The 99,803-nt window shown below is 69.5% G+C and carries 90 protein-coding genes and 12 pseudogenes; 51 read left to right on the top strand and 51 right to left on the bottom strand.

Features of this window, described 5'->3' with window-relative positions:
• Positions 1-616: 616 nt before the first annotated feature.
• Positions 617-1,150 (bottom strand): EF-hand domain-containing protein, encoded by a 534-nt coding sequence (locus ABZ877_RS32460; protein ID WP_361078621.1) that lies wholly within the window; start codon positions 1,148-1,150, stop codon positions 617-619.
• Positions 1,151-1,470: 320 nt separating this feature from the next.
• Here ABZ877_RS32460 and ABZ877_RS32455 point away from each other — a divergent pair, with 320 nt between their 5' ends.
• Entirely contained in the window at positions 1,471-1,635 is a 165-nt protein-coding gene (locus ABZ877_RS32455) for a hypothetical protein (RefSeq protein WP_361078619.1), read from the top strand.
• Between the two features lie 544 nt (positions 1,636-2,179).
• On the top strand, positions 2,180-2,422 hold the full coding sequence (locus tag ABZ877_RS32450) for a hypothetical protein (RefSeq protein WP_361078617.1): 243 nt from the start codon (positions 2,180-2,182) through the stop codon (positions 2,420-2,422).
• Positions 2,423-2,551: 129 nt separating this feature from the next.
• Here ABZ877_RS32450 and ABZ877_RS32445 read toward each other — a convergent pair whose 3' ends face one another.
• Complete coding sequence (locus tag ABZ877_RS32445) at positions 2,552-3,427, bottom strand: LysR family transcriptional regulator (RefSeq protein WP_361078614.1); 876 nt, start codon at positions 3,425-3,427, stop codon at positions 2,552-2,554.
• A gap of 128 nt (positions 3,428-3,555) precedes the next feature.
• Here ABZ877_RS32445 and ABZ877_RS32440 point away from each other — a divergent pair, with 128 nt between their 5' ends.
• A complete protein-coding gene (locus ABZ877_RS32440; RefSeq protein WP_361078611.1) occupies positions 3,556-4,554 on the top strand; it encodes an NADP-dependent oxidoreductase in 999 nt (332 codons plus the stop codon).
• 33 nt (positions 4,555-4,587) lie between these two features.
• Here ABZ877_RS32440 and ABZ877_RS32435 read toward each other — a convergent pair whose 3' ends face one another.
• Positions 4,588-4,962 (bottom strand): helix-turn-helix domain-containing protein, encoded by a 375-nt coding sequence (locus ABZ877_RS32435; protein WP_361078608.1) that lies wholly within the window; start codon positions 4,960-4,962, stop codon positions 4,588-4,590.
• An 82-nt stretch (positions 4,963-5,044) separates the two neighbouring features.
• On the opposite strand from ABZ877_RS32435, the gene ABZ877_RS32430 reads away from it, so the two are divergent.
• The 8 genes from ABZ877_RS32430 to ABZ877_RS32395 all read left to right on the top strand — a co-directional run bounded on the left by ABZ877_RS32430 (position 5,045) and on the right by ABZ877_RS32395 (position 14,103).
• Complete coding sequence (locus ABZ877_RS32430) at positions 5,045-5,455, top strand: RidA family protein (RefSeq protein ID WP_361078605.1); 411 nt, start codon at positions 5,045-5,047, stop codon at positions 5,453-5,455.
• A gap of 1,284 nt (positions 5,456-6,739) precedes the next feature.
• Positions 6,740-7,897 carry a serine hydrolase domain-containing protein gene (locus ABZ877_RS32425; protein ID WP_361078631.1) on the top strand — a complete coding sequence of 386 codons (1,158 nt, stop codon included), beginning with the start codon at positions 6,740-6,742 and terminating at the stop codon, positions 7,895-7,897.
• Between the two features lie 264 nt (positions 7,898-8,161).
• Positions 8,162-8,827 (top strand): maleylpyruvate isomerase family mycothiol-dependent enzyme, encoded by a 666-nt coding sequence (locus tag ABZ877_RS32420; protein ID WP_361078602.1) that lies wholly within the window; start codon positions 8,162-8,164, stop codon positions 8,825-8,827.
• A 182-nt stretch (positions 8,828-9,009) separates the two neighbouring features.
• Positions 9,010-9,411, top strand: coding sequence for a DUF3592 domain-containing protein (locus ABZ877_RS32415; protein ID WP_361078599.1), 402 nt, complete (start codon positions 9,010-9,012; stop codon positions 9,409-9,411).
• Between the two features lie 410 nt (positions 9,412-9,821).
• Complete coding sequence (locus ABZ877_RS32410) at positions 9,822-10,931, top strand: NAD(P)H-binding protein (protein ID WP_361078597.1); 1,110 nt, start codon at positions 9,822-9,824, stop codon at positions 10,929-10,931.
• Positions 10,932-11,357: 426 nt separating this feature from the next.
• Positions 11,358-11,768 (top strand): DUF1622 domain-containing protein, encoded by a 411-nt coding sequence (locus ABZ877_RS32405; RefSeq protein WP_361078594.1) that lies wholly within the window; start codon positions 11,358-11,360, stop codon positions 11,766-11,768.
• A gap of 626 nt (positions 11,769-12,394) precedes the next feature.
• Positions 12,395-13,138 (top strand): hypothetical protein, encoded by a 744-nt coding sequence (locus ABZ877_RS32400; RefSeq protein WP_361078591.1) that lies wholly within the window; start codon positions 12,395-12,397, stop codon positions 13,136-13,138.
• Between the two features lie 641 nt (positions 13,139-13,779).
• Entirely contained in the window at positions 13,780-14,103 is a 324-nt protein-coding gene (locus ABZ877_RS32395; RefSeq protein WP_361078589.1) for a hypothetical protein, read from the top strand.
• A 110-nt stretch (positions 14,104-14,213) separates the two neighbouring features.
• Here the strand turns inward: ABZ877_RS32395 and ABZ877_RS32390 are convergent, their stop codons facing one another.
• Positions 14,214-15,113: an SDR family NAD(P)-dependent oxidoreductase gene (locus ABZ877_RS32390; RefSeq protein ID WP_361078586.1), complete on the bottom strand. Its 900-nt coding sequence runs from the start codon at positions 15,111-15,113 to the stop codon at positions 14,214-14,216.
• Between the two features lie 279 nt (positions 15,114-15,392).
• Between ABZ877_RS32390 and ABZ877_RS32385 the strand changes: the two genes are divergently transcribed.
• The gene (locus ABZ877_RS32385; RefSeq protein ID WP_361078583.1) at positions 15,393-16,007 is read left to right on the top strand and encodes a TetR/AcrR family transcriptional regulator; all 615 of its coding nucleotides are present in this window, start codon (positions 15,393-15,395) and stop codon (positions 16,005-16,007) included.
• Between the two features lie 230 nt (positions 16,008-16,237).
• Here ABZ877_RS32385 and ABZ877_RS32380 read toward each other — a convergent pair whose 3' ends face one another.
• Together ABZ877_RS32380 and ABZ877_RS32375 are read right to left on the bottom strand one after the other, a co-directional pair.
• Entirely contained in the window at positions 16,238-16,921 is a 684-nt protein-coding gene (locus ABZ877_RS32380; RefSeq protein WP_361078580.1) for an ABC transporter ATP-binding protein, read from the bottom strand.
• Positions 16,918-18,006: an ABC transporter permease gene (locus tag ABZ877_RS32375; protein ID WP_361078578.1), complete on the bottom strand. Its 1,089-nt coding sequence runs from the start codon at positions 18,004-18,006 to the stop codon at positions 16,918-16,920. The genes ABZ877_RS32380 and ABZ877_RS32375 overlap by 4 nt, the downstream gene beginning before the upstream one ends.
• 174 nt (positions 18,007-18,180) lie before the next feature.
• Here ABZ877_RS32375 and ABZ877_RS32370 point away from each other — a divergent pair, with 174 nt between their 5' ends.
• Both ABZ877_RS32370 and ABZ877_RS32365 read left to right on the top strand, forming a co-directional pair.
• Positions 18,181-19,401, top strand: a complete 1,221-nt coding sequence (locus ABZ877_RS32370; RefSeq protein ID WP_361078575.1) for a sensor histidine kinase — start codon at positions 18,181-18,183, stop codon at positions 19,399-19,401.
• Positions 19,398-20,036, top strand: coding sequence for a response regulator transcription factor (locus ABZ877_RS32365; RefSeq protein WP_361078572.1), 639 nt, complete (start codon positions 19,398-19,400; stop codon positions 20,034-20,036). Before ABZ877_RS32370 ends, ABZ877_RS32365 begins: the two co-directional genes overlap by 4 nt.
• A 728-nt stretch (positions 20,037-20,764) precedes the next feature.
• Here the strand turns inward: ABZ877_RS32365 and ABZ877_RS32360 are convergent.
• Positions 20,765-21,204: pseudogene (locus tag ABZ877_RS32360) on the bottom strand (IS110 family transposase); the annotation flags it as partial.
• A 236-nt stretch (positions 21,205-21,440) separates the two neighbouring features.
• Here ABZ877_RS32360 and ABZ877_RS32355 point away from each other — a divergent pair.
• Together ABZ877_RS32355 and ABZ877_RS32350 are read left to right on the top strand one after the other, a co-directional pair.
• Positions 21,441-21,659, top strand: a pseudogene (locus ABZ877_RS32355) (flavin reductase family protein); the annotation flags it as partial.
• A gap of 52 nt (positions 21,660-21,711) precedes the next feature.
• Positions 21,712-22,089 carry a VOC family protein gene (locus tag ABZ877_RS32350; RefSeq protein ID WP_361078570.1) on the top strand — a complete coding sequence of 126 codons (378 nt, stop codon included), beginning with the start codon at positions 21,712-21,714 and terminating at the stop codon, positions 22,087-22,089.
• Positions 22,090-22,434: 345 nt separating this feature from the next.
• Here ABZ877_RS32350 and ABZ877_RS32345 read toward each other — a convergent pair whose 3' ends face one another.
• Positions 22,435-22,704 carry a GlsB/YeaQ/YmgE family stress response membrane protein gene (locus tag ABZ877_RS32345; protein WP_361078567.1) on the bottom strand — a complete coding sequence of 90 codons (270 nt, stop codon included), beginning with the start codon at positions 22,702-22,704 and terminating at the stop codon, positions 22,435-22,437.
• A 257-nt stretch (positions 22,705-22,961) separates the two neighbouring features.
• On the opposite strand from ABZ877_RS32345, the gene ABZ877_RS32340 reads away from it, so the two are divergent.
• Positions 22,962-23,231 (top strand): hypothetical protein, encoded by a 270-nt coding sequence (locus ABZ877_RS32340; protein WP_361078637.1) that lies wholly within the window; start codon positions 22,962-22,964, stop codon positions 23,229-23,231.
• A gap of 26 nt (positions 23,232-23,257) precedes the next feature.
• Here ABZ877_RS32340 and ABZ877_RS32335 read toward each other — a convergent pair.
• The 5 genes and pseudogenes from ABZ877_RS32335 to ABZ877_RS32315 all read right to left on the bottom strand — a co-directional run.
• Positions 23,258-23,371: pseudogene (locus ABZ877_RS32335) on the bottom strand (hypothetical protein); the annotation flags it as partial.
• A 620-nt stretch (positions 23,372-23,991) separates the two neighbouring features.
• Positions 23,992-24,789 (bottom strand): helix-turn-helix domain-containing protein, encoded by a 798-nt coding sequence (locus ABZ877_RS32330; RefSeq protein ID WP_361078565.1) that lies wholly within the window; start codon positions 24,787-24,789, stop codon positions 23,992-23,994.
• A 93-nt stretch (positions 24,790-24,882) separates the two neighbouring features.
• On the bottom strand, positions 24,883-25,716 hold the full coding sequence (locus ABZ877_RS32325) for an alpha/beta fold hydrolase (RefSeq protein WP_361078562.1): 834 nt from the start codon (positions 25,714-25,716) through the stop codon (positions 24,883-24,885).
• 48 nt (positions 25,717-25,764) lie between these two features.
• A complete protein-coding gene (locus tag ABZ877_RS32320) occupies positions 25,765-26,034 on the bottom strand; it encodes a hypothetical protein (protein WP_361078559.1) in 270 nt (89 codons plus the stop codon).
• Positions 26,035-26,210: 176 nt separating this feature from the next.
• Positions 26,211-29,990, bottom strand: coding sequence for a DNA-binding protein (locus ABZ877_RS32315; RefSeq protein WP_361078556.1), 3,780 nt, complete (start codon positions 29,988-29,990; stop codon positions 26,211-26,213).
• A 675-nt stretch (positions 29,991-30,665) separates the two neighbouring features.
• Here ABZ877_RS32315 and ABZ877_RS32310 point away from each other — a divergent pair.
• The 4 genes from ABZ877_RS32310 (at position 30,666) to ABZ877_RS32295 (ending at position 33,285) form a co-directional block, all read left to right on the top strand.
• A complete protein-coding gene (locus tag ABZ877_RS32310; RefSeq protein ID WP_361078629.1) occupies positions 30,666-31,265 on the top strand; it encodes a winged helix-turn-helix domain-containing protein in 600 nt (199 codons plus the stop codon).
• A gap of 105 nt (positions 31,266-31,370) precedes the next feature.
• Positions 31,371-31,622: a transposase gene (locus ABZ877_RS32305; RefSeq protein ID WP_361078554.1), complete on the top strand. Its 252-nt coding sequence runs from the start codon at positions 31,371-31,373 to the stop codon at positions 31,620-31,622.
• A 138-nt stretch (positions 31,623-31,760) separates the two neighbouring features.
• Positions 31,761-32,678, top strand: a complete 918-nt coding sequence (locus ABZ877_RS32300) for a hypothetical protein (protein ID WP_361078551.1) — start codon at positions 31,761-31,763, stop codon at positions 32,676-32,678.
• Between the two features lie 247 nt (positions 32,679-32,925).
• Entirely contained in the window at positions 32,926-33,285 is a 360-nt protein-coding gene (locus ABZ877_RS32295) for a hypothetical protein (protein ID WP_361078548.1), read from the top strand.
• A 137-nt stretch (positions 33,286-33,422) separates the two neighbouring features.
• On the opposite strand, the gene ABZ877_RS32290 is transcribed toward ABZ877_RS32295, so the two are convergent.
• Positions 33,423-33,995, bottom strand: a complete 573-nt coding sequence (locus ABZ877_RS32290; protein WP_361078545.1) for a CGNR zinc finger domain-containing protein — start codon at positions 33,993-33,995, stop codon at positions 33,423-33,425.
• A 151-nt stretch (positions 33,996-34,146) separates the two neighbouring features.
• Between ABZ877_RS32290 and ABZ877_RS32285 the strand changes: the two genes are divergently transcribed.
• Positions 34,147-35,043 carry an alpha/beta hydrolase gene (locus ABZ877_RS32285; protein WP_361078542.1) on the top strand — a complete coding sequence of 299 codons (897 nt, stop codon included), beginning with the start codon at positions 34,147-34,149 and terminating at the stop codon, positions 35,041-35,043.
• 193 nt (positions 35,044-35,236) lie between these two features.
• Here ABZ877_RS32285 and ABZ877_RS32280 read toward each other — a convergent pair whose 3' ends face one another.
• A complete protein-coding gene (locus tag ABZ877_RS32280; protein ID WP_361078539.1) occupies positions 35,237-35,773 on the bottom strand; it encodes a DUF4240 domain-containing protein in 537 nt (178 codons plus the stop codon).
• A 508-nt stretch (positions 35,774-36,281) separates the two neighbouring features.
• Positions 36,282-36,652: pseudogene (locus tag ABZ877_RS32275) on the bottom strand (DUF4158 domain-containing protein); the annotation flags it as partial.
• 489 nt (positions 36,653-37,141) lie between these two features.
• Between ABZ877_RS32275 and ABZ877_RS32270 the strand changes: the two are divergent.
• Positions 37,142-39,310 carry an MMPL family transporter gene (locus tag ABZ877_RS32270; RefSeq protein WP_361078536.1) on the top strand — a complete coding sequence of 723 codons (2,169 nt, stop codon included), beginning with the start codon at positions 37,142-37,144 and terminating at the stop codon, positions 39,308-39,310.
• 203 nt (positions 39,311-39,513) lie between these two features.
• Here ABZ877_RS32270 and ABZ877_RS32265 read toward each other — a convergent pair whose 3' ends face one another.
• The 5 genes and pseudogenes from ABZ877_RS32265 to ABZ877_RS32245 all read right to left on the bottom strand — a co-directional run bounded on the left by ABZ877_RS32265 (position 39,514) and on the right by ABZ877_RS32245 (position 44,387).
• The gene (locus ABZ877_RS32265) at positions 39,514-40,974 is read right to left on the bottom strand and encodes an ATP-binding protein (protein ID WP_361078532.1); all 1,461 of its coding nucleotides are present in this window, start codon (positions 40,972-40,974) and stop codon (positions 39,514-39,516) included.
• The gene (locus ABZ877_RS32260; protein WP_361078529.1) at positions 40,971-41,663 is read right to left on the bottom strand and encodes a response regulator transcription factor; all 693 of its coding nucleotides are present in this window, start codon (positions 41,661-41,663) and stop codon (positions 40,971-40,973) included. The genes ABZ877_RS32265 and ABZ877_RS32260 overlap by 4 nt, the downstream gene beginning before the upstream one ends.
• Before the next feature lie 133 nt (positions 41,664-41,796).
• A pseudogene (locus ABZ877_RS32255) lies at positions 41,797-42,193 on the bottom strand (transposase); the annotation flags it as partial.
• Positions 42,194-42,453: 260 nt separating this feature from the next.
• Complete coding sequence (locus tag ABZ877_RS32250; RefSeq protein ID WP_361078526.1) at positions 42,454-43,452, bottom strand: STM4015 family protein; 999 nt, start codon at positions 43,450-43,452, stop codon at positions 42,454-42,456.
• A gap of 224 nt (positions 43,453-43,676) precedes the next feature.
• On the bottom strand, positions 43,677-44,387 hold the full coding sequence (locus tag ABZ877_RS32245; RefSeq protein ID WP_361078523.1) for a TetR family transcriptional regulator: 711 nt from the start codon (positions 44,385-44,387) through the stop codon (positions 43,677-43,679).
• Positions 44,388-44,486: 99 nt separating this feature from the next.
• On the opposite strand from ABZ877_RS32245, the gene ABZ877_RS32240 reads away from it, so the two are divergent.
• Entirely contained in the window at positions 44,487-44,969 is a 483-nt protein-coding gene (locus tag ABZ877_RS32240) for an SRPBCC domain-containing protein (RefSeq protein WP_361078520.1), read from the top strand.
• Between the two features lie 90 nt (positions 44,970-45,059).
• On the opposite strand, the gene ABZ877_RS32235 is transcribed toward ABZ877_RS32240, so the two are convergent.
• Entirely contained in the window at positions 45,060-45,692 is a 633-nt protein-coding gene (locus tag ABZ877_RS32235) for an acyl-CoA dehydrogenase family protein (RefSeq protein ID WP_361078517.1), read from the bottom strand.
• Between the two features lie 920 nt (positions 45,693-46,612).
• A complete protein-coding gene (locus tag ABZ877_RS32230) occupies positions 46,613-47,590 on the bottom strand; it encodes an AraC family transcriptional regulator (protein WP_361078514.1) in 978 nt (325 codons plus the stop codon).
• Between the two features lie 207 nt (positions 47,591-47,797).
• Between ABZ877_RS32230 and ABZ877_RS32225 the strand changes: the two genes are divergently transcribed.
• Together ABZ877_RS32225 and ABZ877_RS32220 are read left to right on the top strand one after the other, a co-directional pair.
• Positions 47,798-49,225 (top strand): FAD-dependent monooxygenase, encoded by a 1,428-nt coding sequence (locus ABZ877_RS32225; protein ID WP_361078511.1) that lies wholly within the window; start codon positions 47,798-47,800, stop codon positions 49,223-49,225.
• A 455-nt stretch (positions 49,226-49,680) separates the two neighbouring features.
• Positions 49,681-49,761 (top strand): hypothetical protein, encoded by an 81-nt coding sequence (locus tag ABZ877_RS32220; RefSeq protein WP_361078627.1) that lies wholly within the window; start codon positions 49,681-49,683, stop codon positions 49,759-49,761.
• On the opposite strand, the pseudogene ABZ877_RS32215 reads toward ABZ877_RS32220, so the two are convergent.
• Positions 49,736-50,650, bottom strand: a pseudogene (locus ABZ877_RS32215) (aspartate-alanine antiporter); the annotation flags it as partial. The gene ABZ877_RS32220 and the pseudogene ABZ877_RS32215 overlap by 26 nt on opposite strands.
• Positions 50,651-51,023: 373 nt before the next feature.
• On the opposite strand from ABZ877_RS32215, the gene ABZ877_RS32210 reads away from it, so the two are divergent.
• Positions 51,024-53,396 (top strand): glycosyl hydrolase family 18 protein, encoded by a 2,373-nt coding sequence (locus ABZ877_RS32210; RefSeq protein ID WP_361078509.1) that lies wholly within the window; start codon positions 51,024-51,026, stop codon positions 53,394-53,396.
• Positions 53,397-53,517: 121 nt separating this feature from the next.
• Here the strand turns inward: ABZ877_RS32210 and ABZ877_RS32205 are convergent, their stop codons facing one another.
• The 3 genes and pseudogenes from ABZ877_RS32205 to ABZ877_RS32195 form a co-directional block, all read right to left on the bottom strand.
• A complete protein-coding gene (locus ABZ877_RS32205; protein WP_361078506.1) occupies positions 53,518-54,405 on the bottom strand; it encodes a neutral zinc metallopeptidase in 888 nt (295 codons plus the stop codon).
• Positions 54,406-54,541: 136 nt separating this feature from the next.
• A pseudogene (locus ABZ877_RS32200) lies at positions 54,542-54,802 on the bottom strand (ABC transporter); the annotation flags it as partial.
• Positions 54,803-54,822: 20 nt separating this feature from the next.
• Positions 54,823-55,445: pseudogene (locus ABZ877_RS32195) on the bottom strand (IS701 family transposase); the annotation flags it as partial.
• A gap of 496 nt (positions 55,446-55,941) precedes the next feature.
• On the opposite strand from ABZ877_RS32195, the gene ABZ877_RS32190 reads away from it, so the two are divergent.
• Positions 55,942-56,205, top strand: coding sequence for a hypothetical protein (locus ABZ877_RS32190; RefSeq protein ID WP_361078503.1), 264 nt, complete (start codon positions 55,942-55,944; stop codon positions 56,203-56,205).
• 70 nt (positions 56,206-56,275) lie between these two features.
• Here ABZ877_RS32190 and ABZ877_RS32185 read toward each other — a convergent pair whose 3' ends face one another.
• Together ABZ877_RS32185 and ABZ877_RS32180 are read right to left on the bottom strand one after the other, a co-directional pair.
• Positions 56,276-57,064 carry a hypothetical protein gene (locus ABZ877_RS32185; RefSeq protein ID WP_361078501.1) on the bottom strand — a complete coding sequence of 263 codons (789 nt, stop codon included), beginning with the start codon at positions 57,062-57,064 and terminating at the stop codon, positions 56,276-56,278.
• A gap of 542 nt (positions 57,065-57,606) precedes the next feature.
• Positions 57,607-58,071: a cupin domain-containing protein gene (locus tag ABZ877_RS32180; RefSeq protein ID WP_361078498.1), complete on the bottom strand. Its 465-nt coding sequence runs from the start codon at positions 58,069-58,071 to the stop codon at positions 57,607-57,609.
• Between the two features lie 463 nt (positions 58,072-58,534).
• On the opposite strand from ABZ877_RS32180, the gene ABZ877_RS32175 reads away from it, so the two are divergent.
• Together ABZ877_RS32175 and ABZ877_RS32170 are read left to right on the top strand one after the other, a co-directional pair.
• Entirely contained in the window at positions 58,535-58,885 is a 351-nt protein-coding gene (locus ABZ877_RS32175) for a DUF2207 domain-containing protein (RefSeq protein ID WP_361078496.1), read from the top strand.
• A gap of 8 nt (positions 58,886-58,893) precedes the next feature.
• The gene (locus ABZ877_RS32170) at positions 58,894-60,231 is read left to right on the top strand and encodes a hypothetical protein (RefSeq protein ID WP_361078493.1); all 1,338 of its coding nucleotides are present in this window, start codon (positions 58,894-58,896) and stop codon (positions 60,229-60,231) included.
• 320 nt (positions 60,232-60,551) lie between these two features.
• On the opposite strand, the gene ABZ877_RS32165 is transcribed toward ABZ877_RS32170, so the two are convergent.
• The 5 genes from ABZ877_RS32165 to ABZ877_RS32145 all read right to left on the bottom strand — a co-directional run bounded on the left by ABZ877_RS32165 (position 60,552) and on the right by ABZ877_RS32145 (position 64,123).
• Positions 60,552-62,300, bottom strand: a complete 1,749-nt coding sequence (locus tag ABZ877_RS32165) for a Helicase associated domain protein (protein WP_361078490.1) — start codon at positions 62,298-62,300, stop codon at positions 60,552-60,554.
• Complete coding sequence (locus ABZ877_RS32160) at positions 62,258-63,124, bottom strand: DEAD/DEAH box helicase family protein (RefSeq protein WP_361078487.1); 867 nt, start codon at positions 63,122-63,124, stop codon at positions 62,258-62,260. Before ABZ877_RS32160 ends, ABZ877_RS32165 begins: the two co-directional genes overlap by 43 nt.
• Entirely contained in the window at positions 63,124-63,486 is a 363-nt protein-coding gene (locus tag ABZ877_RS32155) for a hypothetical protein (protein WP_361078484.1), read from the bottom strand. Before ABZ877_RS32155 ends, ABZ877_RS32160 begins: the two co-directional genes overlap by 1 nt.
• A complete protein-coding gene (locus tag ABZ877_RS32150) occupies positions 63,479-63,898 on the bottom strand; it encodes a hypothetical protein (protein WP_361078481.1) in 420 nt (139 codons plus the stop codon). The genes ABZ877_RS32155 and ABZ877_RS32150 overlap by 8 nt, the downstream gene beginning before the upstream one ends.
• A 75-nt stretch (positions 63,899-63,973) precedes the next feature.
• Positions 63,974-64,123, bottom strand: a complete 150-nt coding sequence (locus ABZ877_RS32145; protein WP_361078634.1) for a hypothetical protein — start codon at positions 64,121-64,123, stop codon at positions 63,974-63,976.
• Here ABZ877_RS32145 and ABZ877_RS32140 point away from each other — a divergent pair.
• The 4 genes from ABZ877_RS32140 to ABZ877_RS32125 all read left to right on the top strand — a co-directional run bounded on the left by ABZ877_RS32140 (position 64,098) and on the right by ABZ877_RS32125 (position 66,241).
• Positions 64,098-64,523: an HIT domain-containing protein gene (locus ABZ877_RS32140; RefSeq protein WP_361078478.1), complete on the top strand. Its 426-nt coding sequence runs from the start codon at positions 64,098-64,100 to the stop codon at positions 64,521-64,523. The two genes, ABZ877_RS32145 and ABZ877_RS32140, sit on opposite strands and share 26 nt — an antisense overlap.
• Positions 64,524-64,997: 474 nt before the next feature.
• Positions 64,998-65,204, top strand: a complete 207-nt coding sequence (locus tag ABZ877_RS32135) for a hypothetical protein (protein WP_361078475.1) — start codon at positions 64,998-65,000, stop codon at positions 65,202-65,204.
• 114 nt (positions 65,205-65,318) lie between these two features.
• On the top strand, positions 65,319-65,633 hold the full coding sequence (locus tag ABZ877_RS32130) for a hypothetical protein (RefSeq protein ID WP_361078472.1): 315 nt from the start codon (positions 65,319-65,321) through the stop codon (positions 65,631-65,633).
• Positions 65,634-65,743: 110 nt separating this feature from the next.
• Positions 65,744-66,241, top strand: a complete 498-nt coding sequence (locus tag ABZ877_RS32125) for a hypothetical protein (protein ID WP_361078469.1) — start codon at positions 65,744-65,746, stop codon at positions 66,239-66,241.
• Positions 66,242-66,401: 160 nt separating this feature from the next.
• Here ABZ877_RS32125 and ABZ877_RS32120 read toward each other — a convergent pair.
• The 3 genes and pseudogenes from ABZ877_RS32120 to ABZ877_RS32110 form a co-directional block, all read right to left on the bottom strand.
• A pseudogene (locus ABZ877_RS32120) lies at positions 66,402-66,743 on the bottom strand (recombinase family protein); the annotation flags it as partial.
• A 495-nt stretch (positions 66,744-67,238) separates the two neighbouring features.
• Positions 67,239-67,916: a response regulator transcription factor gene (locus ABZ877_RS32115; RefSeq protein WP_361078466.1), complete on the bottom strand. Its 678-nt coding sequence runs from the start codon at positions 67,914-67,916 to the stop codon at positions 67,239-67,241.
• Positions 67,913-69,166, bottom strand: a complete 1,254-nt coding sequence (locus tag ABZ877_RS32110) for a HAMP domain-containing sensor histidine kinase (RefSeq protein WP_361078464.1) — start codon at positions 69,164-69,166, stop codon at positions 67,913-67,915. The genes ABZ877_RS32115 and ABZ877_RS32110 overlap by 4 nt, the downstream gene beginning before the upstream one ends.
• Before the next feature lie 158 nt (positions 69,167-69,324).
• On the opposite strand from ABZ877_RS32110, the gene ABZ877_RS32105 reads away from it, so the two are divergent.
• The 3 genes from ABZ877_RS32105 to ABZ877_RS32095 are packed head-to-tail and all read left to right on the top strand — an operon-like array spanning position 69,325 to position 72,676.
• Entirely contained in the window at positions 69,325-70,275 is a 951-nt protein-coding gene (locus tag ABZ877_RS32105) for an ATP-binding cassette domain-containing protein (protein WP_361078461.1), read from the top strand.
• Positions 70,272-71,843, top strand: a complete 1,572-nt coding sequence (locus ABZ877_RS32100; RefSeq protein ID WP_361078459.1) for a hypothetical protein — start codon at positions 70,272-70,274, stop codon at positions 71,841-71,843. The genes ABZ877_RS32105 and ABZ877_RS32100 overlap by 4 nt, the downstream gene beginning before the upstream one ends.
• Positions 71,840-72,676 carry an ABC transporter permease gene (locus ABZ877_RS32095; RefSeq protein ID WP_361078456.1) on the top strand — a complete coding sequence of 279 codons (837 nt, stop codon included), beginning with the start codon at positions 71,840-71,842 and terminating at the stop codon, positions 72,674-72,676. The genes ABZ877_RS32100 and ABZ877_RS32095 overlap by 4 nt, the downstream gene beginning before the upstream one ends.
• A 188-nt stretch (positions 72,677-72,864) precedes the next feature.
• On the opposite strand, the gene ABZ877_RS32090 is transcribed toward ABZ877_RS32095, so the two are convergent.
• Together ABZ877_RS32090 and ABZ877_RS32085 are read right to left on the bottom strand one after the other, a co-directional pair.
• Positions 72,865-73,056, bottom strand: a complete 192-nt coding sequence (locus tag ABZ877_RS32090) for a hypothetical protein (RefSeq protein WP_361078453.1) — start codon at positions 73,054-73,056, stop codon at positions 72,865-72,867.
• Between the two features lie 288 nt (positions 73,057-73,344).
• A complete protein-coding gene (locus tag ABZ877_RS32085) occupies positions 73,345-74,022 on the bottom strand; it encodes a TetR/AcrR family transcriptional regulator (RefSeq protein WP_361078450.1) in 678 nt (225 codons plus the stop codon).
• Between the two features lie 900 nt (positions 74,023-74,922).
• Here ABZ877_RS32085 and ABZ877_RS32080 point away from each other — a divergent pair.
• On the top strand, positions 74,923-76,065 hold the full coding sequence (locus ABZ877_RS32080) for an NAD(P)/FAD-dependent oxidoreductase (protein WP_361078624.1): 1,143 nt from the start codon (positions 74,923-74,925) through the stop codon (positions 76,063-76,065).
• A complete protein-coding gene (locus tag ABZ877_RS32075) occupies positions 76,062-76,901 on the top strand; it encodes an alpha/beta hydrolase (RefSeq protein WP_361078447.1) in 840 nt (279 codons plus the stop codon). Before ABZ877_RS32080 ends, ABZ877_RS32075 begins: the two co-directional genes overlap by 4 nt.
• A gap of 206 nt (positions 76,902-77,107) precedes the next feature.
• Here the strand turns inward: ABZ877_RS32075 and ABZ877_RS32070 are convergent, their stop codons facing one another.
• Positions 77,108-77,878, bottom strand: a complete 771-nt coding sequence (locus ABZ877_RS32070; protein WP_361078444.1) for an aminoglycoside adenylyltransferase family protein — start codon at positions 77,876-77,878, stop codon at positions 77,108-77,110.
• A 92-nt stretch (positions 77,879-77,970) separates the two neighbouring features.
• Entirely contained in the window at positions 77,971-78,618 is a 648-nt protein-coding gene (locus ABZ877_RS32065) for a hypothetical protein (protein ID WP_361078442.1), read from the bottom strand.
• Positions 78,619-78,705: 87 nt separating this feature from the next.
• Between ABZ877_RS32065 and ABZ877_RS32060 the strand changes: the two genes are divergently transcribed.
• Positions 78,706-78,903: a hypothetical protein gene (locus tag ABZ877_RS32060; RefSeq protein WP_361078439.1), complete on the top strand. Its 198-nt coding sequence runs from the start codon at positions 78,706-78,708 to the stop codon at positions 78,901-78,903.
• 437 nt (positions 78,904-79,340) lie between these two features.
• On the opposite strand, the gene ABZ877_RS32055 is transcribed toward ABZ877_RS32060, so the two are convergent.
• Together ABZ877_RS32055 and ABZ877_RS32050 are read right to left on the bottom strand one after the other, a co-directional pair.
• Positions 79,341-79,835 carry a DUF4396 domain-containing protein gene (locus ABZ877_RS32055; RefSeq protein WP_361078436.1) on the bottom strand — a complete coding sequence of 165 codons (495 nt, stop codon included), beginning with the start codon at positions 79,833-79,835 and terminating at the stop codon, positions 79,341-79,343.
• Positions 79,836-80,327: 492 nt separating this feature from the next.
• Positions 80,328-80,801, bottom strand: a complete 474-nt coding sequence (locus ABZ877_RS32050; protein ID WP_361078433.1) for an NUDIX domain-containing protein — start codon at positions 80,799-80,801, stop codon at positions 80,328-80,330.
• 336 nt (positions 80,802-81,137) lie between these two features.
• On the opposite strand from ABZ877_RS32050, the pseudogene ABZ877_RS32045 reads away from it, so the two are divergent.
• Positions 81,138-81,437 (top strand): annotated as a pseudogene (locus ABZ877_RS32045) (arsenical-resistance protein); the annotation flags it as partial.
• 64 nt (positions 81,438-81,501) lie between these two features.
• On the opposite strand, the gene ABZ877_RS32040 reads toward ABZ877_RS32045, so the two are convergent.
• On the bottom strand, positions 81,502-81,879 hold the full coding sequence (locus tag ABZ877_RS32040) for a metalloregulator ArsR/SmtB family transcription factor (RefSeq protein ID WP_361078430.1): 378 nt from the start codon (positions 81,877-81,879) through the stop codon (positions 81,502-81,504).
• A 105-nt stretch (positions 81,880-81,984) separates the two neighbouring features.
• Between ABZ877_RS32040 and ABZ877_RS32035 the strand changes: the two genes are divergently transcribed.
• From ABZ877_RS32035 to ABZ877_RS32025, 3 genes are all read left to right on the top strand, one after another.
• Complete coding sequence (locus ABZ877_RS32035; protein WP_361078427.1) at positions 81,985-83,370, top strand: NAD(P)-binding domain-containing protein; 1,386 nt, start codon at positions 81,985-81,987, stop codon at positions 83,368-83,370.
• 576 nt (positions 83,371-83,946) lie between these two features.
• A complete protein-coding gene (locus tag ABZ877_RS32030) occupies positions 83,947-84,138 on the top strand; it encodes a hypothetical protein (RefSeq protein ID WP_361078424.1) in 192 nt (63 codons plus the stop codon).
• Between the two features lie 328 nt (positions 84,139-84,466).
• Positions 84,467-85,132: a P-loop ATPase gene (locus tag ABZ877_RS32025; protein WP_361078421.1), complete on the top strand. Its 666-nt coding sequence runs from the start codon at positions 84,467-84,469 to the stop codon at positions 85,130-85,132.
• A 204-nt stretch (positions 85,133-85,336) separates the two neighbouring features.
• Here the strand turns inward: ABZ877_RS32025 and ABZ877_RS32020 are convergent, their stop codons facing one another.
• The 4 genes from ABZ877_RS32020 to ABZ877_RS32005 form a co-directional block, all read right to left on the bottom strand.
• Positions 85,337-85,843: a hypothetical protein gene (locus ABZ877_RS32020; RefSeq protein ID WP_361078418.1), complete on the bottom strand. Its 507-nt coding sequence runs from the start codon at positions 85,841-85,843 to the stop codon at positions 85,337-85,339.
• Between the two features lie 172 nt (positions 85,844-86,015).
• On the bottom strand, positions 86,016-87,440 hold the full coding sequence (locus ABZ877_RS32015) for an NAD(P)/FAD-dependent oxidoreductase (RefSeq protein ID WP_361078415.1): 1,425 nt from the start codon (positions 87,438-87,440) through the stop codon (positions 86,016-86,018).
• The gene (locus ABZ877_RS32010; protein ID WP_361078412.1) at positions 87,437-88,975 is read right to left on the bottom strand and encodes an AMP-binding protein; all 1,539 of its coding nucleotides are present in this window, start codon (positions 88,973-88,975) and stop codon (positions 87,437-87,439) included. Before ABZ877_RS32010 ends, ABZ877_RS32015 begins: the two co-directional genes overlap by 4 nt.
• A 38-nt stretch (positions 88,976-89,013) precedes the next feature.
• Positions 89,014-90,855 carry a DUF3556 domain-containing protein gene (locus ABZ877_RS32005; protein ID WP_361078409.1) on the bottom strand — a complete coding sequence of 614 codons (1,842 nt, stop codon included), beginning with the start codon at positions 90,853-90,855 and terminating at the stop codon, positions 89,014-89,016.
• 270 nt (positions 90,856-91,125) lie between these two features.
• Here ABZ877_RS32005 and ABZ877_RS32000 point away from each other — a divergent pair, with 270 nt between their 5' ends.
• Positions 91,126-92,412, top strand: a complete 1,287-nt coding sequence (locus ABZ877_RS32000; protein ID WP_361078406.1) for a helix-turn-helix domain-containing protein — start codon at positions 91,126-91,128, stop codon at positions 92,410-92,412.
• A 230-nt stretch (positions 92,413-92,642) separates the two neighbouring features.
• Positions 92,643-93,560: an alpha/beta hydrolase gene (locus ABZ877_RS31995; RefSeq protein ID WP_361078403.1), complete on the top strand. Its 918-nt coding sequence runs from the start codon at positions 92,643-92,645 to the stop codon at positions 93,558-93,560.
• 124 nt (positions 93,561-93,684) lie between these two features.
• Here the strand turns inward: ABZ877_RS31995 and ABZ877_RS31990 are convergent, their stop codons facing one another.
• Positions 93,685-94,512, bottom strand: a complete 828-nt coding sequence (locus ABZ877_RS31990; protein WP_361078401.1) for a hypothetical protein — start codon at positions 94,510-94,512, stop codon at positions 93,685-93,687.
• A gap of 524 nt (positions 94,513-95,036) precedes the next feature.
• Complete coding sequence (locus tag ABZ877_RS31985) at positions 95,037-95,663, bottom strand: helix-turn-helix domain-containing protein (protein WP_361078400.1); 627 nt, start codon at positions 95,661-95,663, stop codon at positions 95,037-95,039.
• A 45-nt stretch (positions 95,664-95,708) separates the two neighbouring features.
• Here ABZ877_RS31985 and ABZ877_RS31980 point away from each other — a divergent pair, with 45 nt between their 5' ends.
• Both ABZ877_RS31980 and ABZ877_RS31975 read left to right on the top strand, forming a co-directional pair.
• Positions 95,709-96,452 carry a 2-oxoglutarate/malate transporter gene (locus tag ABZ877_RS31980; protein WP_361078397.1) on the top strand — a complete coding sequence of 248 codons (744 nt, stop codon included), beginning with the start codon at positions 95,709-95,711 and terminating at the stop codon, positions 96,450-96,452.
• A 214-nt stretch (positions 96,453-96,666) separates the two neighbouring features.
• On the top strand, positions 96,667-97,332 hold the full coding sequence (locus ABZ877_RS31975; protein WP_361078394.1) for a maleylpyruvate isomerase family mycothiol-dependent enzyme: 666 nt from the start codon (positions 96,667-96,669) through the stop codon (positions 97,330-97,332).
• Between the two features lie 528 nt (positions 97,333-97,860).
• On the opposite strand, the pseudogene ABZ877_RS31970 reads toward ABZ877_RS31975, so the two are convergent.
• Positions 97,861-98,084, bottom strand: a pseudogene (locus ABZ877_RS31970) (helix-turn-helix domain-containing protein); the annotation flags it as partial.
• Here ABZ877_RS31970 and ABZ877_RS31965 point away from each other — a divergent pair.
• From ABZ877_RS31965 to ABZ877_RS31955, 3 genes and pseudogenes are all read left to right on the top strand, one after another.
• On the top strand, positions 98,071-98,964 hold the full coding sequence (locus tag ABZ877_RS31965; RefSeq protein WP_361078391.1) for an NADP-dependent oxidoreductase: 894 nt from the start codon (positions 98,071-98,073) through the stop codon (positions 98,962-98,964). The pseudogene ABZ877_RS31970 and the gene ABZ877_RS31965 overlap by 14 nt on opposite strands.
• 206 nt (positions 98,965-99,170) lie before the next feature.
• Positions 99,171-99,320 (top strand): hypothetical protein, encoded by a 150-nt coding sequence (locus ABZ877_RS31960; protein ID WP_361078389.1) that lies wholly within the window; start codon positions 99,171-99,173, stop codon positions 99,318-99,320.
• Positions 99,321-99,395: 75 nt separating this feature from the next.
• Positions 99,396-99,803 (top strand): annotated as a pseudogene (locus tag ABZ877_RS31955) (hypothetical protein); the annotation flags it as partial.

The raw sequence follows: 99,803 nt of genomic DNA, 5'->3' as shown, positions 1-99,803 counted from the left end.
ATCCGGGACGTGGACCGGCCCTTCGGCGGGATCACCTCGGTAGCCCCGAGTGCGATCACCGAGACGGGCCGGCAGGCCGAACGCGACTTCCTCAAACACAGCTCCGCGGCCGAGGTCCCGTGCGACGCGCACGGCAACCGCCGCGCCACCACTCCTGCGTGACCGAGCCGCAGCGCGCGCCCCGTCGTCCACCCGTATGCGGCCGCTGGGGGCAGTCGTTGTCGGCCGGGGTCTGCGAGACGGTTGGGGTCTGGTGGCTGTCGGCGGATGCAGGGGTGGCATGGGCAGGGCGGCAGCGGTCAGGGCTGCCGCTGCGAGAAATGGACGCGCAGGGAACTTCCGTGGGCGGGCAGGGAGGAGGACGACGGTGCCAGATTGTCCCCTGCACCCCGCACGGGCAGACGAAGCTGACGACGGACCACTCCAACGCTTCGACGGCGACCCCGAAGCCCAGGCTGCGTGCCGTGGTCCTGACCGACGCCGGTGGCTGCCTGCGCCGCGTGGGAGGGTTGGGAGATCACTGCCTTGGTGATGAGGACGGCGCCGTCCGTGCCGCTGCGCCACGTGCCGGACAGTTCTGTCTCCTTGAAAGGGCGTTGTCCCTGGCAGGGATGGGTCAGGGGGTCGAGAGGGTGCGGTAGGCGGCTGCCATGGGAGAGGAGCCAGTGGTGATGTAGTCGTGGATGCCGGCGAGGTAGTCGTCGCGGTCGATGAGACCGTCCCCGTCGGTGTCGAGGGCGTCGAAGGCTTGGCCGGCGTCCGACTCGGTGTTGCCGGACGCCATGCGCAGCCGGGCGAACTCCTGCCGGGTGAGCCGACCGTCGGTGTCGTGGTCGGCGACGTCGAAGAGTGAGCCGAGGGCCGTCCGGCAGGAGCGTTCGAAGGCGTCGTGTCCGGCCCAGGTGCGGTACTCCTCGAAGGTGACCCGTCCGTCGTGGTCGGTGTCCATGTCCGCGAAGACTTCCTCGTGCGCGGCGCGGGCCGTGTGCACCACGGGGTCGTCGGTGCCCCGGCCCATGGCGGCTGCCGCGCGGTCGACCCGCGCGAGGTATTCCGTGTGGGTGATGGCGCCGTCGCCGTCCCGGTCGAGCATGGCGAAGATGCGCTGCTTGGCCGCGTCGGTCGTGGTAGCAGTGGCTTGCTCGGGCATGGTCCTGTTCCTGTCTGCTGCGGGGGCGTGGGACGACACCGCCGAGATCATCACGTGCGTACGCCAGCCGGTCGCCGACCCACCCGCGGCTCACCCCAATTGCTTACGCGCCCCATGGCAGCCGCCGCAGTGCAGTGCGGGCGGAGCCACGTCATCACCTTCGAAACCACGGGAAGTGGGCAGGGACGGCGTCACCCTCGCCGCTGAGCTGAACTGGAGACGGTGCGGGCAGGCACGCTCCCGAGGTCGCTCCCGTCCGGGCCGTCCAGCAGGATCGGGCACGACTTATATGCATCGAGGAACGGGCAGCCGCGGCTGGGATGGAGGGAAACGAGTACGCCCGTCAGTTCCTGGCCGATGAGGCCAACGACCTCCCCCACGGCTTCCTGATCGCCGGCGAGTGGGCCGACCACTTCGACGACCGGTTCGGCGCTGACGGCCAGGGCGCCGCCCCGTCCACACGCAAGAGCGGCCGCGCCACGTGATCGTCCACATCGACCGGTCCCGGTTCCTTGCCCTGGCCCGCCGCACCCTGCGCGGCGACCCGAAAGGAACTTTCGCCGCCATGGTCGCCACCGCTTACCTGAGCGCTTCGGGACTGTTTGTCACGTCATCGCCAAGACCGCCGCCTTGGCGGAGTGCATCCACCGCGGTTGCGTTGGACGTGCGCGCCACCGCCGCACAGATCCGCATCTGCTCACGGAACTGAGCAAGCAACTGCCAATACGGATTCGCTCCGTGAAGGCGACACCGGACATCTCGACCACCGCGGAGAAGCTTCCCGTACCTCCCCCCTGTAAGGCCACCGGCACGAGTTCGCCAGGACACCAACGCTCCTGATCATGGGCTCTCCGGCCAGCGAATGGGCGCCGCACTCCGACCACGCCACTCCTAAAGGTTGTCCCGCAATCGTCTACGAGCTGAGAAGTCTCCGTGTGGCTGAGGTGACGCATGCCCCTTGACTGCTTGGTGAGCCATGACAAGGGTGTGGCGAAAAACCGGACAAGAGGCCAAGGAGAGGATGAGGGCGTGACCCATCTCGTCGCTGAAGTGGCCGAAATGCAGGTCTTGGCGAGGGCGGCGGGCATCGGTATGTCGGCCTTGGGTGTGATTCTCCTGATCGTGTCCCTCCTTGTGCCCAAGGTGGTTCGCGAGGAGCGGGCAAAGGGTGACTTGCAGGCAGCTTCCAAGGTTAGGAGAAACGGGCTGATTGTCGCGGGCCTCGGCTGCCTCCTGTGGGGCGGCGGCGTTGCCCTCTACTTCGGAAACTGAGGGGTGCTCAGAAAGGTTTAAGAGCTGGTGCAGGAGTTACGGGACAGCTCTTAGGTAACGGAACATCAGATCACACCGCGACGAGAATGGACGCAAGGTGAAAGCGGAGCCACCCGCGCGTGGTCCCAGTCAGGATGACGACGCGTTCAGAGCGGCCTTCGCGGCCAGATGGAGGTCTTCGATCAACGGGTTCAGGTCGCCTTTGCGGCTGACCAGGACGACCTGGCTGGCGGGAGCGTCACGGACCGGGACGGTGACGAGGCCGGGACGGAGTGAGCTGCGCCGGTCGCCGACCGGGAGCACGACGATCGCCTTGCCGCTCGCGACGAGTTCGAGTTTGTCCTCGTAGCTCTCGATGGCCGGCACACCGGCCCCGAGAACTTGGTAGGAACCCCCGTCAGCGGTCCCGAACGCGCACGGCGCCACCTCCTCGCCGGCCAGTTCCGCCGTACTCACCGATGTGCGGTCGGCCAGCCGGTGGCCGTGGGGGACCACGAGCACCCGGGGCTCCTCGTACAGCGGGGTGATGGTCACGTCGTCGGTGGCGAGCGGCAGCGGCGCCCGCGCGACCAGGGCGTCGACGCGCTTGTCGGACAGGGCCACGACATCGCGGCAGCTCAAGTACCGCGTGCTGATCTCGGTGCCGGGGCGGCGGCTGCGCAGCTCCCGTACAGCGGCGGTGATGACCAGATCCTCGACGTAGCCGATGGCAATCCGTTCGGTGCGCACATGGTCCCGTACGACCTGCTCGGCCCGGTGAGCGGCTTGCAGCAGGGCACGGGCCTCGGGGAGGAACGCCTGACCGGCCGGGGTGAGCCTGGCGCCCTGGGGCACGCGGTCCAGCAGCCGCGTGCCGAGGTGCTTCTCGAGCCGTTGGATCTGGCGGCTCAGCGCGGGCTGGGCCACGTGCAGCGCGGCGGCCGCCCGACCGAAGTGCTGGTGCTCCGCCACGACGGTGAAGTAGCGCACGAGCCGCAGTTCCAGGTCCTGCCCGAGGTCGTTCATGTCCTCAGCGTACGTGTGATGCCGTTTCGGAATGGCGTGGTTGCCGAACGGGTCTTGGACGGGCTCGGCGCCTCGGGCTTTGACTGGTCGAGCAACGTTTCCCGAGCGACGAAAAGGCGGCAGACGCGATGAAGGCGATCCAGATTCATGAGGCGGGCGGCCCCGAAGTACTTCACTACGACGAGGTGCCGACTCCCGACATCGGACCGGGGGAGGTGCTCGTACGAGTGCGCGCCGTGGGTCTCAACCCGCCGGACTGGTACCTGCGCGAGGGGATGAAGGTCATGCCGCCCGAGATGCGGCCGGCGCTCGACTTCCCCCTGATCCCGGGGACGGACATGTCGGGCGTGGTCGAGGCGGTCGCTCCGGACGTACGGGAGTTCGCCGCCGGTGACGAGGTCTTCGGCATGCTGCGCTTCCCCGGCTTCGACGGCCGGACCTACGCCGAGTACGTGGCCGCGCCCGCGTCGGACCTCGCCCACAAACCGGCAGGTGTCGACCACGTGCGGGCCGCCGGGGCGCCCATGGCCCTGCTCACCGCCTGGCAGTACCTCATCGACCTCGGCCACGACGTGCCCTCTCCGTTCACCGGGCGGGTGCACCAGCCGGCGCCCCTCACGCCGGGAATGACCGTGCTGGTCAACGGGGCCGCCGGGGGAGTGGGCCACTTCGCGGTGCAACTGGCCAAATGGAAGGGGGCCCGCGTCATCGCGGTGGCCTCGGGCCGGCACGAGGACTTCCTGCGTACGCTCGGCGCCGACGAGGTCATCGACTACACCAAGGCGCGGGCCGTGGACGTGGTCGACGACGTCGACCTGGTGATCGACGCCGTCGGCGGTCCGGACAGCTCAAGCTTGCTGACCGTGCTCAAGCACGGCGGCACCATGCTTCCGGTGTTCTTCGCGGAGTACGCCCCCGAGGAGACGACCAAACTGGGGGTCAGCGTCTCCAACATCCAGGTCCGTTCCAACGGCCCCCAACTCGCCGAGATCGGGCGCCTGCTCGACGACGGCACGCTCCAGGTCGGGGTCGACAGCACCTACCCGCTGTCCGAAGCGGCCGCCGCCCACGCGCGAGCCGCGCGGGGCCACATCCAGGGCAAGATCGTGCTGACCGTGGCCTCGTGATCGCCACGGCCGACCGGTCCTTCCGGCGCGATGTCAGCGATCGGCCTCTTCTTCACGCGCGTCGAAGTCCTCGCGTGCCCGGTTGATGGCGGGCATGTGCTGCGAGGCCCAGGCCAGCAGCACGTCGATGGGAGGGCGGAGGGTCTTGCCGAGCGGCGTGATCGCGTATCTGACCGCAACGGGACGGGTGGAGATCACCTCGCGCTCGATCACGCCGTTGCGCTCGAGACGCCGAAGGGTCGCGGTCAACGACTTCTGCGTGACCTGGGGAATGGCCCGCCGCAGTTCGTTGAAGCGGCACGGGCGCTCGCACAGCTCGTTGAGGACGCTGAGCGACCACTTGTCGAGGATCTGGTCTAGCAGTTCGCGGTGGGGGGCGTCGATGTGGAGTTCGTCGGCGGTATCCATGGCGAAACCTGGTCTCGTTGAAGTGTCTTTTCTGCACTAGGTAGCTTGAAGATACCGAACTGAACGCGGAGGAGAGCACCCCATGACTGTTCAGCACTTCACACCGGACGGCATGATGCAACCGGTTCCGTACCATCACGTCGCCGTGGGCACCGGGACCAAGCACGTGCACGTCAGCGGCCAGATCGCGCGCCAAGCCGACGGGACCCCGGTCGCGGTCGGCAATCTGGCCGGTCAGGTTGCCCAGGCGCTGCGCAACACCGCCGTCGGGCTGGCGGGCGCCGGTGCGACGTTCGCGGACGTGCTGCGCCTGACGTTCTACGTGACTCAGTGGTCCCCGGAGAAGGTCGGCGACTTCATGGCAGGGGTGGAGGCCGTCGCTGAGGAGACCGGCCTTTCGCTCCCCCTGCCTCCGGCCTCTCTCATCGGTGTCGACTATCTCTTCGAGCCGGACGTACTCGTCGAGGTCGAGGCGACAGCGCTCCTGGACTGAATCCCGCGCCTTGCCGGCTCGGCCGAGATCCACTGGTACGGCAGCTCGGCGGGCCTGAGGATCGACCTGGGGCGTATATCTCGGGGGCGGGACGCCGAGGTGGCGGGTCGGGTGGGAGTGCGGCGGGCGGCGGGTGGATGGACTGCGGAGCGCAGGCCGTCCTTCCGTGACTGGCGCCGGGGTCGGCGCAGCGCGGCCTCGCGTGAGAGACCTGATTCTTGGTTTCGAGCACCGCTCGGGCGGTGCGTCGAACGGGGGTCACCGGGCCGCCGGAGCCGCGGCATCTGCCCCTGCCCCAGTCTCGTTGGTTTTGGACGGATGCCGATGCGGGCCGGCGGCGGCCTGGGTTCGGGCGCGAGGCGTCCGGGTGGCGCATCGGCAACGGGGCCTCGGCGGCGCTGGGTCACAGCATTAAATGTTCGTCGCAACACCTTGATCGGAAGGTGGAGTAGTGGGCTCTGTGAAGCGGCCAAAGCGGCTTCGTGCCTATCAGGAGTTGATGCCGTCGCCGGGCCGGCCGTCGACGGTCTCCGGTGCGCTGCGGCGCAATGCCCCTGGCGGTGCGGCGCTTCGCCTGCGCCCGAAGGTCCGCCGCTATTTCCGGCCTGCCAAGAAGCCGCGTAGCCCCAGGCCGCCCAACTCGTTCACACCTGCGCCCGAGCCATGACCTGACCCGAGACCCCGACGCATCGTCCGCTGGATCATGTTCAGCTCTGCATGCCAGGCCGAGAGGGCGCCGAGCTCACCATATGCTGCTGCAGGACACCTGTGAACTGACGGAGGGATCGGACACGGTGAGCGAAGCGTTCTTGCTCGTCTGCGACGACCTGCCGCATACCGTGGTCCTGACTGACGCCGGCCCCCGGGCCATCGAGATCGTGCAGCTGCTGCACCGGCGAACCGGGCAGGGTTGTGGCGCTGCAAGTCCCTTCTCATCGTCACAGGACCCCGGATAAAGCCTGAAGTCCTCCACCTTCGCGACCACTTCAACGGCTTCCTGGATGAGTGCTCCGCGCGATCCGTGCACGGAACCGGGCGTGGACGACGCAAAGGGTCCGACCGCGCGGTCGTCAGCGGATCCCTGGGCGTGTCGGCGACGGTTGAAACGCCAGGACGTTCTGGTTCGCAGTGACGGGCCCCCTCTGCTTCACGCCCTTCACGATGCGTCTCCTGTCCACGGTGGTGCTGGCTACACCCCGTTTTCAGGTGGTACCCCCACTGATCTTCGCGCCGGATACAGACATCGTTTCAGGTATCGATCCGTACCGAAGAGCGAGAGGTCCCATGCCGAATATCCGCGCCCCGAAACTGCGCAGCAAGCTGCTCCTCCTTGCCGCAGTGGGCTTGATCAGTGCCACCACCCTGACGAGCGCGGCCGTGGCGGAGCCGCCGCAGGACCGGCCCCTTCAGGACAGCCTCAACTCTCTGGTGAAGCAGCAGAAGTTCCCGGCCGCGCTCGCCTGGACCAGCAAGGAGGGACGGCAGACTTCCCTGGTCGCCGGTTCCTCCCGCCTGGGCAAGCAGGTCCCGGTACCCCGTGACGGTCAGGTCCGGGCGGGCAGCAACACGAAGAGCTTCACCGCGGTCGTGGTCCTCCAACTCGTCGCTGAGGGCAAGGTCGACCTGGACGCCCCCATCGAGAAGTACCTGCCGAACGTCGTACGCGGCAAGGGCATCGACGCCAACAAGATCACCGTCCGGAACCTGTTGCAGCACACCAGCGGCTTGCCCAACTACACCGAGCACATCGGGCTCGAGACGTTCGAGAAGGTGCAGCACAAGTTCTTCCAGCCGCATGACCTGCTTGCCGCGGCTCTCGCTCATCCCGCGAAGTTCCCTCCCGGCGCCAAATGGGAGTACAGCAACACCAATTACCTGATCGCGGGCATGCTGATCGAGAAGATCACTGAGCGCCCTGTTCAGGAGCAGATAACCCAACGCGTCATCAAGAAGGCGGGGTTGCGGCACACCTACTGGCCTCAGCCGGGCGACCAGACGATCCGTGAAGATCACCCACACGGGTACGCGCTCGGCAACCCGGAGACAGGCAAGGTCATCGACGCGACCGAGATGGACCCGTCCTGGGGCGGAGCCGCCGGCCAGCTGATCTCCACGCCGAGCGACCTCGCGAAGTTCGCCCGCGTTCTGCTCGACGGGCGGCTGCTCCCGGCCGAGCAGTTGGCCGAGATGCGCAAGACGGTCAGCGCGCCCTTGCTTCCGGGGTGGCGGTACGGACTGGGGGTATTCAGCATCCCGCTGAGCTGCGGCGGCAGGTACTGGGGGCACGGCGGTGACATCGACGGGTTCGAGACCCGCGGCGGCGCCACCGACGACGGCCGCGCTGTCGGCCTCGCGGTCACCGCCCTGCCCGGAACGTTCGGCGACCCCGAGAAATCCGCCGATGCCGTCATGTCGGCCGTGGATACCGCCTTCTGCAAGTGATGTCGGGCAGCGCTTGGTGATCAGACGGCTCGATGATGTGGATGAGAGTCGGCAACGCTGAGAATGCGCTGCGGAACCTGTCACGCCAACCGCGGGAGCGACACCCGTGCGCTCCCCGGTTCGGGTGCTGGAGAGAGAAGGTCGCTCACTGGCGATGACTTTGCTCCGGCGCAGAGGTCTTGTTCGTGACCACCCGTGCCGGACGCTCACCTGTTCCGGCCCGGGAAGATGTAGACCGCCGACCGTGACAGGAGACCTGCCCGTATGACTGATCCGAAGCTGACAGCCGACCGCACCCGTAGATCCGGGATCTGGTCCTTGATCCACACCGAGCGGGCGGCGCTGGCGGCCGATGTCGCAGATCTGACGGGCGAGCAGTGGGCGACGCCTTCGTTGTGCTCCGGCCTGACGGTGCGTGAGGTACTCGCGCATCTCACTGCGGGCGCGAGCCTGAACACCGTGCGCTGGCTGGCGGGAGTGATCCGCTGCCGATTCGACTTCGACAAACAGGTAGCCATGCGGCTGGCCGAGCAGCTGGGCACGACCCCGACGGAGACCCTGGAGCGGTTCCGGCAGATCGTTCCGAGCGAGACCAAACCTCCCCTGCCTGCCATCGCCATGCTGGGCGAGACGATCGTGCACGGAGAGGACATCCGGCGCCCGCTGGGTATCTGTCGTGACTATCCGATCGAGGTCGTCACGCTGGTGGCCGACTATTACCAGGGCTCGGATCTCGTAGTGGTTGCCAAGAAACGTATCGGTGGACTGGAACTCGTCGCGACTGACGGCCCGTTCACGACCGGTTCCGGATTGCGGGTGTCCGGCCCCACCCTGGCTTTGGTGATGGCCATGACCGGACGCGGAACGTACTGCGACGACCTCGACGGCGACGGTGTGGAACTGCTGCGCAGCCGCTGCGGGCCTGCGTGAGCTGATGCCGTGGGCCTCCTGGCCAGTGGCTGCCCCGGAGGCTTACAACACCCCCTATGAGCAGCGGGCGGCACAGTGGTCGGAACGGGGCGATGACTCAGTAGCGGGGTGCGGACGGTCGAGACGCCGGCTCTTGATCGCTTGATAGCGCCGTGTTTCGATTGCTTGCTGCCGCTTGAGCCGTGAGGACAGAGACATTGGGTTGGGATCTGCTGAGGTTTGTGCCGGCCCTGGTGTTCTTCGCGGGTGCCGGGCTCTTCTACAACAGGCGACGTCTGCTTCGTCGCCGGGGCCTGACGGTGACGGGGCGCTGCGTCGACAGGCGGTGGCAGGGGCAGGGCGGGCCGTCGTACGTGCTCCACTACGTTGCGCAGGACGGCCGTCAGCGTGTGATCATCGCTGGGGCGAAGGAGGTTCCGCCGGGCACGCGGGAAGGCAGTGAGGTGATCGTGTGTTACGACCCCAAGTCGCCGGAGCGGGCGGAACCTTGGCAGGTCACGCACGCGCCGCTGTGGCGCCGTGGCTATGAGCTAATTCTGATGGGCATGGGCGTGGGCGCTGTCGTTTACGCGGTCTTCGCCTGATGCGACGCACGACCGACGGTCCCGGTGGCCTTTTCACGCTGGCCGGTCCACTCTGAGCAGTGCCGTTCGGACGCGAAGGAAGAGTGGAGCGTGCTGCCGTCGGCCGGGCCAGCCTCTGCTCCCCGCCAGCATTGAGCGACCTTGGCCGACGGCCATGGCCTGGCCGCTTCCGTTGCGCGAGTCCCCGACAGCCGTGGTCCCCTTGCGGGGGTGTGGGCGTCGAGGGAGTGCACCCTGTACCTGTCCGCGTACGAGACCGGCGCACGCGTTACGCCCCACGAGGTACATGAGGTGTGCGCCGAAGCCGTGCGGCGCTGGGACTACGACCAGTACCGCGCCGCGGCGTTCAAGGCCCCCTCTGTTGCTCCGCTGCGGAACCGGACGCCCACGCCGATCGCTTCGAGGTAACCGTGGCCACCGCCTCCTTCATCGAGGAGCCGCACAGTCAGCTCTGGCAAGACCCGAGCACCCAAGCTTTCAGCGTGCCCGTCGAGCGCCGAACGAACGACATCGTCGCTACCATCGCGGGTGGCCGGATCGACGAACGAAAAAACTCTTTGATGAGCTCGGTGCCGGTGGCCGAGGGTGTGGCCGTCATAGCGGCCACGACTGTCGGTCGCACGCAGGGTCGGGCCGCACGAGGGCGGGAGCCGTGGCCTGGCGGTGACGGCCGCGCGACGAAGGGGTTGTCCATGATCGTGGTGTCCGCTGCCTCCGGTGGCCTGGGCCGACGGGTCGTCGACCATCTGCTGGCCCGGCGCCCCGCTTCGCAGGTCGCCGTCGCCGCACGTACCCCGGAGCGGGTCGCTGATCTCGCGGCCCGGGGTGTCCAGGTGCGCCACGGCGACTACGATGCGCCCGACACACTGCGCTCCGCGTTCGAGGGTGCCGATCGCCTGTTGCTGATCTCCTCACCGGAACTCGACCCCGCCCGCCGGATCAAGCAGCACCAGGCGGCCATCGATGCCGCCCGCGCCACCGGCGTAGGGGCGGTGGCCTACACCAGCTTCCTGGAGGCCGATACCCGGTCGGACGGTGTCACGTCGGCGCACCACGCGACCGAGCAGGCGCTGAAGGCCAGTGGTCTGCCCCACACCGTGTTGCGCCACCCCTTCTACAGCGAAGGCTTCCTCCGGCCGGCCCTGCACAGCGCTCTCGCGTCGGGGGAGTTGCGGGACGCGACGGACGGGCGCGGTCTGAACACCGCCTCACGCGCCGATCTTGCCGAAGCCGCGGCACACGTTCTCACCGAGGAGGACCACGTGGGCGGCGCCTACGACTTCACCGGCCCACTGTGGAGTTACCCCGACCTTGTTCAGGCCCTCGCCCGCGTGTGCGGGCGGCCCGTCGCCCATCGCTTGGGACACGAACGCGCCGAGGGGGTCCAGGGTTGGCTGGAGGAGCAGATCCGCTCCGGCGTTTTGGAACGTCAGACCGACGACCTGCGGCAGGTCCTTCGACGGGCGCCCGCCACCCTGGACGAGACGCTCACCGAGCTCCTTGCCGACACCTCAGGGTAGGCGCGACCGCGACGGAACGGAGGACGGATCGGGTGCGGCGGTGGAGTACACGGTGTGTCTACCGCGGATGCTCGATTCCTACGCCGCACGGTACGGCGCTGGCGGGACGGTCCTCGGCATGGCGTCGGCCCTCTTCACCTTCATGTTCATCGTCGTGGCATCGGCGGCGCTGGGACGGGAGATCCGGGACGAACTGGCTCTGATCCGCCCGGGGGCAGCACCCTCCCCGCCAGACGAGGTACGCCAGCAGCGGGCCGGCATCGTCGAGCAGACGCGGTCACGGTGGCGCAAGGTGCGCCGGCACCGCCCTCCTTCTCAGTCCAACAACCCCGGCCGACAAAGTGGCAGTTCCTCTGCCTTGCGGTACCTATGGGCGGCGCGATTGTGCCCTTGCGCTTCGTGTCTGCGGGGGTGAGCCTGCCCGTCATGAGCCCGCTGGCACAGACCCCGTCCGAGCCGGCCCTGCACGATCTGGTCGGCTGGCTGGTCGGGCTGGTGGAGTGTGCGGGCGCTGTAGTCATCTTCACTGGTGCGGCCTGGGCGTTCGCCCAGTTCGTTCGGGCCGGTGTGCGCAGGGGCGGCATGGCGGGTGAGTTCAGCCGGATCAGGCTCGGACTGGGGCGCATCCTGGTGTTGGGCCTGGAGTTTCAGCTCGCCGGTGACGTGCTGAGCACCGCGGTCGCGCCGAGTTTCGCCGAGATCGGCCAGCTGGCCGCCATCGCCGCCATCCGGACCGCACTCAACTACTTCCTCGGCCGCGAGCTCGCCCAGGAGCGGGCCGAAGGCACCTCGGGCGGCAGGACGCCGACGCATGATGCCGGGAAACGGCGGGCATGAGCCTGCGCCTGCAGGAGATCCGCGCCGTGGTGTCGGGCAGACGCAGCGGTGCCAGGCCAGGCCAGGAGGCGGAGGCGGAGGCGGAGGCGGTGGTGAAACGGCCCTGCGCCACGTTCCGGGCTGTGCGACGGGCGGCCGTCCTTCGGAGATCGCGAACATGGCACGAGCGGGAACCAGTCGGACGGCTGCCCGACAAAAGGGCAGACGCTCGGTCCCTCGTCGGGTGGAGGCTGGGCGGGTGCGCCCGGCGTGGCTGTCGGCGTCCGGATCGCCTTTCCGACGACACCGAGCAGTACCACGCGCACCACGGTGTCGGGGCGACCGTAACCCCCTACACCCATCCGGCGTTGCCCCAGACGCCCCGGACGCTCACGCGCGGCGGGACCTACCGGGGCGGCGGACCCGTAAGCCCACGCGAAGGCCGTCGGCACGCTTTCGGCCGGAAAGGGGAGAAGTCGTTGTGGAGGGTGGTGGAGGGCGCCCCCATTGTCAGGCGGGCGGGCAAGTCGGGGGCGGTAGTCCGCAGGTCACACCTCGATGGAATTGGGCGGATCGGTTCCGTCCGGGGCGCGTGGCGTGCCACGGTGAGGCAGATGGCAGGGAGACGGCTGAGGGGGAAAGCCACCATGGTTCGCGCTCTCATCACGCTCACCGCGGTCGCACTTGTCTGGCTCATGCTACGGGTGCTGCACTATCCCGGCAGGTGGGAGCACATGTTCGCTGGCCGGCACCGGCGACTGCGTCACTCGCTGGCCGAGGCCCGCGCCACCGTACGCGCCCTGCATGCCCGCCGATGTTTGGCGATGCTGCGGGCGCACCACGGCGTGCTCCAGGCACGCTCTGAGCACCGACGCCGTATCGCCCGCCTCGAAGCGCGACGTGACCGGCTCCGTGATCCTGATCCGGGGCCCGTCGAAGACACCCTCGGCCCCGTCGTACGCCACGCGCACGTGCTGGCCTACGACGGTCGGCGTCTCGACCTGGCCGGCCTGCGGCTGCACCACGAATCCGATCGCTTCGCATCCAGGTTCTACCTCTACATCACCGAAGCCGACGGCACGCAGCACGTGGAGCCTCTCGGGGACGGCCAAGGTGACGAAGAACGGATCCGGCAGTTCTGCGTGGACACACACAACGCCGCCGTCAAAGAGATCCAACTCAGACTGCATCGTGACGACGACATCCGGGCGGTAGAAGCGGAACTCGCGAAGGCCCGCTCGGCGACCGGAGCCATCGAGCAGGCAGAAGAAGACCGCGAGGCCACCCGGCAGCAGCACCTCAACCACCCCCGCCTGCCACGGGCGCGCAAGACCCTGGAAGAGGCGCGCGACGCCTGGCAGGAACGCACCGGACACAGGCCTCTGTTGTAGGCGACGGGGCGAGAGAACGCGTAAGGCCGTACTGCCGAACAGACGGCGGGCGAGGCTGCTGGTGGGCGCTGACCGCCTGCACCCATCAGGTCCTCCGCCACCGACTACGCATCATGACCTGTGATGCGCCGCGTGGGTTGCCGAGCAGATGCAGTTCTCTTTGAGTCCGGGTGCCCCCGGTGCTTTGCCCGGGCCGGACGCGGGCGACCGTCCCTGACCGTGTTCCGGCCCGTAACACTGCAGCTGCCCGGCCCACACCACAGGCAGGTGACGGTATCTCCTCGAACGAACTGGCAGATGGCAGACGAGCAGGGCAGGTCCCGTCAACGGAACGAGGCAGAGCGCGGCGCGCACTGTGCCCCAGCCCGCCTGGCCCGGGTGCGACGGCTTCCACGACGGATCAAGCGCCTGCCTCACAGGCCCCAGCCGGTGTGCGCGTCCGGTTACCCTCACCGCCTGATAGCCCCTGCCGCGCGAGTGTTGTGCGGGTGGGTGTGCCGGGCTGTGGCAGGGGTCTGTCGATTGCGTCCGGGCTCGGTTATTCGGGTGGGATGTCGCCCCTGACGTCGGCAGACGTGCCGGTAGCGGGGATCGGGATGACGGCAGGCAACACATCCCACCCGCACCAAAGGAGCAGCATCATGTACGTACTCGCCAAGGTAGGGGGCGCCGTGACTGTGGCGCTCGCCCTCACCGCCGCCCCGGCCGCCGCGTCCACGGCGGCCGGACCGACGATGCAGGGACCGCACCACTACGGCTACGTGTGCCCTAACCTGGGTGTCAGCGGGAGCAACGTGGACGGCCAAGGCTGTAAGACGTTCGGTAACGCCCCGGAGTGGGACAGGGTCTCCAACGCGGTCATCAGGTTCGCCGACAAGGGCGGGCCCGTCTTCAGATGCGCTGTTGTGTTTGCCCAGGTACCGGATGTGTGGGGGACTGGATGCGTGCCCGAGAAGACTCACTGACCGATCGGCCGGGGACCCGGTAGCTCAACGGGGAAGAGGTGGTGACGGCCTCCGAGGCCGTCACCGCACCCGACGCGAGGGCGGCGCTGACTTCACCCCCGCCCCACCGGTCACGCAAGCGGCGTGACTTCGTCCTTGAGGCTCCCTGCGGACTCGGGTGCGGATTTCGGGTTCCGGGACCGGTGGCTCATTGCGAGGATGCCGTCCATCAGTCGAGTCGGCAGGAAACGTGCGAGGGGAATGACGAAGGCGGCGTCCCTGCCGAGGGTGTACCGGGCGCGCGGGCGGGGCGTGGTCGCCACCCTGGCGATCTTGGCTCCTGCTTTGGCCGCCGGTAGGGCGCGTTGCAGGAAGGCTGTGTTGGACGACACCGTCGCGTTGATGAGGGCGCCGTAGAGACGCTGGTGCTCGGCGCTCATTGCGGCGGCGAGTTCGAGGGAGATGTCTCCGCTGCGGGCAGCCATCTCGGTCCGGACGCCACCGGGCTGGACGACGACCACTTGCACGCCGTGCTCCGCGACCTCGCGGCGCAGGGAGTCGCTGGCCGCTTCGAGGGCGAACTTGGTGCCCGCGTAGGCCCCGAAGACGGGCAGCGCGGCTACTCCGCCCACGGAACTGATGTTGACGATTCTGCCTTGGCTCCGTCGCAGGAGGGGCAGGAGCCTTTGGATGACGGCTATGTGCCCGAAGAGGTTCACCTCGAACTGCTCGCGCCACACGGTGAGAGGGAGCACCTCGACGGGGGCGTTGATCTCGATCCCCGCATTGTTGACCAGGACGCGCAGGGCGCGCTGCTCAGGGTCGTCGGCGATCCGCCGGGCCAGGGCCTCGATGTGTTCCGGGACCGTGATGTCCAAGGTGACCGGTTCGATGCCGTCGGCCCGGACGGCGTCCGCCTCGCTGTCGGTGCGTACCCCGGCGAGGACGTGGTAGCCCCTTGCTGCGAGGGCCTGCGCCGTCGCGGCTCCGATGCCCGACGAGGCGCCGGAGACGACGACGAGTTCGTTCACCTTCCGCGGGTTCTTCCGCGGGTTCTTCTGCGGGTCTTTCCGCGGGTCTGTCCGTGGAAGGCTCACAGCGGCGGGTCCTTTCAGGGAGAGCCAGGGGCGCCGACGCATCGCGACGGAGGGCGGTCTCCGCCGCCGCTTCCCCCTCCGTTAACGACGACGGTGCGGCCGTTCAGGCCGGGAAGGCCGGGGAGGGCGACAGGGGAAAGCTGAACACGACACGACGGTAGTCATTGACAACATTGTTGTCAATGGAAACATTGTGCTGAGTAGGCTGGTCCCATGCCTGACACCACCGAGCAGCGGCCCTACCACCACGGCAATCTCCGCACGGAGCTTCTCGACGCGGCGGAGCGCAGCCTGAGGGCGCACGGGGTCGAGCAGCTCTCCCTGCGGGACCTGGCACGGGACATCGGCGTGAGTCACGCGGCGCCGCGCCGGCATTTCGCGGACCGCCGCGCGCTGCTCGACGCCCTCGCCGAGTCGGGCTTCATACGCCTGGGCGCGACGCTGCGGGCCGCGGTGGATGAGATCAACGATGACGACGCGCCCGCCCGCCTGCACGCGTACGTGTCGGCCTATGTCCGGTTCGCGACCGAGAATGCCGCGCTGACCGGGCTGATGAACTCCAGCAAGCACCGCCCGGGGGCGACCGCGGTCGCCGAGGCCGCCACAGCCGCGTTCGGCCAGATCAGTGACCTGATCGAAGAGGGCCAGGCGCGTGGCGAGTTGGGGGAGGGCGACCCGGAGGACATCGGACTCATCCTCTACGCCACCGTCCTGGGGATCACGTCCATGCTCAACAGCGGCATGGTCGAGGCCGGACGGCTCGAAAAACTCGTGGACACCGCGGTGACACAGTTCCTGCGAGGAGCCCGCCCGGCGGAGCCGCGCTGACCGGACCGACTGGGCGGGGCGGCGTAGAGCGCTTCGGCGGTGAGCCCGGCGCGCGGCGAGGCGGTGTCTCGCGTGCGGGATGTGTCGGCGCGGTCCGGGGCCGGTGCTCAGTGGGCGCCATTCGGTCGCCGCATGGTCATCCCCCCGGCGTGGGAGTTCTTCTTGACTGCCCCGGGCTGTGCGCTACGGCCTGGGCCAAGGTGCTCCTGTGGCTCGTGCAGGCCGAGGGCTCATCGGTTCGTGGCCGGGAGGCGCAGGCGTCCGTCGTGGACTTCGGCGATCTGGTCGACGGCGGTGAGGTGGGCGCGGTCATGGGTGACCAGGACCGTGGCGGTGGCCTGTTCGTGGGTGAGGCGGGTGATGAGGTCGAGGACGGCACCGCCCCGTTCGTGGTCGAGGGCGCTGGTGGGTTCGTCGACCAGAAGGACGGTGGGATCGTTCATCAGGGCGCGGGCGATGTTGACGCGCTGGCGCTGGCCGCCGGAGAGCTGGTGGGGGCGGCGGCCGGCCTGGCCGGTGAGACCGACGGCGTCGAGGAGTCCCATCGCGTGGTCGCGTGCGGTGCGGAGGCTGCGGCCGTCCATCTGGGCCATGACCTGGAGTTGTTCGACGGCGGTCAGGGACGGCAGCAGGTTGGGCTGCTGGAAGACGATGCCGATCCTGCGCCGGCGCAGTTCGGCCAGTTCACCGCGGGTGAGACCGGTGGTGCTCCGGCCGTCGATCGTGACGGTGCCGGTGTCGGGGGTGATCAGCGTGGCGGCGACCGCGAGGAGGCTGGACTTGCCGGAGCCGGAGGGGCCCACCACGGCGGTCAGGCCGCCCCGGGGGACCTCCAGGCTGACCTGGTCGAGGGCGGTCAGACGGGTGTCGCCGTCGGGGTAGGTGAGGGTGATGTCGGTCAGGGTCAGGCTCATCGGACGCTCCCCAGGGCGGTCAGCGGGTCGACGGAGGTGATGCGGCGGATGGACAGGGCGGCGCCGAGCGCGCCGAGGAGGATGATCACGGCGGCTGGGATCAGGACGGTGGCGGGGGTGAGGAGGAACGGCACGGCGCTCCCGGCCACGAGTGCGCCCAGGACGGCGGCGATGCCGGTGCCGGTCAGCGTGCCGCCGACGAGCAGGACGACCGCCTGGCCGAGGGCGTCCTTGAGCAGGCCGGCGGTGGAGGCGCCCAGGGCCTTGAGAACGGCGACGTCGCCGCTGCGTTGGATGGTCCAGACGGTGAAGAAGGCGCCGATGACGAGGGCGGAGATGGCGAACAGGAAGCCGCGCATCAGCTGCAGGGAGCCGTTCTCGGAGGTGTAGGAGCCGATCGCGGACAGCGAGTCGTCGGTGGAGACCGTCTTGGTGCCGGCCTGACGGTCGGTGGCGTCCGTCTCGGCCTCGGCGGTGGTGCTCAGGGCGATGACGGTCGCAGTCGGGCCGTCGTGGGTGCCGGTGGGCGGCGCGGTCTTGTGCCAGGTGTCCAGACTGGTCCAGATCACCGGGGTGTGGCTGTAGTGGGCGTCGCCTTTGACAGCGACCACCTTCAGAGGCCGACCCGCCACGGTCAGGGTGTCCCCGGCTTCGACGCCGAGGTCGTCGGCGGCTGCGGTGGACAGCACCACCGTGCTGCCGGTGATCCGGTCGCTGTCCGGGGCGAGGCGGGAGCCGGCCTCGACACCGAAGACCGAGACCCCGGTGCTCTTGTCTCTTGCGGTGGCCTTGGTCGTAGTGATCCCCAGCGGCTCGGCGCTTTCGACACCGGGCGCCTTCGACCACATCTTCCACTGCTGTTCGGTGACGGTGGAGTTGGAGTACGACAGGTTCTGCCCGCCGCTGGGAGCCTGGAAGGCGATCCTGTCGGCGGGCAGAGACGTGATCGCGGAGATGTTCTGCCGGCCCAGTCCGGCCGTCAGCCCGGACAGCAGCCCGACCAGGAGGGTGATCAGTACGATGACGGTCCCCATCAGGGCGAAGCGTCCCTTGGCGAACTTCAGGTCTCTCCAGGCGACAAACACGACCTTGGCCTGTCCTTTCCGGCGGGTGGAAGCAGCTATGACCCCACCCTCGCCGCCGGCCCCCTGCGTACGCGTCTGACGCAGGACGGCACTCGGCGGTCCGAAAGACGGCACGCGAGTTCTAACTTTTGATGGAGGCCCTTCCGACGTCGGCTTTCGTAACCTGGGAGCACTGTGAACACCGCTGCCCCCGCCCTGACCCCGACCACCCGGGCCCTGGCCTGGTGCCTGCACCTGCTGGTCATCGGCTTGCTCGCCCTGGCCGCCGGCCGGGCCGCGACCGGCGAACTGCCCCACGCTGGATGGACCGTCGTCACGGCAGCGGCGTGCGGTCTGGCGTATGCGACCGGCCCCGTCCTGCCTGTCGTACGTCGCTCGCGGCAGGCGGCCGCGCTGTGGCTGACCGCCGTGGGGGTTTGCTGGCTGGCGCTGCTGGCTTTCACCCCCGACGCCGTGTGGGTGGCCTTCCCGCTGTACTTCCTCCAGCTGCACCTGCTGTCCCGCCGCGCCGGACTGGTGGCCGTGGCCGCCACCGCCGCGGCGGCCATCGCGGGCTTCGCCGCCCACCAGCACTCCTTCAGCCCCGCCATGGCCATCGGCCCCGCCCTCGGCGCCGCCGTCGCCGTCGCCGTGGTGTGGGGGTATCAGGCCCTGTACCGGGAGAGCGAACACCGCAGACGGCTGATCGAGGAACTCACCGCTACCCGCGCCGACCTGGCCGCGGCCCAGCACACCGCCGGCGTGCTCGCCGAACGTGACCGCCTGGCCCGCGAGATCCACGACACCCTCGCCCAGGGCCTGTCCAGCATCCAGCTGCTGCTGCGCGCCGCCGAACGCGCTCTGCCCCAGGCACCGCGGAACGCGGCCCGCTACGTCGACCAGGCGCGCCATGCCGCCGTCGACAACCTCGCCGAGGCCCGCCGCTTCGTCGCCGCCCTCACCCCGCCCGCGCTGGAAGGCACCACCCTGGCCGACGCCCTGGAACGACTGTGCGCCACCACCTGCGCCCGGCACCGGCTCACCGCACGCTTCCACCTCACCGGCGACCCCGCCCCGCTCGCCACCGCGCACGACGTGACCCTGCTGCGCATCGCCCAGTCCGCCCTGGCCAACACCGTCCGCCACGCCGAAGCCGCCACCGTCGACGTCACCCTCAACTACCTCGGCGACCGCGTCGTCCTCGACATCGTCGACGACGGCTGCGGCTTCGACCCCGTCCGCCTGCCCGCCCCCGACCCCGAGACCGGCGGCTTCGGGCTCGCCGCCATGCGCGCCCGCGCCCAGGCCCTCGGCGGCACCCTCACCATCGAGACCGCCCCCGGCCACGGCACCGCCCTGGCCGCCCAGCTGCCCCTCACCCTGCCGGCCGACACCAAGCCCAAGGCCCGTTCATGACCGACAACGCCCCCATCCGCCTGCTCCTGGCCGACGACCATCCTGTCGTGCGTGCCGGGCTGCGCGCCGTGCTGGAAACCGAGCCCGGCCTGGTCGTCCTGGCCGAAGCCGCCACCGCCGAGGACGCCGTCAACCGCGCCGCCGAAGGCGACATCGACGTCGTCCTGATGGACCTGCAGTTCGGCAAGGGCATGGGCGGCGCCGAGGCCACCGCCCGGATCACCGCCCGCCCGGGAGCCCCCCGCGTGCTGATCGTCACCACCTACGACTCGGACGCCGACACCCTGCCCGCCATCGAAGCCGGCGCCACCGGCTACCTCCTCAAGGACGCCCCACCGGAGGACCTGGCGGCCGCCGTACGTACCGCAGCCGCCGGCCGCACCATACTCGCGCCCACCGTCGCCGACCGGCTGATGAACCGCCTGCGCACCCCCGGCACCACCCTGACACGGCGCGAGACCGAAGTCCTCGCCTCCGTCGCCGACGGGCTGTCCAACCAGGCCATCGGCGCACGCCTCCACCTGACCGAAGGCACCGTCAAATCCCACCTGGCCCGCATCTACGCCAAACTCGACGTCGACTCCCGCACCGCCGCCGTCGCAGCGGCCACCGACCTCGGCCTCATCCGGCGTTGAGCCCGGTGAACACCACACCCTGAGCCGCCCGTGATCACTGACCCCTGGTGCGGGTGGCGATTTCGGCGCCGTGGGCCGAGCTGAAGCCTCCGGCCTCGACAAGTCCAAGGCCGTTCGAGGCCATGGGGCGGCTTGGATCGGCTCGGGGCCATGACTGCGCACGCGGAGAGACCGGAGCGTGATCCACTCAGCTCACCGAAGGGGTGTTCGCCGATGTTGGTGCGGTGCCGGTGACCTCCAGCGGGACCCTTGTGGAAGCGGGCGCGGTGAGACAGATCTGGCACAGGCTGGTCTTCATAACGCTGGTGCGGCCGGTCACAAGCACGCGCAAGGTGATGCCGAGCGGCCCAAAAAGGTGCTCCGGGGCCGACCCAGCCAGGGAAGTCGAGGTCCTCTCAGAGGAGTTCCGCGAAGCCGAGCGGCAGCGTCAAGCGGGATGCCTCTCCTTTGGCGTTCCGGCTCCGCGACCGCGGCGCGGTGAGCGCCGACACAGGCGGCTACACCGTTGTGCGGCGCCGTTCGTCGCAGGGATGGCAGGAGTCGAACCTGCGGCATCCGGTTTCAAGCATGACAGCACACCAGCCCTTCAGCCACGTAATTTCGCACCCGAACGAGGCGGGAGCCTGCGTCGCCCCTTGCTCTTCACCGCCGCCGGGCTTCTTCGTCAAGCGAAGCGAGGCGTTCGGCGTTCTGGCTCCGCAGAGGTGGTCGTAGGTGCTGAAGGTGTGATCGTGCAGGGCCGCAAATGCCAAGAGGAACATGGCTCTCCTGAGCTGCCGGTCGTCGCCTCGTGGTGCGTGTTCGCCGTGGATCAAGGTGCCCGACGACTTCGTGGCCGGGGCGAGGACCGCGATTTCCGGCATCGAGATCGCGAAGCCTGGGGTGGAGGGTGTTCCTCCAACTGGGTGTTGATCTGGGTATCCAGGGCTCGGCGCTGGTCGTGGACGGCCGCGGGTTGCCGGGCCGGAGAGGGGACGACGACGTCGAGCGTGCTCGTTCCTCGGACCACCACCGTCTGCTCGTCCAGTGCATCGAAGACCTCGTCGGTCAACCGGACGGCCATGCCCGGTGCCTGGGGCCGAATCACCTCAGCCAGCTTGCGGCGTCCGATCTTTCGCAGGGCGGCTGGGGATCCGTAGCGTTCCAGCAGCCAGGCGATGGCCTGGTGCGGGCGGCGTCCGCGATCACCGCGGCGTGCCGGTCGGACACGCTCCGGTCGGCTGGGACCGAGAAGACCGGCCAGACACCCGTGCGGCCGACCAAGACCGAGAGGACGGGCCGCTCACACCCCGGCCGACCAGGCTCGAGAAGACCTGGCCGCACACACCCCGGCCGAGGCCGGGAGGACCGGACGGTCGGGGTCACTTCGGTCGGGGCCGAAGTGACCGCACCTACGCTCCGTTCATGACCACCACCGCAACCCCTCTTCCGCATCTGTCCGTCGAGCCGAGTGTCCTGTACTTCGGCACGCCCGTCGTGCTCCTGTCGACGGAGAGCCAGGACGGCACCTGGAATCTCGCCCCGATGTCCTCCGCCTGGGCCCTCGGCCACACGCTCGTGCTCGGACTCGGTGCGGACGGGCAGACTGCCCGCAATCTGGCCGCGCGCCCCGACCTGATGGTCGGCTGCCGAAAAATGAATCGTCAGGGTGGGCTGGTCCTCATACCGTTTCGTCATGCAGATCGTCGTGACGCTGGACTGTGTCGACACCGAAGCGCAAGCCGACTTCTGGCTTGCCGCGCTCGCTCCGCTGAACTACCGGCGAGGCTTCCATGGACCTCCCTACCTGAGCCTGGTCGGGCCCACTCCCGCCCCGACCCTTCTCCTGCAACAGGTTCCAGAACCGAAACTGGGCAAGAATCGCATGCACCTTGATCTCGACTTCGGCACCGCAGACCTGATGCCCGAGGTCAATCGCCTCGAACAGCTGGGCGCTACGAGGCTCTCTGAAGAACTCAGCGAACACGGCTTTCGCTGGATCGTCGTTGCCGACCCGGAGGGCAATGAGTTCTGCGTATTCGACCCGCCGGACAGCACCAGCATCGCGCAGTAGTCGCGAGGCCAGGGCGAGATCCCACCTCTGGCCTGCAGCGTCACGTGGCTCATGGAAAAGGGCGGCCTCCCGCTTCACCAGATCGCGGGGCACATTACCGCTCTTCGGCTCTCATCAACATAGAAGGTATGCCCGTGTGGCACTTCATACGTATGGCTCCCCGCCCAACGCCGGTCACAAGCGCGGTCGTGCTGCCGCCCGGGTCGAGTTGCTGCTCGCGCTGATCGTGCCGGTCCAGCCCATTCTTCCGCAGGGGCAGTCAGTTGCGGCGACGACTGCAGACGGCTCCCCTCTCCTCTAAAATCCGCGAGGGGGGAGCCGTCTGCAGGTCGTGATGAGGGAGTGTCAGGCGTGGCGCCGGTTCCCGGTGATGAGGCGGTACAGGGCCAGCAGGATCAGCGAGCCGACAATGGCGGCGATCCAGGTCGACAACTCGAAGAAGCCGTCGATGGAGTCGACTCCGAAGATCACCTTGCCCAGCCAGCCGCCGAGCAGACCGCCGGCGATCCCGATGAGCATGGTGATGATGATGCCGCCGGGGTCCTTGCCGGGCATCAAGAGCTTGGCGATGGCGCCTGCGAGCAAGCCGATGACGATCCACGCGATGATGCCCATGATGTGTCTCCTGTCAGCCGAAGTAAGAACTGTATAAGCGTGTGTTCCGCCTGGCTGGTTTCAAACGCACGTCCTGTGGACCCGCTGGCACTCCGAGCGCCGCGCCATCGGCGCCATGCACCCGGTCACTCGAAACTGTCGGCAGCCGGGGGAGGGCGCCACTCCCGTAATGGCCATTCCCGGCCGTCGTCCCACCAGCCGTGCAGGAGAGCGCAGCCGTCGAGGAAGAGCGTCAGTGGTAGCGGCCCGCAGGATGCATGCTGATCGGCGGTCGCCAGCAGGCGGGTATGACACAGACACTGCAGGCGCTCAACGTGTCAAGTGGCGGCGATGGCGACTGCGACAGGGAACGCGTTGTTCTCGTCGAACAGAGTCCGGTGCTGGAGGCAGTAGTTGCGCTGGCCGAGCATACGGTTGAACAAGTTGCGCTGGGCGGCATCGTGCCGGTCTCCGTGGGCGCTGCGTCGTCACCGGGAGTGCATTTTGGCGCCGGTGAGGCGGCGACCGCGGCGAAGGGCCAGAGGTAACCGGCGTGATTGAGCCGGTCATTCTTGATGTGCCTGCGAGTGATGCTCGACTCGTTGCCGGAGGCCCTGGTGAGGGGCGAAGCCCCGGCGTATGCCTTCAGGCCGCGGGCGTCCGCGAAGCGAGCCTTGTCGTACCCCATGGCGGCCAGTACCCGGGCGCCGAGACCCTGGAAACCCAAGATCACTTCAACGTCTGCGAGGGGGGAGGGGGAGAGAAGCCTCCCCGACCGCCTCGGCGAGATCGTCCGTGGCGGTGCAGACGGCTACGAGCTGGACCAGGAGGGCAAGCATCTGCTTGCCCGGGGCATCCTCGACCAGCTGGGGCTGGTGGGCGTAGTCGGCGCGGAAAGCCTCGCGGATCCGGTCGGCTTCCTCCTCGTTGTCGCGTGTGCGGCCGGCCCGCCCCCCTGTGGGCGGCCTGCAGCTGCGTACGGGTCAGCTTGGTGGCGCGGGCTGGCGTCGGTGCCGTTCGGAGCAGTTCCCGGGCCTCGGGCCGACAGAGGCCGTTACGCCAGGACTCAAAGACGTCAGGGCGACCGGGTAATACTCCCTGGGGAGAGTACGAAGCTGGTTGGACAGCTGCTGCCGGTTCCATAAGGGATCTTGCTGGGCGCGGGCCAGGACGGCGATGGCACGTGCGAGGTTTGTCATCTGACAGCCAAGTCAGTCCGGTGCGATGCCCCGACCTGGGGCGACTAGATTGAATGTCAGAGGACAGTTGTCGGTCGGGAGCGAACTGAGGGCCGCCCGGCTGGGCGGTTCAGCGCTGGCTGGAACCGCGTGCGTCACCTGCCACGGACCTCCCTGCCCGCCAGGAGGCCGGCCACGCGACGTCGTCGATCGCCAGCCACGGCGCGGCGGCGACGGCAGTGGGCGTGAGTCCCGTGAACGCCTTCACTTCGCGGTGCAGATGGGACTGGTCGACGTAACCGCTCTCGGCCGCGACACCGGCGGGAGGAACACCCGCCGCGAGCAGATGGGCCGCATGGTCGAACCGCACCAGCTGGGCGGCCCGCTTGGGTGTGACGCCGAGCTGCGTCCGGAAACGCGCCCACAGACGCTTGCGGCTCCAGCCGACCTCGTCCGCCAAGTCGTCGATACGCATCCGGCCCCTGCCGGCGACCGTCCGCCTCCAGATATGGACAACCTCCGGATCGACCCGCAGGCCGTCCCCGATCCGACGGCGGAGGGCGTCCGCCGCCGTCGCGAACCGCTCGTCCCACGATCCGGCGGTACGGAGCCGCTCCTCCACGCGCCCGGCGTCGCGGCCCCAGACGTCCGCCAAGGACTCCACGCTCCCGCTGACCCCGGCCGATGAGCCGAGCACGGCGGCCGCCACAGCCGGCTGCAGCCGGATCTGCAGGCACTCGGCCACCAGGCCGGACGCCCACAGCTCCCCGGGGGCCAGGCCGATCACGACACTGCCGCGTCCGTGCCGCCCCTGCGCGTCGTAGACCAGGTCGTCATCTTCGCTCAGATCGAAGAGCAAAGTGACGGACGGATGCGCGACCATCGCGATGTCGACGGGCGCGGGGACACGGTTGCGGAATCCGGCCATGCTGACGCCCGGCAGCCGGTCCGAAGGTTTCGGTACTGCGATGTCAACGTCCGACCACGTGGGTGGCACCCCCTGCGACAACACGGCGCCAGTCTAGGCAGGGCCTGCCGGCCGGGTTCTGGCGCACAGGGTCGCGAAGTGCAGCAGCAGCCGACTCACGGGCTCGGGCGCTTCCAGCATGGGCATGTGCCCAACGCCTGGCAGCATCTCGACCCGCACGCCCGGCACGACGTCGTACTGGCGCGCCGACGCCGGATCCCACCGGGGATCGGCGGCGCCGAAGACCACGAGCACCGGGAGCCCGAGGGCGGCGAGCCGCTCGGGCACGGACTGCTCGGCGAGGTACGCGGTGTTCTCGCGCAGCACCCTGCGGAACGCCCGGTACGTGGTGCTCCGCACGTCGGCGATCATGCCGGGCGGAATGGGCGCAGGTCCGGCGAGCGTGGCGGCGATGCCTTTGCGGATCATTGCATCCGAACGCCACCGCCACAGCAGCGGCCCGAAGGGCGGTGCCAGCAGCACGCGGAGGATGGCCGGCTGCGGCAGGAGCGCGTCGAGGTGTGGGCCGGTGCTGATCATCGCCAGCGAAGCCACCAGGTCGGGGCGCTGCTCCGCGAGCGAGGTGGCGACGTATCCGCCGCTGGAGTGGCCGGCAACGGTGACGGCGCGCAGCCCGAGTTCGTCGAGCAGCGCGGCCACGCGGCCCGCCTGCGCCGGAACGTCGTAGGACGTGGCGCGCGGGGACTGGCCGCAGCCCGGGAGGTCTATCCGGACGACATGATGACGGGCTGCGAGGGCCGGGACCACCGGACCCCAGGAGGCGCTCGAGGCTCCAGATCCGTGGACGAGCAGCAGTGGCGGCGCGTCCCGCGGTCCGTCACGGTTCACATGCATGGGCTGCGCGTGCTGTGCGTCGTGGGTGTTCATGGCGTGATGGTGCCGGGGGCGGCGGCTGCCGGTCTTGTACGAATGTCGTTAACGGCCCGCGGCGGGCGCGCCCCTCATCTGGATGTCAACCATTCTGTTCGTGCTGGCGTTGTCGGGATCGTGGTAGCGGATGTAGTGGCGGATGCTGTCATATGTGGCCAAGTAGCCGTGGTGGTCTATGAGTTCAGTGGCGACCTGCCTTCCGTTGAGTGCCCTACCGATCATGCCTTCGACCGGGTCGGCGAGTTCACCTGTGACAGGGTCAGTCCGGGACCCGACTGCGGTGGCGTTGGCGTCAGCGAGGAGCATGTCGGACACGGCGCCGCCCGTTCTCGGCACAGTTCTGCTCAATGCCTTTTTCGCAGGCCGGCAGCCGGGCAAGGTGACCCGTAGCGGCGGCGGCACGGCACGGTCCGGCGGTGCCAGCCCGGTCAGCGCCCTGGTGGCGTCGTAGCAGTGGTCGACCCCATGGATCCCCCGTCCGCGCCTGTCCATCAACACGTCTGACGGTACGGAACACCCGGCAGATACGTCTTCCAGTCCCGCCGCGACAGCCCCGAGCCGACGCGTTCGCACACCCGCGCCGCCAGGTGTGCGGGGTTGATGTCGTACCGCTCGACGGGAATGTTCGCACCGGAGGCGTGGAGCGTGTCGTCGTCGGAGGAGAAGGACAGTGCGAGGGCGGGGTCGCCCTGGGTCGGCAGGGTTGAGCCGAGGGGGCGTTGGGAGGGGACGTCCCATAGTTGCAGAGCTCCGTAGTTGTTCGCTACCGCCAGCGTTCGGCCGTCGTGGGAGAAGGCCAGAGCGGCGACCTGCCCGAAGGCCTCCGCACCGGCGTGGGACGAGACACCGTCAAGGACGCCGAGGCGCGTGCGGGCATCACCGTTCCAGAGCGTGACGCGGCCCATGCCGTCCCCGATGGCGAGCAGGGTGCCGTCGGGGCTGAACGCCGCGACGGTGATCAGCTCGTCGCCGAGCACACGGGGCTCCATGTGTCCCTTGCGTAGATCGGCGACCATACCTTCCTCGGTCACCATGCGTCCGGCGTCGGGCCGCAGCGCCATGCGCGCGGTGGACGACTGGGTGACCGATGATGCGACGCGGCTGCTGCGCACCGTCCGTACATGCTTCTCCCGGCGCACGTCCCACACCTCGACCGTCGGCCGCATCGCGGGCCGGAACACAAGCAGGGTGCGGCCATGGGGGTCGAGGGCGAGTGAGCCCACGGTGTAGGACTGCTCCTCGTCGTCGGGCCGAAGACGCAGGGTGGCGTGCACGCGGCCGGTCCTGACGTCCCACACCGTGACCCGTGTCCTGACCGGTGGCGCCCCCCTCTGGTCGGTGTCCTTCTGCCAGATGCGCGCGAGATATCTGCCGTCACCGCTGAGTGCCATGACATCGATGCATGGGTTCATCTCGTCGTCCTCCGCCGGGCACCGCGACGCCTCGGGCTGGAAGAGCACATGACCGTCGCGGGTGTCCAGGACCTGCACCCGGGTGCCGTCGTCGTCCTGCAGGGCACGGGCCAGGATCCGGCCGTCGCCGGAGAGCTCCGCCCGGTATGCCGCCACGCGCGGCCACGCCTTCGTCGTCGGCCGGCCGACGAACAGCGAGCGGACGACGGTCCGGGAGCCGTTGAGGTAGCGCACTGTCCCGGTGGTGCTGTCGAGGGCGACGTCACTCCAGTCACCGAGGGCCAACCGCTGGTCGAGGACGGGCACGTACGGATGCGCCGTCCGCCACACGAGGAGCCGGTCCGTGCCCGTGGCCACCACGGACGCGCCGTCGGACGCGAACCGCACATCGCTCAGCCCGTCCGCCTCGAGCACCAGCGACCGGCGCCCGCTGCGCAGGTCGAAGCCGCGCACTCCGTCCTCGACGACGACCGCGAGGGATCCGCTGTCGGGGGCGAAGGCGAGGGTGTGGGCGCCGCAGTCGCCGGTGCGCACCTTGGCCGTCCAGGGGGCTGAGACCACCCGGCGGTGCGCGAGGTCCCAAATCCGGGGATGCCCTTTCGCGCAGTGGGCGAGATAGCGGCCGTCGGGGCTGAGGGTCGGCGCCGTCCACCCGTCGCCACCGAGGGCGGGGACGCGCAGGATGCGGCGTCCGGTGCGTACGTCCATGGCGTAGAGGCGGCCGTCGTTCGTTTCCACCGCCGCCAGGACGCGGTCGCCGAGGACGACCTCGTTCTCCATCGCCTCGACGCCGGGAAGCACCTTCGTCACCCGTGCCGACCGTACGTCCCACAGTTTGACGCCGTTCTCCAGCGTCGGCAGCGCGAGGGTGCGGCCGTCAGGACCGATCACCGCCGAGGTGCCGTCGGCCATCAGCTTCCCGGGGCCGGGCGCGGAGAGCGTGAGCCGCCGTGTGCGCAGGTCCCAGATCCGGACGCGGTCCGCGGTGACGGACACCACCGACCTGCCGTCCGCCGTGAGGCCGCGGGCCTCGTTGCCGGAACCGTCGAAGCCGACGTCGGCGCCCGCCACCGCGAACACGTCCTGCTCTCGCTGTGCCATCGCGCCGATCAGTGCCGACCGGGTCTCCGTCGTGTCGGCGAGGCGCCATGCCGCCACGCTCAGCCGCATCGCGGTGACCGGATCGGAGAACCGTTTGTTGTCGGCGACCGCGGCGACGCGGCGGGCCTCCGACTCCATGCGGCGGCTCTCGCCGTTGCGGTTCTGCTGCCAGGCCACGGCCCCGGCGACGAGAGCGAGCACGACGAGCACCGCGAGGGTGCCGAGGAGCCCGCGCCTGCGACGGCGTTCCCCCAGGTGTGCGGCGCTGCTCGCATCGAGGAATTCCCGCTCCAGAGGGGTGAGCGAGGCTCCGGCCAGCTGCTCGCGGGCGGCGGCGAGCCGGGTGCCGCGGTACAGGGCGCCGGGGTCGCGGCCGAGTTCGTCCCAGGCGCGGGCGGCATCGGTGAGGCGCCGATGCACCCTGAGCTGCTCGCGCTCCTCGTCGATCCAGGCGGACAGCCGGGGCCAGGCCGAGAGCAGGGCCTCGTGGGCGAGGTCGACGGTGTCCTCGTCGAGGGTGATCAGCCGGGCGCGGGCGAGCCGGTCAAGGACGGGGGAGACGTCCACCGCCTCGACAGCGGTGCTCGCGCCGTCCGTCGGGCCGACAACGAAGTCGAGCTCGGCGCGGTGGACGGGGCGGCGGGTGTCCTGCGCCCCCTCGCCGGGGGTGATCAGCCGCAGGAGGATGAGCTTGGCGAGCGCGGCGTGCTCGGCGGAGAGCCCGGCGTAGACCTCCTCCGCGGTCTGCGCGATGGCGCCGTGAATGCCTCCGGCGGCCTCGTACGCCTCCATCGTCAGCGCCCGGCCGCGTCGGCGCCGCCAGGTCTCGCGCAGCACGTGCGACAGCAGGGGCAGACCACCGGGTTCACCCGCGATCTCGTCCACGAGGCGGGCGGTCAGGACGCGTTCGACGATGTGGCCCCTGGCCTGCGCCGGTTTGACGATCACCTCGCGCAGCTCGGCCTCGTCCATCGGGCCGACCAGCAGGCCGCCCTGCCCGAGTGCGTCGGCGAGCCCGCGGTGTTCGGCGCAGCGGCCGTAGAAGTCCGCGCGTACGGCGAGGACCACGCGCAAGCGGGACTCCGGCTGCCGTGCGGTGAGGAGCAGGTCGATGAAGTCCCGGCGCTCGCGGGCGTCCCGGCAGAGGGTGAAGACCTCCTCGAACTGGTCGACCACGATCACGGTGTCGCGCGTGGGCGTGGGCCGGAGCGCGGCGGCGTGCGTGCGCATCGGGTGTTCGCCCGGGGTGAGGACACGGATCGCGGCCAGCCCGGCCTCGACGCGCAGCGCGGGGATGAGTCCGGCCCGCAGCAGCGAGGACTTGCCGCTGCCGGAGGGGCCGAAGACGGCGCTGAAGGCGTGGTCGCGCACCCGCCGGCGCGCCGCGGCGACCAGCCGGTCGCGGCCGAAGTAGCGCTCGTGGTCGTCCGGTTCGAAGCGGGCCAGGCCCTGGTACGGCGACTCGGCGTCGTCCTCGTCGACCGCCGCGTCGCGGTCCTGGTGGTCCGCCTCCCGCCAGCGCCGCTCCCAGGCCTCCTCGTCGCCGCCGCAGGCCCGTACGTAGGCCAAGGTGACGGGGAGCGAGGGCAGTTGCTCACCGGCGGCGGCCTGGGAGAGCGCGGTCGCCGAGTAGTGCGCCCGGCGGGCGAGTTCGCGGTAGGTGACGCCGCCGGCCTCCTGGCGCAGCTTGCGCAGTTCGTACGCGAAGCGCTGCACCGGCCCGGCCGCCGGATCGACAGGGCTCTCCCTACGACCCATTTGTTCCGTCTCCCCCTGGTCGCCGGCCGGCGCGCGCACGGCGCACCTGCCCCCCACGGCCGCCGCCACCTTAGGGAGCGGTCGGCGCCGTCGGCAAGGTGGCCCGCGGCCAACTGCCAGGCTATTTCGGTTAGTTCGGAGTGGCGCGGAGGGGTTGCTGAGCTCGTTCTGGCGGGTCCCGCTCCGCATTCCGAGCTTCCGCGCTCGGCCGGTCGCGGACCCGCCCCGCACACGCTGCGGGCTTCGTACACGCACACACCAGGAAGGCAACCTTGACGATCACCAAGCCGGCGCCCCAGGGCGGCGTCGTTCCGGCAGTGCGTCCGGGTTGTTGGGGCTTCGGGAGTTAGGGCAGGACGGTGGGGTGGTCGGCGGGGGCTGACGCGGAGGCAGGCGCGACTTCCGGTGGCTCGGTGGCCCATGCCGGGAACCGGACGGCGGCCCCGTCGCCCCGGCCGAGGCCACCGTGCGTCGCGTCCTCCGGCGCATCGACGGCGACGCGCTGGGCACAGCCGTCGGAAGTTGGCTCGCCGGGCGATACTGACTTCAGCTCGTCGGGGTGAATCTTTGAGAAGTCCCTGACGGGCGCGGGTGGGTGGCTGTATCCGTGGTGGGCGAGATATGAACTGTTCGAGCAGATGATCAAACCGTCGGAAGTTGCACGGCGACTGCCGGGTGAGCGTGAAATCGGCGTATCAGTGGCACCAATTGTGGCGGTACGGTGGTGGTCAGGCACTGGCATCCCGCGGTCCGAGCGGATCACGGTGCCGCCTGTCCCTGCGGTCTCTGGAGAAGCTGGCCGGGTATCTGGAGCAGGGTCCGGCCACGCACGGTTGGGTGGAGGACCAGGTGTGGACCGCGTCGCGGGTGGCCACGCTGATCGGCAGGAAGTTCCACGTCTCCTACAGCGTCTCCGGAGCCACGAGGCTGATGCACCGGTTCGGCTTCAGTCCTCAGGTTCCCGCACAGCGGGTTGCCGAGCGCGACGAGCAGGCCGTCGCCGCGTGGAAGGAGGTGACCTGGGTGGAGGTAAAAGGGCCCGGGCGGCGTGCGGGGGCTACGTCTGCTTCGAGGACGAAGCCGGCTTCACCCGCAGGCCGCCCCGGGACGGACCTGGGGTCGACGCGGGGTGACTCCGGTCGTCACCATCAGCGGCCGGCGTTCGGGACGGCTGTCGGTGGCCGGGCTGATTGCGATGCGGCCGGGATCCCAAACCCGGCTGTGTCACCGCCTGCGGACCCACCCTGCGGGGAAAGGCGCACGTTCGCAGCATAGGTGAGCAGCACTTCATCGCGCTGATCGACGGCGTCCACCAGCTGGTCAGGGCGGCGCCGATCGTGCTGGCCTGAGACCGCCTGAACCCCCCACGTCTTCCGCAGGATGCGGGAACTCGCCGCCGAGCGGGCGTGGCTGACGGTGTTCCTGCTGTCCGCCTACTCACCCGACCTCAACCCCCTCGAACGGGTATGGGCCCACGTCAAGCGCAGCCTCGCCAACCTCGCCGTCATGGCCCTCGACCGCCTCAAAACACCCGTCCGCAACAGGCTCAAGCGCCTCCAGTATCGGCCCCACACCCTCGATGGCTTCATGACCGGCACCGGCCTGACCCTCCACGACCCACTGTCACCCTGACTAGCTGGAGTCAGTCATCGCACAGGACGGCGTTAAGGGCCGGTCTTCGCTACCCCGGCGGGAGTGGAGATTGCCCCGACCTGTAGCGTGGCGATCTTCGGGCGGCGGAGGCCCTCGGAGTCCCAAAGGTGAATCCCCATGACGATCGACGAGCTGCCCGTGGCGTGGAGGCTGTCCCCCGAGGACGTTCTGGCGGGGTGGCGTGCGCTGTGGTGGACCGTGGGACCGGACGGCGAACTCGCCGTGATGCTGGTCCAGCGCCGGTACCTGAGCCGCGACAAGTATCCCCGCGGGTGGATCGGATGGCGTCCCGAGACGCCGTTCGACGGGGAGCTGGTCATCACCTCCGGGAAGGAGCAGCGGCGGATCCCGGTCGAAGGGATCGAGATGTGGCCCAGCCATCTGGCCCTGCTCCCAGGGTCCCGGTTCCTGCTGACGTCGGGCCGCACCAACCGGGACGCGGACGGAGCATGGCGGGAGAACGCCGTCGTGTACTCCCCCGAGGGCCGGCCGGAGGGGGCCTTCTGCCTCGGTGACGACATCCCGGCGCTGATCACCGACCGCAGCGGGGGTATCTGGACCGCCTACGGCGACGAGGGTATCTACGGCGGCCACCCGGAGTCCGCGGCCGGCTTGGCGGGCTGGAACACCCGGGGTGTCGCGACGTGGGGGCCGAAGGGGAGACTTCCCGACTGGCCGCTGGGGGGTTGCACGGCTGCCACGGACGGCGAGTCGGTGTGGCTGGTCTGGTACAGCCCCAAAGGCACCTTCCTCACCCGGATCACACCCTCCACAGGTGAAGTCGCGAGCTACCGCAGCCCGGTGAAGGTCCCGGACGGCTTCGCCGTGCGCGGCACGCGGGTGGTCCTGACCAGCCGCGACCACTACAAGCGCAGGACCACCGTGACCCGCGCGGAGCTGGTCGGCGACGTGTGCGTCGCCACCGGCCAGGAGCGGGTGCGGGTGCCCGGGCGGGTGGTCATGAAGTGCGGCCAGGGCCGCGACGGCACTCTGTGGCTCCGCGCCGGCCGTACCTGGGTACGCATCGACGCCTGAGACCCGCGGCCGCCAGACCAGCAGGGCGCCCGTCAAGGCCCCCCGACGGTAGGCCGTCGGGGAGACGCCGGTCGCCGCCGAGAGGTGTTGACGCAGGGCGACGGCCGCGACTCCTCGACGGAATCCTCGCGGAAACCGGCCTCTCCCTCGGCCTCCCACCACCATCACCCTGAAGCGCCGACGTCAGTAACGCGCCTCCGGCCAGGAGGAGAACGACAGCGACCGGCAGCCCCTGCCCACCCTCGCCGTGGACGGCAGGACCGTGCGCGGTGCCCGCCGCACCGACGGCACCCAGGTCCATCCGCTCGCCGCGATGACAGGGACCGGCCTGGCCACCGCCCAGCGCGATGTCGACGTCACGACCAACGAGATCACCGTCTCCCAGCCCCCGCTTGCCCCGCTCAACCTGCACGGCACGGTGGTCGCCCTCGACGCCCTCCACTCGCAGACCGCCCACGCGCGCTTTCCCCGGGATGACAAGCACGCCCACTACATCGCGCTGATCTCCATGAGCATGAGCACCACCGAGCAGGGCAGAACCGAGCAGGCCCGCGACGTGCACACGGCGTGGACGCCCGACCGGATCGCTCAGGGCCTGCGTAATTAAGCCAAGACCGCGCCGTCGAAAGCAGCCGCCGAACTCGTGAGGTGAGGGGGCGGGCGGCGACGCTGGTGACAGAGCACCGCACACAGCGGATTCAGGGCGCACTGGTCATAGTTCTGCCTTGCGCGCATCGTGTGGCGTCACTGGGCGCCTCGCACACGCATGGCGTCTTTCTTGGCCCGGTTGCCGCAGGTGTTCATTGAGCACCAACGGCGGAACTTGCCGCGGGTGGCGTCGAGGAAGACCGCGACGCAGTCGGTCCCCGCGCACACTTTGATGGTGCCGACGCGGAGGCCGCCGAGCGTGTCGACCGCGTCGGCGGCCACGACCGCGAGAGCGGACCGCGCCGGCGACGAGCCGGGAAAGCGCCAGCTGACACCAGAGCCGTCGAGTACGCGGAACGCGTCATTGCGGCCGGCCCAGTCGTTGATGCGATCCCGGTCCGCCTCGGCCATCTCCTCTGCATCCGCGACGGCCCGGGCCGCACGGTAGATCGAGTCCCGCAGCTCGCGCGCCTCGCGGAGCAACTCCTCGTCCAACCCTGGCGGCCGCCCGCCCAGCCCTGAGGCGGCGAGCCACTCGGCCAGGTCCGACGGCCGGAGCAGCGAGTCCCTCGGTGTCGCCGTCTCGCGGGCCGTCACCGTCTTCGTGAACCGGAGACACAACGGCTGTGCCTCGGTGTCCGAGCGCCCGCCGCGTTCCCTCGCTGCCACATTTTCTCCGTCCGCCACGAGAACCACACTATCCGGTTCACTCGGACCCCTGCTACGGTTCGCGAACCACTTAAAGTGGTTCAACTCTTTGGAGGGTGCGATGACGCTTGTCCCAGCGGTGCCGGTGACCGGGTTCGGCACCGTAACGGCGATGTCCGACCTGCCGGCCGGGTTCGGCGAACGGTTCCAGAGCAACCGCTACGACCTGGGCGACATCTCCCTGCACGCCGTCTCGGGCGGTTCAGGGCCAGCGCTGCTGCTGGTGGGTGGCTGGCCGCAGTTCTGGTGGCAGTGGCGCAAGGTGATGCTCCCGCTCTCCGAGCACTTCACGGTGGTCGCGGTCGACCCCCGCGGAGTGGGACGCTCCGACAAACCGGAGACGGGGTATGACAGCGTCACCGCGGCACAGGACCTCGCCCGGCTCATGACCGCCCTCGGCCACGAGGACTTCCGGTTGGCGGGCCACGACGTGGGCATGATGCTCGCCTACGCCCTGGCCAGCGATCACCCCTCGCGCGTCACCCAACTCGTACTGGCCGAAGCTGCCCTGCCTGGCATCTCCGACGACCCGAGCGCCACGCCCGCGGCCACCCGCGCGGTCGAGGCCACCTGGCACTTCATGTTCAACCGGCTGCCGTCGGTCAACGAGAAGCTCGTCGAGGGGCGCGAAGACCTCTACTTTCGCGATCAGTTCGCCGCCAAGGGCGCCACACCCGATGCGATGCCCTCGGACGTCGTCGACGTCTACATCGAGGCGCTTCGCCAGTCCGGCGCGCTGCATGCCAGCTTCCAGTACTACCGGGCCCTGGATGTGACGATCACCCAGAACCAAGCGCGGACGCACACCCCTCTGACGATGCCTGTGCTGGCGGTCGGGGGTGCCGCCTTCCGCGGAGCCGGCGTCGCTGGCGACGTACGCCGCGTCGCCAGCGACGTGAAGGAGCTCGTGATCGAGGGATGCGGGCACTATGTGCCTGAGGAGGCACCCGACGCCTTCGTCTCGGCGCTCTTGTCGTTCTTCACACCCGCAGGCTCAGCGCTGAACTGACGCCCGAGGAATGCCGCCGTCCCCGCGCTGATCGCCGACGGGGCGTTGCCAACCTTGGGACTGGAAGCGCGCATGCTGAGGTGTCGGGTATTCGTCAGCCGAGACGTGTGCATGGCTTGATGGGGTGACGGAAAGTGGTCGGGGAGTCTCACTCTCTGCTGTTCGGCCTCGTCTTGTGACTGCGAGCTTCCGCTTACTCCAGATAGAGAGTTGCCAAGCGGGGCAGTCGGCGAGTCATTTCGTCATGGTCCTCGAAATCGAAGGTCCAGGTGGGGTCCAGCTCCGGGTAACGGATGGTGAAAGGGCTCGCAGGGAGTTGATCACCGGTCGCCGAGATATGGGCGTTCCAGGCGATGCCCAGCATGTCCTCACCCTCCAGGTCGACGCCGTCGACTGCGGAGGCTTGAACGACGGGCAGTTCTGCCAGGGCATCAGGATCAGCGACTACGCGCTCGAAGACCTCACGCCCCTGAGCGATCAGCCAGCCGCGGAAGTAGTCGAAGCCGTCGTCAGAGCACCCGCCGTTGGCAAGGTAGGCAGCGGCCCAGAGAGGATTGCTGTACGAGTCAACCATCAGGCCCCAAAAAACCTGCTCAGCTTCGATGATCTCCTCGACTGGCCGGGAGGCCAGCAGCGAGGTGGCCTCGCGAGCGACCACTTCGCCGTCGTTCGCGTTGGACGCCTGACTGCGGGCTGCCTCAATGAGCTGCCAGAACTGCTCCTTGTTCATGGAGGTAGAGCCTGCCACCTGGTACTGACATCGGGCCGGAGGCGGGAGCTTGGCCACCGGAGCAGCCATGTCGCTCCTGTCAGCGTGTGTGGTCACCAGGTGCATATCGACTCCAGGTTCCCTCGGCTTTGGTGACCAGGCGGGTGGCGGTCGCGCCGTGGTAGCCGAGTGCCTTCGCGATGACGGGGGCCGGGGTTTGGAGGACGAGCTGGCGGATCGTGGACGCTCTGTCTCAGCGGTGCTGTGCTTCGCGAGCGTGTTGAGCTGGGAGTCGAGTTGCTGCCCGAGGGGCGAGCAGCGGGCGTAGCCGATACGAATGTCCGCGCTCGGCGGGTCGGGGTCGGTGGGCGTCGGCGGTGGGGTGACGGCCCGTCAGGGTCGGCCCGGTGAACGGTCGGCGGGGACCGGCACCCGCAGCGCCTTCTTCAGCCGGGTACCACGGTGAAGCGGCGCTTGTGGTAGGCGGAGGTGACCGCGCCGGAGCATGAGCGGCACGGGTCACCGCGTCGTACAGGCGCCGCTCGGCCACGGTGCGGGACTCCGACACCTGCCGGGCCAGCACCGAGACGCCCGGCAGCAGTACCCGGTTCTTACGCAGCCACGTCACCGCATGGTCGAGCAGCGCCACCGGCCACTCGGCGTGCGTCCACACCCGCCCGTACAGAGAGATTCAACCTCCCGGCCCCATTTCCGGTCGGTGTACACCGTCGACCTGCGCTCGGGGTATCGCTTCACGCACGAGGAGTCCTCGATGCCGAGCTGCCGGACGAGATACTCAACGACCTCCCACGGCACCGCGAGCGGATCCCCTCCTAGGAACCGGACGAACCGGACGATGTAGCCGACCGTGCAGATCTGACCCGCCAGGCCCAGCCGGTGCGCATCCGTACAACGCCCGAAAGTCCATCGGCACGAGCCGGACCGTAGCCAGCGGCGACGACCAACCGGCGGCTTTCCGCGAACAACAGCAGCAGCCGCACCCGGTGTGCCAACCTCCCATGATCGTTCTCACCGGGCATTCCTGTACTGCAGCTACTCACACCCAGACCTCGACGACGCCCACTGGTACGCCGCCGACCCGCTCGCCGGCATGGATGCCCGGTACGACGGACAGGGCAACACCGTCACCGCCCGCACGGGCCGGGCGGACGTCGGCACGTTGCTCATCCGGCCCGACGGCCGTGTCGCCTGCCGCCTTGCCTACCGGGCAGGAAGCCGACGCCACCACGTTGGTGCGTGCGCGCTGGGCGCATGTTCGGCCGACCAGCCTGACCGCCCCTGACCACCGTATTAACAGTCGTCTCAGGTTCGCTCAGTAGGAAGCAGGCATCCAGATAAGCAACGCAACCCGTATGTAGGAGGCTAGTGATGGCAGTCGACGCAGCGCCGTCCGGGGAAGCGCCGGCCGGTCGGTTGGCAGGCCGGTGGGTGCCCTGGTTGGTGATCGGCTTGTGGCTGGTGCTGGCGGCGGGCATGGTGCCGCTGAGCGGAAAGCTGAGCTCGGTCACCACCGACAGCGCCGTGGACACCCTGCCGGCCAGTGCCGAGTCCACCAAGGTGGCGGCGCTGGACGACAGTCTGCCCGGCGGTGACAACAACACGTTCGTCTTCGTGTACCACCGAGCCGGCGGCATGACTGCCGCCGACCGCGCGACGGTCGAGCGCCACTACAACACCCTTGCCAAGCGGTACCCGCCGAAGGCGACGACTGCGGCCGACGAGGGAGACGAGGGCGACGAGAACGACGAGGGCTCGCCGGTGAGACCCTCCGCCGACCGCAAGGCGATGATGTTCACCCTCGAGGTGAGCACGGCCTACGGCGCACCGGAGGAGATCGTCGGCCCATTGCGTGACGCCGCCAAGGACCGCCCCTCCGGCCTGGAACTCGACGTGACCGGCCCGGGCGCGATCGACGGCGACATGGACGCCGTCTTCGACGGCATCGACGTGCAGGTTCTCCTCACCACCATCGCCGTCGTCACACTCCTGCTCATCCTCACCTACCGCAGCCCGGTGTTGTGGATCATCCCTCTGCTGGCCGTGGGCGCGGCCGCACTGACCGCGATGGGGACCGTCTACCTGCTCGTCAAGGGCTTCGGCATCGTGGTCAACGACCAGAACTCGGCGCTGCTGACGATCCTGGTGTTCGGCGTCGGCACGGACTACGCGCTGTTGCTCATCGCTCGATATCGGGAGTCACTGCACCACCATGAGAACGTCCGGGTCGCGATGGTCCACGCGCTGCGCGGCGCGGCGCCGGCCGTCGTCGCGTCCGCGGCCACCGTGGTCGCCGGTCTGCTCTGCCTGCTCGTCGCGGACCTGAACAGCACCAGCGGGTTGGGTCCGATCGGTGCGGCCGGCATCCTGTGCGCGCTGGTGGCCATGCTGACGCTGTTCCCGGCGGTGCTCGTGGTGCTCGGCAGACGGATCTTCTGGCCGGCCGTCCCGCGGTTCAGCACGGCCGTGGAGGAGAAGCCGGGGCTGTGGGGACGGCTCGGCGCCGCCATCAGCCGCCGCCGGTGGCTGGCGACGCTCGGCTCGCTCGGAGTCCTCGGCGTGCTCGCCCTCGGGCTTGCGGGCAACACGGGCGCCCTGCGGGAGCAGGACCAGTTCCTGTCCGCGCCGGAGTCGGTCACCGGCTTCACCGTTCTGCGCCAGCACTTCCCGGAGCTCGGCGGCCAGCCGATGACGGTCTTCACACGGCCGGCGCACCAGGAGCGGGTGCTCGACGTCGTCAAGGACACCCGCGGTGTGGCCCTGGCCATCCCGGAGCAGACCAGCGGTGGCTGGGCCAACATCTCCGTGTTCCCGAAGGACGCGCCGGACACCGCCGCGGAGTACGACACGATCAAGCGGGTGCGCACGGCCGTGCACGCGGTGCGCGGGGCGGAGGCGATCGTCAGCGGGCCGAGTGCGGAGAACCTCGACACCGAGGTGACCACCAAGCGCGACGAGAAGCTGGTGATCCCGCTGGTGCTCGCCGTCGTCCTGATCGTCCTCGGGCTGCTGCTGCGCGCGATCCTGGCCCCGCTGATTTTGATGGCCACCGTGATCGTCTCGTTCGCGGCAGCCTTCGGCGGCAGCGTGTTCGTCTTCGACACGATCCTCGGGTTCAAGGGTGTCGACTATTCGGTGCCGCTGCTGGCATTCCTGTTCCTGGTGGCGCTCGGCGTCGACTACAACATCTTCCTGGCCAGCCGGGCCCGGGAGGAGACCGTGCGTCTCGGCACCGAGAAGGGCATGCTCAAAGCCCTCTCGGCCACGGGTGGTGTCATCACCTCGGCAGGCCTGGTCCTGGCGGCCACGTTCGCGGTTCTCGCGACACTTCCGCTCGTGATGCTGATCGAGGTCGGGTTCCTGGTCGCCTTCGGTGTGCTGCTCGACGCCCTGCTGGTGCGGTCGGTCCTGGTACCCGCCCTCACTATGCTGATCGGCCGACGGATGTGGTGGCCGAGCCGGCTGTCGAGTCCAGCGGCAGAGCTGCCGGACGGGCAACAGCCGCGCGCCGACGACGAGGAGCCCGCGCTGCAACGGTGAGCGCGGCGGTACGAACGAGATCCGGGACGGGCCCCAGGCCCGTCCCGGATCTCGTTTATGGGCCCGACGGCCACTGCCCTTGGTCTTGCGCCACACGCCGGGGGTGGGGTCGGCGTGTGGCGGTGTCCTGCCTTTACGGTGGGCCGCGCGGGACCGTGCCCGAGGGGCGCCGTCCCCCGTTCTGCGCCGCGCCGCCGGGCGGGTCAGTGCGTCGTGGAGTCCTCCCCGGCGGTGAGCCGCGCGATCGGGGCGTGCGGGGCGGGTGGTGCCGCGGCCGGAAGGTCGACCCGAAGCAGCGCCCCACCGCGTGCGGAGCGGGCGACGCCGGCCCGGCCGCCGTGGGCGTCGACGACCCGCTGCACGATCGACAGTCCCAGACCGGATCCCGGCAACGCCCGGGCGCTGTCGGCACGGTAGAACCGGTCGAACACCCGCGGTACGTCGGCGTCGTCGATGCCCGGCCCGGCGTCGTCGACCTCGAGCACCACCGACGCGTCCTCGGCACGGAGCCGGACCTGGACCGGCTGGTCCGCGGGGGACCACTTGCCGGCGTTGTCGATGAGGTTGAGCACCGCCCGTTCGAGCGCAGCGGGACGCCCGCTCACCCACACGGAGGCTACGTCGAGCGCGACCTCGATGTCGGGCGCGCGGGAACGTGCCCGGGTCGCGGCGGCCGCCACCACGTCAGCGAAATCGAGCAACTCGGTGTTCTCGTCGCTGACGTCACCGCGCGCCAGGTCGGTCAGCTCGGCGACCAGGGTGCTCAACTCGGCCACCTGGGCGCCGAGATCGTTGAGCAGCCGGGTCCGGCTCGCCGCCGACAGTGCGCTGTCCAGGGTGCCGCGCCGATCGAGCCGGATCAGCAGCTCGACGTTGAGGCGCAGGCTGGTGAGCGGGGTCTTGAGCTCGTGGGCGGCGTCCTCGGCGAGCAGCCGCTGGGCCCGCCGGGAGTCCCGGAGCGAGGCGAGCATGTCGTTGATCGACTGAATCAGCCGCCGGATCTCCCCGCCGCCCTCGTCCGGGATGTCGGCGTCGAGATCCCGGGTGTGCGCGACACGTACTGCGGCGGCGGTCAGCCGGTCGATTGGTGCAAGGCCGGTCCGCGCCACGGTCCGCCCGACCAGGGCGCCGCCGACCACGCAGAGCAGCCCGATCAGCAGCATGCCGAACCCGAACTGGTTGACCGGGCTGTCGTCGGCGACCTGGGCCACCTGGACCGCGCCGTCCCCCGCCCGCAGCGTGTAGACGAGGTAGCCGTCCTCGTCGCTGTCGTTCGACTCCATCAGGTCGGCCGACGCGCCCCGCGCCACCCGCGCGGCGTGCTCGCTGACGGGGGGCAGCGCGGGCTGGCCGGCCGGCGTCCGGGTCGAACCGTCGGGCAGGATGACCCGCACCAGCCGACCGGATCCGGGATACGGCGGTAGCTGGACCTGCGCCAGACCGGCGCGCCGCGCGTTCGCCGCCAGGACGCGGGAGTCGGCGCGCAGCTGACTCTTGGCGCTGTCCTGCAACTCCCCGCCCAGTAGTTCGCTGGCCACCTGGAAGGCCACGAACACGCTGACCGCGATGGCCGTCGCCGCGATCACCGTCAGCCTGGCCCGCAGGGACCGTCGGCGCCACCATCGGATCAGCCGACGCGGTTCCCGGCCGGCGGGCCCGCTCACGGAGGAGTCTCCCGCAGTACGTAACCCAGGCCGCGCAGCGTGTAGATCAATCGCGGCTCACCCTCGGCCTCCATCTTGCGGCGCAGGTAACTCACGTACACCTGAAGGTTGTTGGCGGTGGCGCTCATGTCGAAGCCCCAGATCGCCTCGAACAGCGCGTCGCGGGTCAGGACCCGGGTCGCATTGCTCATGAGGACCTGTAGCAGGGAGAACTCGGTCCGGGTCAGGCGCAGCGGCCGCCCGCCCCGCCACGCCTCGAACCTGTCGGGATCGAGCCGGACGTCGGCGAACGACAGGATCTGCGACTCCTCGTCGGTCGGGGTGCGCCGGCGCAGCAGAGCCCGCACCCGGGCCAGCAACTCCTCGGTGGCGAACGGCTTGGGCAGGTAGTCGTCGGCGCCCGCGTCCAGCCCCGTCACCCGGTCGGAGACCTGGTCACGGGCGGTCAGCATCAGCACCGGCAGATCCCGACCCGCGGCCCGCAACCGCCGGCAGGTCTCCAGTCCGCCGAGCCGGGGCATCATCACGTCGAGGATCAGCAGATCCAGCGCGTCGCCGTCGGCCCCGGCGAACCCGTCGAGCACGGCGAGACCGTTGGCGACGGTGCTGGTGTCGTACCCCTCGACCTGGAGCACCCGCTCCAGCGACTCACGGATGGCCGCTTCATCATCCGCGATCATGATCCGCACGCCCGCCCGCCCCCTTCCAGTCGATGTTTTTGCCGCTCATTGTCGCCGATCAACCTGAGACCAGGCTTAGAGCTCCGCTGGGGGCCGCGCTCATGCTCTGCCGACTCTTGTTGATCTGCAGGCTGCGGATGGTGGTGAAGTCCCGGTGGACCAGGTCCGGGGCTTCGGCCGCAGCCGGATCGGGGACGGTGGTGCGGTGCCGGTGGCGCCACCGGCACCCTTTGGCTTTCGCTGTCCCGCATGGTCCGGGTGACTCGTTGGTGATTGGCCACCTCACCGTTGGTCTCGCGTAGCTTGGCGGTGATGCGCGGGACTCCACAGGTGCCGTCCGATTCCTGGTGTACTGCCCATGTTCGGGCGGCCAGTTGTGCGTCGGGCGGCCCGGTCGGCGACGTGCTGGAAGCGGTTCACCAGCGTGTCTCCCCGGCGAAATATGTGGCCGCCTTCTTCCGCAAGGCCGCGTTCTCCGCCTCCAGCGGTTCCGGCGACTGGGCCGTCTCCGGTGTCCGGCGTCCTCGCGGACGGCTTGCTCCGGCAACCCACACCCAGTTACGAGGCCCGTTGTCACCACCGTTCCCGGCACGGGGAGGGGGTGCCCTGCCGCTTCACCGGCCCGCTGGGCGATGCTGGGGTTCCCCATGACCCTCGGAACATGTGGGTGGAGCCGGTCGACCCGGGCCACCGGGCGGGGGTCCGGGGTGAACAACACGAAGGACGGGCGCGCCCGGACTGGGGGGACTCCGGGGCGGTGCCGGACGGATCCGGGCCGGCAGCGCGCCCGGCAGGATGGTCAGTACGTGAGCGGGCCCACACTGATGCTGAGCACCGGCACACCGTTCTCGTCCTCGTCCGCCTCGGCGTCGGACGAGTCGAGGTCGACTTCGACGCCGGCTGGTTCGAGTGCGTCCCGGACACGCTGTCTCATCGGCTCGCTCAGGTAGTTGTGGTGCAGGTCGAGCTTTCTGAGATGGGTCAGCGGCTGCCCGCTGAGCAGCGCCTCGGCGCCGGTATCGGTCAGCGTGCCGAGCGACAGGTCGAGTACGTCGAGCCCGGCGACGACGGGTGCGGTCCCCAAGGCCGCCGCGACCTCGTCCTGCATCTCGCTGTTGCGCAGGGCGAGGGTCCGCAGCCGGGGCAGCCGTTGTCCGGACAGGATCCCCGCGAGGTCGGTGATCTCGCCGTCACCCCCGTCCTCGCGCGCCCCCAGCCACAGTTCGAGATGCTCCAGCGCGGGTAGCTCGCTCTCGCCCACCCCGCGCAGGACGTGGCCGCGCAGCCCCGCGCTTTCGATGATGAGCCTGCGCAGCGCGTCGTGGCGTATGCGGGGGAACCTGAGCGGGTGCAGCCCTTCCATGTCGTAGGACTCACCGGCCCGGACCGAGAACTCCTCCAGCGCCGGATAGCTCGCGAGCAGCGGCGTGACGTCGGTCTGGCCGATCCGGGCGATCCGGCACTCCTCGTCGGTGATGTCGCCGAAGTAAAGGGATCGCAGCCCGGTCAGCCGGTCCCGTGCGCCCAGGAGCGCACTCATGACCTCATCGGGTTCGGTGTCCTCCGGGTCTCCCCAGATGCCGATGATCAGCGCACGGATGCGCGCGCTGTCCACGGCCGCGCACAGCCGCTCGAAGGTGTCCGTCCACCGCTCGTCGGCGGTCCCTCGCTCGTATCCGATCCGCCAGGCCACGGCGTCGGCCTCGGGCAGCACGACGCCGGCCGCGTGCCGCTCCTCGGGGAATGTGAAGGCAGGGAGCCCGTAGAGCTCGGTGAGGTGGTCGTCCTTGGTTCGCATGTGCTTGCCTGCTCCCGCCGTACGAGGTGTCCGGCGCGTTGAGCGCCCTTGTTCTGCACGACAGTTCTACAGCCGCAAGTGACAACGCCGAGACTCGCCCTTCCAGAGCGCCGGTCGCTTTTTTGGGGGCTGTACGGTGTCGGCTTCGAGCCGCGTTACTGACTGCCCGGCACACCTGGATATGCCTAGGAACTCCGTGCGCCACCCGCGACCGGCTGACCGTTTCACTTGCTCTGCCGGGCAGGGGCGAGCGAGGTCAGTCCCGTGTCGATGAGTCGGGCTGCGCGTTGGACGTCGGCGCTCACCATGTCGTGCAACTCCTCGGGAGCTTGAACGCGGCTCAGGTGTTTGCGTAGCGCCCGGAACTGGATGGGCCACAGGGCGAGCAGGGCGGTTGCGGCGATCTGTGGTTCAGGGTCGTCCGGGCTCATTTCGTTGCGCCGAGCCAGGACTTCAGCGGCTACGGCGATCTGCTGGTCAACCATGTCGCGCTGGTAGGCCCGCAGGGACGGAGTGGATCTGATCAGCATGCCGAAGCGCAGGAGCATGTTTTTTGCCTGGGCCAGGTCGTCCTGTTCGGCCAGCCAGGATGTGATGCCCGCCAGCTCGCCGGACAAGATCTGCAGCACGGCCTCGACCGGCCGCAGATCCGGATCGGCCAGCGTGGTCCGCAGGGAGTCCAACGTGGCCTCGCTCAGGTCCAGGACGAGGGACTCCTTGGTGGGGAAGTAGTTGAACACAGTCTTCTCCGACACCCCGCAGGCTTCGGCGATCTCGGAGACACGCACGGCGTCGAAGCCCCGTTCCATGAACATCTCGGTGGCCGTGTCCGACAGCTGCCGCCGCAAAAGCCGCTTCTTGCGCTCCCGCAGTCCCTCGGCGGCGGGTTCCGCGTCACGACGCAAGGCCGTCCAGTCCACAGTGCGCATGCTCATGGGTCCAGCGTAGTCCCGCACTCAATAAATTACTGTCGCTGTAAATTTACATTGACTGTAAGTATGCTGTGCTTGTCACCGAGGCGCGAGGAGCCCGCCATGAGCACCATCCACATCGTCCGCGACTACGCTCACCCGTCGCAGAAGGTCTGGCGCGCCGTGACCGACCCAGAACTGATCCCGCTATGGACGGCCACCGGCGCCGGCGCACGCCCGGAGGGCTTCACGGCCACGGTCGGCACCACGTTCAAGTTCATCGCGAAGCCGAAGCCGGGGTGGAGCGGCGTGGTGCTGTGCGAGGTGTTGGAGGCACGGGAGCCCTCGCTGCTGCGCTACTCCTGGCAGGACGAGGGCGGCGGCGAGGTGACGGAGGTCGCCTACCGACTCGCGCCGCACGGCGGCGGGACACGTTTCACCTACCACCACACCGGCTTCACCGGCACCGGAGGATTCTTCATGGCCAAGATCCTCGGTACCGTCCGCACCAAGATGCTCACCAAGGGCCTGCCCGCCGTACTGGACGACCTCGACGACGACGGCACCCTGCGCCCGGACAGCACCCTGCGCCCCAGGCGGCTCTAGCAGGGCTGGGACAGAACCCACTGAATGGCGGGCACGTACGCAGCTCACCGTTCGCGGCCTCCACACCACGGCCGGGAACACGGGACTTCCTCAGAGCATCCCGGAGGGTGCTTCGTCGATGCTGAGCAGAAGTACGCCGTAGTCCTCTTCTACGACGTGGGAGGTGAACTGGACGTGCCGCGACCCCACCGCGAAGTCCCTCCAGTACCGCTGCAACGGGTTGGAGCTGTCCAGGCCGGTGGATCCGTGCAGGTCCAGCAAGTCCTCCATGGCGCTACGACATTCCCGCACCGCGGCGATCAGATCCATTCGGAGCCGCGCCCGCTCTTCGGCCGCAAGCACCTCGCCGGGCTGCGTGGCGTCGACCGCGGCGGCGATCCCGAGCATGCGCCGTTCAGCGGTGTCTATCTTGTGCGCGGCGACGGCGAGGTTCCTCCGGGCGCCGGGAGAGTCGGCCAGCGTGGGGTGGGCGGGGTTCGGCGACGTCCGCTTGGCAAGGACATCGACCACGATGTCGAGAGCGCCGCGCGCGGCACCCCATAGGGGAGCGAACAGCGTGACCGCTGTCGCGATGTTGGATGTCGCAACGGCGATCCGGGGCAGGTCGAGCCGGTGAGAGTCGGGGATCCACACGTCGTCGCCGACGAGAGTGTGGCTTCCGGTGCCGCACAGCCCTGCCATGTGCCAGTCCCGGTCGATGGTCAGATCCCGGGTGCGGGCCAACACCGCAAGGGGCTGCGGCGGGCGGTCACCCTCCCCAGGGAGTTGCACGGAAAGTAGCGCCCACTCCGCTAGTTCACATCCCGAAGCGTACGACCATCGGCCGGAGATGCGCAGACCGCCGGGCTCACGGACGGCCGTCCCCGGTCGAGCGGACGCGCACGCCACGCTGTCGACATCGCGAAACGCATCCGCGTACGCCTCGTCGGACGTGCCGATCTGCAACACCCGCTTGGCCTCGAGGTTCGTGGCCGCGACCCACGCCGTCGACGGGCAGCCCCGTCCGAGCTCAGCCAGGAACCGGACCTCGTGCTGAGGTCGGCCTCGATCCCTCCATCGGCTCGGCGGACGCCCAAGGCGAACGCGCCCGCAGCCCGAGCGGCGGCGGCACTCACGCCGGTGATCCGCCGATCCCGCTCGGTCGCGGCGGCTTCGACCGCTGCTTGCCTCGCCGCCGTACGAGCGGCATCCAGCAAGGGAACTGACGCGCCGTCAACACTTCTCGTCGTCATGCGCCACGCAACGTTCCATGATCTACATCTATTCCTCGGGCTGCACTGGTTGTCGGCGCACGAGCAGCCGGCCTGCTCACCGGGCAGCACGTGCTGAGATCCCACGCTTCATCCGACAGGTCACTCGGGTACGGCTGCCGGTCAGATGGCCGCGTTGGTGAACGCAGCCGCCCGCACCCCCCGCTTCCATCGCGGGGGAGCGGCGTATGAGTGGTATGGCGCCGTATCTCTTTGTGGTGCTGTTGCTGCGCGTGCGTGATTTCGTCCCGGTGCGTTCGCGCCATCGAACGGTCCGTCCGGCCGATCCAGCGCACCCGCCCTCCGCGAGGAGATTCCCCCGCACACCAACCTGGAGCCCCAGTCGTTGGATACCCACGATCGAGTAGTGCCGCTGTGTCGCGTGAAGAGCAGTCAGCCCCGTCGGCCGGCAGTCGGTGTTTCGCCGAAGCGCTTCTTGTACGCCTTGACGAAGTGGCTGCCGTCCGCGAAATGCCAGCGGGCGGCCACTTCGGACACGGTCAGGCGCGTGGAGACGAGCTCCGCCCGCGCGCGATCGAGGCGTCGTTCACGGACGTACGCCATGACCGACGACGCCGCCTGCTGGGCGAAGACACGGTAGAGCGTGCGGACCGACACCCGGAGCGCGTCCGCGATGACTCGGGGGTTCAGGTCCGGATCGTCGAGCAGCCGGTCCTCGATGTACGCCCGCGCCGCTTCGAAGAGCGCCGGAGTGAAGTCCGCGTCATCCACGACCTGGTCGTTCACCAGCCCTTGGAACAGCGCGGCTGTCGCGTCCCGCGCCGCCGTGGCGGCCGCGGGCCCGAGCTCGTCCGACAGCTCCGCGAAGAGACGGAGCTGGCCAAGGAGCAACCGTGCGGCGGGAGACGCCTGATCGGCGGTGACGGCGAGGGTGTTCGACGGGAAACGGAGGGCGCTCGCGGGCACGCCCACCACGACCGCTCGCGTATCCCGGGCGTACTCGAAGTCCCAGGGTTCCTCGTTCCTGCGGATGCACAGGGCTCCGGCTCCCACCCTGGACTGCCGTTTCCGCGAGGCGAATCGCAACTCGCCGCTGAGCATGATGTGAGTGACGATCATGGACTCGAGGTGGCCGCCAGGGCCACCGGTGTCCCCGGCGATCGCGTCGCTGTACTGGTCCTCGATGGAGACGTCGAGTATTCGCTGGGTCCGGATGCGGACCCGGTACGTCCCTTCGTTGTGCCGCGGCAGCATCAGCGGGGGCGCCGGTAACGACTCGCCCCCCTGGCGGCGCCATTCGCTGAGCAGTACATGGTTCCGGTTCTCGTCGGCGTAGGGCACGGCGATGTCGACGGCTGGTGGCGAGGCGGCGCCCACCTGCCAGGACGATGTGCTGACGGTGCTGTCCACCGGCGCAGCGTACATGTGCGGCCTGCGAGTCCCGGGCGTGGCAGAAAAATACAAGCCCGAGTGGCACGCCGGAACAAGACGCCGACGGCCGGAGCGAGCGAGAGTGGCCGCAACGGGCCCTTCGGGGGGCCGGTCTCCGCACCGGAGCGCGCGCTGCGATGCGCATTTCTTCAGCCACTGCGCCACTGAGCCACTGGAGCACGTCTCATGACCGATTCCGCGGTCTCCCTCTTCGAGAAGCTCGTCCACGCCGACCCGCCCGGCGACGTACCCGTACTGTTCGACACGGCCTGTGTGATCGGCGGCAGCATCGCGGGTCTCCTGGCGGCACGGGTGCTCTCCGACCGCGCACGCCGGGTCGTCGTCATCGAGCCCGACGACGTCTCGGCGGAAACCGGGCCGCGTCCCGGAGTGCCCCAGGACCAGCAGGTGCACACGCTGCTCCCGGCCGGCCATCTGTGGTTGGAGCGGTGGGTTCCGGGGTTCACGAAGGAAGCGCAGGACCGGGGCGCGTGCTTGGTGCCCGGCAAGGGGGTCACCTCCATCGACGGCGTGCCACAGGCGCCTGACGGTGAGGACCACCGGCTGCTCGCGATCGGGCGCCCCCTGCTGGAGACCCTGATCCGGAACCGGGTCACGTCCCTCCCCAACGTGTCCGTCCTGCGGGGGCGGGCGACCGGACTGCGCTACCGCGACGACGCCGTCAGCGCCGTCAGCGCGGTCTGCTATGTCGTGACCGACGGCGGGGATCACGGCGACGATGGCACGGGGGTGCTCGACGCGGACTTCGTCGTGGACGCTATGGGGCGCTCCAGCAGGCTGTCCAGCTGGCTCGGGCAGGACGGCTACGACCAGCCCGGGCTGGAGCGGCTGGAAGCCCCCATCAACTACGCGACGGCCCTGTTCGAGCGGCCGGCGGACGTCGCCGACCTGGAGGCTCCCGGCGCCCTGGCGCTCTTCTCGCCGGAGTACCCCTCGGGCGGGGTGTCCGTCGCGGCGGCGAATCCGATCGAGGACGAACGGTGGATCGTCATGCTGATGGGGTACGGCGACAGCCGGCCCGGCCGGACGGTCGACGCCTTCCGCGAGGCGTGCGCCAAACTGCCCTCGATCTTCACCACGGCCACCGCCAGCGCCGTCATCGGCGACGTGGTGACCTACCACCAAGCCGAGTCCCGACGACGCCACTTCACCGACGTGAGCCGCTTTCCCGCACGCCTGGTCAGCGTGGGGGACGCCGTGGCGTCGTTCAACCCGATCTACGGCCAGGGCATGAGCTCCGCCGCGCTGCACGCTTCCTGCCTGGCCTCCTACCTCGGCGGTGGCCCCGACCTGGGCTCGGTGGCCCATGAGTTCTTCCGTCTCCAGCAGGTGGTCGTGGACGCCGCCTGGGCGGTCTCAGCCGGGGGTGACGCCGCCCGCCTCGACGCCCGGGACGGCACCGACGTGCCGGAGGACATCGCGCGGCAGCGGTGGGCCGTGGAACAGATCACGGCCGCCACTCTCCTCGACGGGAACGTCACGCGCGCGTTCAACAACGTCTCCTACATGCTGCGCCACACCGCCACTCTGGCCGACCCGGCACTGTTGGCGAGGGCGGTCGCCGCCAACCAGACAGCAGCCACGGCCACGTGATCAGAGCATGCGCGGAGGTGTCTCCAGTGACCGATGGACGCGATGTCCGCAATACGGCCGAGACCTATGCGACGCGCGTCCGGCTCTGGCCTCGTGCTATCGCACGGCGGAGCGTTCGGTGGGGGGCCGCCGTCTGCGGCCGCGGCGGGCATCCCACCGTGGACGGCCGTCCTCACCGACCCGACGGGCCAGGCCCCTGGCGGATCAGCCCGCACGGGAGGCAGCAGCACGGTGAGGGCCGCCAATACGCCTTGGCTGAGCGGGGCGGGCCCTCGCCGGAAGACCCACCGCACGAAGCACCCACCCCCCTGGCTGCGCCGCCCTCCTGTATGCGCGGCTAGGCCGTGTTTTGAAAGTGGGCTTTGTCCTTCGTCCCACAACGTGATGATCTAGGTGTGGGGCGAGGGGATGTTTCTGACGAGCAGTGGGCGGCGCTGGCGCCGTTGTTGCCAGTGATGGTGTTGGGCAGGCCGCCGGTGGATCGACGGAAGCTGATCGACGGGATCCGCCGGCGGGTGCGGACTGGTGCTCCGTGACGGACACCTGCTGCGTGGCCAGTGGCGAGTCCAGGCCGGGCACCCCGGATGTCTCCAGCCCGATCAGCCGGCCCGCCTCGATCACGTTCGCCCGGCGGCCGACGACGAGCACCAGGTCGGAGAGGATCAGCTCCAGGTCGGGTGTGACGTCGAGGATCACGCTGCCCCGCTTGACGGACTCGACGGTGACCCGGCCGCCCTGGCCCTCCTGCACCGCGCCGACGGTGCCGCCGTCGGCGACGGTGACCAGGAACGTGCGACCCACCAGGCCGGGCAGCGCGGGGCGCTCGTCGGCGTCCAGGCCGCTCCGGCCGCGCGTGCGCTCCCACAGCTCGCGCGACGCGTCACGCAGGTTGATGCGCAACATCATCGGCATGATCTGGCTGGCGTAGAGCACGATCGTGATCAGGCCGAACAGGTAGCAGACCGTGTAGGCGGTGGCGACGTTGCCCTGGTACTCCGTGATCTGGGCCGGGGTGAGGCCGGACAGCGACAGCTTACCGATCGACTCGGTGGCCGCGCCGGCCAGGATGCCGGACGCCGTCCCGACGTCGAGGTCGAACCACTTGGCGAGGCCGAGGGCGATGCCCAGCACACAGACCAGCTCGATGCCGCACAGTGCGAAGAACCGCAGGCTCCCGCGGTTGAGGTTGCGGAAGAACTGCGGTCCGGCCATGTAGCCGAGGGCGAAGATGAACAGCGCGAAGAAGACGGTCTTCACGTCGTCGGAGACCTTGGCCCCGGTCCAGGCGCCGAGCAGCAGGGAGACGATCAGCGTCCCGCAGACGCCGCCCAGGGTGAGGGGCCCCACGCGCAGCTTGCCGACGAGGTAGCCGAGCGCGAGGCCGGCGAACAGGACGAGTGTGGGATTGTCCTTGAGTACGCCCACGGCGGCTCAGGGGGTCTCGGGCGCTGGCGCACGGTCATTGATGGACATAGGCGGAAAGTAAGGGCATCCTGCCTGTCCCACCACGCGAGCCCGGCGTGCCTCGTCCGGCCGGCGGGGACGCCACACCCCGCCCGAGGGGGCGGCCGCGCCCTCTCAGGGGCACGTGACGGCCTGACCGGCCCAGGCTCGGACTCTCCTCGTATCCGACGGGACCTGTTGACGCATTGGTCCAGACCTTCTACGTTGTGGGCGCCTGGCCGAGGCGGCACCGGGCCCTGCTCCGGCCCTCCTCGTACATCGGCTGCCCTTGTCCGGGCACGCGCGCGCACGGTTTGTCTCGCCCCTGTACCACCCCACCACGACAGGGAGAGCCATGTTCCACAGGCGCACACCATCACGCGGAAGAAGACCGGGACGCGGGAACGCACCGCTGCCCGCCAGGAGGGCACCACGGCCGTCCAGCGTCGGCTGCGGACGGTTACGGCGGCGGATCGTCGCCCTGGGGGCCGTACTGCTCCTGCCGCTCGGGGCGCTCACCGCCCTCGCGGCACCCGCCCAGGCGGCCGGAGGACTGACGGCGACCTTCACCACCCAGGACAACGGGTCCTGGTGGAAGGGAACGTACGTCGTCCGCAACAGCGGTACGGCCGCGGTCAACGGCTGGACCCTGGAGTTCGACCTGCCGGCCGGGGTGACCCTGACCGGCAACTACTACGGCGACGCCACCGTTTCCGGGCGCCACGTGACCGTGAAGAACGCCTTCTACAACGGGAACGTCCCGGCCGGCGGCAGCACCGAGCCCTACAGCTACTGGTTCACGGCGACCGGGGCGATCGGGACTCCGACCGGCTGCACGGTCAACGGCGACAAGTGCGACGGCAGCCCCGACGTCCCGCCCACCGCCCCCGGCACACCGAAGGCGACCGCGGTCACCGCGCGCTCGGCCGCGCTGAGCTGGACCGCCGCCCAGCCGGGCGACCACACCGTGGCCTCCTACGAGGTGCAGAGCGGCTCCGACACCGTCGCCACCACGAGCGGCACCTCGGCGACGGTCACCGGCCTGACCCCGGCGACGTCGTACACCTTCACCGTCCGGGCCAAGGACACGCGCGGGAACACGGGCCCGGCCAGTGCCCCGCTGACCGTCAGGACGGTGGACCCGTCGACCGACCCGACGCCGCCGACCGCGCCGGGCAGCCTCCGCTCCACCGGCAAGACCGCCTCCGGCGTCAGCCTGGCCTGGAACGGGTCCACCGACAACGTCGCGGTGGCCGCCTACGACGTCTACCGCGGCGGCACGCTGGTGAAGTCCGTCGGGGCGGACACCACGACGGCCACGGTGGACGGGCTCTCCCCGGCCACCACCTACACCTTCACCGTCAAGGCCCGGGACACCGCCGACAACTCGTCGGCCGCCTCCAACGCCGTGAGCGTCACCACCGACGACGTGGCCGGTACGGGCAAGCAGCTCAAGGTGGGGTACTTCGCGCAGTGGGGCATCTACGGGCGCCAGTATTTCGTGAAGAACCTCGACACCTCCGGCTCCGCGGCCAAGCTCGACGTCATCAACTACGCCTTCGAGAACCTCGACCCCAAGAACCTCACCTGCCAGGCGGGCGTGACCAAGGGCGTCTCCAGCAATCCGCAGGACCCCGACGAGGGCACCGGCGCGGGTGACGCGGACGCCGACTACGCGCGCCCCATGTCCGCCGCCCAGTCCGTCGATGGGGTCGCCGACGACGGCTGGGGCAAACTGCGCGGCAACCTGAACCAGTTGAAGAAGCTGAAGGCCAAGTACCCGAAGCTGAAGGTCGTGGTGTCGCTCGGCGGCTGGACGTACTCGAAGTTCTTCTCGGACGCCGCCGCCACGCCGGCCTCCCGGAAGAAGCTCGTCGAGTCCTGCATCGACGTGTGGATCAAGGGCAACCTGCCGGTCTACAACGGCGCCGGCGGCCCCGGCACCGCGGCGGGCATCTTCGACGGCATCGACATCGACTGGGAGTGGCCGGGCTCGGAAGGCCACCCGGGCAACCACTACGCCGCCCAGGACAAGGACAACCTGACCGCCCTGCTCGCCGAGTTCCGCAAGCAGCTCGACGCGCTCGGCGGCGAGCACAAGCTGCTCACCGCCTTCACCCCGGCCGACCCGGTGAAGATCGCGGCCGGCTGGGACCTGAGCCGGATCTTCGACTCCCTCGACTACGCCGACGTGCAGGGGTACGACTTCCACGGCGCGGGCAGCGACAACTCCTGGGAACCCAAGCGCACCGGTCACGGGTCCAACCTCTACACCGACGCCCAGGACCCCTACCCGTTCCACTTCAGCATCGAGAACGCGATCAAGACCTATCTCGACGCCGGGGCCAACCCGCGCAAGCTGGCGGTGGGCTTCCCCTTCTACGGTCGCGGCTGGCAGGGCGTCACCGACGGCGGCGTCGCCGGTGAGTGGCAGGACGCAGGCGGCGCCGCACCCGGCCAGTTCGACACCGAGGCCGGGGTCCGCGGCTACAACAACCTGATCACCAGCTTCCCGTCCATGACCGTCCGCCACGACGAACAGTCGGTGTCGACGTTCGGCTACACCGGTCCGGGCGGCCAGTGGTGGTCCTTCGACGACGCCTGGTCGATCGGGAAGAAGACGGCCTGGATCAAGTCCAAGGGGCTGCTCGGCGGCTTCGTCTGGGAGATGTCCGGTGACACCCCGAACGGCCAGCTGATGACCGCGCTGGACAGCGGTCTGAAGTAGCCGACACGGCCCGGGACCTCCGGGCCGCGCGAGACCTCCGGGCGGGCCGTCGACGGACGGCCCGCCCGGAGCGCCGCCCGGCGGCAGTCGGCCGGCCTCCCGGCTCCGGTCGTCGGCGTGGTCAGCTGAACGTGTTGCAGCTGGCGACGCGGCCGGAGCGGTAGCCGGTGGTGAACCACTGCTGGCGCTGGCTCGCGGAGCCGTGGGTCCAGGTGTCGGGGGTGACCTTGCCCTGGTAGCGCTGCTGGATGCGGTCGTCCCCGACGGCGGCGGCCGCGTCCAGCCCGCGGTTGATGTCGTCCTTCGTCAGATCGGTGATCAGCGGCTTGCCGCTCTTGGGGTCGGGGGTGGTGGTGGCGTGGTGGGCCCACACTCCGGCGTAGCAGTCCGCCTGCAACTCGAGTTTCACCGAGCCGCTGTCCTGGCCCTTCCCGCTGCCGCGGGAGATCGTTCCGCTGAGGTCCTGGAAGTGGTGGCCGTACTCGTGCGCGATGACGTAGGCCTCGGCGAACGGGCCGCCCTGGGCGCCGAACTTGCTGCTCAGGTCGTCGAAGAAGCCCAGGTCGAGATAGACCTTGTCGTCGGCTGAGCAGTAGAAGGGGCCGACGTCGGACGTCGCGCTCCCGCAGCCGGTGTTCACACGGCCGGTGAACAGGTACGTCGGGGCCTGCTGGTAGGGCTTGCCGGCGGCTGCCCCCGTCTGCTTCCAGAACGCCTGCACGCTGTCGACCACCGCGACGATCCTGCACTCCTCCTTGCGGTTGGCGTCGGCACCCGTCCGGCAGTCCGCCGCGAGGTCCCTGGCCGACGTGCCGGACGAGGACGTGTCGCCGCCGCCCGAGCTGAACATGCCGGGGTCGACACCCAGGAGCACGGACGCGACCACCACCACGAGGCCGACCAGTCCTCCGCCGATGGTCTTCCCACCGCCCGGGATCCCGCCAAGACCACCGCCCCGCCCGTCCGTGACCTCGGACGTGTCCAGAGCAGCATCGTCGTCGAATTGCATACGTTGACCCTCTCTCGAGCAGCACGCCGGGCCGCCCCGCGTCGCCCCGCTCGCCTACCCCGTACGACACCGTTTCCATCCCGCCCTCTTCCTGCCCCCTGTCCCAGCTCAGGGCTCAGGGCTGAGGGCCCAGGGGTCAGACAGGGCCGGGCGCACCGCCGGTGCGCTGCTCCAGTCGCCACAGGGTCCGGAAGAGCCCTTGCTCGCGGGTGAGCTGGGCGTACGTTCCCTCCTGGACCAGACGGCCCTGGTCGAGAACGGCGATCCGGTCGGCCACAGCAACGTTGGCGAGCCGGTGTGTGATCAGCAGGACGGCCCTGTCCTTGGCCAGGTCCCGCAGGCCGGTGAACACATGGTGCTCGGCTCGGGCGTCGAGGGCGGCTGTGGGCTCATCCAATTCAGCATCCGCCGGAAGCCCCGTTCCTGGCCGTAGGCCGCATCGGCGGTCACCCAGGCGATCGGCAGCGCGGAGTCGAGTGCCCTCAGCACCATTGCCCGCGCCAGTTCGGGCTTCGTCGCAAAGAACCTGTCCTCAGGAATTCTCGCCGTGCGACACCGATCCGGGTCATCGGTCCAGGACCTGGGCAGATACAGCTCCCGGTCCACCAGAGCCCGCCCCCTCACCGAGGCACGGGCGGCGGACACGCCGATCTGGCAGTTCTCTGTGCGGCCGGCTGTCCCCGGGTATTGGCGCTGCACTCCGGCTGAGACCGTGCCTTTCTTCAGGAAGCCGGTGTCGTCCACGATCAGGACACCGTCGGGTCGGCCGAGCCGATCGGCGACGTAGTCCTGCAGGTCATCACGGATCTCGTCTGGATCCCACTGGCACCACGACAGCAGCCGCTGCAAGCCGTACGGGGTGGCATGGCCTGCGTGCTCGGCGAGCTGCCAGCTGTTCCTCCGGCCCACCGGGCCGAGCAGCCCACGCACATAGTCCTGCATCCGACGCCGCGGCTCGACGCGGCGAACCGCTGGCCCACCCGCAACAGCAATGACTGCAACTCGGCGGCCCACAGCCCTGCTTCGCTATCCAGCTCCATGGCAGGCTCAACGCATCTCGATCGGGTGAGTCACGAACCACCACGAGACTCTAAACAGGCATGCTGACCAGGGAAAATGGAGAAGCGCAACTGGAGTACTAGGCACACGGGAACCGGCCCGTACAACGGTGTGTAGCAATGGCAGTTCGGGGCATGCATCGCCTTTTGTGCCGCATGCGGTGTGCCGGTCGCACCGCTCCGCCGTGGCTAACCGGGAGACGAGAAAAGGGCGGCCCCTCCATCCGTTGTTCCGAACCAGCGGGACACCGGGCGGAACGCTGTGCGCACCGCGGAGCGCGCCCGCCCAAACACCAAGTCCCCCTATACATGGCTTGCACACAAGCGGCACCCGCAGGCATCAGGGCCTGCGGCCGCCACTCACTCACGTCAGTGCCGTGTCAGCGGGATGTCGCACTTGATGACGGCCTGAGTCGCGTCGCACTTTTCGAGACCCGTAACCTTCACCCAGTACTTGCCCCTGTCGAGCAGGCGGAACTTGCTGGCGAAGCTGGAGATCCTGCTCCCGGCCGTGGTGGTCACCCAGTTGTACATCGCCGAGCGCTCGCACACCTGGCTCCAGTCAGGGCCGGAGGTGCGTTCGTCGTCCCAAAAGCGCGAGGACGGCGGGCAGCGGCCCGTGCTCGATCACCTCCGTGGCGATCCGTTGCAGCCGGGGCTGGTGGTGGCCGGTGTGGGCGCGCAGCGCCTCGAAGGCGGAGCTGCGGGGGATGTTGCGACGGGCGGCAACGATCCCCCATGAGGATGCGGCTGTGCAGGACGATGTGGAGCTGGCTGTTGACCGTCAGGCCGAGGCCATGGCCGCGATCATCTCAGGTGGCGGTCGGCTGTTCGTCGGACGGGAGCGCCGGGATGGGCCCGAGACCCAATTGCTCGGCCACCGACTCGAAGCATGTTCGCACGTCGTCTCGGGCGACGTCTGTGGCCCGGGCGGCCCGTCCGGGAAGTCGGAGACGGCGGATGCGTTGTGGGGCGACGTCGATGCCGAGTTCCACGAGGTCGTGCACGCGGCGCAGGCGTGGCGGCTCCCGGTGCTCCGATGCGTGCATCACCTTCAGGGTGACGAAGAGGCAGGGTGAGTCGGCGGCTGCCCACCAGCCCCGCCATGTCGCAGAGGCATCGATGCTTTCCGCGAGGTGCTCGACGGCGCGTTCGTAGACGGGTGGAATCGTGATGTCCGAGTCGAAGCGGACGGTGAGCCATCCCGGCCGTACCTCCGTTGCCGAGTCCGGTTCGGAGTCCGGTTCAGAGTCCGGGAGACGTTCGGCGAAGTCCAAGACGTCCCGGGCGGCCTCCAGCAGGAGATGCGCTTCCTCGACGTCCCAGGCGCGGGTCCGATACGCGGCCGGGTTGTCCAGAATTCGGAGATATATGCTTCGGTCGGCCGCCACTACGGCGGACGCTTCCGCTTCGGTCAAAGGGGCGCCCGCCTCGTCCGCCCGTCGGCGTACATCGCAGACGTAGCCTTTGAGGAGTTCCTGGAACGCTGCGACCTCCGTCTTCTCCTCGCCCAGCAGAAGTTCCCGCAATTCGTGGACGGTCGCTTCGTCGGCGCATCCTTCCAGTTCATCGATCGCCGCCCAGAAGCGGAGTTCTTTCACTGTGTCTCCTTCGGGAGGCGGTGCCGTCCCGGTTCTGCTTCGGGAGGACGGCTCCGCCTGGATGACCTGCGCTCAGCGGCAACTCTTGAGCTGACCCGGTGGGCAGTGTCCGTGGTGGGCGACATACTTCATGACCTTGGTGGCTTCCCAGGCCCTGGCGTTATACCAGCCCTTGCCGCGCCAGACCATTTTATAGCTGCAGGCTTTGTTGTAGTACCGCTGGCAGCTCTTGATCTGGGAAGCCGGCCTGCTCTTTCCCGCGCGGGGCTTGCCGGAGCGCAGAAGTAGACCGGGACGTCCGTGTGATGGCGAAGCTGTGATGGGCGGCCGCCTCGGAGCCCTGGTTCCAGGTCAGGGACTGCTTGAGGTGTGGTGGCAGCCTGTGTGCGGCCTCCGTCAAGGGCGTCTCGGACGCTGGCCTCGGTGTGGTCGGTGGGCAGGGGAGAGGAGCATCACGTAGCGCGTGCTGCTGAGTTTTCACCCACCCCAGCGGCGGTCTCGGGCCCGGGGCGCCCAGAGCGATGACCCGCGCCAGAACGGCCTCAGGCCTTCGGCGGGCCGTCCAGGAGCGTCACGCCGTACTGGGCCAGCAGGTCGGTATGGTCCGTGTCGTGACGCGCGTCGGCGGAGCCGACCGACCGGAAGTAGCCCTCGATGGCCCCGGGGTTGTTGATCTGCAACACCTCGGCCGTCGAGGTGATCGGCTGGAAGGTGTGGGGAACCAGGCGGGGGCCGAAGACGTAGGTGCCCGGCCCGGCGTCATGGACGTCACACTCGTCGAGTGAGGCCGATCCGACCCAGAACCGGACGCGGCCGGACAGGATCACCCAGCTTTCGTCCTCCCGGCTGTGGCTGTGCAGGGGCGGCGCGTCCGACGGGCGCATGGTCATCCGCAGCACGGTAGCCACACCTTCCGTCTCGGAGGTCGACACGACCTGCTCCTGGACGGTGTCGTAATAGCGGTAGAGGGTGCCTTCGCCAGGGTTGCGCACGAGCGGGAAGCTCATGTGAGTTCTCCTCTGCTGTGGGTCGAGCACGAGGGATGACCAGGTCGCCGGGGCGGTCGCCGGGAGGCCACCCGACAGACCATTTGGTTGACTGTTGAATTATCTCCCGCGGTGAGGGGCGGACGCCAGGGTTGGGATCCCTTTGGCTCGATTTCGGTGCCCTCGCGCCGCAGGTGGAGTGCGGGAGCCGACGCGGAGCTTGGTCCGAAGAACTCGGGGGCGCCGCAACTGCCCGTTGCTCGACTGGTTGAGGGGGTTAGCTTGTGGCCGCAGTGAGCCGGCATGCGGCCATGTGAGACCGGGGTAAGGGGCATCATGAGCACAGCCGTGACCGAAGCACAGGAGGTTGCGCCGCAGACGCAGATGGCGTGTGGGGCTTCTGTTCGTTCTGGCGGCGGTCCTGGGTATCGCGGCCGCGATGTGCGCGGGGCTGGCCAGTTCTGAGAGCGTCGCCCGGCTGTGAGTGCAGGCGCAGTTGGCGCGGGACGGTTCTGCCCGCGTCACCGAGGTCATCGACTATGACTTCGGCACCGATTTCCGACATGGCATCTACCGCGACGTCCCGGGGCTGGACGCCGAGGACGCCAAGGACGCCGAAGTGACGGTCACCATGGACGGCAAGCCCGTCTTCCATGAGGTGGTGCCCTACGGCGGGAGCGGCGGCGAGACCCGCATCCGTATCGGCGATCCCGATCGCACGGTCTGCGGCTCGCACCGTTACCGCGTCGTCTACCGCCTCCCGACGTCGCGCCAGGCGGAAAGCTCGCCTGGAACGCCGTCGGCACCGGCTGGGACGTCCCACTCGACGACGTAGAACTGCACGTGACCGGCGCCCACGCCTTCGACGACCCGGGCTGCGTCAGCGGACGGCGGGCGTCCCGTACGGCGTGCGACATCGACCGCCCCCGGCCGGGACACCTCGCCGCGACGTTCGACCACCTCGACGCCTGCCATGGGGTCACTGTGGCCGCCACTTCCGGCGCTGCCCTGGCCACGGCGCCCACCGTGCCCGTCGAGCCGACCGGAGCCGTGCGGGGACACGGTCGGCCGGGCCTCCTCCAGGTGTTGTTCCTGACGGCCGGCGCCGTGCTGCTCGGTGGATTCCTGGCCGAGTGGTCGCAGTGGCTGGCGGGACGGGAGCCGCTCTGGAAGAACGACCCGACGGCCTCCACCGCGAGCTCCGGCGGCTTCGGCGGCCCCACGCGTCGTGTGGATGTCACCCGTCTCGCCGCCCTTGCCCCCGACACCTCCGCCCCGCCCGCACAACTCACCCCCGCACAAGGCGGATACCTGCTGAACGGTGTCAATCCCCGCTACCGCACCGCCTGGTTGCTGACCGCCGCCCAGGACGGTCACCTCGCGCTGGACGGCAACGAGTCCCACCCCACCCTGACCCGCAGCACATCGCGACAGGAAGTGACCCGTGACGACGAAGACGTACGGGAGGTGCTGGACCGAATGTTCGCCGGACGGGACGCGGTGACCCTCGGCGTCTCCTACGACCGGCGCTTCACGGAGGGCTGGGACCGGATCGGCCTCGTCATGAACCGGTGGTCCCACGAGAGCGGCCTGGTCGACCGCCGGTCGGCGGCCCTCAGCTCCAAGCTGAGCAGCGCGGCGACAGTTCTCCTCCTGGTCGGGCTGATCGGTGTGGTCGTCGCGGGGATCGGCGCGGGCCGTCCGTGGAGTGCGTGGCCGGTACTGCTCCCGGCCGCGGCAGCCCTCGCGGGCGCAGGGCTGATGCTGACCGGCGCGTCGGAGGAGGTGTTCACACGTACCGCGGAAGGCAACGCCTTGTGGCTGCGCGTCGAAGGCTTCCGCCGGTATCTCGCCACAGCGCAAGAAGCTGAGGTGCGGGCCGCCGCCGATGCGGGCGTCCTCGACCTGTACACCGCCTGGGCCGTCTCGCTCGGTGAGGTGGAACGCTGGTCCGCGGCGGTGGAGCGGGCTACCAGCGTCCCGCACGTACCCGCCGCGTACCGGAGCGGGTCCTCGCTGCTCACGCCGCTTCTTTGGCTGGCGGTCGTCCACGCGGTCACCTCCAGTACGTCCCGGGTGTCCGTGCCGGGTATGTCGTCCGCGTCCTTCACGTCGAACTCCGGTGGGGACGGGGCCTCGGTCGGTGACGGGGCTGGTGGCGGGGGCGGTGGCTCCTGGTGACGCTCCCACAGACGCGGAGTGCTGTTGGCCGCCATCACGGTGACATCCATGCTGGGGTGCAGCGACACGCCGCCGAGCAGGCCCCCTACAGGCGCGCCGACCTCGAGGGCTGAGAGAGCACCGCAGCGTACGCCTTCGGGCCCGTGTCCAGCCGCCTGCGTCGGTGGCCCAGGAGCTCCAGCCAGTGCCCCAAGGGCCGGATTCGGTTACGGGCCATGGCGTTCGTCTTCTCGGCCCGCCGCAGATTCTCGGGGCTTCACTCGGGTGGCTACGGAGTGGGAGGGGCCCGGAACAAGCTGTTGACTCACAACCCGCCCCACTTACCAGCGCATGCCAAGTTGATCAAGCTCGTGACGGCGTTGGTCGGTGAGTCTGTCGGCGCGGCGGCGTACGTTCGCCGCCCACATCCCCAGATCGACCCGGACCGTCCCCTCCGGCGTGGTCTCGCGTCCGGTGGCGGCGGGCCCGGCCAGCTCCAACGGCAGCTCCTCGACGTGCTTGCGGGGGACGTTGAGGTGTCCTTCGCGGGCGTGGAACTGGCGGGCAGCGGCGAGGTTGAGGAGCCACTTGTGTTCCTGGGTCCGCTTCACCGGCCGTTCCTCTTCCGGGGTCGGCTGGATACCGAGGGCGTTTTCAAGCAGCCACTGCTGCGCCGGAAGAAGCTGGTCGAAGCCATGACGCTGGGCGGTGACCCACCGTCCCAGGTCCTCGCCCTGGACCACGACCTCCCTGGCCGCCGTGGGCAGGCTCCCGTCGGCGGCCAGGTGCGCCTGGACCAAGCGCAGGCAGCGCTGCCAGCCCGCGTCCCAGGCTGGGCACCAGCCGGGGTCGATGTCGTCGAGGAGTTGGCGTCGCTCCTGGGTGAGGGCTCCCGCTTCCGATCCGACCGGTTCGCCGGCCTCGCGGCGTGCGGCGATCTGGTCGGCGAGTTTGGCGGCGTCGCGCATGTTCTTCGCCCACTTGCCGACCGGGTAGTCGTTCCACACAGCGCTGGCCGGGGGCAGGAAGTGCCCGTGTACCTCTGCCCACGCCCGTGCGGCGGTGAAGCCGTCGTTGAAGGCGTCCTCACGCGGCGCCCACACCATGCCCAACTCGTCCAGCTCCGCGACCCGGTCAGCGTCGAGGTATCCGGCCCTGCGGGAGCGCCGCTGGTGAGTCAGCCACACTCCGAGCGGGAACCCCGCAGGGGTCCAGTCGTCGGGCGTCACGAAGGCGTACGGGACGTAGAGCGTCCCGTCCCCGTGCTCCTTGGCATACCGGGCGGCGGCCTGGATGCCGCGCCGCCAGTACGCACCCTCCGGCTCCAGAACCCGCAATCGCAGGAAACGCGCGAGTTCCGCCGGGTCCCTGGGGGTGGAGAACTTCAGCAACTCCCGCGCCCGCTCACTCACCGCCCCCGCCGCCTCGACGCCCTCCAAGGCATCGACGTCCTCCAGGCAACCGTCTTCCTCAGCGCCTCCAGTCCCTTCCCCTTCCGAACTCCCGCTGCGCGCACGGGAGTCGGCGAGCGCCTCCAGGGTCTCGGTGTCGTGCGCGTGCAGTGCTTCGAGGACCTTCGCGAGCCCGCTGTAGGCCGGGGAGGTCAGCATGTCCTCGGGATCTTCGCCTTCTCCGAGGAAGACCGGGACGATGAGCGAGGCGATCTTCCCTTGCCCGGGTTTCATGCGCAGGGCGCGGCCGACCATTTGCACGATATCGACCATGGACCCGCGCACATCGCAGAACGCGACCGAGTCCGCGATGGTGTCGACACCCTCACCGAGGACCTTCACCGAGGCCAGCACCCGCAACGCAGCGGGCAATACCTGCACCGCACCACCGTTCGGCTCCTGGTGCTCGATGACGTCGGAGGCGAACTCCTTGAGCACGGACCGGCGGTGGGCGGGCGGATGCGCGCCGTGCAGCCATGATGCCCACACCCGCTTCGGGTCCGGATACGTTCGGGGGTCCTCCTTCCACAAACGCGCGGCGACGTCACCGATGCCGGCGGTCATGGCTTCGGCCTCGGCGACGCGGGAGTGGAAGGTCAGCAGCTTGCGCAGGTTCTCCCGCGCGGCCGCGGTAAGCACTCCGGCCTGCAAGGCGGCCAGCCGCGCCCCCGCACCCGTTCGGTACCCGACCCGAGCTGCGCGCGGTGCCCGTACTCGGGGTCGCGGATGTCCACGCAGACCACCTGGTAAGGGGCGATCAGTCCACGCTCGATGGCCTCCGACAAGGTCAGCTTGTAGGCGACAGGGCCGAAGATCGGCGAGTCCTCGCTCATGCTCGCAATCAGCTGCGCTCCGGGCCCTGCGCCGCCGTTTCCGTCCGGGCTGGCCTGCCACACGCGCGGCGTTGCCGTCATGTACAGCCGCCGCACTGCCCGGAGCTTGTCCTGGTCGTGCACGGCCGCCCACGGCTTCAACCCGTCACCGCTGGTGCGGTGGGCCTCGTCGACCACAACCAGGTCGAACTCCGCAAGGCCCAGCGCATGCGCCTTGTGTGCCACATCCACAGACGCGTAGGTGCCGAACACGGTGACCGTCTCCAGGCCGCGCATCCAGTCGGCGAGCTCGGCCTCGTCCGTGGTGCACGGCAGACCGCCGGAGTCCTTGGCCAGCAGCGAGCACACCCCGATCATCGCCCCTGACCGGCCGCCATCGCGCCGCCATGCGGTCGCCATCTGCACCAGCAGGTCCAGCGTCGGCACCAGTACCAGCACCCGCCGCGCGCCCAGCTTCTGGGCGGTGGCGGCGGCGATGAGGGTCTTGCCGGAGCCGGTCGCGGCGATGCACTGGCACCGCAACCCGCCTTCCGGCATCGCCCCGTCCGCGGGGGCCTGCAGGGCCCGCACGATCGCGTCGACCGCCTCGACCTGATGCGGCCGCAACACCTGCACAGAAACCTGCCGCATCACAAGGCCACCCCCCAGACGGCCGCCATGTCCTGAAGCCAGCTCTCGGGGAGTTCACTGGCCTGCCACGCGGCACGGAGCCGGAACCGGCCGCGTACGGTCGGCAGCGGCTCCCACACGATCAGGCTCTCCGGCTGCCTGGCCAGCACATACCGCCCGTATGGCACGTGGTCCGAGCTGTGCGGCCCGTAGCGGGCGTAGTTCCGGGCCAGCCGCTGCCCGTAGTGCTCGGCGAAGGCGTCCAGCCGTGCACCGTAGCCGTAGCCACCGAGGTCGCCTACATGGCCGACGAACGTGGTGTACAGCGGCGCGGCCACCGCCAGGAGACCGATGGCCGATCCGGTCGTGGTCGGTTCAGCCACGGGATGCCTCCTGGGCTCGACGGTGCGCCTTTTCCCGCCGCGCCGCGGCAACACTGCGCGTCCCCTCTCCGCTGTCGGTGGACAAAGCACGCTGAAGACGCAGCGCCCGGCTCTCCGCGGACTGCCGCGTATGGAGCCCCAGAGCCCCAGCGATCCGCTGCGACACGCCCTGCGCCCGGGCCGTACGCATCAACGCCAGTTCCTTGCCGTCAAGTTCTCCACGCGCCTGCCCCAGATGGGACAACGCGGCCAGGACCTCATCGGCCGACACCGGGCGCACCGCCAGGGAGGCGGCCACCGAGGTGACCGCCTCCTCAGCCGTGAGCACCTCGTTGCCCTCGCCGTAGCGGTCCTGAAGCAGTGCCTGCGCCGCACGCCTGATCCGCAGCCACTCCTGCATGTCCATCACCATGACGCCAGCATTTCACCGTTGTCACCGAAACGCTGACAACGGTGGCGGTGCCTCCACTGGCAGAGCGAGATCGCCTCAGCGCATGCCGCTGACATGACAGTTCCAGCCCGATTTCGTGAACGCGTGCGCTTTCACGGCCTTCCCCACCAGGCCCGAGCCAGCAGATGACTGCCAGGCCGTCTCTGGCAGGGTTGGCTGCATGAACTGCATCTTCTGCGGGCTCATCGGTGAAGGCACCGCGAGCTGGATCTCTCAGGGGCCGGTGGCCTGTGCCTTCGCTCCGCTGAACCCGCTGGCGCCGGGGCACACGCTGGTGGTTCCAACAATCCACTACACGGACGTCTTTGCAACCCCGCCCGAGGTCCTCGCTGCCGTGACGGCACTGGTCCAGCGTGTAGCCGAGGCTGCGCGGACGGCCTTGCATGCCTCGGGCGTGAACATCCTCAGCGCCAGCGGACCAGGGTCGGAGCAGTCTGTGCCTCATCTGCACTTCCACGTCGTTCCGAGGTGGGCGGATGACGGGCTCTCAACGTGGCCGACCGGCCGTTCCGTACATCGTGTCGCTGGCGATCCCCGGGCACGGCTTGCTGAGGCTCTTGCTTCGGACCAGCACGACACAAAGTGAGCCGGAACGCCAACTCGTGAACAAAGCCACGGCCCATTGGTGCGGGTTCTGGCGGGCGTACCAGTGGCCCCGGCGACCCCTTCGCGCACCCACCGGCCATGGCAGGCGGTCAGGAAGGAGGGAGGGGAGGACTGGGCGGGTGGCTGGCGTGCGCGCGCTCGGAAGTCGCATCCGGCTGCGGGGACGGCTCCTCATTGCCCGTCGGCGGGCCCCAGCGCTCGACGGCACAAAGAGTCCAAGCCCGCGTGTTAGACGCTCTTTTCGGCACTGGTGGGCTCTGCCCACCCCGTACAGGCACTCCCGACCGCTCTGAGGCAGACGGAAGAAGAGAAAACGGGTGTAGCTCGTTTGCGGGGGAAACCGACCTTGGTGCCGGGTGACGGATAATTCTTGAATTTTGATGCGAGGTGAGCGCAGGATCTCGTCGTGGATTCTTTGAACGATACAAGTTGGGTGAGGACGAGGGCGGATCTCGTGTCCTACGTCAGGAGGCTCAGCCAAGAGGCTGAGACCGCCTCCGGTGACTGGGAGAATCAATCGCTGGATCACTACCTTGAAGCGCTCAGTGCCTGGACCGATGACATGGACGGCTACTTCCGCAACCGAGGAGAACCGATCCCGGACCGCCCGGACTGGAGCTTGATCGCCAGCATGCTGAGGGCGGCCTGCTTCTACGAATGAAGACCCAGCCTTCGGTCTCCATACCGAGCACCGTCGTTTGCGGGAAGCACTGAACGTCGCGCCCGTGCGGTAAGTGGGGGCGATCATGGTGCCGCACTTGCATGGGGGCTGCCGGTGGACGTGTACCGGGACATCGTTGAGGTGGTGGCAGACGCGTCGGGCCTCATGCAGGCCAAACAGATCGTGTCGAGGACCGGCCTGCTGGCAGCCTCGGCGAAGATCGAGGGGACACGGGGAAAGCTGAAACGACTGGTGGAGCGCGGCTGGCTGACCGAGGACCGGCCCGGTCGGTTCTCCCTGGCTCATCGGCCGGCCAGGGCGAGCGCCGAAGGAAAGCTGTCAGCAGTGCCGCCTGCATGTCGGGGCGGGCTCGCCGCACCTGCTTGTACCTCATCTGGCGCACTGACCCTACTACAAGTGGCGTATTGAACTACACGTGGTTGTCACGCTTGGCTGTGCGTGGCCCTCCAGTGGGGTGCCGGGGGCAGAACCAACTTTCAGATCTGAGGGGGAGCGTCTTCGTCGCCTATCAGGACGGCGTGGCGCAGGATGTCAACGTGTACGACCGGACGGACAACACCGTCGACGGCCCGGTCGAAGGTGCGGGTACGGCGGCGTCGCTCGTTCAGATGAGCAGGGACTGGGACAAGATCGTCTACCTCGCGGGCAACGACACCCACGGCCAGGAGGAAAGCACGGGCCCCGAGCAGGTGGTCGCGAACGCGCGGAGCCTGGCCATCGATTCCTCCGGACGCTACCCGCTGTACATCCCGCTCGGCACGAACGGATCCTCCCTCGTACTGTGCGATGTGCAGACAGGCACCGACGAGACCGTCACGGACCAGCCCGCCACGGCCGACACTGACTCGGTCAGCGCTGACGGACGCGACGTGGTCTTCTCCTTCAAGGCCGACTGCATCCTGCCAGGCGGCACCAACGGCAAGGCAGACGTGTTCGTCCGCCGCTTCTACGGCGTGGTCCTGTTCGGCGGCTTAGGGGTACGCCTCGCGTTCGGCTGCGCTTGGCGGTGGGGATGATCAGGTTGGGCTGGATCTGCTCGACGACTTCGCCGCCCGCGCGGCGCCGGAGCACGGTCTGGAGCCATGTCGGCGGTGATGACCGGGGCCAGCCGCCGTGCATGCCTTTGCGAGTCGCGGTGTCGAGCCCTTCGAGCGTGGACTCGCGGATGTTCTCTCGCTCGGTCTCCGCTGTCGCGGCGAAGAACGCGAACAGCAGCTTTCCGGGGCCGGTGGGGCCGTAGATGCCGGGCAGGGGCCCGGCGAACATCCACAGGACCAAGCCGAGGGCGGTGAGTTCGGCGGCGTCGCGGCCGAGCCGCTTCACCTCGTACACCGTGAAGATGACCCGGCAGTGCGGGGCGTGCGCCTCGGCCTTCCGCGCCGTCCTCAGCGCCTCCTCGAACTTCGGGCGGATCCGCACCCGGGTGCTCGTCCGCTCACTGAAGCTGTCGTCCCTCCGGACGCCGTGCTTGGCGAGCGCGTCGACCTGGGGGTCGACTTCCTGCCCGAGGCCGAGCAGCGGGCATAGCCGATGCGGATGTTCTCGCTCGGCCGACCCGGGTCGATCGGCGTCGGCAGCGGGGCGCCCGGCCGCTACGGCCGGCCCGGTCCGCGGCTGGTGGGGGTCGGGACCCGCGGCGCCTTCTTCAGCCGGGGCACCATGGTGAAGCGGCGGGTGTGGTCAGCGGAGGCGTCCGCGTCGCCGCGCGAGCGGCCGGGCGAGCCCGGCTGTGCGTCACACCTCGGACAGGCGTGCTGTTCGATGTCGTCGTCGGCGGCGTCCGACCGGCCGGTTGGGGAAGGTTGCCGGGGGTCCGTGAGAACGGGTTCTGCGAACGAATGCGGGTTCGGCCGGGGGCCCGGTGGCCCATGATTGATCTTGCTCGCGCCAAGGAACGTTCGTGAGCGTGACCGCGTTTGGCAGTCTCCGAAGTCGGCCGCGCAGACGACTGGAGGCGGGCGCACTGAGCACTGCACTGCCTCCACTCGCGGGCCGTCGACCCCGGCCCGCTGCTCAGTCGGGTGGGGTGTCCGAGTCGATGATCCGATAGCCCACGCCGGGTGTGGTGGCGATGATCGGGGGGTCGCCGAGTTTGCGGCGCAGGCGGCTGATGGTGACGGTGACGGTGTTGGTGAACGGGTCGGCGTTTTCGTCCCAGACCTGTTCGAGGAGGTTTTCCGTGCTGAGGAAGGCGGGGCTGGCATTCAGAAGGGCTTCGAGTACCGCGAATTCCTTCACAGAGAGGTCGAGTTGGTGGCCGTCGCGGCTGGCGGTGCGGCGCGTCGGGTCGAGTTCGATGCCCGCCGTGCTCAGGGTGCGGGACCGGGCGGCGGGGCGACGGCGGGCCAGGGCACGGATGCGCAGGACGAGTTCGGGAAAGTGGAAGGGCTTGGCGAGGTAGTCGTCGGCGCCGAGGGTCAGGCCGCTGACGCGGTCGCCGGGTGAGTCGGCGGCGGTCAGCATCAGGACCATCACGCGGCCGTCCCGCTCGGTGATCATCTGGCAGAGGGTGTCGCCATGGATGCCTGGCAGGTCACGGTCGAGTACGACGACGTCGTACGCGTTGACGTCCAGCTTGGCCGCGGCGTCGAGCCCGTCGTGGGCCACGTCTACGGCCATGCCCTGGTCGCGCAGTCCCTCGGCGATGACTTCTGCGAGAGGGCGGGCGTCCTCGACCACCAGGACTCTCAACGCGCCAAGCTCCTCTCCGTGTCGGGGGCTTCCGCTGTCGCCCTGCTGTCCGTACGGGGGAGGGCGATGGTGACGCGCAGGCCGCCGTCGGGGCGGGCGCGCAGGTCCAGGGCGCCGTGGTGGGCCTGAGTGATGGCCGCGACGATGGAGAGGCCGAGGCCGCTGCCCTGACCGGTGCCGGTCCGGTCGGGGCCGAGGCGGCGGAAGGGCTGCGCGAGGTCCGCCACCCGCCGCTGGTCGAGGACCGGTCCGCTGGACTCGACGACAAGGGACACTGTGCCTGCGTCGTCTCCCTCGGCCCGTACCGCGACACTGATCCAGCCACAGGGGTCGTTGTGCGCGATCGCGTTGTCGAGCACGTTGTCGACCGCGCGGCGCAGCAGCGTCTGGCTGCCGTACACCCACGCGGAGTCGTCGGTCCGGTTCTCACGCACGGTCAGGCCCTTGGCCGCGATGTCCTTTGCCCGTCCGGTCAGGGCGGTCAGCGCGAGTTGGCCGAGGGGGAGGCGCGCCGAGTCGGTGAACTCGCCGTGCTGGGTGCGAGCCAGGACGAGGAAACTTTCGAGCAGCCGGTCCACCTGGTCGAGTTCGGCGCGCATCCGGGCGGCCAGTGTGGCGGTGGTTTCGGGTATCGGGCCTGGCTTGGCGAGGGCCACGTCCAGGGAGGCCCGCATCGTGGTGAGCGGGGTGCGAAGCTCGTGGGAGGCGTTGGCGACGAAGAGGCGCTGGGCGTCGAAGGAGCCCTCCAGGCGGCCGAGGAGGTCGTCGATGGTGTCGGCGAGGTCCTTCACCTCGTCACCGGGGCCGCCGATGGCCAGGCGTTCGTGCAGGCTGTCGGCGGTGATCCGGCGGGTGGCCGCTGTCATCACGCGCAGCGGACGCAACACCTGGCCGGCGACGAACCAGCCGAGCCCGACCGAGATCACCGCCATGACGCCGAGGGCGATGGCGGAGCCGAGCAGGATCTGCCGGGACTGGGTGTCGTGCGCCTGGGCCAGCTGCTGCTCCAGCTCGTTGATGCGGCCCTGGGCCTGTGCCGCTGTGGCGGGCTGCTCGGTGCCGCCATCGGGGGCGGTCTGGCTGGAGCGTGATCCGCCGGATGCCACCAGGGCCGCGATGGCGAGCAGTGCCGTTCCCGACAGCAGGAACAGAACCACGTACAAGGCGGTGAAGCGGGTGCGGGCGGTGCCACGGCGCAGGCCGAGCCGGGTAGTCAGGCTCGCGAGCCGTCGAGGCGGACCCCATGTCATCCGCATGCTCCCCTCTCGCCACCGCACCAGGACACGTACCGGGCCAGGACACGTACCGGGCCAGGACACGTACCGGGCCAGGCTAAGCCGAGCCGCCTAACAGCGAGATGACAACGGTCGTTCGGCCCCTGTAACTCGCTCCGTCACAGGGTGGGCCCATGAGCGATGAGAGTACGAAAAAGGCGACGATCGAGGTCATCGGTCTGCGTAAACGCTTCGGGCCACAACCGGCTCTGGACGGGATGACGTTCACCGTGCGGCCCGGACGGGTGACCGGCTTCGTCGGCCCGAACGGCGCGGGCAAGTCCACCACCATGCGTGTGATCCTGGGCCTTGACGCGGTTGAGGAGGGAAAGGCCCTGGTCGGCGGGGTGCCGTACCGCTCCCTGCGTCGCCCGCTCAGGCATCTGGGGGCATTGCTCGACGCCTCCGCGCTGCAGCCGAGCCGCACCGCCCGTAACCACCTGCTGTGGCTGGCCCACTCGCAAGGCCTGCCGCCCCGGCGGGTGGACGAGGTCATCGAACAGGCCGGCCTGGGCACGGCGGCCCGGCGCAAGGCCGGTGGCTTCTCGCTGGGCATGCGCCAGCGACTGGGGATCGCGGCGGCGCTGCTCGCCGACCCGCCGGTGGTCATGCTGGACGAGCCGTTCAACGGCCTCGACCCCGACGGCATCGTGTGGATGCGCGGCCTCCTGGCGGAGTTGGCCCGGCAGGGCCGCGCCGTCCTGGTCTCCAGTCACCTGATGAGCGAACTCGAAGGCACCGCGGACCATCTCGTGGTGATCGGTCGCGGCCGGGTCGTCGCGGACACCAGCGTGTCCGAGCTGCTCGCCGAGGCGTCCGGCGGCCGGGTCACCCTGCGTACCTCCGCGCCTCCGCGCGCCGCCCAGGTCCTCCGCGGCGCGGGCGCCACCGTTCTCGCCACCGGCCCCGACACCCTCGGAGTCACCGGCCTGCCCGACGAGGAGATCGTGGCCCTGCTCGCCCGGAATGGGGTGCCGTTCTCCCAGGTGTCCGCGCACCGGGCGACGCTCGAAGAGGCGTACATGGAACTCACCCGGGACGCGGTGGAGTACCGGGGCATCCCGGCGGGGGAGGCCACGCGATGACCGCCACCCTCACCCCTCGCCCCCCGGCCGCGTGGCGCGCTGAGCGGGGTGGGTTCCTCAGGACGCTGCATGCCGAGTGGACGAAGTTCCGTACGGTACGCGGCTGGGTCCTCGCCATGGCGGGGGCGCTCCTGGTGACGATCGTGGTCGGTCTACTCGGCACAGGCGCCCCCGGCCCCGGCGGTCGCGGCGCCGACTCCGCCTCGTATCCGAAGGGCCCCGGCGGCGAGGCCGTCAATGACAGCTTCTACTTCGTCCACAGGACGCTCACCGGCGACGGCACCCTCACCGTTCCCCTGCGGTCCCTGACCGGTGTGGCCGACACCGGGACCGGCAGGACGGCCCAGGGCGCCCAGCCCTGGGCGAAGGCAGGGATCATCGTGAAGGAGAGCCTCACCCAGGGATCCCCGTACGCGGCGGTCATGGTTACCAGCGGTCACGGCGTGCGCATGCAGTACGACTACACGCACGACATGGCGGGGCCGGTGGGGCCTTCCGGCAAGGTCACCCAGGGGTCTCCGCGCTGGTTGCGGCTGGTCCGCTCCGGCGACAGTTTCACCGGTTACGCCTCCACCGACGGCTCCCACTGGACCAAGGTCGGCCATGCGAAGCTGCCAGGACTTGCGCGCACCGTTCGGGCCGGGCTCTTCGCGACGTCACCGGAAGCGAAGCAGGACACCGCGGCGGGCACGGGCTTCAGCCCCGCCGTGGCCACCGGCACCTTCGGCCGTCCCGGCCTCACCGGTGGCTGGTCCCGGAGCGCGTGGAGCGGCACACAGGTGGGCGGCAACGCGGGCACCTCCGGCAGCTACACGAACACCACCAAGGGCGGCTTCACCCGGACCGACGGCGGCGGGTTCACCGTGACCGGGGCCGGTGACATCGCACCGGTCGTCGGCGGGCCCGTCATGGGCGTCGGCTTCTCGTTCGAGAACTTCCTTGTCGGTACTTTCGCCGGGCTCATCGTGGTGATCGCCGTGAGCACGGTGTTCATCACCGGCGAGTACCGGCGTGGTCTTTTGCGTACGACCATGACGGCAACCCCCCTGCGGGGCCGGGTGCTTGGTGCCAAGGCACTGGTGGCCGGGGGCGTCGCGTTCACCATCGGCCTGGTCGCCGCCGCGATCACCCTTCCCCTCGCGGAACGCAGCGCGCGCGGCCGGGGCTTCCATGTCTTCCCCGTCACGTCGGCGACCGAAGTGCGCGTCATGGTCGGCACCGGCCTGCTCTGCGCGGCCGCCGCTGTGCTCGCTCTCGGCGTCGGTGCCCTGCTGCGGCGCAGCGGCACGGCGGTCGCCCTGGTCATCGCGTCGATCGTGCTGCCCTTCCTGCTTGCCACCTCCGGCGTACTGCCCCCAGGCGTCTCGGAGTGGCTGCTGCGGGTGACCCCGGGCGCGGGCTTCGCCATCCAGCAGACCCTGCCGCACTATGCGCAGGTGCTCAGCGTGTACGAGCCGTCGACGGGCTACTACCCGCTGGCGCCCTGGGCCGGCCTCGCCGTGCTGTGCGGATACGCCGCGCTCGCCTTCGGTCTGGCCGTGGTGCGGCTGCGCGGGAGGGACATATGAGCCTCCTGAGCGGTGCACGACTCACGAGCACGGCGGACGACGCGTGGCGAGAAGACTTCGGCCGCGCCCTGCGCGCGGAGTGGACGAAGCTGCGCACCGCAGGAGGAATGGGCAGGTTGCTCCTGCTCGCCGTCGCGCTGACCGTGGCCGTCGGCTGCGGCACCGCCAAGGCCGTCAAGTGCCCGGACGCTGGGTGCGGCCAGGACGCCGTCAAGCTCGCCATGACCGGTGTCACCGTCGGGCAGGCGGTCATCGCCGTCTTCGCGGTGCTGGCCGTCAGCAACGAGTACGGCACCGGGATGATCCGCACCACGTTGATGGCGGTACCGAACCGGATCACCGTCCTTACCGCCAAGGCGACGGTTCTCACCACGGTCGTCCTCGCCGTCGGGACGGCTGCCGTCCTGGCCTCCCTCCTCGCCGGCCGCCGCATCCTGCCCGGCAACGGGTTCACCGAGGCGCACGGCTATGCCCCACTGTCCCTGGCCGACGGCCCGACTCTGCGGGCGGCCGTGGGCTCGGTCCTCTACCTCGCCCTGATCGCCCTGATCGGCCTCGGCGTGGCGACGGCGGTACGGGAGGCGGCCAGCGCCATCGGGGTCGTGCTCGGGCTGCTCTACCTCTTCCCGGTCGTCATCCAGGTGGTCAACGACCTGGCGTGGCAGCGCCACCTTCAGCAGATCGCGCCCATGACCGCCGGGCTCGCGATCCAAGCCACCGCCCATCTGCACGAGCTGCCCATCGGCCCATGGGCCGGCCTGGGAGTGCTCGCCACGTGGGCCGCGGCTGCGCTGCTGGTCGGCGGCCTGCTCCTGCACAGGCGCGACGCGTAGCCGAACCATGCGTCCAGCCGACCGGGGCGACGCCGGGCGGACGGGTGTTCAGGATGCCCGGTCGGTGAGGGCGAGGTGGGAGTTCATGTCTAGCTCGAACCGGCCGTAGGGGTTCAACTGGGTCCAGCACAGCGGGGACGGGGTCCGCCGGTCGGCGTCGGTGAGCCGCTTCTGCCACTTCGCCTCACTCAGGATGTTTTCTTGAGGAGCAGGGTATTGACGTGCACCAAAGCGAACTCGAGCAGGTGCAGGGCGAGCATGGGGACCTCCTGGAACTCCTTGTCGGAGCCGGTGCAGTTCTCCACCACCTGGAGGCCGTGGTTGCTCTCGCGGCGCAGGTCGGCGTCGGCGAGGTAGCCACGGATGAACGCCGTACGCACCGCCCGCCCGAGTTCCTCGATCGCGCGGTAGGTGGGGTGGTGGCACTGCGCGTGTGCTGCTGACCCGCGTAGGCCCACAGGGCCGGAGTGCCGAGCACGAGATATGAGACGCGCCGACAGCGCTCGCGCCTGCCGGGTATGGCTGCAACAGCCGCCACTGAGCCGTCATCCCTGCAGTTCAGCGGTGGAGGCCGGCATGACCATAACTGCGGACATCCGGCATCCGTCCGGAGCGCGGCTCGGTTCCCGCTCCGGAAAGAAGCATGGGCCGTAGTCGCTGGGTGGGTGCTACGGCGTGCGGGGGTCGGTGGTGAGGATGCCGTTGAGCAGGGTGTCGATGCTCCAGCGGCGGCGCTCAGCAGGGGCGCCGGAGACGAGATTGTCGGCCTGGGCGCGTACGTGGGGCAGCTTGTCGGGAGAGGCAGTGACAAGCGCCTGGCGCAGCTGGGTCCAGTCGCGTTCGGCGTTGGAGTCCTCGCGCTGTGCGGAGTGTTCGGCGGCGGAGGCGGTGGAGCGCTGAAGCAGGAGATCGACGCCCCAGGCGGCCTGGCGGTCGGGGACGCCGCCTTCGGCGAGCAGGGCGAGCAGCGCTTCGAGCAAGGCGAGGTAGTTCTCGCCCGCGGCCCGTGCGGTCAGTGCGGACTGGGCAAGGGCGGGGTGGGCGAAGAGGACGTCTTCGTAGCTGGCCAGTACGGCGTTGAGACGCTCACGCCAGTCGGTGCCGGAGTCGGCGGTCAGGTCGACGCGGCCCAGGAGGCGGTCGAGGATCGCCGCGTGCAGTTCGGCGGTGTTGGCGACGTACACGTACAGCGAGGCCGGGCCGGTGTCGAGGGCCTGGGCGAGGCGGCGCATGGTGACGCGCTGCAGCCCTTCCTGCTCCATGATCAGGACGGCGGCGTCGATGATGCCCTCACGGGTCAGGGCAGGCTTGGCGGGCCGCTCGCGGCGGCTCTGCGGAGTCGGCATGCCGAGGATTCTATGCCGAAACATGGTCGGTCCGAACGTGTTCGGGCGGGGCGGCAGGCCGCCCAGGAGGCCAGGCTTTCGGTGCACGGGCGGCTGTGATGCCGGCCAGGGCGACGTCGATGGCTCAGGCGGCGGGGGGCGGCCCCGGTATGCAAGAGCAACTCGGTACGCAGCGCGGCGACATGGGGGAAGCGGCCGGGCCGCGCACACCGGGGTCAGGCCTATGCTGTGCAGGCAGCCCGGGACCGCGTCGGTCAGCGCGATCGCGTTGGCGCCGTATGGCAGGACGCCTGCCGCCAGCTGGACCGGCCAGACCCGCGAGACGCGGCAGGGTGCAGGCAGGACGAGCAGACCGCCTCCAGGCGCTCACGCGGACGGTTGGCGAGGGGAGTGCGGGTCGACGGCGGCGAGCGCCCGGCCCAGGGCGAGGGCATGCAATTCCTAGACGGTGCGTACATAGGCGTACAGGGAGGCGGGCCCGCCTGTAGCTCGTGGGGCAGGCAGCGCCTCGCATTCCAGCAGGCCGATCGAGGCAGCGGTGAAGACCTCCGGACTGAGCGGCTCCTTGGCCGCCCGCGCCCGCATCCGCCGTCCGCCACCCTCGCTCGTTTCCACCCCTTACGCCGCATGGAGTCAAGAGCAAGCTGGTGCGCCTCCCGCTATCTGCACGAAGGCTGAGGAATTGTGACATTCCCTCATGCGTTCACCATGGCCGGAACGGCGGAGGCGATCAGTGATCGCGCCACGAACTTGTTCGTGACGAACGCGTTCGCTACGGTGGAGTGGATCACGCGCCCGCCTTCCCGGCCAGCCGTGCACGGCCCCTTCCTCGGACAGGGCGGCGCGGCGGCCCTCCCCGCAAACAGGCGATCCCCACTTTGTTCGGAGCCAGGAGCCACCATGAGTAACAGCCACGTACCCGTCGCGATCGTCGGCGGCGGTCTCGGTGGTCTGACGGCCGCCCGCGTCCTGCACGTCAACGGCATCGAGTCGACGATCTTCGAACTGGAGGCGTCGGCGGCGGCCCGCACTCAGGGTGGGATGCTCGACATCCATGCCGTCAACGGGCAGAAGGCGCTGCGCGCCGCTGGCCTCCACGACGACTTCCTCAAGATCGTGCACGCGGGCGGTGAGGCCATCCGCCTGCTGGGTCCCGACGGCACGGTGCAGGTGTCCGAAGAGGACGACGGAACCGGCGACCGGCCCGAAGTGGACCGCGGGGACTTGCGTGATCTTCTGCTGAACTCCCTGCCCGACGGCGTGGTCCACTGGGGCCGCAAGGTCACCGGCGCCCGGTCCTTGGGCGACGGCCGGCACGAGGTGACCTTCCCCGACGGCTCGGCCATCACCACCGACCTTCTGATCGGTGCCGACGGCGCCTGGTCACGCGTGCGGCCGCTGGTCTCGGACGCGAAGCCCGCCTACACCGGTATCTCGTTCGTCGAAACCGACCTGCGCGATGCCGATACCCGACACCCGCGCAGCGCCGCGATCGTCGGCCGCGGCTTCCTCATTTGTCTCGGCGACGAGCGCGGCTTTCTCGCGCACCGGGAGACCGACGGCAGCCTGCACATCTACACCGCGCTCAAGGCCGACGAAGGCTGGCTCGACACCATCGACTTCACCGACCCCACCGCCGCCAAGGCCGCGGTCCTGGCCCACTTCGAGGGCTGGGACGAGGGTTTGCGGGGCCTGGTGGCCGACGCGGAAACCATTACCCCGCGGCGCATCCACGCCCTGCCGGTCGGACACCGCTGGGACCGGGCGCCGGGCGTGACGCTGCTCGGCGACGCCGCGCACGTGATGTCTCCGTTCGCGGGCGAAGGCGCCAACCTGGCCATGCTGGATGGCGCCGAACTCGCCTTGGCCATCGCCGCCCATCCCGGCGACACCGAGGCCGCCCTCGCTGCCTACGAGAAGGCGCTCTTCCCGCGCAGCGAGGAGGCCGCCGCCGACTCCGCCGAGAGCCTGGAAACGATGTTCGGCCCGCGCGGTCTGGAGCAGATGGTCGAGTTCTTCACCACCGGCCCGGCGGGCCGGTGACCGCCGCCTCCGCTCGCATCGTCCGCGTCGAGTTTGGATGGAACGGTCCTGACCAGCTGGCCAGCTGCCCGGCACGACCACGCTTGACCGCCCCGACCCCGATCTGCGAGGTAGACATGCCCACTCACCCCGCCCGGACCACCATCCGGACCATCCAGCCACAGCACGAACTTGACATCGCGCTCGTCGACACGGGCAAGGGCACACCACCGGTGCTCCTCCTGCACGGCGGTTCCGGGCCGCACGGTGTCACCACCCTCATCGACCACTTCGCCCCCACCTCGCGCGTCCTCGCCCCGACCCATCCGGGATGGAACGGGACTGCGCGCCCCGCGTGGTTCACCGGTGTCGACAGCCTCGCCAGTACCTATCTCGACATCCTCGAAGACGAGGTCCTGGACGATGTCATCGTCATAGGTACTTCCTTCGGCGGCTGGGTCGCCTCGGAGATGGCTGTACGCGATCGCGGACACCGGATCAGTCACCTGGTGCTGCTGGATGCGATCGGTCCCGACATCGAGGGGCACACCATCGCGATGCCGCGCCCCGCCCCCGACCGAGGACTCGCCGAGAGCGACGTCCAGGCGTCGCTGGCCTACACCGGGACGTCGATGAGCGATCCCAAGCTCCTGCGCCGGCTCTCCCGCGTCTCCGTTCCTGCTCTGCTGATCTGGGGACAGGACGACATGGTGGTACCGGTGGCATTCGGTGAGAAATACGCGGCCGCCTTCCCCTGCAGCCGGTTCGAAACGATCCCGGGCGCCGGGCACATGCCTGCCTTGCAGGACCCCGACACCACGTTCACCCTCATCGACACTTTCCTCGCCGAAACCTGACGCCGACAGACCGGGCTGCATCGGCACCGCCGACAGTTGCGGGCCCCTGCCCCGACGCAGATAACGCCGGTAGCTGCCAAGAAGGGCTGACGGGCTCGCCGTCCGCTACGAGGCGACCGTACTGAGCGCGGCCATCAACGAGTGGCTGTGACCAGCGCAGTCGGAGCGCTCCGGGGGTCAGGATCTCAGAATCTCAGGAGCGGTTCTCATGTCCGCTGACTGCGGGTGCTCAACCGGTCGATCTCGGCGAGCATGTGGTCTACAAGCGGACGGACCTGGGCCCGCAAGGTTTTGCTCCAAGTTTCGTCGGAGTAGCGGCAGTTGAGGTAGAGCTGTCGGGCGTGCTCGAGAGCTGGGCGGTGTTCGGGAGTGAGTTGGGCGAGGGCCCAGTCCGCGGCAGCATCCTTCGGTCTGATCTGGCCGGTGGTGAGCGTGGTCCAGATGCGCGCGAAGGTCAGCAGGACGTTGCGGGTGTCGCCGTCCAGGTTGTCGAGCAGGTCGGGGATGCCCGCCACGCTTGCCCGGACCAGATCGGAGTGCGGGACGGGGTCGAGGATCTGTGTCGGCCGCGGGCCGACGATGGGGTGGTCACCGGTCAGTGCCATCGTGATCAGCAAGGCCAGATCGGGCAAGGGCTCCGGCCGGGGGACCCTCCCGGCCTCGTACTCGGCGCGCAGCCACTCGCCGTACAGGAAGTCGCAGGCCGGAGGGTATCGCCATGGCTTGACCTCGGACTGGACGACCACGGTTAGCTCGACCGGGCGGGTTACGTTCCGGGTGCCGGAGATGTCGAGCAGGCCACCGAGAAGCGCCCGTCGTTCCCGCTCGGTCATCGACCTCCGGGAGATGAGTAGTACGTCCACGTCGCTGGCTGGTCTGAGGCTTCCCAGCACGGAAGATCCGTGAAGACAGGCGCTGATGAGATTCCCGCCCAGCACACCACTGGCCAATCCCGCGATCTCCTGAAGCTGCTTCACCGTGCCAGTGTCTCCCGTCATCCCGCACGGCTGCACGGCATTACGGGGCGGCTCACGGTCCCTCCCGCGCTGGGGGCGGGGGGTCCTGGTTGCTACCGAACAGGGTGTCGCGGACTGCGTGTCCACAAGGAAAGGTCGCTGCTCGTCGCCACGGCGATGGTCTGCCCGGAGGGCGAGAAGCCCGCTGTGCGGATTGTGGAGTAGTCCGAGTGGAAGATGTGCCACCACTGCTCGGCGTGCGGACCGGCGTGGGGCAGCCCGCCGTCGCGGGACAGCAGGACGCGCTCGTTCGGCCAGGCCGGGGCGATGACCTCCAGGATCCAGCCGTCCCCGGTGGTGGTGTGCAACCCGCCACCGAAGAGCCCCGCGATGTGCACACGACTCCCGGTGATCGGACCCAGTCCCGGGCAGGACAGATCGGCAACCGCATCGGGCGTGCTGTCTGCGGGGTCGGGATCACGATCCCTGGCGATCCTGGCTCCGGTGACGGCGTCGAAGAGACCGTGACCGTCCGAGGAGACGACCATCACCAGATCATGGCCGCTGTCAGGATGCGTCGCGAAGCCGATCCCGAGCAGACCGCCGACGGCAACGCCGTAGGTGTACTCGAAAACGGGCTGCCAGGGTTCAGGAGCGGGCACCACGGGGGCCGCGAGAAGCCGGTTCCGCATCGCTCGCTGGTGCGCTGAGAGCTCGGGATCCGACTGCTCGGCCGGTTCCGTCTTCTTCGTCCACCTCATCACGGATCCATGATCCATGGTTCGGCGGGCTGACCCGACGGAGTTGATGCAGCCCAGTGCTCAAGCACGTGCTCTCGCGGACCGGTCGTGACACGGTCCGGCCTGGCGGCGCTAACCGCTCTGGCCGCCTCCCGGGGTGCCGGCAAGCTTGGTGACCTGCCCTCCCTGACCGACGGCTTCAGCGCGGCATTCACCGCGGCCGTCGTCATCGCCGCCGTCGGCGGACTCATCACCCTCCTGACGATGCGCACCGAGAAGGCCGTAGCCACTGCCGGTGCCGGGTAGAGCGGCCGGTCCGACGCGCCGGGAGAAAAGACCGGGGTGCGAACCAAGAGCTGTGACGCCCCCGGGGAACGATGTCACGGCGCCGGCGCCGGCACGCTTCGTAGCCATGCTCTGCAAGGCCTGCGGCGACGAATGCGCCTCACACGCCGACATGCACGAACACTGCCGGATCCACGCCGAAGCGTATGCCTGAAGGACAGCCCGCGTGATGTTCCTCGGAAGGACTGGCGTCTGTACACGCCGTACATGCCTGGGTACAGGCGATGCACTCCTCGATGCAGCGGGTGAGCTCCGCATGAACTCGGAGGCGTCGACCAGGACAAGCTCCGCGCGTCGGCCTCCGGTACCTGTCGGTCTTGCCGCTGGGGGCACACGCAAACGCGGTCGGAGGTACCCCTGCCCGGGGCCCGGCCGCGTTGCTGGTGACGATGATTGGCTCAGTGATAGGCGTGGACGACGGCGTGACCCTTGCCGCGGCCGATCATCCACCGGTTCACCGGAGTGGTCAGCACGAACGCGACAGCCAGGGAGGCCGCGAGCGAGACCCAGAACAGGGCCTGGGACAGACCCGCGTCGATGGCTCCGGGGACGCCCACCATGACGGTGTTGTCGATCAGTTCCATCACAGCGATGGACACCGTGTCCGCGGCCAGCGCGACCTTCAGCGCCTGGCGGACCGGCAGGCCCGCGCGCAGCACGCCCCGCATGGTCAGCGCGTAGCCGAAGACGAAGGCCAGCGCGATGGACAGGACGACGGTGGCCGCGTTGTGCAGTCCGGCGGCGGTTCCGATCACCATGCCGAGGATCTCACCGATGGCGCAGCCCGTCAGGCAGTGCAACGTCGCCTGAGCGGCGGTCCGCCACGAAGCCCCGGAGCCATGATGAGCATGGTGCTCGTGCTCGTGCTGATGCTGGTGCGCGGTGTGGTCCATCGTCAGCTCCCCTTGCCGGATCGGTTCACCGACCCAACCATATACCCCCCTGGGGTATTTCGCGCGGGGGAGGAGGGCTGTCGTGGGTGCTGGGTACCGGATCGCGGCGAAGGTCTACTGCTTGCTGATCGGGACTGGACATAAACGTCCGTCAATAGGAGGAAATAGTGTGGAAACCTTCTTCTTGGCCTCCGGCGGAGACAGCGGTTTCCGGCCCACGGGAGCAATCATGCTCGTTGTAGTTGTGGTGATCAGCGCAGTCTCCTGGACCATGTACGAACGCAGGATCAAGAAGGGGAAGGAGTAGCTCGGCGCAGACGGCTGCTTCCAGTCCGGCTGCACCGGCCGGTGTCCGTCCCGCTGTGCCGGTGCCAGTTCATGACGCTCAGCAGGTCGGCGGGGGTGGGGTCGGCTTGAGCGGTACGTCGGTGAAGCGCGTCCGGGGTGAAACGACGCCGCCTGGGGGCAGCCGGTTCGGAGGTTGATTGCGCCTCAGTGCTGGATCAGGCCGCCGACCGGGACGGCAGCGACGTGGCCGGTCGCCGGAAGTGTCTGAGCCAGGGCGAGGCCGACGTCGACCAGCGATGACCGGCGCAGGCGAGCGACCTCGGGAATCGGAGTCCAGACCGACTCGGCGATCTCACCGTTCGGCTCCGGCCGCAGTCGGCCGCCGGTGATACACACCTGGTAGAAGACGCCGACATTGTGATGTTTTGGCCCGCCGGGGATGGCACGTTCGGCCGCGGGGATCACCCGGGAGTCCACACCCAGCAGCCGTTCGACCACCGCATAACAGCCGGTCTCCTCAGCAACCTCCCGGGTCACCGCGTCGAACGGATCCTCCGCGTGCTCGACCCTGCCACCCGGAAGGGTCCAGGTGCTCTCGCCCTTCGGTGGCACGTGACGGGCGAGCAGCACCCGCCCGCCCTCGATGCACACGGCGTACGCCGCCAGCCGGAAACTCATTCCCTCACACCTCCCACCGGACCCTATCTCCACGTCCGATTTCCATGCACCGCCATGAGCGCAGAGTGGAGCCAGATCAACTTCCTGCGCCTGGAGCCACTTCAGTTCCGTGCGGTGGAGCCCGAAGAGGGTGCTTGCGCTGGGGGTTCGAACCGGGCCGCGGAGGCGGCGGCTTCTTGTAGGGCCGCGCAGCGCCCGCCAGGGTCCTGCACAAGACACTTCCGCACACCCACCTCTGACCGCCCACGGCAGCAGAGGGAAGAGAAGGGAGCAGGCAGCAGGCAAGGAAGGTGGTGCGCCCGGAGGACGGCCCCGGCGTCCCGCAAGCCCCGTGCCACCGAGCCGCTCGACGTCGCACGGATCGCGTTGCCGCTGCTGGTCTACGTCGCGCTGATGTGGTCCGGGACCTTTGGGCTCGGCAAGGCGATCGGCCTCGCCTACGACCGGACCGCCATGCTCGCCTTCACCGCGGCGGGCAACAACTTCGAACTGGGCATCGCGGTCGTCATAGCCGCCTTCGGCGTCACGTCCGGGCAGGCCCTGTCCGTCGTGGTCGGCTCGCTCATCGAAGTCCCGGTCCTGGTCGCGCTCGTGTACGTATCGCTGGCCTGGCGAGGCAGGTTCCGCACGTCCTGAACCGCGTCGATCGCACGCAACGGCCGGGCACCCTCTTGGAGCGTCCGGCCCTTTTGCGTCCGGCTCAGCGGGCCGCTGCGGTGAGCAGCTGCCCCATCGCGGCCAGCACGCTCGGCTCGACGCGGTAGTACACCCACGTCCCGCGCCGCTCGGAGGTCAGCAGGCCCGCGTCCTTGAGCTTCTTCAGGTGGTGGGAGACGGTCGGCTGGGAGACGCCGACATCGGAGATGTCGCACACGCACGCCTCACCGCCCTCGTGCGAGGCGACCAGCGAGAGCAGCCGCAGCCGCACCGGATCCCCGAGCGCCTTGAACATCTTCGCGGTCCGCTCCGCCTCCTCGGCGCTCAAGGGTCGCTCGGTCAGCGGCGGGCAGCACGGCCCCACCGCCTCGTCCGGCTGAGTGGTCAGGACCGGCAGCTCCACCACACTTGAATTCGACACGCATCAATATTGACATCCGTCGATGCCGCACGGCAAGGTCGCTCATATCGACAGACGTCGAAGCAGTAGGTCGATGCCTCCCTGACCCGCCCCTTGGAGAACGTGATGAGCGAGAACACGCCCGCCGCCCTGCCGACCGTCGTCATCGGCGCCGGCCCCGTCGGCCTGGCCGCCGCCGCCCACCTCCTCCAACGCGGCCTGGAGTTCATGGTCCTGGAAGCCGGGCCCACCGCCGGCGCCGCGGTGCGCGAGTGGGCGCACGTGCGGCTGTTCTCCACCTGGGGCGAGGTCGTCGACCCCGCTGCCGAGAGGCTCCTGGCGCCCGCCGGCTGGGTGCGCCCCGACCCGGCCACCTACCCCTCCGGCGGTGACTGGGCGGAGCAGTACCTGCAGCCGCTCGCCGACGTCCTCGGCGACCGCGTCCGTACCGGCGCGCGCGTCACCGGGGTCTCCCGCACGGGCCGGGACCGGATCGTGGACGCCGACCGCGAGGCCCAGCCGTTCGTTGTGCACGTCGCCCACGCCGATGGCCGGGAGGAGCGCCTCTTCGCCCGTGCCGTGATCGACGCCTCCGGCACCTGGGCCACGCCGTCCCCGGCCGGCGGCAGCGGGCTGCCCGCGCTCGGCGAGAAGGCCGCCGCGGACCGGATCACCTACCGCGTCCCCGACCTCAGCGACCCGGCCGTCCGGGCGCGGTACGCGGGCAAACGCACCGCAGTCATCGGCTCCGGCGCCTCCGCCTTCACCGCCCTCGCCTACCTTGCCGACCTCGCCACCTCCGACGACGGAGCAGGGACGAAGGGCGTGTGGATCCTGCGCCGGGGCATCTCCGGCTCCACCTTCGGCGGCGGCGAAGCCGACCAGCTCCCCGCCCGCGGCGCCCTCGGCCTGGCCGCGAAGAAGGCCGTTGACGACGGCCACGCCGACGCCGTCACCGGTTTCCGCACCGAGGCGATCGAGCGGGCGGCCGACGGCCGCCTGGTCCTGGTCGGCGAGGACGGCCGCCGCCTCGATGCGGTCGACGAGGCGATCGTGCTGACTGGCTTCCGCCCCGACCTGTCCTTCCTCGACGAACTCCGCCTCGGCCTCGACGAGCGCCTCCAAGCCCCCGTCGCGCTCGCGCCGCTGATCGACCCCAATCAGCACTCCTGCGGCACCGTCTACCCCCACGGCCACCGCGAGCTCTCCCACCCCGAACAGGGCGTGTACCTGGTCGGCATGAAGTCCTACGGCCGCGCCCCCACCTTCCTCGCCATGACCGGCTACGAACAGGTCCGCTCCGTCGCCGCCGCCATCACCGGCGACTTCGAGGCGGCCGACCGCGTCGAACTGACCCTGCCCGAGACCGGAGTCTGCGGCGGCGCCGGCCTCTTCGACACCCCCGACGCCGCTGAGGCCGACGGTGGTGGCTGCTGCGCGCCCGCGCCGCAGCTCGTCCAGCTCGCCGCCCCCGCCGAGCAAACTCCGGCGGGTGGTGCTGGAGCCGGGTAGTCGCAGGTGCGCCTCCAGCGTCTTGGCGGATACGGTTCAGGGGCCAGGAACCTGCGCGGGGCCGACATCGAGCCGGGGCCCCCGTCTGCGTGCCCGCAGACAGCGAAAGGACCCAGACCCACCAGCTTCACGCGGTGGGGGAGCCCGGCCCGACGCCACGTGCCACCCGATGCCCTCCAACGCCTCCTAGGCTCCACTCAGGCCACGATTGCGGGCGGACCAAGGCCGTCGACCACCACGAAGACGAGTCCAGGGCCGCACCCGGCCTGCGTGTTTTCGTTTTCCGTGCCGTCGCAGACCCCGGTTCTACGTTCCGCGGGCAGACCCAGTTCACGTCCCAGGACGAGAGTGGGAGGCGAGCCGGCAGGCACCTGCCTGACCAACTCGTCTGCCCAGGGTCGGCTTCATCGTCCCCGGCGCCCGGAACCGCGCCCAGGGGCCGGAGCTGCGGATCAGTCGGCGGCGCAGCTCCGGCCCGCACAGGGCGGCGCACCATGAGCCCGCACCCGGCCCCGGTACGCAACATGGTCCGGGCCGCCACAACAGGCCCCGACATAAAGGCGGTGAGGTCGGCTCATGCTGCCAACCGGTACGGCCACGGAGGCCAAGGACACCAAGGAGGACTACGAGGCAACGTATGCGGCGTCGCTGGACGACATCGGCAAACGGATCGTCGCGCTGCGCACGCGCGCTCTGCGACAGCGGGAGACGGCACGGCGGATGCACGTGCACGCCCGCCGCGCCCTGACCCACGCCCGCCGAACCTGAGCTGCGGCCCACGCACCCCGCGGGCCTTCACGGACCCGCCCCAAAAGGAACGCAGCCGGGCGCCACGCGTCACGCCGCTGTGTACGCACGGTGACCAGAGAGAACAAGCTCGGTGGTCTGAGCGTAGGAGCCGTACCGGGTGGTGAACGTCCACTCAGTGTCAGGCGGGTGGGGTTGGACGGTGGCCTTGGTGGCAATTTGTCGTCAGCTCGGCATGGAGGGGCAGGAGTTGTTCGAAAGGTCGGTAGGCGGGTAGGGCCGCGCGGCAGCAAAGCACGAGGACGACCGTGCCCGACGCCCTGGGCACGCACCTGTACGGAGGCAAGCAATGAGGACCGAAACCGAGCACCGCAGCACGGACGTTGACGGTCCCCACGATGCGCAGGGCTGGAAGCGGTACGCCGACGGCGCGCGCGTACACCGCTCCACCTGCACGATCCACGACGCCGAGGGCTGTGACGGGCACTGCGGCCCCGCACCCGTCGCGGGCGCGGGTCACCAACCTTCGTACCCGGACGTCACGATCGTGTCCATCGGCCGCCTGCACGATGAGGACCAGGGCCCGTGGGCCGACGTGCTGCAGCGCGCCACCATCGCGCTCGACCTGCGTGAGCACTTCCGTGATCCGCACGCCCTCAGCGCCGACCTGCGCCGGCTCACCGCCCACGACCCGCTCGTACGCAACACGGTGATGGAGACCCCGGGCGTGCGCGAGGTCCTCGCCGCCACCGCCCTACAGGTGAGGGGCTACCTCGCGGGGCCGAACCCGGCACCCCTCACCGTGGTGACCCAGTGCGCCGGCGGACGCCACCGCGCCGCCACCACCGCCATGGCCCTGCGCGCCGTGCTCGCCGGGGACGTCGAGCAGGCCGCCGCGTACGGACTGGCCGACGCCGCACGGCAGTTCACCGACCGGGCCCTGGCCGTCGAACTGGTCCACCGCGACCTTGACAAGGACGTCGTCGATCGGCCGGAGCGCGAAACCCACCGGTGAGAGAGGCGACCGTGACCGCAGACGAGGGGGGAGAGCTACGTCGACGAGCGCGGGCAGACGCACCAGGACGACCTGAACGAGCGCACCCCGCGACTGCCTTACCCCGAACAGGGCAAGGCTGATGCGGACCGCGATGTCAGCGAAGCTGGACATGCCCAGGTCGACGGGATCAGCACCTGCCCCGGCAGAGGGACCCATGGACTCTCAACGGCAACCTCCACATAGACATCGACGATGAACAAACCGGCGCCCGAGAATGCAACCAACCTGCACGAATCGGATGTGTCGTCCAGCGCGCGGTTGCACGCCGCTCTGCGCCGTTGCAACACCCGAAGTGCCCGCCTGGACGGCCAATGGGTGTTGGCTCCGGATGCCGCACGTCCAACGCGTGCGGAACGGGTGTCGCGAGAAAGACGTCTCAGACTCCGGGGAAGCCGAGCATGCCGGGGGAGTGGATGTCGATGGCCACGACGCCCGGGGGTAGCGGTTCTCGTTCTCGTCGTCGGCGAGCAGGATCGACATGCCGGTGAACTCGGCGCTGGGCAGCGCGCAGTATAGGGCGTGGCAGGTGTCGGGGGAGCCGTAGCCGTAGCCGTCGCGGATCATGGTGCCGACGGGGGCCGATGCCGTGGTGTCGAGTGGGTCGAGGACCACGGAGGAGAGCGCCAGCACACGGCGGTGCAGGTGATCTTTGTCGGCTTCGTCCTGCATCAGGCACAGGGGTCGCCGGGGGTGTGGGCCATGTTGCCGACGAACAGGTTCAGCGCCTTGTGCCCGGCGGCCAGGGCCTTGACCGCACCGGTGTTCAAACTGATCATGCGGTGCCTGGTGGCCGTGTTTCGTTGACGAGTGCAGCGTCAGCTCGCGCGCCACCGGAGGCCCATTACTTCGCGGCTCTGACTTTGCGTAGGGCGGCCTGTGCGGCCCAGTGGCCCGACATGCCGTGTGCGCCGGCTCCGGGGGGTGTGGCGGCCGAGCAGATGAAGACGCCGTCGACTCCTGTGGCGTAGGGGTGCAGCGTGATGCGGGGGCGGAAGACGAGCTGCAGCGGGTCGTTGGCGCCCGACACGATGTCGCCGCCGACGTAGTTGGCGTTCTTGCGGGACATCTCGGTGGTGCTGCACACGGCCGTGCCGAGGATGCGGTCGCGGAAGCCGGGCGCGAAGCGCTCGATCTGGGCGACGATCGACTCCGTCGCGTCTCCGGTGTAGCCGGCCGGCACATGGGCGTAGGTGTAGAACGGGTGTACACCGTCAGCGGACCGCGACGGGTCGGCGACGTACTGCTGCGCGGCCAGAACGAAGGGCCGGTCTGGCATGCGGCCGCGGGCGACGGTCGCCTCGGCCGACGCGATCTCCTCGAAGGTTCCGCCGACGTGCACCGTGCCGGCGTGACGGCTCGGCTCGTGCGTCCACGGCACACCGCCCTCGACGGCGAAGTCGACCTTGAAGGCGCCCGGGCCATGGCGGTAGGCGCGGTACGCGCGTGCGATGTGCCAGGGGAGTCGGTCGCCGATGATGTCGGCCGCGGCGCCGGGGGCGGTGTCGAGCATGACGAGGTCGACGGGGCCGAGCTCGTCGAGGCCGGTGACCGTGCGTCCGGTCTCGAACAGTACGCCCCGCTGCTTCGCCGCGGCGATCATCGCCGTGGAGATGGCGGCCGAGCCGCCGACGGCGGCGCCCCAGCCGTACCGGTGGGCGGCGGTGCCGAGCGCCACGCCGATGGCCGAGGACGCGAGGGCGTCGAGTGGGCGGAAGGCATGTGCGGCGAGCCCGGCGAGCAGGGCGCGGGCCTCGTCCCCGTTCCAGCGTCGGGCCAGTAGGGATGCGGGCTGTCCGGCGTACAGTCCGAAACGGGCGAGGTCGAGCGGGTGCCTTGGGATGTGCAGCACCGGTTGCAGGAACTCGTCGGCGATCGTGTCGAAACGGTCGTTCAGGGAGCCGAACACGCGGGTCCAGGTGCGGCCGTCGCGCCCGCCGAGGTGTCGGCCGGTCTCCTCGACGGAGCGGTAGGCGGCGGCGCCGCGTCCGTGGTCGAGCGGGTGTGAGTACTGCACTGGCGGCTCCACCCACGACAGGCCGTGCTCGGCGAGGTCGAACGCCTTGGAGAACCGTGTGGCGATCGCCAGCGGGTGGATCGCCGCGCACACGTCGTGCACGAGTCCTGGCAGGGTCAGCTCCGCCGAGCGCGTGCCGCCGCCCAGGGTGTCGGCGGCCTCGATGACGCGCACCCGGATCCCGGCGTCGGCCAGTACGAGCGCGGCCGCGAGGCCGTTGGGGCCGCTGCCGACGACGACAGCGGTCGTCACGATGTCTCCTCGTCCGGGCCCACGGCTGATGAGCTCGTTGGCGTGGCCGTGGCCGTGGCCGTGGCCGTGGCGGTGGCCGTGGCCGTGGCGGTGGCGCACAGTCGCGGCTTGTCGAACTTGCCGAGGGCGTTCTTCGGCACCTCGTCGACAAAGGTCACCGAGGTCGGCAGCTTGAACTTCGCGATGCGCTGTGTCAGGAAGGCGATGAGCTCGTCCTCGTCGAGGGACGTGCCCTCCTTCAGGGCGACGAACGCGACGGGCTCCTCGCCCATGACGGGGTGGGGGCGGCCGACGACCGCGGCCTCGAGGACGGCGGGGTGTGCGTGGAGGGCGCGCTCGATTTCCTGGGGGTAAATGTTCTCGCCACCGCGGATGATCATGTCTTTCATCCGGTCGACGATACGCAGGTAGCCGTCCTCGTCGAGGACACCGACATCGCCGGTGTGCAGCCAGCCGTCTTTGAGGGCCTGCGCGGTCTCCTCGGGCTTGTTGAGGTAGCCGCGCATGACCGTGGGGCCCTGGATGACGACCTCGCCGGGCTCGCCGGACGGCAGCAGGGTGCCGTCCGGGGCCATGACGGCGACCGTCTGGCCGGGGAGGGCGACGCCGACCGTGCCGGGCTTGCGGACACCGTGGAGCGGGTTGCTCGTCGAGGCGCAGGTGCCCTCGGAGAGCCCGTAGCCCTCGACGACCACCACGCCGAAGCGTTCCTCGATCCGGCTGATGAGCGCGGCCGGCATCGGAGCTGCTCCGCAGGCGACGAAGCGAAGCGAGCTGGTGTCCGGTTCGATCTCCGCGGGCAGGTTCGCGAGCATCGTGTAGATGGCCGGGACTGCTGAGAAGTAGCTGGGACGCGCGGTCTCCAGGGTCGCGAAGAAGGTGTGCGGGTCGAAGCGTCCGGCGATGGTCGCCTGCCCGCCCGCGCGCAGGGGCGACAGGACACTGACCACGATGCCGTTCACGTGAAAGAGCGGCAGGATCAGCAGGCTGTGGTCGCGCTCGTCGAGCGACAGCGCCTCGACCATCGCCGCCGTCATCGCGTCGAGGTTGGCGTGGGTGAGCTCGACGCCCTTAGGGCGTCCGGTGGTGCCGCTCGTGTAGACGAGCAGGGCCAGGTCGTCGAGGTCCGGGTCGACCGGGCTCACGTCGACTCCTGCACCAATCGCGGTGAGGTCCTCGGGAGCGAGCGTCGTGACGCCGTTCAGCGAAAGGCCGTCGTGGGTGACGAGCACGCGCGCACCGGAGTCGGCGACCTGGTACTCGACTTCAGCACCGGCCAGGGCGGGGTTCACCGGTGTGACGGCGGCGCCGAGGCGCCAGGCGGCGAAGAGTGCGATCACGAGGTCGGTCCGGTTCGGCAAGCGGATCGCGACCACCGTGCCGCGCGTCACCCCGTGGGCCGCCAGCACGCGGGAGGCGGCCTCGACTCGTGCCGCGAAGGCCCGGTTGGTGAGCGTGCCGACTGTTTCGTCGGACAGGCATGGGCTGTCGGGCCAGGCGTCGGCGCGCCTTGAGGGGAGAGTGGCGAAATGCATGAGGCGTCCTTCGAGGAAAGGGGGCAGCAAACGAGGGGTCAGACGGGTGTCTCGTCGGGACGGTTCGTCGGGTGCGCGCCGAGGGGCTGCGGGCGGTGGTAGCCGGGTGCGGTCCAGGTGACGTTCAGCGGGACGGGGCCGCCTGGCAGCCACGGCTGCTCCGCCACGCAGTCGGCGACGTTCCACGTCCCGCGCTCGACGACGCCCAGCGCGGCGTCGATCACCTGGTACTGCTGGGTGCGCCGGTGGATGGGCTGGGACTCGACCCAGACCACGACCAGGTCGCCGGGTTCGAGGCCGAGGCGTTTCTGTACGGCCGCGACGAGGCGGGCGTCGTGCATGTGGCCGTCGCCGAAGTTGAAGCCGAGGATGATGTTGCACACGAATTCGCCCTCGCGGACGGTGCGTGTCTCGATGTCGTCGAGGTGCGCGTAGAGGAGCGAGAACAGGCCGCGCCCCTGGCTGTGCATCGAGCGCCAGGCGAGCGCCTTCTGCAACGTCATCTCGGCGTCGTCGCGCTCGTACGGAGTGGGAAGCATGCGCTGCAGCTGGTCGATCTGGTTCTCCACGCCGGGCAGTTCGTTGAGCCGTTCCTCCACGCCGGGCTTCATCGCCCATACGGCCGAGGCCCAGTTCCCCGCGTACTGGCGCATCGAGGGGAGGAAGGAGACGAGGTCGGGACGCAGGTTGCCCAGGACCGGCCCGAACAGCAGCAGCGCGAAGACGGGGATGAGCAGCAGGGGTTCGGAGAAGTTCCAGACGTTGTACGTGCCGGGGTCGAACCCGACCCACAGGACGATCGCGATGAACCCGAAGAAGACATTCCACTCCAGTGGGACGGCGAGCGGGAAGGTCGAGGTGATGAAGATGTGGAAGGCCAGCATGCAGAGCGCGCCGACCAGGGCCACGGTCGCGCTCGTCGTGAGTAGCAGGGTGATCGGGACGATGATCTCGACGGCGGTGCCGCCGACGTGCGCCATGAACCAGGCGACGCGGGAGGGGCGCAGATCGTTCGGGGCGTCGCGGTAGTGCAGTCGCTTGACGGCTCGTCCGGGCATGGCCGGGCTGTTGGAGACCATCGGCGGCACGACGTTCTCGAAGTGGGCACCGAACTTGGACACGCCCGCGCCGATCCACACGACGCAGATGACGATCTTGAAGACCACGACGAGGTCGACGAAGTCCGCGGGGCCGCCGATGGACCCAAGCAGCGCGGAGAACAGCATGATCGGCAGGTACTGCTCGGAGCGGCCGGCCAGGAAGACGACCTTGTCGCGCAGGCCCATCAGGGGCATGAGGACGAGAACGGGGATGAAGCAGTGCGGGGCGATGAGCTCCTGCGTGCCGGTGCCTGCCGGAAGGAACTCGCTCGGCACGGGCTCGGCGTGCGCGGCCAGCGGGTAGACGAGGCTGGCGAGCACGCCGACGAAGAGCACGACGTCGAACCAGGTGCGCTCGTCGCCGCCGGTGAGCGGCACGCGGCTGCCCCAGGGCGCCATGCGGAGGGTGCCGGGACGGATCCAGTACCGGATGTTGCCGATCATCGGGCGGAAGTGGCCGCACAGGGGGCCGAACGCGCCGCCGAGTCCGATCACTTCGAGCAGCATCAACCACACGGCCAGCTTCTGGTACACGACGATGTCGTGGTACCAGGAGCCGACGTCGCTGAACTCGATACCGGACGTGGCCGACGCGATCCAGATGCCGACACCGAAGTAGAGGCCGAGCATCTTGACGATGTAGACGAGGTGCAGCACGCGCGGTGTGCCGAACCCGTCGTCGACCCAGTGGGTGCTGAGGACACGAACGCGCTCGCGCAGGGGAAGCCGCAGGAAGGCCGCCGGCTCGACCGGCGGCGGCGACGGTTTGATGAAGCCCATAAGTGCTCCTCGTGGTGGTGGTCCGGGCGGCACGCATCGGTCGCTGCCCCGCCAGGGTCGGCGCGCCGTCGGCTTCCGAGGCCGCCTCACGCGATCCGGACGCACGGACTGTAAGGAGTCGGTGAGACCTGGGACACTGTGCGCGCGAACCAAAAGAGTCGGTCGGGATTGGTCTCCGTACGGACTTCTGGCTGCGGTTCGAGCAGCGACAATCCAGGAGCCCGCCGCGCACCCTGTGCCCGGGGACCGACGCACGACGAAAGGCCGACCATGAATTCCTCGGCGGACCGCGAGGACATCGCCCGCCGCGCGGCCGCCCGCGTCGCGGACATCGCCGCGGCCACGAGCGCGCAGCTCGACGACGTGGCGCGCGTGCTGCAGGTCGAGCTCGCCGAGTCGATCTCGGAGCTCCGCGGAGACCATCTGCTGCTCGACCTCCTCTACGCGAGTGTGGAGAGCAACGTGAAGACCTTCTTCCACGTCGCGCAGTACGGGGTCCCGGTCGACACGGTCGAAGCGCCGTGGCCGGCCGTCGAATACGCGCGACGTCTCGCGCAACGCGAGGTCTCCTCGAACGCCCTGCTGCGCGCATACCGCCTCGGTCACCGGCGCGCCCTTGAGTGGGTGGCCGGGGAGCTGGCCGGCGTCGAGCCGGACGGCAGGGTTTCCTTCGCCGCGTTGCAGATGCTCCAGGAGACCGCCTTCGCCTACATCGACCGGGTCTCCGAGCAGGTGGTGCAGGAGTACGAGACCGAGCGGGAGCGGTGGCTGGCGAATCGCAACACGATCCGTACGGCCACGCTGAGCGCGCTCCTCGCCGGAGACGAGGTGGACGTGGCCACGGCGGAGCAGGTACTGGGCTACCGACTCCGCCAGGAACACCTCGGACTCGTCCTCTGGGCGGACGAACGGGTGGCCTCGCCGAGCCCGTTGCAGCGTCTTGCGCAGCTGACCAGCGCGATAGCCCAGGAGGTCGGTTCGCAGTCGGCGCCGCTGTTCGTCCCGCAGGACCGCTCGCTCGGCTGGGGGTGGGTGCCGCTGCACGCAGGGGCGAGCATCGACCTCGACCGCCTGGCCCGAGTCCTTGGTGAGGCGGGGGATGAAGTGAAGGCGGCGATCGGCGCGGTCGGGACCGGACTCGCGGGCTTCCGCGCGACCCTCCGCCAGGCACTGCAAGCTCACCAGGTTGCCGTCATCGGAGCCGATCGAGCCCGCCGGATCACCTCGTTCACCGCCCCCGGAGTCCGGGCGGCCGCGATTCTGGCAGGCGACCTCACCATCGCCCGCGACCTCGTCACATCGATGCTCGGGGGACTTGCGCAGGACGACGAAGGTGTCGAGCGGCTGCGGGAAACCCTCGCCGTCTTCCTTCAGGAGAACCAGAGCTTCGTCGCGACCGCCGCCAAGGTCCACCTGCACAAGAACACGGTCAAGTACCGGGTGGACAAAGCAGTGCGGATGCGGGGGCGGCCGATCGACGAGGACCGGCTCGACCTCGAACTCGCGCTCGCCGCATGTCGCTGGCTCGGATCCGCTGTGCTCCCACGATCTCCGTGATCTCCGTAATCTCCACTGGATCCTCGCACGACTGAGCACGCATTGGTCCACGACGACGGCACGGGCCGCTCTTTTTGGTGTGTCCGACCGAGGACTTCTCCTTGTGCACCAACGAGTCTGGGCGCCTCGCCAGGACGGAGACCACGCCGTGCACCATGAGGATCACCAGCACACCGGCGTGTTTCACGGGCCCCCCGGCCCCTCCGCGACGATCAGATGAGGAGTGCACCATGGCCGAGCCGCTCAACGGCACGTTCACGACGTCGGAGGAGTGGTTCGACTCCAGCGGTACCCGCTGCGCAGCGCGCCTTTACCGGCCCACCGCCGCGGATCGGCCGCTGCCCGTCATCGTGATGGCCCACGGCTTCGGCTCGGTACGTGCGCTACGCCTCTACGCCTACGCCGAGCGCTTCGCCGCCGCCGGATACGCCGTCGTGGTCTTCGACTACCGCAACTTCGGGGACAGCGAGGGCGAGCCGCGCCAGGTCCTGGACATCGCTATGCAGCACCAGGATTGGCGCGCCGCCCTCCGCTACGCCAGGTCGCTCGAAGGGGTCGACCACACCCGAGTCGTGGCGTGGGGGACGTCGTTCGCCGGCGGCCACGTCATCACCATCGCCGGCCAAGGAGAGCCCCTGGCCGCCGTCATCGCTCAGGTTCCGCACGTCAGCGGCCCGGCAGCGGTGGGGTCCACCGGTCTGCGCGCTGCTCTCAGGGTCGCCGTGCCCGGGATGCGTGACACGATCGCGGCCCTGCTCGGTCGTCAGCCGGTGTACGTCAAAAGCGTCGACCGTCCCGGCCGCACCGCGATGATGGCCTCGCCGGACGCCTATCCAGGCATGCACACGCTCCTGCGCGAGTCGGGGCTGAAGGAGGACGCCTACCCCCACACCGTGGCAGCCCGCATCGCGTTGAAGATCGGCCTCTACTCACCCCAGCGCTGGGCCGGGAACATCACGTGCCCGGTCCTCGTCCAGATCGTCGCGCAAGACGCCATCACTCCCAAGCGCGTCGCCGAACGCGCGGCGGGCAAGATGCGGCGCTCCACCGTCCGCGTCTACGAGGGTGGCCACTTCGACCCCTATGTCGAGCCCCTGTTCGACACCGTCATTGCGGACCAGATCGAGTTCCTGCGCCGTCACGTCTAGGCGATCGCACCCCTGCCCCTGCTGAGCGACGAACCTCTGGCCGGCCTGCTCACCGAAGCACTACCCCGACGACGTCGCCCTGCTCGTCCTGTGTCTTCCATCAGCCCAACCGGCCAGGACAGGATTACTTGGCCAGTGCCACTGCCCCCACCACTACGAACGCGACACCGGTCAGCAGAACAGCACCGGCCAGCAGGGCAAGCACGGCGCCGAACACGAGCTGTCCTGTCGTACGGTGACCGATCTTGGTGCAATCAGGGTCCGCGGGGTCGTACGTGATCTCGGCCCGCTCGGCGCCCCCGATCGAGCTCGTGTGCTCACGCCGTACACCGCGGCTGTCGACGTACGCATAGGTGTGCTGCTCGACGCCGTTGTACCAGTGTGACCGCTGCCGCCGTCCCACCACGGTGATTCCCCGGGTCCTCAGCACCCAGGCCTGCCGGAGGAATTGCCAGCCGCCGTGGACGCCCACCACCCCGGCCGCCATCACTGCGGGAGCCACCGCCCACAAGAGCCCCGGAACCAACCCGGCAATGCCCCTCACCAGCAGCAGCACGAGGACCAGAACATAGCCGCTCCCGAGCATCCACCAGAGCGGGCGGCCTACGACGGAGGCCGCCCGCTCTGGTGCATGCTCGGTCACCAGCCCCGCCCCATCCGGTCGCGGCTCGTCAAAGTCCCGTACGGGCAGTGCACGGCGGAGGGTCTGCGCGAACTCCTGCACGGCGAGATCACTACGACACCTGAGGCGGTACACCACCGGCTCCTCGCCCGTCAGCACAATGGCCAGCTCCCGGCTGTTGACGCCGTCAACGTCGACCCGCTCTATCGCCGCCACCGGTATTCGCCGCCGCACGCCCTCCGCCTCCCACAGCACCACCGCATCCTGCAGCCGAGCAGAAGCACGGCGTCTGCCGTGCAGCACCAATGAGGGCATCTCTGTCGAGGACATGCGGACACACTAGGCGCATGCCAGAAAGCGCTGCGGGTGACTCCCGGACTCAGCTCAGAGCGTCATCCCCGGGAAGTGGTACAGCCACCACTTGGGCGCCCAGTCCACAGGTGACGGTCTGCAACTGCAACGCCCCTGCGACGGCCACGTCCAGCTGGGCCTCTGCGCTCCCAGGGAAGCCGCGACAGTGCTGTCCGGCGCACCATGCAGGCCGCGGTGACGCGGCCCGGCCAGGGAAGGGAAGGGCCGGGGCCGGAAGGGTCGAAAGCCGCGTCCACGGTCGGTCTGACGTTGCGAGGGCGCCCTCCGGTGTGGCTGCTGGTCGAAGATGTTTCGTCAGACCGGCCACTCGTATCAGCCGCAGTGTGAAAGGGTCCGGGCAGACAACCGAGCAGGTCCCCGCCCGCGTTGTGACGCGTTGCTGCGCACCGAGTATGAGGCCGGCCCCACACAGTCGGTCAACGCTGTGTCACCAGGTCGCTCCTTGAGAGGGGAACCGGGTCAGCCGGACGGAAGGAACCGGTTCAGGCCAGGAGTTCGCGAACCAGTGCTTGTCGCCACCACTGCTCGATGCGGTCGGGGGACCAACCGCGTTCGACCGCGAGTTCGGTGTAGACGTCGATGTTGCACAGGGCTCCGTAGACGTCCGTGGCGGACTGGATGTCCAGGCCGTGCCGGAGGACGTCGGCCGACCAGGTTGAGAACACCTGGATTCGGGCCGTGTCGGCACGCCCGCGGCTGTCGCGGTAGAAGGCCGCGAGTTCCGGTTCGCTGCGTCCTGCCTCGCGCACCAGGGTGATGATGTCGCCCGCGCGCTGGAACAGCCGTCGATCGTAGGCGGCCATCGCCGCCAGCTGCGCAGCGGGATCGGCCGCCGGGCTCTCCAGTTCGGCGACCAGCTGTGCCACGTCGGCCGACAGGTCCGCCGCGTCGGCCAGCGCCCGGGTCAGTCCGGTCTTGTTCCCGTACGCCGCGTAGACGGTCGGTACGGAGACCCCGGCCTCCCGTGCCACGTCGCGGACGGTGGTCGCCGCCCAGCCCCGGGAGACGAACAGCCGCCGTGCGGCACGGGCGATGTCCGCACGTGTCTGCTGCGCCTGTGCTGTCCGGCGCAGCGAGTCGTAGCGGCGCCGGACCGGCTCATCACTCACAACAACAGGCCTTCCCATTAGGTTGACGGTGCTTATAGTGAATACATGCTACGTAAACCAGCTCTGCCCGTCATCCCCACCCCGGGCTTCTTCCGCATCAGCGGCATTGCCGCCCTCGGCTTCGCCCTCCTGATCGTCATGGGCAACGTGATCGTGGTCCCCGCCGGCCTGCCACGCACCGGCGCTGATCCCGGTGCCGTCGACGCGTTCTTCAGCACCAAGGGCGACCTGGTCGGCATCAGTTCCCTGCTCACACCCGCCGCCTGGGGCCTGGCCACACTGTTCGGCGCGGGCGCGGTCCGCGCCCTGTGGCAGTCCGAGAGAGCGCGCAACGAGGCATGGTCGTTGCTCGGATTCGCCGGCATCATCTTGCAGAACGCCGCCTTCTCCGCAGTGATCGCGATCCGTCTCGCCCTGGCATCGACGGCTGCGGACGGCACCGAGGCATCCGTCGGCCTGTGGGCTGTGCACGACGCGCTGTTCACCCTCAACGGCACCTTCCTCGCCCTCGCCCTGGTCGGACTGTCCATCGGCGGTCGGCATGCCGGGATCATCCGGGTCTGGCACCACGTCCTGGGGCTGGCCTCGGCTGTCCTGCTGTTCACCTCGGCCACCCTCACCCCGTTGGTGATCGATCACAGCGGCCCCTTCGGCCTCCTCGGCCTCACCGGCTGGCTCCTGTGGGTGGTCTGGGTCGTCGCCTACGGCATCGTCCTGATCCGCCTGGAACGGGACCGCGGCGCGCGCTCGTACGGGGCCGCCCGGCAGGCACACGGAAACGCCCGGTGACGGACAGCAGGCGTATGCGGACACCACTGTCCTGGGCGGCCGCCCACCACCTGCCTGGGCCGCCCGAGGGCGTTGGCACCACGCACCGACCGCACAGGCATACCTCCCGTGGACGTCCTGCGCCTTTTCCTCAGTTCCGAACCGGCCTCCGGACGCCCACCGGTGCCGGTCCGGGAAGATGTGGACCGCCGTCCGTGACAGGAGACCTGCCCGTATGACTGATCCGAAGCTGACAGCTGGCCGCGCCCGTAAAACCGGGATCTGGCCCCTGATCCGCACCGAGCGGGCGGCGCTGGCGGCCGATGCCGCAGGTCTGACGGCCGAGCAGTGGGCTACGCCTTCGTTGTGCTCCGGCCTGACGGTGCGTGAGGTGCTGGCGCATCTCACCGCGGGCGCGAGTCTGAACACCGTGCGCTGGCTGGCGGGAGTGATCCGCTGCCGGTTCGACTTCGACAAGCAGGTGGCCATGCGGCTGGCAGAGCAGCTGGGCACGACCCCGGCTGAGACCCTGGAGCGGTTCCGGCAGATCGTTCCGAGCGAGACCAAACCTCCCCTGCCTGCCATCGCCATGCTGGGCGAGACGATCGTGCACGGAGAAGACATCCGGCGTCCGCTGGGTGTCCGTCGTGACTATCCGATGGAGGTCGTCACGCTGGTGGCCGACTACTACCAGGGCTCGGATCTCGTAGTGGTTGCCAAGAAACGAATTAGCGGGCTTGAACTCGTCGCGACTGACGGCCCGTTCACGACCGGTTCCGGACCGCGTGTGTCCGGGCCCACCCTGGCCTTGGTAATGGCCATGACCGGACGCGAGACGTACTGCGACGACCTCGACGGCGACGGTGTGAAGCTGCTGCGCAGCCGCTGCGGGCCCGCGTGAGCTGATGTCGTGGGCCTCCTGGCCGGCTCCCCTGTCCGTTGGTCCTCCTGTGCAGCGGCCGAAGGACGGCGGCCGCAGAGGGTTGAACATCCGGCCGGTCAGCGCGTTGCGCGTCACGCCGGGAGGGGCTGCGCACGGCCGCCCATGAGGGGCGGGTCCGGCGTCCGGGGCGAGGTGTCCGGGCGCCGGGCCCGCATGCGCACATTTGCCAGAAGTACCATGTGCGCTCGGGGTACTGGGTCCCCGACAGCCTGTGGGGGAACGGAACACCACCGGACGCTCCGAGGTCCTGCCCACGCTTTTTTGAGGCGCTGCTGGCGAGGGTTGACGATAGCTGTGCCGCGTACCCCGATCGGTGTCGTTGTGAGTTGTCGGGCAGTCAGCGATCATCGCGTCTCGGCACAGCGGAACCTCTTCAAACGGTTCATGAGCTGCTGTTCCACTGTCTCCATACGGAGGTAATGCAGCGGCAGCTCGAGGCTCGCCGCGCGAGTTGTCCAGAGCCGACTGATCGAGGAGCTGCGCGCATCAGTCGGCGGCTGCTTCGCTGTCGTAGCGGGCGCGATTCGCGGTGATCACGTCGTGGTGGGTGCCGGCCCAGTCGATGAGGGCGGTGACGGCGTCGATCAGGGTGGTGCCGAGGTCGGTCAGGGCGTATTCGACGCGCGGGGCACCTCGGGGTAGGCGGTGCGGGTGACCAGCCCGTCGCGCTGGAGCTGGCGCAGGGTGGGGGTGAGCATGCGCGCCGCGACCGTTTCCCGCTTCGGAGGCCCTGAGGCCGTCGAGGTCACCGAGCACCCCCTCCCTGAACCGGGTGAAGGGCAGGTGCGCGTCAAGGTGAAGGCTGCAGCGATCAACCCGGTGGATGTCGCCATGCGCTCCGGTGTCTTCGGCGGCCAGGGCCCTGTCGGGCTCGGCTTCGATGTGGCCGGTGTGGTCGATGCCGTCGGCCCCAAGGCCGACTGGAAGGTGGGTGAGCGCGTCTTCGCGGTGGTGACCGGACACCACAAGCCACTGGGTACGCACGCGGACTACATCGTCGTGGACGCCGGCATCCTCGCTGCGTCCCCCGCCTCTCTCGACGACGTGCATGCCGCCACGCTGCCGCTGAACGCCACGACCGCTTCCCAGGTGCTCGACCTGCTCGACCTGGCTCCGGGGCAGAGCCTGCTGGTCGTCGGTGCGAACGGCGGGGTAGGTGCCCACGCGCTGGAACTGGCCCACCAGCGGGGTCTGAAGGTCACCGGGGCCGGGGACGCGGCCTTCGAGGACTTCGTCCGGGCCCGCGGCGCCGATCACTTCCTGGCCCGCGGCGAGACCTTCGAGCCGGCGTCCTTCGACGGAGTCCTGGACACCGCCAGTCTGGGTGCTGCCGCGCTCGCCGCCGTCCGCGACGACGGCGCCTACGCCGGCCTGTGGCCCGGCAGCCAACCCATCTCCGAGCGCGGCATCCGCGTTGAGGCCGTCAGCGTCCAGTCCGACGCCGCCCTCCTCGCCGACCTGGCCCGCCTGGCCGACCAGGGCGTGCTCTTCGCCCGCGTCGCCCAGACCTATCCCCTGACCGCTGCGGCCGAGGCCCACGCACGACTTGCCCAGCGCGGACTGCCCGGACGCATCGTCCTCGTGCCGTAACCGCTCGCCCGCTGCTGACGACGGGTTCGGCGGCACCGTGCGCCGCTGCGCTTACCTCCCCCGCATCCACGCACCCCCGTCCATGTCTCGACCGCCTGGACGGCCCGGTCAGCAGCACCGCCAAGCTCACCAGCAGCCTCGACGAGCACTTACTCCCCTCACATGACCCACCGCACGGCGGCACCACGGACCGCGCAGGACATCCCATGACGAATCTCGCGGTCATCGGCGCCAATGCCACCGTCGGCTCCGCCATCGTGTGTGAGCCCCTGCATCGGCGGTCGGCGTTGTTCGCGGTCTGCGGTGCAGACGGCGTACCCCGTTCGAAGGCACCGCAGGTCCTCGCCGGGGCGTGAGCATGTGCCGCGGGCATCATCACCATGTCCCGGCTCTCTCCCGGGGCCCTGGCCTGCTACCGGAGGAGTTGCCCCGTGGTCCTCGTGATCGTTGTCGCCGTGGTTGCGCTGCTTGCGGGTCTGGCGGCCAACCGCTGGCTGCGACCCAAGCTGATCACCACCGCGGACGATGAGGGGATGGCGGTGAAGGACCTGGTCGGGCCGATGCTCACCCTGACCGTGCTGCTGCTCGCGTTCGTTCTGGTCACGGCCTCGGGCTCGTACGGGAAGGCCGAGGTCGCCTCGCGCGGGGAGGCCCGCGCCCTGGACCAGCTCGTGGAGAGCGCGGAGTACGCGCCCGCGAAGCAGCGGGCGAAGGTGCAGGCCGATGCCGTCTGTTACGCCCGCGCCGTCAGGGCCCAGGAGTGGCCGGCGATGTCCGACGGACACGGCTCGCCCGCCCCCAGTGTCTGGTCGACGGATCTGCGGCGCACCTTCGGCCAG

The organism is Streptomyces sp. NPDC046939 (assembly GCF_040644575.1).
Lineage (GTDB): Bacteria > Actinomycetota > Actinomycetes > Streptomycetales > Streptomycetaceae > Streptomyces.
This window is presented reverse-complemented; position numbering and strand designations above follow the sequence as displayed.

Excerpts from the sequence above, each read along its gene's own strand:
- ABZ877_RS32460 (WP_361078621.1), bottom strand. The coding sequence starts at position 1,150 with ATGCCCGAGCAAGCCACTGCTACCACGACCGACGCGGCCAAGCAGCGC.
- ABZ877_RS32455 (WP_361078619.1), top strand. The coding sequence starts at position 1,471 with ATGGAGGGAAACGAGTACGCCCGTCAGTTCCTGGCCGATGAGGCCAAC.
- ABZ877_RS32445 (WP_361078614.1), bottom strand. The coding sequence starts at position 3,427 with ATGAACGACCTCGGGCAGGACCTGGAACTGCGGCTCGTGCGCTACTTC.
- ABZ877_RS32440 (WP_361078611.1), top strand. The coding sequence starts at position 3,556 with ATGAAGGCGATCCAGATTCATGAGGCGGGCGGCCCCGAAGTACTTCAC.
- ABZ877_RS32435 (WP_361078608.1), bottom strand. The coding sequence starts at position 4,962 with ATGGATACCGCCGACGAACTCCACATCGACGCCCCCCACCGCGAACTG.
- ABZ877_RS32430 (WP_361078605.1), top strand. The coding sequence starts at position 5,045 with ATGACTGTTCAGCACTTCACACCGGACGGCATGATGCAACCGGTTCCG.
- ABZ877_RS32425 (WP_361078631.1), top strand. The coding sequence starts at position 6,740 with ATGCCGAATATCCGCGCCCCGAAACTGCGCAGCAAGCTGCTCCTCCTT.
- ABZ877_RS32420 (WP_361078602.1), top strand. The coding sequence starts at position 8,162 with ATGACTGATCCGAAGCTGACAGCCGACCGCACCCGTAGATCCGGGATC.
- ABZ877_RS32405 (WP_361078594.1), top strand. The coding sequence starts at position 11,358 with ATGAGCCCGCTGGCACAGACCCCGTCCGAGCCGGCCCTGCACGATCTG.
- ABZ877_RS32400 (WP_361078591.1), top strand. The coding sequence starts at position 12,395 with ATGGTTCGCGCTCTCATCACGCTCACCGCGGTCGCACTTGTCTGGCTC.
- ABZ877_RS32395 (WP_361078589.1), top strand. The coding sequence starts at position 13,780 with ATGTACGTACTCGCCAAGGTAGGGGGCGCCGTGACTGTGGCGCTCGCC.
- ABZ877_RS32385 (WP_361078583.1), top strand. The coding sequence starts at position 15,393 with ATGCCTGACACCACCGAGCAGCGGCCCTACCACCACGGCAATCTCCGC.
- ABZ877_RS32380 (WP_361078580.1), bottom strand. The coding sequence starts at position 16,921 with ATGAGCCTGACCCTGACCGACATCACCCTCACCTACCCCGACGGCGAC.
- ABZ877_RS32365 (WP_361078572.1), top strand. The coding sequence starts at position 19,398 with ATGACCGACAACGCCCCCATCCGCCTGCTCCTGGCCGACGACCATCCT.
- ABZ877_RS32350 (WP_361078570.1), top strand. The coding sequence starts at position 21,712 with ATGCAGATCGTCGTGACGCTGGACTGTGTCGACACCGAAGCGCAAGCC.
- ABZ877_RS32345 (WP_361078567.1), bottom strand. The coding sequence starts at position 22,704 with ATGGGCATCATCGCGTGGATCGTCATCGGCTTGCTCGCAGGCGCCATC.
- ABZ877_RS32340 (WP_361078637.1), top strand. The coding sequence starts at position 22,962 with ATGCTGATCGGCGGTCGCCAGCAGGCGGGTATGACACAGACACTGCAG.
- ABZ877_RS32330 (WP_361078565.1), bottom strand. The coding sequence starts at position 24,789 with ATGGCCGGATTCCGCAACCGTGTCCCCGCGCCCGTCGACATCGCGATG.
- ABZ877_RS32325 (WP_361078562.1), bottom strand. The coding sequence starts at position 25,716 with ATGAACACCCACGACGCACAGCACGCGCAGCCCATGCATGTGAACCGT.
- ABZ877_RS32315 (WP_361078556.1), bottom strand. The coding sequence starts at position 29,990 with ATGGGTCGTAGGGAGAGCCCTGTCGATCCGGCGGCCGGGCCGGTGCAG.
- ABZ877_RS32305 (WP_361078554.1), top strand. The coding sequence starts at position 31,371 with ATGCGGGAACTCGCCGCCGAGCGGGCGTGGCTGACGGTGTTCCTGCTG.
- ABZ877_RS32300 (WP_361078551.1), top strand. The coding sequence starts at position 31,761 with ATGACGATCGACGAGCTGCCCGTGGCGTGGAGGCTGTCCCCCGAGGAC.
- ABZ877_RS32285 (WP_361078542.1), top strand. The coding sequence starts at position 34,147 with ATGTCCGACCTGCCGGCCGGGTTCGGCGAACGGTTCCAGAGCAACCGC.
- ABZ877_RS32280 (WP_361078539.1), bottom strand. The coding sequence starts at position 35,773 with ATGAACAAGGAGCAGTTCTGGCAGCTCATTGAGGCAGCCCGCAGTCAG.
- ABZ877_RS32270 (WP_361078536.1), top strand. The coding sequence starts at position 37,142 with ATGGCAGTCGACGCAGCGCCGTCCGGGGAAGCGCCGGCCGGTCGGTTG.
- ABZ877_RS32250 (WP_361078526.1), bottom strand. The coding sequence starts at position 43,452 with ATGCGAACCAAGGACGACCACCTCACCGAGCTCTACGGGCTCCCTGCC.
- ABZ877_RS32245 (WP_361078523.1), bottom strand. The coding sequence starts at position 44,387 with ATGAGCATGCGCACTGTGGACTGGACGGCCTTGCGTCGTGACGCGGAA.
- ABZ877_RS32240 (WP_361078520.1), top strand. The coding sequence starts at position 44,487 with ATGAGCACCATCCACATCGTCCGCGACTACGCTCACCCGTCGCAGAAG.
- ABZ877_RS32225 (WP_361078511.1), top strand. The coding sequence starts at position 47,798 with ATGACCGATTCCGCGGTCTCCCTCTTCGAGAAGCTCGTCCACGCCGAC.
- ABZ877_RS32220 (WP_361078627.1), top strand. The coding sequence starts at position 49,681 with ATGGTGTTGGGCAGGCCGCCGGTGGATCGACGGAAGCTGATCGACGGG.
- ABZ877_RS32210 (WP_361078509.1), top strand. The coding sequence starts at position 51,024 with ATGTTCCACAGGCGCACACCATCACGCGGAAGAAGACCGGGACGCGGG.
- ABZ877_RS32205 (WP_361078506.1), bottom strand. The coding sequence starts at position 54,405 with ATGCAATTCGACGACGATGCTGCTCTGGACACGTCCGAGGTCACGGAC.
- ABZ877_RS32180 (WP_361078498.1), bottom strand. The coding sequence starts at position 58,071 with ATGAGCTTCCCGCTCGTGCGCAACCCTGGCGAAGGCACCCTCTACCGC.
- ABZ877_RS32160 (WP_361078487.1), bottom strand. The coding sequence starts at position 63,124 with ATGCGGCAGGTTTCTGTGCAGGTGTTGCGGCCGCATCAGGTCGAGGCG.
- ABZ877_RS32150 (WP_361078481.1), bottom strand. The coding sequence starts at position 63,898 with ATGGTGATGGACATGCAGGAGTGGCTGCGGATCAGGCGTGCGGCGCAG.
- ABZ877_RS32140 (WP_361078478.1), top strand. The coding sequence starts at position 64,098 with ATGAACTGCATCTTCTGCGGGCTCATCGGTGAAGGCACCGCGAGCTGG.
- ABZ877_RS32145 (WP_361078634.1), bottom strand. The coding sequence starts at position 64,123 with ATGAGCCCGCAGAAGATGCAGTTCATGCAGCCAACCCTGCCAGAGACG.
- ABZ877_RS32110 (WP_361078464.1), bottom strand. The coding sequence starts at position 69,166 with ATGACATGGGGTCCGCCTCGACGGCTCGCGAGCCTGACTACCCGGCTC.
- ABZ877_RS32105 (WP_361078461.1), top strand. The coding sequence starts at position 69,325 with ATGAGCGATGAGAGTACGAAAAAGGCGACGATCGAGGTCATCGGTCTG.
- ABZ877_RS32100 (WP_361078459.1), top strand. The coding sequence starts at position 70,272 with ATGACCGCCACCCTCACCCCTCGCCCCCCGGCCGCGTGGCGCGCTGAG.
- ABZ877_RS32095 (WP_361078456.1), top strand. The coding sequence starts at position 71,840 with ATGAGCCTCCTGAGCGGTGCACGACTCACGAGCACGGCGGACGACGCG.
- ABZ877_RS32085 (WP_361078450.1), bottom strand. The coding sequence starts at position 74,022 with ATGCCGACTCCGCAGAGCCGCCGCGAGCGGCCCGCCAAGCCTGCCCTG.
- ABZ877_RS32080 (WP_361078624.1), top strand. The coding sequence starts at position 74,923 with ATGAGTAACAGCCACGTACCCGTCGCGATCGTCGGCGGCGGTCTCGGT.
- ABZ877_RS32065 (WP_361078442.1), bottom strand. The coding sequence starts at position 78,618 with ATGAGGTGGACGAAGAAGACGGAACCGGCCGAGCAGTCGGATCCCGAG.
- ABZ877_RS32055 (WP_361078436.1), bottom strand. The coding sequence starts at position 79,835 with ATGGACCACACCGCGCACCAGCATCAGCACGAGCACGAGCACCATGCT.
- ABZ877_RS32050 (WP_361078433.1), bottom strand. The coding sequence starts at position 80,801 with ATGAGTTTCCGGCTGGCGGCGTACGCCGTGTGCATCGAGGGCGGGCGG.
- ABZ877_RS32035 (WP_361078427.1), top strand. The coding sequence starts at position 81,985 with ATGAGCGAGAACACGCCCGCCGCCCTGCCGACCGTCGTCATCGGCGCC.
- ABZ877_RS32030 (WP_361078424.1), top strand. The coding sequence starts at position 83,947 with ATGCTGCCAACCGGTACGGCCACGGAGGCCAAGGACACCAAGGAGGAC.
- ABZ877_RS32025 (WP_361078421.1), top strand. The coding sequence starts at position 84,467 with ATGAGGACCGAAACCGAGCACCGCAGCACGGACGTTGACGGTCCCCAC.
- ABZ877_RS32020 (WP_361078418.1), bottom strand. The coding sequence starts at position 85,843 with ATGCAGGACGAAGCCGACAAAGATCACCTGCACCGCCGTGTGCTGGCG.
- ABZ877_RS32010 (WP_361078412.1), bottom strand. The coding sequence starts at position 88,975 with ATGCATTTCGCCACTCTCCCCTCAAGGCGCGCCGACGCCTGGCCCGAC.
- ABZ877_RS32005 (WP_361078409.1), bottom strand. The coding sequence starts at position 90,855 with ATGGGCTTCATCAAACCGTCGCCGCCGCCGGTCGAGCCGGCGGCCTTC.
- ABZ877_RS32000 (WP_361078406.1), top strand. The coding sequence starts at position 91,126 with ATGAATTCCTCGGCGGACCGCGAGGACATCGCCCGCCGCGCGGCCGCC.
- ABZ877_RS31995 (WP_361078403.1), top strand. The coding sequence starts at position 92,643 with ATGGCCGAGCCGCTCAACGGCACGTTCACGACGTCGGAGGAGTGGTTC.
- ABZ877_RS31990 (WP_361078401.1), bottom strand. The coding sequence starts at position 94,512 with ATGTCCTCGACAGAGATGCCCTCATTGGTGCTGCACGGCAGACGCCGT.
- ABZ877_RS31980 (WP_361078397.1), top strand. The coding sequence starts at position 95,709 with ATGCTACGTAAACCAGCTCTGCCCGTCATCCCCACCCCGGGCTTCTTC.
- ABZ877_RS31975 (WP_361078394.1), top strand. The coding sequence starts at position 96,667 with ATGACTGATCCGAAGCTGACAGCTGGCCGCGCCCGTAAAACCGGGATC.
- ABZ877_RS31965 (WP_361078391.1), top strand. The coding sequence starts at position 98,071 with ATGCGCGCCGCGACCGTTTCCCGCTTCGGAGGCCCTGAGGCCGTCGAG.
- ABZ877_RS31960 (WP_361078389.1), top strand. The coding sequence starts at position 99,171 with ATGACGAATCTCGCGGTCATCGGCGCCAATGCCACCGTCGGCTCCGCC.